Annotated in this window: 110 protein-coding genes, 1 tRNA gene and 2 riboswitches (2 of these 113 running past the window's edge); of the genes, 52 read left to right on the forward strand and 59 right to left on the reverse strand. The window is 67.1% G+C overall.

Features of this window, described 5'->3' with window-relative positions; translation table 11 throughout:
- Window positions 1–222, forward strand: the final stretch of a protein-coding gene (locus V7S63_RS14345; protein ID WP_143079678.1) for a DUF6101 family protein. Its footprint begins 267 nt before the window's first position; 222 of the gene's 489 nt are visible here — the last part of the coding sequence; its start codon lies off the left edge, out of view; its stop codon occupies window positions 220–222.
- A gap of 87 nt (window positions 223–309) precedes the next feature.
- Here V7S63_RS14345 and ubiA read toward each other — a convergent pair whose 3' ends face one another.
- Window positions 310–1,260 (reverse strand): 4-hydroxybenzoate octaprenyltransferase, encoded by a 951-nt coding sequence (gene ubiA, locus V7S63_RS14350; RefSeq protein WP_336530714.1) that lies wholly within the window; start codon window positions 1,258–1,260, stop codon window positions 310–312.
- Window positions 1,261–1,275: 15 nt separating this feature from the next.
- Window positions 1,276–1,746, reverse strand: coding sequence for a hypothetical protein (locus V7S63_RS14355; protein ID WP_336530715.1), 471 nt, complete (start codon window positions 1,744–1,746; stop codon window positions 1,276–1,278).
- A gap of 175 nt (window positions 1,747–1,921) precedes the next feature.
- Here V7S63_RS14355 and V7S63_RS14360 point away from each other — a divergent pair, with 175 nt between their 5' ends.
- From V7S63_RS14360 to V7S63_RS14390, 7 genes are all read left to right on the forward strand, one after another.
- Window positions 1,922–2,662 (forward strand): 16S rRNA (uracil(1498)-N(3))-methyltransferase, encoded by a 741-nt coding sequence (locus V7S63_RS14360; protein ID WP_336530716.1) that lies wholly within the window; start codon window positions 1,922–1,924, stop codon window positions 2,660–2,662.
- Window positions 2,663–2,829: 167 nt separating this feature from the next.
- Window positions 2,830–4,014 carry a carboxylate-amine ligase gene (locus V7S63_RS14365; protein WP_336530717.1) on the forward strand — a complete coding sequence of 395 codons (1,185 nt, stop codon included), beginning with the start codon at window positions 2,830–2,832 and terminating at the stop codon, window positions 4,012–4,014.
- Window positions 4,015–4,229: 215 nt separating this feature from the next.
- The gene (locus V7S63_RS14370) at window positions 4,230–5,615 is read left to right on the forward strand and encodes a glutamate--cysteine ligase (RefSeq protein WP_091831876.1); all 1,386 of its coding nucleotides are present in this window, start codon (window positions 4,230–4,232) and stop codon (window positions 5,613–5,615) included.
- A 101-nt stretch (window positions 5,616–5,716) separates the two neighbouring features.
- Window positions 5,717–5,881 (forward strand): Flp family type IVb pilin, encoded by a 165-nt coding sequence (locus V7S63_RS14375; protein ID WP_244543754.1) that lies wholly within the window; start codon window positions 5,717–5,719, stop codon window positions 5,879–5,881.
- A gap of 233 nt (window positions 5,882–6,114) precedes the next feature.
- Window positions 6,115–7,203 carry a TadE/TadG family type IV pilus assembly protein gene (locus tag V7S63_RS14380; protein ID WP_336530718.1) on the forward strand — a complete coding sequence of 363 codons (1,089 nt, stop codon included), beginning with the start codon at window positions 6,115–6,117 and terminating at the stop codon, window positions 7,201–7,203.
- The gene (locus V7S63_RS14385; RefSeq protein ID WP_336530719.1) at window positions 7,200–7,688 is read left to right on the forward strand and encodes a TadE/TadG family type IV pilus assembly protein; all 489 of its coding nucleotides are present in this window, start codon (window positions 7,200–7,202) and stop codon (window positions 7,686–7,688) included. Before V7S63_RS14380 ends, V7S63_RS14385 begins: the two co-directional genes overlap by 4 nt.
- A complete protein-coding gene (locus V7S63_RS14390; RefSeq protein ID WP_336530720.1) occupies window positions 7,688–8,227 on the forward strand; it encodes a TadE/TadG family type IV pilus assembly protein in 540 nt (179 codons plus the stop codon). Before V7S63_RS14385 ends, V7S63_RS14390 begins: the two co-directional genes overlap by 1 nt.
- A gap of 7 nt (window positions 8,228–8,234) precedes the next feature.
- On the opposite strand, the gene V7S63_RS14395 is transcribed toward V7S63_RS14390, so the two are convergent.
- Window positions 8,235–9,116, reverse strand: coding sequence for a LysR substrate-binding domain-containing protein (locus V7S63_RS14395; RefSeq protein WP_091832439.1), 882 nt, complete (start codon window positions 9,114–9,116; stop codon window positions 8,235–8,237).
- A gap of 163 nt (window positions 9,117–9,279) precedes the next feature.
- Here V7S63_RS14395 and V7S63_RS14400 point away from each other — a divergent pair, with 163 nt between their 5' ends.
- Together V7S63_RS14400 and V7S63_RS14405 are read left to right on the forward strand one after the other, a co-directional pair.
- Window positions 9,280–9,645, forward strand: coding sequence for a DUF1127 domain-containing protein (locus V7S63_RS14400; RefSeq protein ID WP_167561573.1), 366 nt, complete (start codon window positions 9,280–9,282; stop codon window positions 9,643–9,645).
- 192 nt (window positions 9,646–9,837) lie between these two features.
- Window positions 9,838–11,733: a methyl-accepting chemotaxis protein gene (locus V7S63_RS14405; RefSeq protein ID WP_336530721.1), complete on the forward strand. Its 1,896-nt coding sequence runs from the start codon at window positions 9,838–9,840 to the stop codon at window positions 11,731–11,733.
- Between the two features lie 61 nt (window positions 11,734–11,794).
- Here V7S63_RS14405 and V7S63_RS14410 read toward each other — a convergent pair whose 3' ends face one another.
- From V7S63_RS14410 to V7S63_RS14420, 3 genes are all read right to left on the reverse strand, one after another.
- Entirely contained in the window at window positions 11,795–12,703 is a 909-nt protein-coding gene (locus tag V7S63_RS14410) for a DUF937 domain-containing protein (protein ID WP_208862237.1), read from the reverse strand.
- A 164-nt stretch (window positions 12,704–12,867) separates the two neighbouring features.
- Window positions 12,868–14,241: an MATE family efflux transporter gene (locus V7S63_RS14415; protein ID WP_336530722.1), complete on the reverse strand. Its 1,374-nt coding sequence runs from the start codon at window positions 14,239–14,241 to the stop codon at window positions 12,868–12,870.
- A complete protein-coding gene (locus tag V7S63_RS14420) occupies window positions 14,238–16,103 on the reverse strand; it encodes a monovalent cation:proton antiporter-2 (CPA2) family protein (RefSeq protein WP_336530723.1) in 1,866 nt (621 codons plus the stop codon). Before V7S63_RS14420 ends, V7S63_RS14415 begins: the two co-directional genes overlap by 4 nt.
- A gap of 191 nt (window positions 16,104–16,294) precedes the next feature.
- Between V7S63_RS14420 and ispH the strand changes: the two genes are divergently transcribed.
- From ispH to rnhA, 3 genes are read left to right on the forward strand one after another with little or no spacing between them, the layout of a single operon-like run.
- Window positions 16,295–17,266: a 4-hydroxy-3-methylbut-2-enyl diphosphate reductase gene (gene ispH / locus V7S63_RS14425; protein ID WP_336530724.1), complete on the forward strand. Its 972-nt coding sequence runs from the start codon at window positions 16,295–16,297 to the stop codon at window positions 17,264–17,266.
- Between the two features lie 14 nt (window positions 17,267–17,280).
- Complete coding sequence (locus V7S63_RS14430; protein WP_336530725.1) at window positions 17,281–18,246, forward strand: homoserine kinase; 966 nt, start codon at window positions 17,281–17,283, stop codon at window positions 18,244–18,246.
- The gene (gene rnhA, locus V7S63_RS14435; protein ID WP_091831855.1) at window positions 18,243–18,689 is read left to right on the forward strand and encodes a ribonuclease HI; all 447 of its coding nucleotides are present in this window, start codon (window positions 18,243–18,245) and stop codon (window positions 18,687–18,689) included. The genes V7S63_RS14430 and rnhA overlap by 4 nt, the downstream gene beginning before the upstream one ends.
- Window positions 18,690–18,698: 9 nt before the next feature.
- On the opposite strand, the gene V7S63_RS14440 is transcribed toward rnhA, so the two are convergent.
- The 4 genes from V7S63_RS14440 to V7S63_RS14455 form a co-directional block, all read right to left on the reverse strand.
- Window positions 18,699–19,721 (reverse strand): LLM class flavin-dependent oxidoreductase, encoded by a 1,023-nt coding sequence (locus V7S63_RS14440; RefSeq protein ID WP_336530726.1) that lies wholly within the window; start codon window positions 19,719–19,721, stop codon window positions 18,699–18,701.
- Window positions 19,722–19,906: 185 nt separating this feature from the next.
- A complete protein-coding gene (locus V7S63_RS14445) occupies window positions 19,907–20,356 on the reverse strand; it encodes a GNAT family N-acetyltransferase (RefSeq protein WP_336530727.1) in 450 nt (149 codons plus the stop codon).
- Window positions 20,357–20,511: 155 nt separating this feature from the next.
- Window positions 20,512–20,997, reverse strand: a complete 486-nt coding sequence (locus tag V7S63_RS14450) for a peroxiredoxin (protein ID WP_091831849.1) — start codon at window positions 20,995–20,997, stop codon at window positions 20,512–20,514.
- 44 nt (window positions 20,998–21,041) lie between these two features.
- Window positions 21,042–21,881 (reverse strand): protein-disulfide reductase DsbD domain-containing protein, encoded by an 840-nt coding sequence (locus V7S63_RS14455; protein WP_100959149.1) that lies wholly within the window; start codon window positions 21,879–21,881, stop codon window positions 21,042–21,044.
- 218 nt (window positions 21,882–22,099) lie between these two features.
- Between V7S63_RS14455 and V7S63_RS14460 the strand changes: the two genes are divergently transcribed.
- Window positions 22,100–22,711, forward strand: coding sequence for a YqgE/AlgH family protein (locus V7S63_RS14460; RefSeq protein ID WP_091831845.1), 612 nt, complete (start codon window positions 22,100–22,102; stop codon window positions 22,709–22,711).
- 119 nt (window positions 22,712–22,830) lie between these two features.
- Here V7S63_RS14460 and V7S63_RS14465 read toward each other — a convergent pair whose 3' ends face one another.
- The 12 genes from V7S63_RS14465 to coxB all read right to left on the reverse strand — a co-directional run bounded on the left by V7S63_RS14465 (window position 22,831) and on the right by coxB (window position 35,805).
- Entirely contained in the window at window positions 22,831–25,683 is a 2,853-nt protein-coding gene (locus V7S63_RS14465) for an EAL domain-containing protein (RefSeq protein ID WP_091831843.1), read from the reverse strand.
- Window positions 25,684–25,820: 137 nt separating this feature from the next.
- Complete coding sequence (locus V7S63_RS14470) at window positions 25,821–26,432, reverse strand: GNAT family N-acetyltransferase (RefSeq protein ID WP_100959148.1); 612 nt, start codon at window positions 26,430–26,432, stop codon at window positions 25,821–25,823.
- A 5-nt stretch (window positions 26,433–26,437) separates the two neighbouring features.
- Complete coding sequence (locus V7S63_RS14475) at window positions 26,438–27,781, reverse strand: M16 family metallopeptidase (RefSeq protein WP_336530728.1); 1,344 nt, start codon at window positions 27,779–27,781, stop codon at window positions 26,438–26,440.
- Window positions 27,778–29,193 (reverse strand): threonine synthase, encoded by a 1,416-nt coding sequence (thrC, locus tag V7S63_RS14480; protein WP_336530729.1) that lies wholly within the window; start codon window positions 29,191–29,193, stop codon window positions 27,778–27,780. The genes V7S63_RS14475 and thrC overlap by 4 nt, the downstream gene beginning before the upstream one ends.
- 70 nt (window positions 29,194–29,263) lie before the next feature.
- Window positions 29,264–30,028, reverse strand: a complete 765-nt coding sequence (locus V7S63_RS14485; protein ID WP_336530730.1) for an SURF1 family protein — start codon at window positions 30,026–30,028, stop codon at window positions 29,264–29,266.
- The gene (locus V7S63_RS14490; RefSeq protein ID WP_100959145.1) at window positions 30,025–30,399 is read right to left on the reverse strand and encodes a DUF983 domain-containing protein; all 375 of its coding nucleotides are present in this window, start codon (window positions 30,397–30,399) and stop codon (window positions 30,025–30,027) included. The genes V7S63_RS14485 and V7S63_RS14490 overlap by 4 nt, the downstream gene beginning before the upstream one ends.
- Before the next feature lie 77 nt (window positions 30,400–30,476).
- The gene (locus tag V7S63_RS14495; protein ID WP_091831830.1) at window positions 30,477–31,334 is read right to left on the reverse strand and encodes a cytochrome c oxidase subunit 3; all 858 of its coding nucleotides are present in this window, start codon (window positions 31,332–31,334) and stop codon (window positions 30,477–30,479) included.
- A 49-nt stretch (window positions 31,335–31,383) separates the two neighbouring features.
- Window positions 31,384–31,962, reverse strand: a complete 579-nt coding sequence (locus V7S63_RS14500) for a cytochrome c oxidase assembly protein (RefSeq protein ID WP_091831828.1) — start codon at window positions 31,960–31,962, stop codon at window positions 31,384–31,386.
- A 4-nt stretch (window positions 31,963–31,966) separates the two neighbouring features.
- Window positions 31,967–32,143, reverse strand: a complete 177-nt coding sequence (locus V7S63_RS14505) for a hypothetical protein (protein ID WP_167561570.1) — start codon at window positions 32,141–32,143, stop codon at window positions 31,967–31,969.
- Window positions 32,140–33,096: a heme o synthase gene (locus tag V7S63_RS14510; protein ID WP_336530731.1), complete on the reverse strand. Its 957-nt coding sequence runs from the start codon at window positions 33,094–33,096 to the stop codon at window positions 32,140–32,142. Before V7S63_RS14510 ends, V7S63_RS14505 begins: the two co-directional genes overlap by 4 nt.
- 135 nt (window positions 33,097–33,231) lie before the next feature.
- Window positions 33,232–34,866, reverse strand: a complete 1,635-nt coding sequence (ctaD, locus tag V7S63_RS14515; protein WP_100959143.1) for a cytochrome c oxidase subunit I — start codon at window positions 34,864–34,866, stop codon at window positions 33,232–33,234.
- A gap of 57 nt (window positions 34,867–34,923) precedes the next feature.
- On the reverse strand, window positions 34,924–35,805 hold the full coding sequence (gene coxB / locus V7S63_RS14520; RefSeq protein WP_442896470.1) for a cytochrome c oxidase subunit II: 882 nt from the start codon (window positions 35,803–35,805) through the stop codon (window positions 34,924–34,926).
- A 368-nt stretch (window positions 35,806–36,173) separates the two neighbouring features.
- On the opposite strand from coxB, the gene V7S63_RS14525 reads away from it, so the two are divergent.
- The 7 genes from V7S63_RS14525 (at window position 36,174) to V7S63_RS14555 (ending at window position 43,663) form a co-directional block, all read left to right on the forward strand.
- On the forward strand, window positions 36,174–36,692 hold the full coding sequence (locus V7S63_RS14525; protein WP_336530732.1) for an invasion associated locus B family protein: 519 nt from the start codon (window positions 36,174–36,176) through the stop codon (window positions 36,690–36,692).
- On the forward strand, window positions 36,689–37,309 hold the full coding sequence (locus V7S63_RS14530) for a hypothetical protein (protein ID WP_091831818.1): 621 nt from the start codon (window positions 36,689–36,691) through the stop codon (window positions 37,307–37,309). The genes V7S63_RS14525 and V7S63_RS14530 overlap by 4 nt, the downstream gene beginning before the upstream one ends.
- 76 nt (window positions 37,310–37,385) lie before the next feature.
- Window positions 37,386–37,485, forward strand: a riboswitch (glycine riboswitch).
- A gap of 4 nt (window positions 37,486–37,489) precedes the next feature.
- Window positions 37,490–37,588: riboswitch (glycine riboswitch) on the forward strand.
- A 57-nt stretch (window positions 37,589–37,645) separates the two neighbouring features.
- Window positions 37,646–38,794 (forward strand): glycine cleavage system aminomethyltransferase GcvT, encoded by a 1,149-nt coding sequence (gene gcvT / locus V7S63_RS14535; RefSeq protein ID WP_336530733.1) that lies wholly within the window; start codon window positions 37,646–37,648, stop codon window positions 38,792–38,794.
- Between the two features lie 26 nt (window positions 38,795–38,820).
- Window positions 38,821–39,195: a glycine cleavage system protein GcvH gene (gcvH, locus tag V7S63_RS14540; protein WP_336530734.1), complete on the forward strand. Its 375-nt coding sequence runs from the start codon at window positions 38,821–38,823 to the stop codon at window positions 39,193–39,195.
- 154 nt (window positions 39,196–39,349) lie between these two features.
- The gene (gene gcvPA, locus V7S63_RS14545; protein WP_336530735.1) at window positions 39,350–40,690 is read left to right on the forward strand and encodes an aminomethyl-transferring glycine dehydrogenase subunit GcvPA; all 1,341 of its coding nucleotides are present in this window, start codon (window positions 39,350–39,352) and stop codon (window positions 40,688–40,690) included.
- Window positions 40,690–42,264, forward strand: coding sequence for an aminomethyl-transferring glycine dehydrogenase subunit GcvPB (gene gcvPB, locus V7S63_RS14550; protein ID WP_100959141.1), 1,575 nt, complete (start codon window positions 40,690–40,692; stop codon window positions 42,262–42,264). The genes gcvPA and gcvPB overlap by 1 nt, the downstream gene beginning before the upstream one ends.
- Before the next feature lie 130 nt (window positions 42,265–42,394).
- Window positions 42,395–43,663 carry a L,D-transpeptidase family protein gene (locus tag V7S63_RS14555; protein ID WP_336530736.1) on the forward strand — a complete coding sequence of 423 codons (1,269 nt, stop codon included), beginning with the start codon at window positions 42,395–42,397 and terminating at the stop codon, window positions 43,661–43,663.
- 96 nt (window positions 43,664–43,759) lie between these two features.
- Here the strand turns inward: V7S63_RS14555 and V7S63_RS14560 are convergent, their stop codons facing one another.
- The 8 genes from V7S63_RS14560 to V7S63_RS14595 all read right to left on the reverse strand — a co-directional run bounded on the left by V7S63_RS14560 (window position 43,760) and on the right by V7S63_RS14595 (window position 51,393).
- Window positions 43,760–44,242 (reverse strand): F0F1 ATP synthase subunit B family protein, encoded by a 483-nt coding sequence (locus V7S63_RS14560; protein ID WP_442896476.1) that lies wholly within the window; start codon window positions 44,240–44,242, stop codon window positions 43,760–43,762.
- Between the two features lie 8 nt (window positions 44,243–44,250).
- Entirely contained in the window at window positions 44,251–44,805 is a 555-nt protein-coding gene (locus V7S63_RS14565) for a F0F1 ATP synthase subunit B (protein ID WP_091831803.1), read from the reverse strand.
- Between the two features lie 127 nt (window positions 44,806–44,932).
- Window positions 44,933–45,160, reverse strand: a complete 228-nt coding sequence (locus tag V7S63_RS14570; RefSeq protein ID WP_091831801.1) for a F0F1 ATP synthase subunit C — start codon at window positions 45,158–45,160, stop codon at window positions 44,933–44,935.
- A 62-nt stretch (window positions 45,161–45,222) separates the two neighbouring features.
- Window positions 45,223–45,969 (reverse strand): F0F1 ATP synthase subunit A, encoded by a 747-nt coding sequence (locus tag V7S63_RS14575; protein ID WP_091831799.1) that lies wholly within the window; start codon window positions 45,967–45,969, stop codon window positions 45,223–45,225.
- Between the two features lie 48 nt (window positions 45,970–46,017).
- Window positions 46,018–46,527: an AtpZ/AtpI family protein gene (locus V7S63_RS14580; protein ID WP_336530738.1), complete on the reverse strand. Its 510-nt coding sequence runs from the start codon at window positions 46,525–46,527 to the stop codon at window positions 46,018–46,020.
- A 182-nt stretch (window positions 46,528–46,709) separates the two neighbouring features.
- A complete protein-coding gene (smc, locus tag V7S63_RS14585; RefSeq protein ID WP_336530739.1) occupies window positions 46,710–50,165 on the reverse strand; it encodes a chromosome segregation protein SMC in 3,456 nt (1,151 codons plus the stop codon).
- A gap of 27 nt (window positions 50,166–50,192) precedes the next feature.
- Complete coding sequence (locus tag V7S63_RS14590; protein WP_091831793.1) at window positions 50,193–50,813, reverse strand: DsbA family protein; 621 nt, start codon at window positions 50,811–50,813, stop codon at window positions 50,193–50,195.
- 82 nt (window positions 50,814–50,895) lie between these two features.
- Window positions 50,896–51,393, reverse strand: a complete 498-nt coding sequence (locus V7S63_RS14595) for a DUF721 domain-containing protein (protein WP_100959138.1) — start codon at window positions 51,391–51,393, stop codon at window positions 50,896–50,898.
- A 96-nt stretch (window positions 51,394–51,489) separates the two neighbouring features.
- Here V7S63_RS14595 and mutY point away from each other — a divergent pair, with 96 nt between their 5' ends.
- On the forward strand, window positions 51,490–52,566 hold the full coding sequence (gene mutY, locus V7S63_RS14600) for an A/G-specific adenine glycosylase (RefSeq protein WP_336530740.1): 1,077 nt from the start codon (window positions 51,490–51,492) through the stop codon (window positions 52,564–52,566).
- A gap of 53 nt (window positions 52,567–52,619) precedes the next feature.
- On the opposite strand, the gene V7S63_RS14605 is transcribed toward mutY, so the two are convergent.
- From V7S63_RS14605 to V7S63_RS14620, 4 genes are all read right to left on the reverse strand, one after another.
- The gene (locus V7S63_RS14605; protein ID WP_091831787.1) at window positions 52,620–53,825 is read right to left on the reverse strand and encodes a site-specific DNA-methyltransferase; all 1,206 of its coding nucleotides are present in this window, start codon (window positions 53,823–53,825) and stop codon (window positions 52,620–52,622) included.
- Between the two features lie 220 nt (window positions 53,826–54,045).
- Window positions 54,046–54,837 (reverse strand): PhzF family phenazine biosynthesis protein, encoded by a 792-nt coding sequence (locus V7S63_RS14610; RefSeq protein ID WP_336530741.1) that lies wholly within the window; start codon window positions 54,835–54,837, stop codon window positions 54,046–54,048.
- A gap of 16 nt (window positions 54,838–54,853) precedes the next feature.
- Window positions 54,854–55,474 carry a ribonuclease HII gene (locus tag V7S63_RS14615; RefSeq protein ID WP_336530742.1) on the reverse strand — a complete coding sequence of 207 codons (621 nt, stop codon included), beginning with the start codon at window positions 55,472–55,474 and terminating at the stop codon, window positions 54,854–54,856.
- 204 nt (window positions 55,475–55,678) lie between these two features.
- A complete protein-coding gene (locus V7S63_RS14620) occupies window positions 55,679–56,866 on the reverse strand; it encodes a PA0069 family radical SAM protein (RefSeq protein ID WP_336530743.1) in 1,188 nt (395 codons plus the stop codon).
- Window positions 56,867–56,983: 117 nt separating this feature from the next.
- On the opposite strand from V7S63_RS14620, the gene V7S63_RS14625 reads away from it, so the two are divergent.
- Window positions 56,984–57,472 (forward strand): glycosyltransferase family A protein, encoded by a 489-nt coding sequence (locus tag V7S63_RS14625; RefSeq protein WP_336530744.1) that lies wholly within the window; start codon window positions 56,984–56,986, stop codon window positions 57,470–57,472.
- A 3-nt stretch (window positions 57,473–57,475) separates the two neighbouring features.
- On the opposite strand, the gene ypfJ is transcribed toward V7S63_RS14625, so the two are convergent.
- From ypfJ to V7S63_RS14640, 3 genes are all read right to left on the reverse strand, one after another.
- Complete coding sequence (gene ypfJ / locus V7S63_RS14630) at window positions 57,476–58,363, reverse strand: KPN_02809 family neutral zinc metallopeptidase (RefSeq protein WP_091831779.1); 888 nt, start codon at window positions 58,361–58,363, stop codon at window positions 57,476–57,478.
- Window positions 58,364–58,448: 85 nt separating this feature from the next.
- Window positions 58,449–59,708, reverse strand: coding sequence for a M20/M25/M40 family metallo-hydrolase (locus V7S63_RS14635; protein ID WP_336530745.1), 1,260 nt, complete (start codon window positions 59,706–59,708; stop codon window positions 58,449–58,451).
- Window positions 59,709–59,741: 33 nt separating this feature from the next.
- Window positions 59,742–60,542, reverse strand: a complete 801-nt coding sequence (locus tag V7S63_RS14640; protein ID WP_336530746.1) for a uracil-DNA glycosylase — start codon at window positions 60,540–60,542, stop codon at window positions 59,742–59,744.
- A gap of 171 nt (window positions 60,543–60,713) precedes the next feature.
- On the opposite strand from V7S63_RS14640, the gene V7S63_RS14645 reads away from it, so the two are divergent.
- A complete protein-coding gene (locus V7S63_RS14645; protein WP_336530747.1) occupies window positions 60,714–62,393 on the forward strand; it encodes an electron transfer flavoprotein-ubiquinone oxidoreductase in 1,680 nt (559 codons plus the stop codon).
- A gap of 103 nt (window positions 62,394–62,496) precedes the next feature.
- Here the strand turns inward: V7S63_RS14645 and V7S63_RS14650 are convergent, their stop codons facing one another.
- Complete coding sequence (locus V7S63_RS14650; protein ID WP_336530748.1) at window positions 62,497–62,742, reverse strand: hypothetical protein; 246 nt, start codon at window positions 62,740–62,742, stop codon at window positions 62,497–62,499.
- A 113-nt stretch (window positions 62,743–62,855) separates the two neighbouring features.
- Between V7S63_RS14650 and V7S63_RS14655 the strand changes: the two genes are divergently transcribed.
- Both V7S63_RS14655 and V7S63_RS14660 read left to right on the forward strand, forming a co-directional pair.
- Window positions 62,856–64,616 carry a tetratricopeptide repeat protein gene (locus V7S63_RS14655; protein ID WP_336530749.1) on the forward strand — a complete coding sequence of 587 codons (1,761 nt, stop codon included), beginning with the start codon at window positions 62,856–62,858 and terminating at the stop codon, window positions 64,614–64,616.
- A gap of 3 nt (window positions 64,617–64,619) precedes the next feature.
- Window positions 64,620–65,498 carry a 4-(cytidine 5'-diphospho)-2-C-methyl-D-erythritol kinase gene (locus V7S63_RS14660; RefSeq protein WP_336530750.1) on the forward strand — a complete coding sequence of 293 codons (879 nt, stop codon included), beginning with the start codon at window positions 64,620–64,622 and terminating at the stop codon, window positions 65,496–65,498.
- A gap of 9 nt (window positions 65,499–65,507) precedes the next feature.
- Here the strand turns inward: V7S63_RS14660 and V7S63_RS14665 are convergent, their stop codons facing one another.
- Complete coding sequence (locus V7S63_RS14665; RefSeq protein ID WP_425285416.1) at window positions 65,508–66,524, reverse strand: polyprenyl synthetase family protein; 1,017 nt, start codon at window positions 66,522–66,524, stop codon at window positions 65,508–65,510.
- A 181-nt stretch (window positions 66,525–66,705) separates the two neighbouring features.
- Here V7S63_RS14665 and V7S63_RS14670 point away from each other — a divergent pair, with 181 nt between their 5' ends.
- Window positions 66,706–66,939, forward strand: a complete 234-nt coding sequence (locus V7S63_RS14670) for a putative signal transducing protein (protein ID WP_091831769.1) — start codon at window positions 66,706–66,708, stop codon at window positions 66,937–66,939.
- Between the two features lie 11 nt (window positions 66,940–66,950).
- Complete coding sequence (locus tag V7S63_RS14675) at window positions 66,951–67,718, forward strand: tRNA1(Val) (adenine(37)-N6)-methyltransferase (RefSeq protein WP_336530751.1); 768 nt, start codon at window positions 66,951–66,953, stop codon at window positions 67,716–67,718.
- A 6-nt stretch (window positions 67,719–67,724) separates the two neighbouring features.
- On the opposite strand, the gene V7S63_RS14680 is transcribed toward V7S63_RS14675, so the two are convergent.
- From V7S63_RS14680 to V7S63_RS14690, 3 genes are all read right to left on the reverse strand, one after another.
- Window positions 67,725–68,078 carry a hypothetical protein gene (locus tag V7S63_RS14680; protein WP_091831765.1) on the reverse strand — a complete coding sequence of 118 codons (354 nt, stop codon included), beginning with the start codon at window positions 68,076–68,078 and terminating at the stop codon, window positions 67,725–67,727.
- 134 nt (window positions 68,079–68,212) lie between these two features.
- Window positions 68,213–68,521, reverse strand: coding sequence for a hypothetical protein (locus V7S63_RS14685; RefSeq protein WP_336530752.1), 309 nt, complete (start codon window positions 68,519–68,521; stop codon window positions 68,213–68,215).
- Between the two features lie 120 nt (window positions 68,522–68,641).
- The gene (locus V7S63_RS14690; RefSeq protein WP_336530753.1) at window positions 68,642–68,917 is read right to left on the reverse strand and encodes a hypothetical protein; all 276 of its coding nucleotides are present in this window, start codon (window positions 68,915–68,917) and stop codon (window positions 68,642–68,644) included.
- Between the two features lie 326 nt (window positions 68,918–69,243).
- Between V7S63_RS14690 and V7S63_RS14695 the strand changes: the two genes are divergently transcribed.
- From V7S63_RS14695 to upp, 6 genes are all read left to right on the forward strand, one after another.
- Complete coding sequence (locus tag V7S63_RS14695) at window positions 69,244–70,161, forward strand: glycine--tRNA ligase subunit alpha (RefSeq protein ID WP_336530953.1); 918 nt, start codon at window positions 69,244–69,246, stop codon at window positions 70,159–70,161.
- Window positions 70,161–72,569: a glycine--tRNA ligase subunit beta gene (glyS, locus tag V7S63_RS14700; protein WP_336530754.1), complete on the forward strand. Its 2,409-nt coding sequence runs from the start codon at window positions 70,161–70,163 to the stop codon at window positions 72,567–72,569. The genes V7S63_RS14695 and glyS overlap by 1 nt, the downstream gene beginning before the upstream one ends.
- Before the next feature lie 316 nt (window positions 72,570–72,885).
- The gene (locus tag V7S63_RS14705; protein ID WP_091831753.1) at window positions 72,886–73,047 is read left to right on the forward strand and encodes a Thivi_2564 family membrane protein; all 162 of its coding nucleotides are present in this window, start codon (window positions 72,886–72,888) and stop codon (window positions 73,045–73,047) included.
- A gap of 229 nt (window positions 73,048–73,276) precedes the next feature.
- Window positions 73,277–74,539: a GTP cyclohydrolase II gene (locus tag V7S63_RS14710; RefSeq protein ID WP_336530755.1), complete on the forward strand. Its 1,263-nt coding sequence runs from the start codon at window positions 73,277–73,279 to the stop codon at window positions 74,537–74,539.
- An 8-nt stretch (window positions 74,540–74,547) separates the two neighbouring features.
- The gene (locus V7S63_RS14715; protein WP_336530756.1) at window positions 74,548–75,765 is read left to right on the forward strand and encodes a URC4/urg3 family protein; all 1,218 of its coding nucleotides are present in this window, start codon (window positions 74,548–74,550) and stop codon (window positions 75,763–75,765) included.
- 34 nt (window positions 75,766–75,799) lie between these two features.
- Window positions 75,800–76,441, forward strand: coding sequence for a uracil phosphoribosyltransferase (gene upp / locus V7S63_RS14720; protein WP_100959125.1), 642 nt, complete (start codon window positions 75,800–75,802; stop codon window positions 76,439–76,441).
- A 97-nt stretch (window positions 76,442–76,538) separates the two neighbouring features.
- Here upp and V7S63_RS14725 read toward each other — a convergent pair whose 3' ends face one another.
- The 10 genes from V7S63_RS14725 to V7S63_RS14770 form a co-directional block, all read right to left on the reverse strand.
- Entirely contained in the window at window positions 76,539–76,985 is a 447-nt protein-coding gene (locus V7S63_RS14725; protein ID WP_091831747.1) for a DUF1236 domain-containing protein, read from the reverse strand.
- A gap of 102 nt (window positions 76,986–77,087) precedes the next feature.
- Window positions 77,088–77,633 (reverse strand): ureidoglycolate lyase, encoded by a 546-nt coding sequence (locus V7S63_RS14730; RefSeq protein ID WP_336530757.1) that lies wholly within the window; start codon window positions 77,631–77,633, stop codon window positions 77,088–77,090.
- Between the two features lie 80 nt (window positions 77,634–77,713).
- Window positions 77,714–78,685, reverse strand: a complete 972-nt coding sequence (locus V7S63_RS14735) for a tripartite tricarboxylate transporter substrate-binding protein (protein ID WP_336530758.1) — start codon at window positions 78,683–78,685, stop codon at window positions 77,714–77,716.
- 61 nt (window positions 78,686–78,746) lie between these two features.
- Entirely contained in the window at window positions 78,747–80,249 is a 1,503-nt protein-coding gene (locus V7S63_RS14740; protein ID WP_100959075.1) for a tripartite tricarboxylate transporter permease, read from the reverse strand.
- 3 nt (window positions 80,250–80,252) lie between these two features.
- Window positions 80,253–80,771, reverse strand: a complete 519-nt coding sequence (locus V7S63_RS14745) for a tripartite tricarboxylate transporter TctB family protein (RefSeq protein WP_336530759.1) — start codon at window positions 80,769–80,771, stop codon at window positions 80,253–80,255.
- Window positions 80,771–81,760 (reverse strand): LysR family transcriptional regulator, encoded by a 990-nt coding sequence (locus tag V7S63_RS14750; RefSeq protein ID WP_336530760.1) that lies wholly within the window; start codon window positions 81,758–81,760, stop codon window positions 80,771–80,773. The genes V7S63_RS14745 and V7S63_RS14750 overlap by 1 nt, the downstream gene beginning before the upstream one ends.
- Window positions 81,761–81,992: 232 nt before the next feature.
- On the reverse strand, window positions 81,993–82,934 hold the full coding sequence (locus V7S63_RS14755) for a DMT family transporter (protein WP_336530761.1): 942 nt from the start codon (window positions 82,932–82,934) through the stop codon (window positions 81,993–81,995).
- Window positions 82,935–83,018: 84 nt separating this feature from the next.
- Window positions 83,019–83,681 carry a glutathione S-transferase family protein gene (locus V7S63_RS14760; RefSeq protein ID WP_336530762.1) on the reverse strand — a complete coding sequence of 221 codons (663 nt, stop codon included), beginning with the start codon at window positions 83,679–83,681 and terminating at the stop codon, window positions 83,019–83,021.
- A 68-nt stretch (window positions 83,682–83,749) separates the two neighbouring features.
- On the reverse strand, window positions 83,750–84,907 hold the full coding sequence (locus V7S63_RS14765) for an acyl-CoA dehydrogenase family protein (RefSeq protein WP_336530763.1): 1,158 nt from the start codon (window positions 84,905–84,907) through the stop codon (window positions 83,750–83,752).
- A gap of 119 nt (window positions 84,908–85,026) precedes the next feature.
- Window positions 85,027–88,047 carry an ATP-binding protein gene (locus V7S63_RS14770; RefSeq protein WP_336530764.1) on the reverse strand — a complete coding sequence of 1,007 codons (3,021 nt, stop codon included), beginning with the start codon at window positions 88,045–88,047 and terminating at the stop codon, window positions 85,027–85,029.
- A 255-nt stretch (window positions 88,048–88,302) separates the two neighbouring features.
- On the opposite strand from V7S63_RS14770, the gene V7S63_RS14775 reads away from it, so the two are divergent.
- The 7 genes from V7S63_RS14775 to V7S63_RS14805 all read left to right on the forward strand — a co-directional run bounded on the left by V7S63_RS14775 (window position 88,303) and on the right by V7S63_RS14805 (window position 93,669).
- Complete coding sequence (locus V7S63_RS14775; protein ID WP_091831724.1) at window positions 88,303–88,698, forward strand: phasin; 396 nt, start codon at window positions 88,303–88,305, stop codon at window positions 88,696–88,698.
- 161 nt (window positions 88,699–88,859) lie between these two features.
- Window positions 88,860–89,771: a hypothetical protein gene (locus V7S63_RS14780; RefSeq protein WP_336530765.1), complete on the forward strand. Its 912-nt coding sequence runs from the start codon at window positions 88,860–88,862 to the stop codon at window positions 89,769–89,771.
- Between the two features lie 125 nt (window positions 89,772–89,896).
- A tRNA-His gene (locus tag V7S63_RS14785) sits at window positions 89,897–89,973 on the forward strand.
- A 334-nt stretch (window positions 89,974–90,307) separates the two neighbouring features.
- The gene (locus tag V7S63_RS14790) at window positions 90,308–92,140 is read left to right on the forward strand and encodes a methyl-accepting chemotaxis protein (RefSeq protein ID WP_336530766.1); all 1,833 of its coding nucleotides are present in this window, start codon (window positions 90,308–90,310) and stop codon (window positions 92,138–92,140) included.
- A 193-nt stretch (window positions 92,141–92,333) separates the two neighbouring features.
- On the forward strand, window positions 92,334–92,738 hold the full coding sequence (locus tag V7S63_RS14795; RefSeq protein ID WP_336530767.1) for a RidA family protein: 405 nt from the start codon (window positions 92,334–92,336) through the stop codon (window positions 92,736–92,738).
- Between the two features lie 137 nt (window positions 92,739–92,875).
- Complete coding sequence (locus tag V7S63_RS14800) at window positions 92,876–93,304, forward strand: Hsp20 family protein (RefSeq protein WP_336530768.1); 429 nt, start codon at window positions 92,876–92,878, stop codon at window positions 93,302–93,304.
- A 110-nt stretch (window positions 93,305–93,414) separates the two neighbouring features.
- Window positions 93,415–93,669, forward strand: a complete 255-nt coding sequence (locus V7S63_RS14805) for a BQ00720 family protein (RefSeq protein WP_091831714.1) — start codon at window positions 93,415–93,417, stop codon at window positions 93,667–93,669.
- 10 nt (window positions 93,670–93,679) lie between these two features.
- Here V7S63_RS14805 and V7S63_RS14810 read toward each other — a convergent pair whose 3' ends face one another.
- Complete coding sequence (locus V7S63_RS14810; protein ID WP_336530769.1) at window positions 93,680–94,465, reverse strand: alpha/beta hydrolase; 786 nt, start codon at window positions 94,463–94,465, stop codon at window positions 93,680–93,682.
- Between the two features lie 131 nt (window positions 94,466–94,596).
- Between V7S63_RS14810 and V7S63_RS14815 the strand changes: the two genes are divergently transcribed.
- Window positions 94,597–95,814 (forward strand): glycosyltransferase family 4 protein, encoded by a 1,218-nt coding sequence (locus V7S63_RS14815; protein ID WP_244543774.1) that lies wholly within the window; start codon window positions 94,597–94,599, stop codon window positions 95,812–95,814.
- An 88-nt stretch (window positions 95,815–95,902) separates the two neighbouring features.
- Complete coding sequence (gene infC, locus V7S63_RS14820) at window positions 95,903–96,445, forward strand: translation initiation factor IF-3 (RefSeq protein ID WP_091832415.1); 543 nt, start codon at window positions 95,903–95,905, stop codon at window positions 96,443–96,445.
- A 57-nt stretch (window positions 96,446–96,502) separates the two neighbouring features.
- Here infC and V7S63_RS14825 read toward each other — a convergent pair whose 3' ends face one another.
- The 5 genes from V7S63_RS14825 to V7S63_RS14845 all read right to left on the reverse strand — a co-directional run bounded on the left by V7S63_RS14825 (window position 96,503) and on the right by V7S63_RS14845 (window position 101,143).
- Window positions 96,503–97,132 carry an aspartate/glutamate racemase family protein gene (locus V7S63_RS14825; protein ID WP_336530770.1) on the reverse strand — a complete coding sequence of 210 codons (630 nt, stop codon included), beginning with the start codon at window positions 97,130–97,132 and terminating at the stop codon, window positions 96,503–96,505.
- Window positions 97,132–98,154, reverse strand: coding sequence for an amino acid ABC transporter substrate-binding protein (locus tag V7S63_RS14830; protein WP_091831710.1), 1,023 nt, complete (start codon window positions 98,152–98,154; stop codon window positions 97,132–97,134). Before V7S63_RS14830 ends, V7S63_RS14825 begins: the two co-directional genes overlap by 1 nt.
- A 59-nt stretch (window positions 98,155–98,213) precedes the next feature.
- The gene (locus V7S63_RS14835) at window positions 98,214–99,551 is read right to left on the reverse strand and encodes an aspartate aminotransferase family protein (protein WP_336530771.1); all 1,338 of its coding nucleotides are present in this window, start codon (window positions 99,549–99,551) and stop codon (window positions 98,214–98,216) included.
- The gene (locus tag V7S63_RS14840; RefSeq protein WP_336530772.1) at window positions 99,548–100,441 is read right to left on the reverse strand and encodes a MurR/RpiR family transcriptional regulator; all 894 of its coding nucleotides are present in this window, start codon (window positions 100,439–100,441) and stop codon (window positions 99,548–99,550) included. Before V7S63_RS14840 ends, V7S63_RS14835 begins: the two co-directional genes overlap by 4 nt.
- A 111-nt stretch (window positions 100,442–100,552) precedes the next feature.
- Window positions 100,553–101,143: a TetR/AcrR family transcriptional regulator gene (locus tag V7S63_RS14845; RefSeq protein WP_336530773.1), complete on the reverse strand. Its 591-nt coding sequence runs from the start codon at window positions 101,141–101,143 to the stop codon at window positions 100,553–100,555.
- A 116-nt stretch (window positions 101,144–101,259) separates the two neighbouring features.
- Here V7S63_RS14845 and V7S63_RS14850 point away from each other — a divergent pair, with 116 nt between their 5' ends.
- The 3 genes from V7S63_RS14850 to rplT all read left to right on the forward strand — a co-directional run bounded on the left by V7S63_RS14850 (window position 101,260) and on the right by rplT (window position 103,230).
- The gene (locus V7S63_RS14850; RefSeq protein WP_336530774.1) at window positions 101,260–102,465 is read left to right on the forward strand and encodes an MFS transporter; all 1,206 of its coding nucleotides are present in this window, start codon (window positions 101,260–101,262) and stop codon (window positions 102,463–102,465) included.
- Between the two features lie 161 nt (window positions 102,466–102,626).
- Window positions 102,627–102,827, forward strand: coding sequence for a 50S ribosomal protein L35 (rpmI, locus tag V7S63_RS14855; protein ID WP_091831700.1), 201 nt, complete (start codon window positions 102,627–102,629; stop codon window positions 102,825–102,827).
- Between the two features lie 28 nt (window positions 102,828–102,855).
- Window positions 102,856–103,230 carry a 50S ribosomal protein L20 gene (gene rplT / locus V7S63_RS14860; protein WP_100959089.1) on the forward strand — a complete coding sequence of 125 codons (375 nt, stop codon included), beginning with the start codon at window positions 102,856–102,858 and terminating at the stop codon, window positions 103,228–103,230.
- Window positions 103,231–103,434: 204 nt separating this feature from the next.
- On the opposite strand, the gene V7S63_RS14865 is transcribed toward rplT, so the two are convergent.
- Window positions 103,435–104,196, reverse strand: a complete 762-nt coding sequence (locus tag V7S63_RS14865; RefSeq protein WP_336530775.1) for an LOG family protein — start codon at window positions 104,194–104,196, stop codon at window positions 103,435–103,437.
- A 222-nt stretch (window positions 104,197–104,418) separates the two neighbouring features.
- On the opposite strand from V7S63_RS14865, the gene pheS reads away from it, so the two are divergent.
- The 6 genes from pheS to V7S63_RS14895 all read left to right on the forward strand — a co-directional run.
- Complete coding sequence (pheS, locus tag V7S63_RS14870) at window positions 104,419–105,501, forward strand: phenylalanine--tRNA ligase subunit alpha (RefSeq protein WP_336530776.1); 1,083 nt, start codon at window positions 104,419–104,421, stop codon at window positions 105,499–105,501.
- Window positions 105,502–105,523: 22 nt separating this feature from the next.
- Complete coding sequence (locus V7S63_RS14875) at window positions 105,524–106,711, forward strand: glycosyltransferase (protein WP_336530777.1); 1,188 nt, start codon at window positions 105,524–105,526, stop codon at window positions 106,709–106,711.
- The gene (gene pheT, locus V7S63_RS14880) at window positions 106,708–109,131 is read left to right on the forward strand and encodes a phenylalanine--tRNA ligase subunit beta (protein WP_336530778.1); all 2,424 of its coding nucleotides are present in this window, start codon (window positions 106,708–106,710) and stop codon (window positions 109,129–109,131) included. The genes V7S63_RS14875 and pheT overlap by 4 nt, the downstream gene beginning before the upstream one ends.
- 230 nt (window positions 109,132–109,361) lie before the next feature.
- The gene (locus V7S63_RS14885; protein ID WP_336530779.1) at window positions 109,362–110,264 is read left to right on the forward strand and encodes an alpha/beta fold hydrolase; all 903 of its coding nucleotides are present in this window, start codon (window positions 109,362–109,364) and stop codon (window positions 110,262–110,264) included.
- Window positions 110,261–111,340 carry a tartrate dehydrogenase gene (locus tag V7S63_RS14890; protein WP_336530780.1) on the forward strand — a complete coding sequence of 360 codons (1,080 nt, stop codon included), beginning with the start codon at window positions 110,261–110,263 and terminating at the stop codon, window positions 111,338–111,340. The genes V7S63_RS14885 and V7S63_RS14890 overlap by 4 nt, the downstream gene beginning before the upstream one ends.
- A gap of 72 nt (window positions 111,341–111,412) precedes the next feature.
- Window positions 111,413–111,687 carry the beginning of a TerC family protein gene (locus V7S63_RS14895; RefSeq protein WP_244543745.1) on the forward strand. 430 nt of this gene lie beyond the right edge of the window, so 275 of the gene's 705 nt are visible here — the first part of the coding sequence; its start codon is at window positions 111,413–111,415; its stop codon lies beyond the right edge, outside the window.

Here is a 111,687-nt window from a genome sequence, read left to right on the forward strand (position 1 = left end):
CGCGATGCCGGCCGCACGAGCGGCCTGCCGCTGCTGCTCGAAACCAGCGACGGAGCGATCACGGAACCTTATCCGCAGCTCGGCCGGGTCGCGCTCGGCGCGGTCCGCATCCGCCGCCGGCATGCTTTGCTTGCCGGCCGCCGCCCGCGCTTCCTGACGCGGCGCAAGACCGGCCGCCTGCCGGAGCGCCCCGTGGTGATCCGCGGCGAGATCTTGTCCTAGAGCAGGATGGCTTAGCGCAGAAGCAAACCGTCATTCCGGGCTCGATCCTTTTGGATTGCCCTGGAATGACCGAGTGATTTTCGGTCGCTAGAACGCGAACTTCACCAGCGCATCGAGTGCGAAGCCGGCCGCCAGCAACAGGCCGGCATGCCAGTTCGACCGGAACAGCTTCAACGCCGTAGGCCCGTCTGCCCCTGCGATGCTGTGGACCTGCCAGCCGAGGTGCAGCGCGAACAGCGCCACTCCGATGAAGGCGACCGGCCCCGCCCCCGCGAACCAGGCGGCGACGCCGGCGAGCGCGATCGTCATGCCGTAGCAGAGCCCGACCGCCTGCTGGGTGAAGGCGCCAAAATAGCGGGCGCTCGACTTGATCCCGGCGATGACGTCGTCCTCGATGTCCTGCATCGCATAGATCGTATCGTAGCCGATGGTCCAGAACACCGCAGCGGCGTAGATCAGATAGGCCGGCGCATCGAGCTGGCCGAACACCGCGCTCCAGCCGACGAGTCCACCCCAGGAAAAGGCGAGGCCGAGCACGAATTGCGGCATGTTCGTGATCCGCTTCATGAACGGATAGATCGCGACGATCGCCAGCGAGGCGATGCCGGCGATCACCGTGAAGCGGTTGAACTGCAGCAGGATGACGAGGCCGACGAGGGACAGCCCGACCATGAAGGCGGCCGCTTGCTTCGGGCTGACCTGGCCGGAGGGCAGGGGACGGCCGCGGGTGCGCGCCACCTGCGCGTCGAGCTTGCGATCGACGATGTCGTTGAAGGTGGAGCCGGCGCCGCGCATCACGATCGCGCCGATCAGGAACAGCAGGCAATGCCAGAGGTTCGGGACAGGCAGTCCTGCCGCGATCGCGGCAAGCCCGGCTGCCCACCAGCACGGCAGCAGCAGGAGCTGCCATCCGACCGGGCGCTCGATCCGGGCGAGCTTGAGATAGGGCCGTAGTCCCGAAGGCGCCTTCGTATCGACCCAATGTCCTTTCAGGGCGTCGGGAAGCGGTGCGTCAGCGAGTGGAGGCGAGGGTGCCATATTGGCACCGCCGGGTCAGAGCGCGCCCTGCGGCACGCGCATCGGGCCGCCAGTGATGGAATCGGCGCCGCCGAACGGGTTGGCGCCCTGCTGTTGCTGCGCCTGCTGCTGGGCGCGGCGCTGCATCTGCGCCTGCTGCTTTACCGCATTGCAGGCCTGGCCGCGGATGGCGCCGGCCTTCTCGTTGTCGGCCTTCATGCCGTCGACGAAGCTCGCCGGAATCTGGCACCAGTCCTGGTTGGCGGACGCGAACTTGATCAAGGTATTGCCGTTGCCGACAAGCCGACCGAGGATGCCGCAGGCCTGCTGGGGCGTCATCTTGCGCTTGGCCTTCGCGTTCGCGTTGAGCTGCCCGACGATCGACTGGCGCTCCTGCATGAGCTTCTGGATGTTCTCGCAGCCCGAGGGCACCTGCGCGAATGCCGGCTCGGCCAGGGCCAGCCCAGCCAGCGCCACTGCCAGCTTCAGGGTCGCGTATCGCCGCATCATCCGCTCCGCTCTTGTCCCGTCACCCACGCCCGTCCCGGCGTCGCGGGCCTTTCCATAACAGTGAGAGCCGTGCACCAACAAGCGCCGGCTCGCATTTCACCGAGATTGCTTGCCGATAGCGTGGGATTGTGGCGACTTTCGCGCCGTTATGACGGGATCGGATTCGAAGAGCATGCGGGATTTCACCAAGCACCGGCTGTACAGCGAGGCGCCGTTGGCACCGGGCGCCGTGCTGGACCTCGCGCGCGACCAAGCCAATTATCTGCTGAACGTGCTGCGGTTGCGCAGCGGCGACACCATCCTCGTCTTCAACGGCCGCGACGGCGAGTGGCTCTGCGCGATCCGGGCGGAAGGACGCAAACAGGCCAGCCTGGAGGCGCTGAACCAAACCCGCCCGCAGCCGCCCGCGCCCGGTCTTCTCTACCTTTTCGCGCCGCTGAAGCATGCGCGGCTCGACTACATGGCCCAGAAGGCGGTCGAGATGGGGGCGGGCGTGCTTCAGCCGGTGTTGACCCGCTTCACTCAGGTCTCGCGGCTCAATCTCGACCGGCTCGCCGCCAATGCGGTAGAAGCGGCCGAGCAATGCGGTATCCTCGCTCTACCGGAGATCAGAGCAGAGCAGCCGCTCGCGGCAGCGCTCGCCGGGCTCGAGCCGGAGCGGCTGCTGGTCTTCTGCGACGAGGCGCAGGAGCCGCAGAGTCCGATCGCCGCCTTGCAGAAGGCCCCCCGCGGGCCGATCGCCCTGTTGATCGGCCCGGAAGGCGGCTTCGACGAATCGGAGCGCGCTCTGATTCTGCAGCGCGAGCGGGTGCTGCGCCTGTCGCTTGGCCCGCGCATTCTCCGAGCGGATACGGCGGCGGTCGCTGCGCTCGCCGTCGTGCAGGCGACATTGGGCGACTGGTCCGCCAGATAACTCCGCAACTTGCGTGCCGTCGGCTTCTCTCCCGCTGCTCGGAACGCGGTGGCCGCTTCCGCGTTTAGGCGTGAAAACTGCGCCGCTGGTCGCAGTTCCGACTCATTGACTGGCAGTCTGGCGCCGCTGCTTCGCTCCGGGGCGGCGCGCCACGGGGGAGAGACATCATGGTGAGCAGCGCCTACCGCTTCGGTATCGAGGAAGAGTACTTCCTGTCCGATGCCGCAAGCCGCGGCGCCGTGCGCAAGATCGCACCGCGTTTCATCGAGGCGGCGCAGGCTGCCTTTCCCGACGAGTTGCAGCGCGAGATGCTGCAATCGCAGATCGAGGTGGCGACGCCGGTCTGCGAGAGCATGACACAGGCCCGCCATTCGCTGCGGCGGCTGCGCTCGGGGTTGGCCGCGATCGCGCGCGAGCACGATATGCTGTTGCTTGCCTGCGGTACTCATCCGAGCGCCGTCTGGGCTCGCCAGCGCGCCACCGAGGCCAAGCGCTACGATGGCATCATGCGCGACCTTCAGATGCTCGGAAGCCGCAACCAGCTCTGCGGCTTGCATGTCCATGTCGAGGTGCCGGACGAGGATCAGCGCATCTCGATCATGGTCCGGATGCTGCCTTTCCTGCCTCTACTGCTCGCACTCTCGACCTCCTCGCCGTTCTGGCAGGGGCGACGGACCGGGCTGATGGGCTATCGGCTCTGTGCCTATGCGGAATTGCCGCGCACCGGCCTGCCGGAGCTCTTTGCCGATGCCGCAGATTATCGCGCCTATGTCGATACCATGGTCGCCGCCGGCGCGATGCGCGATTCCAGCTTCGTCTGGTGGGCGATCCGGCCCTCGGATCGGCACCCGACGCTGGAGTTGCGCGTTGCCGACAGCTGCACGCGGCTCGACGACACGCTTGCCATCACCGCTCTCTATCGCTGCCTGGTACGCCATCTCGCCCGCAAGCCCGGGCTCAACGCCGACCTCACTGCCGCCTCGCGCGCCCTCGCTGGCGAGAACATCTGGCGTGCCCAGCGCTATGGCCTGCATGGCGGCTTTGTCTGTGAGAAGCGCCGCGCCATGCTGCCCGTCGGACAGGTGCTGGACGAGGTGCTGGCCCTGCTCGATGAGGATGCCGCTGCGCTCGGCTGCGGCCTCGACCTCGCCCATTGCCGTAGCATCGTCGCAGGCGGCACCAGCGCCGACATGCAGCTGGCGATCTTCGAGGAGGCCCGCGCCGGTACGGGCGGCCAGAACGCCGGACTGGTCGCCGTCACCGACTGGATCGCCGCGCAGACGCGTGCGGATGATGCGGATGATGATGGGTTCGTGCCGAAGGGTGCAAATCTGCTGCGCGGAGCCGCCTGACCGCTTTGCGATCATGCGTTGATGCAAGGTCGGCGTGCGCTCGCACGCGTTTGCGGTCGTTGTCGGATCAGCGCCGCTCGCCTATTGCTGGCGCTCCTCAGCGCATGGCGCGGCGGGAGCACCAGCTCCCGCTGCCCGTGCCGCACTCGATCCGGCGCGTTGCCCGGCTGCCAGATCGGCAGGCGGCGCGCCGGTGCATGCATGCCGGAGCGCCCATGGCCCGCGACGTATCCGATTCGACTCCGATTAGCTCGAAGGCCGAACTCGTCGGCTGGATCGCGCAGGGTGAGAAACCGGCCTCCGAATTCAGGCTCGGCACCGAGCACGAGAAGTTCCCGTTCTATCGCGACGATCTCAGCCCCGTTCCCTATGAGGGCGCTGCTGCCGGCCGCAGCGGCGGCATCCGGCAATTGCTGGAGGGCATGCAGGCCCGCCTCGGTTGGGAGCCGATCCTGGATGCCGGCCATGTCATCGGCCTGGCCGGCCCGGACGGCGGCGGCGCGATCTCGCTCGAGCCTGGTGGCCAGTTCGAGCTCTCCGGCGCGCCGCTTGCAAATGTGCATGAGACGGCCAGCGAGCTCGACCAGCACCTCGCGGATGTGAAGGCGGTCGCCGAGCCGCACGGCATCGGCTTCCTGCCGCTCGGCCACTCGCCGCTCTGGACCCGCGAGCAGACGCCGATGATGCCGAAGCGGCGCTACCAGATCATGAAGAACTACATGCCGAAGGTCGGCACGCGCGGCCTCGACATGATGTTCCGCACCTGTACCGTCCAGGTGAATCTCGATTTCGCCGACGAGGCCGACATGGTGCGCAAGCTGCGGGTCTCGCTCGCCTTGCAGCCGCTGGCTGCGGCGCTCTTTGCCGCCTCGCCTTTCAGCGACGGCAAGCTCAACGGCTTCCAGTCGATGCGCTCAGAGATCTGGCGCGACACCGACAATGCCCGCTCCGGCATGCTGCCCTTCGCCTTCGACGAGGGCATGTCCTACGAGGCCTATGTCGACTGGGCGCTCGACGTTCCCCTGTATTTCGTCAAGCGCGGCGACATCTATCACGACGTCGCCGGCGCCTCCTTCCGCGACCTGCTCGCCGGCAAGCTTCCGCAACTGCCGGGCGAGCGGGCCACCATGTCGGACTGGGTCAACCACCTCGGCACCCTGTTCCCGGAGGTGCGGCTGAAGCGCTATATCGAGATGCGCGGCGCCGATGCCGGCCCGGTCGAGATGCTGAACGCGCTGCCGGCCTTCTGGGTCGGCCTGCTCTATGACGATGCTGCGCTCGCAGCCGCCTGGGACCTGGTCAAGGGCTGGAGCGCCGAGGACCGTCAGCAACTGCGCGACACTGTGCCGAAGGCCGGACTCAACACCAGGATCGCGAACCGTCCGCTGCGCGAGCTCGCCCGCGAGGTAGTCGAGCTGTCGCGCGCCGGTCTCGTTCGCCGGGCTCGGCTCGACGACAAAGGCCGTGACGAGGCGATCTATCTCGAGCCGGTCATCGCTATCGCCCAGAGCGGCCGCACGCTCGCCGAGCGTCTGGCTGTGCGTGAGCAGGGGGCCTGGGGCGGAAAGGTCGAGCCGGTCTTCCCGGAACTCGCGCTGTAGGCGCTGAAGGCGAGCGAGACATTCGTCGGTGATCGCGTGTTTTGCGCTTCGGATTAACCAATTATCCGGAGTTTTGGGCTAATCTGGCGGGTATGGAACGCTTGTCCGCCCTGGCCCTCGAATTCCTGCGTGACCGCCGCGGCGCGACTGCGCTCGAATACGGCTTCATCGCGTTCTTCGTCTCGATCGCTGCGATCGCGACGATCCGGCAGATCGGCCCGCTGCTGAACGCGAAATACGCCAGCATTCTGCCCGGTCTCCAGTAGGACAGCTCTGCGGTCGCCTGCCAGGGCGTATCGGTCTTGCTCGCTCGCGCTGCAGCTCTCCTTTCAGTTTTAAGCGCATTTTACCATATCGCCGGAAGGTCACGCTGCCAGGCGGGTTTTCGCAGCGATACCAGCGACATTCACGGGTTTCGGAAAGGTTTTCTCAATCGCCCCGTACCTAACGTTCAGGCAATCGTCCTGTCGTTCGCCTGTCCCGTTTGCGAGGCCCCCCAATGCCCGGCCTGTTCCGATCTCTCCTGACGGATGTGCGCGGCGTCAGCGCGCTGATGTTCGGGCTCGCCGCACCTGCGATCGCGCTTGCCGTCGGCGGAGGCATCGATTTCAGCCAGGCTGCGGCGCGGCGCCAGCGCATCGCCAGCGCCGTCGAGATCGGGTGCCGGGCGGCTTCGCTGGAGATCAATTTCCAGTCGCGGCAGACGGGGGCTGATCCGAAGAAGGACTATACTTCGGTCGCGAACACCAAGATCCGGGAGAGTGTCAACGGCTTGTCCCAGCCCGGTGTGACGGGTGTCAACGTGACCGCCACGCTCGCCAACAACATCATCACGGCCGTCGCGACGGCCGCAAGTGCCAACGCTTTCGGCGGCATACTGGGCTACAATACGGTAGCGCTCCGCGTCGAACGGAACTGCAATTATGTGGTCGGTACGCCTGGGACGCCGACGCCAACCGGCACGGTTCTGTTCGTCGAATCCTTCGAGACCGGACACAATGTCGCGTCGAACAGCTGGACCGTGCTGAACAACTGGAACGGCTGGACGACTCAGAGCGGCAAGGGTGGCATCGAGATCAACGGCATCCCGGAGCTCGCGGCCAATACCATCCGCTTCGGCAACTTCTTCGCCGAGCTCGACTCGCACTGCTACACCTCAGGCTGCAAGACCAATTCGAACATGTGGCGCGAGTTCACGCTTGAGGTCGGCGACTACGAATTGAGCTACTGGTACATTTCGCGTGTTCGCAACGCAGCTTATGCCGGCCAGACGTTGTGCGCCTACAGCACCGACGCGAAGGCGGTGTGGGACAAGCTCAAGGCGGCGACCTGGGAAAGCCAGACCAACCGCATCGAGGCCTTTTTCCAGAAGAAGTCGGGTTCCTACTCCACGCCTTCCAAGGACGTGGACAAGGCCACCGACCAGGTCGACGTCTGCGTTCACACCGACAAATGGACCGAGCGGAAGATTCCGCTGAAGGTCACGACGAAGGGCACCTATCGCATCTTCTTCCAGGCAGCAGGCCGCGAGGACACCTATGGCGGCCTGATCGACTACATCCGCTTCTGCAGCGGCAGCTGCCCGTGAGAGTGCCTGACCATATGGGCGGCGATACTCCGCTGATCGGCAAGGCGCGCTTGCGCGCATTCCGTCGCGACATCGCAGGCTCGACGGCGATCGAATTCGCCTTCATCGGGATGGCGTTCGTCGTCCTGCTGCTGGGCATTCTCCAGTTCGCGCTCGCCTTCATGGCGCAGATGTACATCCATGATGCCGTATCCGATGCGGCCACCGGCAGGACTGCCGGTACCTATGCCGGAAACCGGGCGCAGGTGAAGAACCAGATTTGTGGCCGATTGATCGCGATCGACAATTGCGTCGGCAGTCTTCTCCTCGAAACGCAGCCGCTGGCGAATTATGCAGCCGGGTCGCAACCGATCACTGGCGCGACCTTCGTCGCCGGCACTTCCGGGACGATGATGCTGATCCGGGCAAAGGCGCAGGTGATCACCTTCGTGCCGGGGCTGCCGACGCTGCACGTCACCGGAGCCGCACTCTATACGAGGCCGTAATGAGACGTTCCTTCGGATTGTTCAGGCGATCGCGGCGCCGGCACGGATTGATCCGCGATCAGCGTGGCGTCGCCGCGATCGAGTTCGCTCTGATCAGCACCGCCATGTTCGCCTTGCTTTCGGGCGCGGTCGACGTCACCCAGGCGATCACCATTCAGCGTGACCTCAACCGGTTCGCGGCAGAGGTCGCGCAGGCCATTGCCGGCTCCTGCAAGGGGGCGGCGAGCTGCGCGGCAGCGGCGATGGAGACCATCCGGGCGCGGCAAGGCAACATCGCGCCCAAGCTCGCGAGTATCCAGCTCGGCATCGCGAATTTCGATCGGGCCAACAACCGGATCGAGAACATCATCGGTACGATGACCTATCTGCCGGCCGACATGAATACCCAGGCATTGGCGATGATGGCGAACGGTGACAAGGGCGTAGCGGTGCTCGCGACCTATACCCACACGCCGATCATTCTCGGCCTCGCCGATGACTGGGGCTTCACGACCAAGACCTTCACCGCCAAGAGCGTTGTTCTCGCCGCTCGCCCCTGACCGTCGCCTACTCCGCCGCCACCTTGAAGCTCTGCAGGTTGTCCAGGCTCTGGATGATGTGCTCGGCGAGCGCGTTCGACAGGATCGAGGGGTCGTGCCGCGTGCGCAGCAGGCCGATCTTGCAGGAGGGCAGGGTTGAGAAGCCCTCGGCTGGGCCCAGGATGCGCATGCCCGGCCGGACAGCGCTCTCCGGCAGCACCGAGACGGCGAGGCCCGCCACCACCGCGGCGCCGACCGCGGTCGAGTTCCAGCTGGCATAAAGCACGCGGAAGCGCCTGCCCTTGCTCTCCAGCGCCTCGACAGCCGCCTGGCGCCAGTTGCAGGTCGGGCGGCCCAGCGCCAGCGGCAGCGGGTCCTCCTCATGCACGCAATGACGGGCCGAGGTCACCCAGAGCAGCGGCTCGATCCGGATGATCTCGCCCTGGCCGCGGCCTTCGACATGGGTGATGATCGCAAGGTCGATGTCGCCGCCGCCGATCCGTTCCGCCAGCATCGGCGTCGGCTCGCAGACAACGGTGACCTCGGTGCGCGGGTTGGAGCGGGCGAAGCGCGCCAGGATCTCCGGCAGATAGCGGTCGGCATAGTCATCCGGGACGCCTAGCCGGATGCGGCCCTTCAGATCCGCCTCCGTGAAGCTCGCGACGCATTCGAGATTGAGCCGGACGATGCGGCGGGCATAGTCGAGCAGGCGCTCTCCGTCCTCGGTCAGCTTGGCGTGGCGCCCGTCGCGGCCGAAGAGCGGGCGGCCGACCCGCTCCTCCAGCCGCTTCATCTGCATCGAAACGGCCGATTGCGTCTTGAACACGATCTCGGCGGCGCGGGTGAAAGAACCGGTATCGGCGATGGCGACGAAGGTCTTGAGCTGATCGGCGTCGAGCACATGGGCCATGCCGGCCTCCTTCAAGAGGTTCATCAAGATCGGTTGTGTTTAGCATCATAACCATTCGTTTGGCTGATGGCCAGTGCGGAGTTATCGTTTGGGCATTCTCCCGCCGATGTCAGCCGGCTCGGATGGGAGGCGAGTTTCCACGTCCAACCCCGAGGAGGCTGTCATGCTGGTCATGACCTTCGTCACGAAGACCTTGTCTGCCGTTTCCGGCGGCGCGGCGCGTGCTGCCGCTCATTCGGTCACGGGCACGAAAAACCTGGTGCGCGCTTTCCTGCACCGCCGAGAGGTGATGCGCCTCAGCGAGCTCGACGAGCGCGGGCTGAAGGACATTGGCCTCGTCCGCTCCGATATCGACGGCGCACTGGCAGTTTCCTGGCTGAGCGATCCGTCGAGCGTGCTCCAGAATCGCTCCAGCCAGCAGCAGTCGGCGGCCGTGAGCCGGCGAGAGGCCGGGGTTCGACGGCCCGTGGTGATCCAGGCCGCCGTGCGGCCGGGCGCGAAGGAGATCAAGATCGCGTGCAACGCCTGACCCCTTGGCGTGACGCGTCCCTGCGGGCGGTGGCTGCGGCTGCCGCCCTTTTTTTTGTGCCGGAGGGGGCAGCCTCGGCTGCAATCGTTAACTGGCCAGCGCGTCACGTAACGCTTCATTCAGCAAGTTCGATCATCTTTGCGCCGCATTGCGCCGAGTACGGCGCCCCGATCCCTTGCCCCGGGGTTTTTTATGCGACGCTTTCGCTTCCGCCTGCATGACCTGAGAATCCGAACCAAGATCGCCATCCCGATGGTCGTCATGGGCGCGATCGGCATCGGCTCGGCCGTCTATGGCGCCTTCGAGTTCGGCAAGATCGAGAAGACCTATGGCGATCTGGTTTCGCAGCGCGCCGCCGCCATCCTCGATTCGGCCCGCGCCGCCAGTGGCATGACCGAGATCGTCGGCAATCTCTACCAGGCGATCGCCTATCCCGAGTTCATGAAGCAGAACACGACCAGCATCGAGAAGGTGAAGACCGCCTATGCGGCCTCGCTGCAGGCGCTGGTCGAGGCCAAGATCAGTTTTCCGCAGCGGGCCGAGAGCTTCGACGAACTGAGCCGACGCCTGCAGGCGACCAAGTCCGACATCGACCAGATCATCGCCCAGGCCGCTCGCGACGAGGACCTGCCGGCACTCTCGATCATGTCGCAGCTCGACAGGACGGTCAGCGAGATCGCCGGCGCCGCGGCAAAGGTCAACGACGAGATCAGGAAGGATACGGAAGCGACCTCGGACCTACTGGCGGCCGATGCGCGCCGCGTCACCATGGTGGCGATCGGCCTCAGCATCGCCGGCGTCTTGCTCGGCCTGATCGGCGGCGCGCTTCTGACAAGCGCCGCCATCACGCGCCCGCTGGAACGGCTCAAGCTCCGGATGGGCCAGATCGCCAATGGCGACTATGCCGCCGAGGTGGAGGGCCAGGATCGCAAGGACGAGGTCGGCGAGATGGCCCGCGCCGTCCAGGTGTTCAGGGAGAACGGCCTCGCGGTCCAGCGCCTCGAGAGCGAGACCGAGGCCAGCCGCACCGCAGTGGAGCGCCAGCGTCTCGCGGCGGAGGCCGAACGCGGCAACGCCGCGGCCGTGCAGCAACGCCTGGCGGCGGAACAGGCGGTCGTGGTCAACGCCCTGGCCGAGGGGCTGACCAGACTTTCGCAGGGGGATCTCAGCGCGCGCGTAGAAGACGAGGTCGCGGCCGACTATGCGGCGCTGAAGCAGGATTTCAACAGTGCCGTCGGTCATCTTGCGCAGACGATCGCGACCATCCAGGCGACTTCGGTCGATGTCGGCAACGCCGCGCGAGAGATCAATTCGGGCGCCGACGATCTCTCGAAGCGCACCGAGGAGCAGGCCTCCTCGCTCGAGCAGACCGCCGCCACCACCGAACAACTCGCCGCTTCGGTCAAGGCATCGGCGCAGGCTTCGCGCCACGCCGCTCAGCTCGCCAACGAGGCGACGGAGGTCGCTACGAATGGTGGGGCCGTCGCCGGCCAGGCGGTCGATGCGATGGCGCGGATCGAACAGACCTCGCGCAAGATCTCCGACATTACCTCGGTGATCGACGAGATCGCCTTCCAGACCAATCTGCTGGCGCTCAACGCCGCGGTCGAGGCGGCTCGGGCCGGAGACGCCGGCAAGGGCTTCGCCGTCGTCGCCTCGGAGGTGCGCACGCTGGCTCAGCGTTCGGCCGACGCCGCCAAGGACATCAAGGGCCTGATAGGTGAGTCAGGTGTCGAGGTTGAGCAGGGCGTCGGGCTGGTCCGGGCTGCCGGCGAGGCGCTGAGCCGGATCGTGGAAGCTTCCAGGAAAGTCGCGGCCACGGTTTCCGACATCTCGGCAGCGGCGGCCGAGCAGGCCAATGGCATCGACGAGATGAGCCAGACCGTCGCGCATATGGACGAGATGACCCAGGCCAATGCTGCACTCGCCGAGCAGAGCGCAGCGTCCGCCGGCTCGCTCAGCGGTCAGATCAGACGGCTCAACGAGCTGGTCGCCAGTTTCCGCACCGGTGGGCACGGAGATGCCCTGGCGGGTGGTCCCGCCGAGTTCGCGCAGGCATACGATCGCGACGAGCGCCTGCGCGCCTGACGATATCCGACATCACTGAAATTGATCGACGGCGGCTTCACAGCCGCCGTTCGCTTATTCTTCAGCCCTTGCGCTGGCCGCCGCCGAGCATCGTCTCGAAGATCGAGCGCAGCGCGTCCTGCTGGCTCGCCTGGACCTGGCGGCCGTGCTCGAACATCTGGTTGAGCGCATCGAGGCCGATCGAGCCCGGGCTGGCCTCGCCCGCTGATTGGGGAGCCTGTTCCGGCTCGGGTTCGGGCGCCGGACGGCGCGATTTAGGCGCCGGCTGGGGGCTGCTCTGCGGGGCCTGCGCTTGTCCCTGCCCACCGAACATGCCGCCGAGGATCTGGCCGAAGATGTTGCCCATGTCGGCCGGCATGCCGGGCATTCCGCCGCCGAAGGGGCCGCCGCCCTGTGCCTGACCGGCCTGGGGTCGCTGCCCCCCGAACAACCCGCCGAGGATCTGCTCCCAGGGATTGGCCGCGTTCGGCTGCGGCGCCGGCGGCTGCATGCCCGGCATCTGGCCACGCATCATCTCGGCGAACTGGCCGAGAATGCCGCCAAGGCCCTGGTTGTTCACCGATTTGAACAACCCGCCCATCAGGATCGAGGCGATCACAGGCAGCATCTGCTTGAGGATCGCCATGCCGACGCCGCTTGTCGCCGCCGCCTGCGCCGCGACGGCATTGGCAACCTCCTTCGAGCCGAAGATCTGGCTCATCACGTCCTGCCCGAGCGGCAGCGCCCGGTCGGGAATGCCGTCGCCATCGCTGTCGTACATCTGGCCGAAGGGCGTCGCCGTCATCATCTGGGCGAGATTGCCGAAGGCGTAGGGATTCTGGGTCTGGCGCTGAAGCCCCATCGAGAAGGCGGGCAGCAAAGCGTCGAGCGCCGCCTGGGTCTGCTGCATCGAAAGCCCGTATTGCCGCGCCAGGTTCTGCATGGCCTGGCCGTTCTGGGCCGACTGCATCATCTCGAACAGGTTCATCATGCGCGCTCCCGAGATCATCGCGCGTCCGACCGGACGCGGTCACGATGATCTATCACATTGTGATCGCATCGGATTATTCCGAAAAGCGGATTCCACTTGTCGGTCCGATGCTATAGCGGGACCAGCCCGCTCATCCACCGGGAAACGATAGCAGCCGCCTGCCGTCAGGCAAGCGACGGCCTGGCGGCGGCCTGGGCCGTGCCTTCGAGCCGGCTGATGCCGCGATAGGCGGTGACGAGCGCGGCGATGCCGAACAGCACGGCGCCCAGCGCTGCGCCGGCAAGAGCGCCCTTGGGCCCGGCATACTGCGCGCCCAGCCAGGCGAGCGGCACCGTGCCGAGCGTGGCCCGGCCCCAGCTGAACAGCGTCGAGTAGAACGGCATGCCGAGATTGTTGAAGGCGGCATTGGCGACGAAGAGCGCGCCGACGAAGAGCCACATCGGTCCGGCGATCAGGCAGAAGAAGGCGACCAGCTCGGCGGTCTCGCCGCCGGTGCCGAACAGCGCGGCGATCTGGTGGCGCAGCAGCGCCAGCAGCAGGCCGGCGGCGGCGACATAGGCCGCCGCGAAGCCGACCGCATCGGTCAGCGCCCGGCGCATCCGGTCATAGCGCTGCGCGCCCCAGTTCTGCGCAAGGATCGGCCCGACCGCGCCGGACAGGGCGAACAGCACGCCGAAGGCGACGGGTATCAGCCGGTCGATGATCGCGGTCGCAGCGATCGCCTGGTCGCCGAAGCGGGCGATGATGGCGAAGAAGCAGGCATTGGCGATCGGATTGGCGAGATTGGTCAGGATGGCCGGAGTCGCGATCGCGAAGGTCGGCCTGACGTCACGGCGCAAGGCGGGCCAGCTCGGGCGTGCGATCATCTTGTGCACGCTGAGCGCGCCTCGGAAGCCGACGGCGAGGAAGACGATGCGCGAGAATACCGTCGCCCAGGCGGCGCCGTCCGGGCCGAGGCCCATGCCGAAGATCAGCAGCGGATCGAGCCCGGCCGTGACGATGCCGCCGGCGAGCGTGACATACATCGCCCGCTTGGCGTCGCCGACGGCGCGCAGGACGCCGGACAGGCCCATGCCGAGCGCCATCAGCGCATTCGACGGCAGCGTGATCCACAGGAAGGAAGTGGCGACGGTCAGCGATTCGCCATGCGCGCCGAGCTTCGGCAGGAGCCAGGGCAGCAGCGGCAGCATGACCAGGCTGAGGACCAGCCCGCAGATGGTCATCACCGTCAGCGTCGAGCCGGCGATGCGGCGTGCGCCCTCGCGGTCGCCGGCGCCGAGCGCCCGCGCCGTCAGCGCGGCAACTGCGATCATCAGCCCGACATTGATGGAGACCATCAGGTAGAGCACGATCGTGGCGTAGCCGACGCCCGCCGTCGCCTCGGGGCGGCCGAGGCGCGAGACATAGAGCAGCGACAGGAAGTCGACGACGAAGATCGCGATGAGGCCGACCGAGGCGGTCGTGGTCATCACCGCGACATGGCGCAGCGTCGAGCCGCTGACGAAGACGGCCTGTTGCGGCTTTTGCGGTGCGTTCACTCGGCCGGCTCCCCGACCCCACCGACCGCGACCTCGGCCCCGCCATCCTCGATGACGTCCTGCGTCTCCTTGGTGAGCGGCTTCGACTTGCTCTTCGGAGCGATGATCGGCTCGGGCGTGACGCGCGGCACCTTGTCGATCCCGGCGGCGATGCCCTCGCTGAACTGGATCTCCATGCGCTGCGCGTCGCGGTCGCGCACATGCTCGATCACGAAGCCGGCTTCCTCGTAGCTGAGGCCGAGGGCCTCCAGGGTCACGCGGCCGAAGCCGAGCGCCGATTCGAAGGTCTCGCGCATCTGGTAGTCGACGTCTGCGCGCATCAGGTCCATCGCGTGGACGCGGTCATAGGCGCGGGCGTGGATGCGCGCGGCCGGGAACTCGGCCTTGGCCATCTCGACGATGCGCAGCGCCGCCTGCCGATCGTCGATGCAGACGCAGATCACCTTCGCCTTGCCGGCGCCGGCGGCGCGCAGCACGTCGAGCCTGGTGCCGTCGCCATAGTAGATCTTGAAGCCGAACTTGTTGGCCGAGCGGATCCGCTCGATGTCGGAATCGATGATGGTGACGTCGAGATGCTGCAGCAGCAGCGCCTGTGTCACCACCTGGCCGAAGCGGCCGAAGCCGATCACCAGCACCGACGGCGTCACCCCGTCGAAGGTTTCCTCGATCTCCTCGGGCGGCGGTGCATGGGCGGCGAGCCAGAGGTCGATCAGCTTGGCGGCGATCGGGCCGATCAGCATGCTCAGCGCCGCGATCGCTGTCGCCAATGCCCCCTGTTTCTCGTCGAGCAGGCCGAGCGAGGCGGCGAGCGGCAGCAGCACGAAGGCGAACTCGCCGGCAGGCGAGAGCAGGGCGCCGGCGCGGATCGCCTCAGTGGTCGAGGAGCAGGACGCCCGCAGGATCGCCGCCGCCGCCGCGATCTTGAACAGCACCAGCAGCGGCGCCGCCAGCGCCAGCAGCAGCGCGTTCTCGGCGACCAGCTTGAGGTCGATCGACATGCCGACCGCCATGAAGAACAGCCCGAGCAGCACGCCGCGGAAGGGCTCGATATCGGCTTCCAGCTCGTGCCGGAAATGCGAATCCGCCAGCAGCACGCCGGCGAGGAAGGCACCCATCGCCATCGAGAGGCCGACCTGCTCCATCAGCAGCGCCGCCCCGAGCACGACCAGCAGGGCAGCGGCCGTCATCACCTCCTTGGCGCCGGTCTTGGCCAGCAGCCGGAAGAACGGGTTCAGCGCATAGCGGCCGGCGAGCACGACGACGGCGATGGCGAGCAGGGCAAGGCCGAGGCCCGTCAGCGCCTTGGCGGAGCCGCCGCCATGGGCCGCCTCGGTCGTCGCCAGCAGCGGCAGCAGCGCCAGCATCGGCGCGATCGAGATGTCCTGGAACAGCAGGATGGAGAAGCAGCGCCGGCCATAGGGTTCGGCCCCGTCGCCGCGCTCCTCGAGCAGTTGCAGCGCGATCGAGGTGGCCGAAAGGGCGAGCGCCAGCCCGACGGCCAGCGCACCGGCGGGGCTGAGCCCCAGCTTCCAGGCGACGGCGCCGATCACCGCGGCGCTCAGCAGCATCTGCGCGAAGCCGGCGCCGAGGATGTCCTTGCGCATCGAATAGAGCCGCTCCGGCTGCAATTCGAGGCCGACCAGAAAGAGCAGCAAGACGACGCCGATCTCGGCGGTGCTGCGGATCGTATCCGGGTCCTTGATCACGGCGAGCGCCGAGGGGCCGATGACGACGCCGGCGGCGAGATAGCCCAGCACCGCCGACAGGCCGAAGCGCCGGAACAGCGGCACCGCCACCACCGCCCCTGCGCAGAAGGTCAGGATCGACGGCAGATAGCTGGCATGCGAGGCGGCATCGGCCATGAAGAAACTCGTGCTGAAGCGAAGGGGGCCCGTGCGGAGGCAGGTGGCCGGACGCGTGCAATGTAAGGCCAATCCTTGCATCCTGCGAGGGGCTGCCGCGCATGGCCTACGGCACTGCGTCGCCGCGCTTCCTTGACATCGCCGGCGCCAGACAGAAAAGAAGGCGCAATCCCTTCGGAACCAGCGCCCCAGTGACCGCCAAGCCGCCGCTCGACATCCTGCTCTGCGCCCCGCGCGGCTTCTGCGCCGGCGTGGTCAGGGCGATCGACGCCGTCGAGAAGGCGCTCGCTTTGCATGGCGCGCCGGTCTTCGTGCGCCACGAGATCGTGCACAACAAATACGTGGTCGAGTCGCTGAAGCGGAAGGGTGCGGTCTTCGTCGCCGAGCTCTCCGAGGTGCCCGATGCGACCCGGCCGGTGATCTTCTCGGCACATGGCGTGCCGAAATCGGTGCCGGCCGAAGCGCACGAGCGCCAGTTCTTCGCCATCGATGCCACCTGCCCGCTGGTCACCAAGGTGCATCGCGAGGCCGAGGTGCATCACAAGCGCGGCCGGCACATTCTGCTGGTCGGCCATGCCGGCCACCCCGAGGTAATCGGCACGATGGGGCAGTTGCCGGAAGGCGCGATCACGCTGATCGAGACGCTCGATGACGTCGCGCGACTGACCCCGCCGGAAGGGCGTGAGCTCGCCTATGTCACGCAGACCACGCTCTCGGTCGACGACACCCGCGAGATCGTGCAGGGCCTGCAGGCGCGTTTCCCTGCGCTGATCGCCCCGCACAAGGAAGACATCTGCTACGCCACCACCAACCGCCAGGAGGCGGTCAAGCGCGTCGCGCCGCTGGTCGACGGGCTGATCGTGGTCGGCTCGCCCAATTCCTCGAACTCGCAGCGCCTGCGCGAGGTCGCCGAGCGCGCCGGCTGCCCGGTCTCGCGCCTTGTGCTGCGGACCAACGAGATCGACTGGTCGCTCTTCGGCGGCATCCGCCGCCTCGGCATCACCGCTGGCGCGAGTGCGCCCGAGGTTCTGGTCGAGGAGATCATCGACGCCTTCGCCGAGCGCTACGAGGTCACGGTCGAGACCGTCTCGACCGCCGACGAGAGCGTCTTCTTCCCGCTGCCGCGCGAATTGCGCGAGCCTGCCCCGTCCGCAGCCGAGTGAGCTGAGTATCCAGCGTGGCCGTCTATACCGAAGTGCCCGATGACGAGATGGCCGCCTTCGTGGCGCGCTACGGCATTGGCGACCTGCTCTCCGCCAAGGGCATCGCCGAGGGGGTCGAGAACTCGAACTACCTCGTTCACACCACGCGGGGCTTCTACATCCTCACTCTCTACGAGAAGCGGGTGAACCCGGCCGACCTGCCGTTCTTCATCGAGCTGATGCAGCACCTCGCCAAGCGCGGGCTCAACTGCCCGGTGCCGGTGCTCGACGGCTCGGGCCAGGCGCTCGGCACGCTCTCCGGCCGCCCCGCGGCGATCGTCAGCTTCCTCGACGGGCTCTCGGTGCGCCGCCCCGGCGCCGGCCATTGCGGCGAGGTGGGACGGGCGCTCGCTCTGCTGCACCGGGCCGGCGCTGATTTTTCGATGACACGCGTCAACGCGCTGTCGGTGCCGGGCTGGCGCCCGCTTGCCGAGCAGGCCGGAGCCGACGCCGACAAGGTCTCGCCTGGGCTGGCGCAGCGGGTCATGGCCGAGATCGCGGTGCATGAGGCGCGCTGGCCGCAGCACCTGCCCGGCGGCGTCATCCATGCCGATCTCTTCCCGAATAACGTCTTCTTCATCGGCGAGAAGCTGTCGGGCGTCATCGACTTCTATTTCGCCTGCACTGACGCCTATGCCTACGACCTCGCCATCTGCCTGAATTCCTGGTGCTTCGAGGCCGATTCCTCGTTCAACCTGACCAAGGGCCAGGCGATGCTGGCCGGCTATGAAAGCGTGCGCCCGCTCGGCGAAGCCGAGGTCGCGGCCTTGCCGGCGCTCTGCCGCGGCTCGGCTTTGCGCTTCCTGCTGACCCGGCTGGTCGATTGGCTCAACGTGCCGCCCGGCGCGCTGGTCAAGCCGCATGATCCGCTCGAATACGACCGCAAGCTCGCCTTCCACCAACGGGTCAGCGACGCGCGCGAATATGGGCTGCGCCGATGACCGACCCCGTCGAGGTTTGGACTGACGGCGCCTGCTCGGGCAATCCGGGTCCCGGCGGCTGGGGTGCGATCCTGTCCTACAAGGGCAAGGAGCGCGAGCTCTCCGGCGGCGAGGCGCTGACCACCAACAACCGCATGGAGCTGATGGGCGCGATCTCCGCGCTGGAGACGCTGACGCGGCCCTGCACCGTCGCGCTCCACACCGACAGCCAGTATCTGCGCCAGGGCATCACTAGCTGGATCCATGGCTGGAAGAAGAACGGCTGGAAGACCGCCGACAGGAAGCCGGTCAAGAACGAGGAGCTCTGGAAGCGCCTCGACGCCGCGCTGAAGCAGCACAAGATCGAGTGGAAATGGGTCAAGGGCCATGCCGGCGACGAGATGAACGAGCGCGCCGACGCGCTGGCGCGCGCCGGCATGGCGCCGTTCAAGCTGGGGCGGTGAGCGGCGCCCTCAGCGCCACCCCAGCCCCGGCGCGACATGCTTCAGGATCGCCTCGATGACATGGGCGTTGTAGTCGACGCCAAGCTGGTTCGGCACCGTCAGCAAGAGTGTGTCCGCCTCGGCGATCGCCTCGTCCCGCTTCAATTCATCGATCAGTCTGTCGGGCTCGGCCGCATAGCTGCGCCCGAAGATCGCGCGCGTACTGTCGTCGATATAGCCGATCGAATCGTCGCTCTCATTGCCACGGCCGAAATAGGCGCGGTCGCGCTCGTCGACCAGGGCGAAGATGCTGCGGCTGACCGAGACGCGCGGCTCGCGCTGGTGGCCGGCCTCCTTCCAGGCCTGCCTGAACAGGCGGATCTGCCTGGCCTGCTGGATGTGGAAGGGCTCGCCGCTCTCGTCGGTCTTCAGCGTCGAGCTCTGCAGGTTCATGCCGGCTTTCGCCGCCCAGATCGCGGTGGCGTCGGAGGAGGCGCCCCACCAGATGCGCTCGCGTAAGCCCTCGGAATAGGGCTCCAGCCGCAGCAGGCCCGGCGGATTGGGGAACATCGGGCGCGGATTGGGTTGCGCGAAGCCCTCGCCGCGCAGCACGTCGAGGAAGACCTCGGCATGATGGCGCGCCATGTCGGCGTCGCTCTGCCCCTCCGGCGGCTGGTAGCCGAAATGGCGCCAGCCATCGATGACCTGCTCGGGCGACCCGCGGCTGATGCCGAGCTGCAGCCGCCCGCCGGAGATCAGGTCGGCCGACCCGGCATCCTCGGCCATGTAGAGCGGGTTCTCGTAGCGCATGTCGATGACGGCGGTGCCGATCTCGATGCGCTTGGTCCTGGCGCCGACCGCAGCCAGCAGCGGGAAGGGCGAGGCGAGCTGGCGGGCGAAATGATGCACCCGGAAATAAGCGCCGTCCGCGCCCAGCTCCTCGGCCGCGACGGCAAGGTCGATCGACTGCAGCAGCGTGTCGCCCGCCGAGCGGGTCTGGGATTGCGGCGAGGGAGTCCAGTGTCCGAAGGACAGGAAGCCGATCTTTTTCATCGCGAGACGCCTGTGAACCACCGCAAGCGCGGGGCTTTTCTGCCAAAGGACAACGCCCGAGCGGCCATCACCGCCGGGCGTGCGTCATCGGCATATAGGCAGGATTCACTTTCGTGCCGCGGCGCTCATGCACAGACGCCAATGCGGCGATGCAATCTTGGCAGCAGGAATGTGGGCGCGCCAGCTCAGCCCAGCGGCTGGCGGTAGACGATGAAGCCGGATTTCTGTGCTACCTTGTCGTAGAGCTCCTGCGCTTGCAGATTGCTCTCATGCGTCTGCCAGTAGACCCGGAACAGGCCCTTCGTCTCCGCCATCTGCCGGACGGCCTCGATCAGCTTGCGGCCGACGCCGTGCCCGCGCGCCTCCTCGCTGGTGAAGAGATCCTGCAGATAGCAGATCTCCTTCTGGCTCCAGGTCGTGCGGTGGAGCACGTAGTTGACGATGCCCAGCGCCTTGCCGTCGCGTTCGGCGATGAAGCCGCCCATGGGCTCCTGCCCGCCCGTCAGGCGGGCGAAGGTGGTATCGGTCGTCTCCTGCGTCAGCGAGGCCTTGTAGAAGGTGAGATAGCCCTGCCAGAGCGGCTCCCAGGCGGCGCGGTCATCGGCCGTGAGTGGGCGGATGCTGATCTCTGACATGGCGTGGCGTCTCCTCGATCGTGCCGGGAGGCTAGCGGCGGCTTTGGGCGCTGTCTCATGACAAGCGCAGATCGGATCGATCGGATTTGGTGCTGAAAAGCGAAAGCCCGCGCCGATACGGCGCGGGCGCAAAGCAACGGGGCCGACGCTGAGCCTCAGAGCTGGTTCAGCATCGCTTCGGCGCCGGAGACATCGGCCTTGCCCGGTGCGTCCTCGACGTTGAGCGCGGTCACGACGCCGTCCTCGACGACCATCGAATAGCGCTGCGAGCGGGTGCCGAGGCCGAAGCCCGAGCCGTCCATCGACAGGCCGATCTCCTTGGCGAAGTCGGCATTGCCGTCGGAGAGGAAGGTGATCACGCCGGCGCCGCCGGTCGCCTTCGACCAGGCGTCCATCACGAAGACGTCGTTGACGCCGGTGACGAAGATCTCCTCGACGCCCTTGGCCTTGATCTCGGCCGCCTTGTTCACATAGCCGGGCAGATGGTTCTTGTGGCAGGTCGGCGTGAAGGCGCCCGGCACCGCGAAGAGCACGACCTTGCGGCCCTTGAACAGATCGTCCGTGGTCTTGGCCGCCGGCCCGTCGGCCGTCATCACGCGAAACGTCGCCTGCGGAAGCTTGTCACCGACCTTGATCGCCATGTCCGTATCTCCTGCATGCGGCAGCGTGCCGCCCGCGCGCAGGGTTACGGCTTCGCGTTGCCGATGTCGAGTTCGAGCCGCGTCTCGACCGATTGGGGCTTTCCGCGCACGGTGATGATCAGGGGGGTGGGGCCGGTCGCGCCCTTGGGTCGCTCGACGATTCTGAGTTTTGCCGCCACCGTCCCGTCGGGCTGCGGCATCAGCATCGCCCGGCCAAAGGACCACATCCCGGCGCCTTCGACGAAGACATCGTCGACCGAGCCGCCCTCTGGCGCCTTAAGCACCAGCTTCACCGCGGCGTCGCTATGCGTGACTTCCAGGATCGACAGGCGGTCATCGGCCGCGCCCAGCTTGACCGCGTGCGGAATCCGCGCCTCGAACTGCTCCAGCCGCGGCGAGGTCACCGAGGTGACGCCGGGTTCGAGCCAGAGCCGTGCCTCGCCCTTGGCGGGAACGCAGATCTTGTCGCAGACCGCGTAGTCGAGCTTCAGCACCACGGTGACCGGCCGCGTCGGATCGATCGGCTGGACCGAGACCGGCACAACCACATCGCCAACATAGCCGATGCCGGAGCCGGCGCCGTCGTCGAAGCGCTCCGGGGTCGGCCAGCGCACGTCGAGCCCGCCGACATTCTCCGAGCCGCTCCAGTCGAAGACCGGCGGTACGCCGGCATCGCCGGGGCTGCGCCAATAGGTCTTGAAACCTGGCGACATCGTGATCTCGACGCCGACGCGCTGCTTGCCCGAAGGCGCAGTCGCGCCCGCGATCAGGCGCATCGACGAGTATGCGGCCTTCGACCACGGCGAAACCGCGGCGTCCTGGGCGGAAGCCGGAGCGCCGAGCGTCAGCGCGGCGAGGAAGGAGAGGGTCGTGACCGTTTTCACGTGGTCTGATTTAGGCGATCCGGACGCGTTTTGCGAGGCCGATACCGGCGCTGTGATCCGGGATCGATAGTGCAGCCAAGCATGGCCAGCTTTGCGCCAGCATTGCGGCGGGGCGGACCGGCATCCCGCAGAGCCGTCCGGATCAGCCTGAATATCCTCCGCTTGCCTGCGCGCCAAAAATGTTCCCACACCAGCCGAACATGTCTTAGCATGGCGCAATGAATATCGGATCGAACCAGCGCATCAGCGGCCGCAGCTATCTCGACGGGCAGTGCCTGATCGCCATGCCGGGCATGAGCGACCAGCGCTTCGCCCGCAGCGTCGTCTATCTCTGCGCCCATTCCGAGGACGGTGCGATGGGCATCATCGTCAACAAGCCGGCCGCCGACACCCGCTTTCCGGAACTGCTCGTCCAGCTCGACGTGATTCCGCCTGACCAGGCGATCCTCCTGCCGAGCCAGGCTGAGAGGATGAAGGTGCTGCGCGGCGGGCCGGTCGAGACCAAGCGCGGCTTCGTCCTGCATAGCGCCGATTTCTTCCTCGAATCGGCGACGCTGCCGATCGACGACGGCATTTGCCTGACCGCGACGCTCGACATCTTGCGCGCCATCGCCGTCGGGACCGGGCCGGAGAATGCGGTGCTGGCCCTCGGCTATGCCGGCTGGGGGGCGGGGCAGCTCGAATCCGAGATCCAGTCCAACGGCTGGCTGCATTGCGCCGCCGACCAGGCGCTGCTCTTCGATGACGCGCTCGACACCAAATATGCCCGCGCGCTCGGCAAGCTCGGCATCGACCCGGCTTTCCTGTCCAAGGATGCCGGGCACGCGTAACATGCGTCATGCTCGGGCGTGACCCGAGCATCTCAGGCCGGACGAGGCTCAAACCACCGCTTTCTCGTCACGAGATTCTCGGCTCTGCGCTTCGCTTCGCCCGAGAATGACGTCGCAGCTCACGCCGCCTCGAAGGACGAGCTCGACGCCCCCACCAATCGCCGCGCCTCCGCCGCCGTCATCGGCTGGCCGAAGGTATAGCCCTGCGCGTACTGGCAGCCGAGCTGGTAGAGCTCGATCGCGTCCGATTCGGTCTCGGCGCCCTCGGCGACCACGTCCATCTGCAGATCGGCGGCGAGCTGCACGATCGAGCGCAGGATCACCGGCGGCTTGCCGTTCCCCATCTGGCGCACGAAGCTCTGGTCGATCTTGATGGTATCGAAGGGGAAGCGCTGCAGATAGGACAGCGAGGAATACCCCGTTCCGAAATCGTCGAGCGACAGGCCGGCGCCGAGATCGCGGATGCGGCTGAGCATCTGCGCGGCATATTCCGGGTTTTCCATCACCAGGCTCTCGGTGATCTCGAGCTTCAGCGTGCCGGGCAGCACCCGCCTGCGCGCCAGCACGGCCTTGACGTCCTTCAGCAGATCGTGGCGCAGCAATTGCCGGCTTGAGACATTCACGCTGGCGAAGATCGGCGGCTCAACCTCGAGCGCGGCCTGCCAGGCGGCGAGCTCGCGCGCGGTGCGGTCCATCACATAGACGCCGAGATCGACGATCAGCCCGCTCTCCTCGGCGATCGCCAGGAAGTCCTGCGGCAAGAGGCGGCCCTCGCGCGGATGGTCCCAGCGCATCAGCGCCTCGAAGCCGGCGATGGTCCGGTCCTCCAGCCTGACGATCGGCTGGTACATCACCTGGATCTCGCCGCGCTCGATCGCCCGGCGCAAGTCGCTTTCGAGCGCGAGCCGGTCGTTGCGGTCGCTGCGCATCGCCGGAACGAAGACCTCGACGAGGTTGCCGCCCTGGTTCTTGGCATGCGCCATGGCGAGCTCGGCATTCTTCAGCGCGTCGTCCTTGCGTGCGGTCGGTGTGCCGTCGAAGAGGGTAAGGCCGATCGAGGGCGTCAATACGATCTCGCGCTCGGCGAAGGTGATCGGCGTCGAGACGGCGCGGCGGATCAGCTCGGCCAGGGCGAGGATACGCTCGGGATCGCTCTCCGAGACGATGATCATCGCGAAGATGTCGCCGCCGATGCGTGCGAGCGTATCCTGCGTCCGCAGCAGCCGGCCGAGGCGGCGCGCCAGCGTCAGCAGGATCGAATCGCCGGCCGAGAAGCCGACGGATTCGTTGACCTGCTTGAAGCGGTCGATGTCGATGACGATCACCGTCGGGCGGATGGCGTCGTCGGCGCGGCTGAAGCCGAACACGGCGGTGAGCCGGTCCTGGAACAGCTCGCGATTGGGCAGGCCGGTCAGGTTGTCGTGCACGGCATCGTGCAGCATGCGTTCCTGGGCGGTGCGCTGCTCGGTGACGTCGGCGAGCGTGCCGATGACGCGGATGACCTCGCCATCCGAGCCGATCACCGGCCGGGCCTTCAGGCTGAACCAGTGATAGGCGCCATTGGCGGCGCGCAGGCGGAAATCGAGCTGCAGTTTGCCGCGGCGCTGCTCGATCACAGCGTCGAGCGAGACGCGGTAGCGGTCGCGGTCGGCGACATGCATGTGCTCGAGCCAGCGCGCGGCCGAGCCTTCGAGCGCGCCCTTGGACAGACCGAGCAGGATCTCGGCCTGCGGCGAGACGAAGATCTTGTCGGCAGAAACATCCCAGTCGAAGACGAGGTCGCCCGAGCCGGAGAGCGCGAGCGCGCGTCGCTCGGTGTCGGAGACCAGCCCCTGCGCCAGCGCGCCGCCTGCGAAGGCATGCTGCACCACGGTGAAGCCGATCAGCAGCACGATCAGTACGAGGCCGCCGATCAGGGCGGGCGGCACGAGGTCGCGCGTGACCTGTCCGATCACGGTGAAGCTGGCCGCGGTCACCCAGACCAGCAGCAGGAACCAGGTCGGGATCAGCATCACCGCCCGCTCATAGCCATGGGTGGCGAGGTGCAGGATCAGCACGAAGCCGATCGTCGCCACCGCCGCGATCGAGATGCGGGCGATACCGGCCGCCATCGGCGCATCGAACACCGCAAGTCCGACCAGCCCGGCGAGGCCGAGGATCCAGACGATGGTGATATGGCTGTAGCGCACATGCCAGCGCGACAGGTTGAGATAGGCGAAGAGGAAGACGACCAGCGTCGCCGCCAGGACCACCTCGGCACCGGCGCGGTAGATTCGCTCGATCGCCGGTGTCAGCGGGAAGATGCGCTGGAAGAAGCCGAAATCGAGCCCTGCATAGGCCAGCACCGCCCAGGCCAGCGCCGCTGCGGCGGGGAAGATCACCGCACCCTTGACTACGAAGATGATGGTCAGGAAGAGCGCGAGCAGGCCGGCGATGCCGATGATGATGCCCTTGTAGAGCGTCAGCCCGTTGGTTTTCTGGCGATACGCCTCCGGCTCGAACAGATAGAGCTGGGGCAGGTTCGGCGATTTCAGCTCGGCGACGAAGGTCACGGTGGTGCCGGGGTCGAGCGTGATCTGGAAGATGTCGGCGTCGGGCGCTTCCTCGCGCTCGGGCCGCAGGCCCTGGCTCGCGGTGATCGCCTCGATGCGGCGGTCGCCGAGATCGGGCCAGACCACGCCCGAGCCGATCAGGCGATGAAACGGCGCCACCAGCAGCCGGTCGATCTGCTCGTCGGAATCATTGGTCAGCGCGAACACGATCCAGTCCGGCCGCGCTCCGGATTCGCGCGCCCGCACGGCGATGCGCCGGACGATGCCGTCGGCACCCGGCGCGGTCGAGATCTGGATGACGTCGCCATCGGCCTTGTTGCGCTCGACGACGTCGGTGAGGTCGAGCACGGGCACGTCGAGCGGCACACGCTGGGCCTCGACCGCCAGTGCCGGTCGCAGCAGCGAAAGCAGTGCCAGCATCAGGAGGCCGAGGACGGCAATGCCGGACCGGAGGAAACGTGGTGTCGCTGACAAGATGGGCTCTGCGGGACAGTCTTCAGGCGTGACGGTCAGTGGTATCGGCGCGACGTGGCGAGGGCAAGGCAGTGCCGGCCTGTTCACAGCTTGCGATCGGTTTCGGCAGGGCGGCGCAGCTCCGCGGCAAGCATGCCGTAGAGCAGGTGGTCGGCCCAGGCGCCGTTGATGCGCAGGTAGCCGCGCGCCTCGCCCTCACGGGTGAAGCCGACGCGCTCCAGCAACCGGCGCGAGGGCTCGTTATGCGGCAGGCAGGCGGCTTCGACGCGGTGCAAAGCGAGTTCGGAAAAGGCGAAGTCGAGTGCGCCGCGCACTGCTTCGGTCATGTGGCCTTTGCCGGCATGGCGCTGGCCCATCCAGTAGCCGAGCGTGCAGGCCTGGGCGACACCGCGCCTGACGAGACCCAGCGTCAACCCGCCGAGCAGCGCCTCCGAGCGGGCGTCGAGGACGAACAGGGAATAGGCTTCGTCGGTCGCGATCTCGCGGGCCGCGCGCTTCACCCGCAGGCGGAACGAGGCGCGGGACAGGTCGTCTTCGGTCCAGACCGGCTCCCAGGGGGTGAGGAAGTCGCGGCTCTCCATCCGCAGATTCGCCCAGGCAGAATAGTCGCCGGCGAGCGGGGCACGCAGGATCAGGTTCTGCGTCCTGATCAGCGGCCGCGCCGGCGGGTCGGTGGCGAAGCGGAAGAGAGCCATTGGAGTCAGGCGGCTCGCGCCAGCAGCGCGCGCAAGGCCGTCACGGGGGCAAGACCGTCGAGCGGGCCGACGGCCGCGACCGTGACCACGCCGTCGAGCAGGCCCTGACCGGCCGCCCGCACATCGGCGAGGCTGACCGCGTCGAGCCGGCGCGCCAGCTCCTCGCGCGGGATCGCCCGGCCGAAGACCAGCACCTGCCGCGCCATCTGCTCGAGCTTGCCGCCAGGGCTTTCGAGCGAGGCCAGCAGGCCGACCTTCATCTGCGCCCGGGCCCGGGCGACCTCGGCTTCGCTGACGTCGCGCGCAGCCTGGCTCAGGCAGTCGAGCGCGACCTCGACCAGCTCGCCGACATCCTCCGGCGCGGTGCCGGCGCTGATGCCGAAGACGCCGCAATCGGAGAAGGGCCAGTGGAAGGCGTCGACCGCATAGGCGAGGCCGCGGCGCTCGCGCACCTCCTGGAACAGGCGCGATGACAGGCCGCCACCGAGCACGGCCGAGAAGATCTGCAGCGGATAGTGGACGCCGTTGGTGAACGGCTTGCCGGGGAAACCCAGCACGATGTGTACCTGTTCCTCGTCGCCATCGATGCGGGCTTCGCCACCATGATAGGCCGCCGGCGTGCGCGCCGCGGGAGCGTTTGCGGGCCGTGCCGGCAGCGCTGCGAGCGCCTGTTCCGCCAGCGCGACCAACTCGTCATGGTCGACCGCACCGGCTGCGGCCAGCACCATGTTGCCGGCATGGTAGTGTCGGTCGAGATAGGCGCGGATCGCCTCAGGCGTGAAGCTCTTCACGGTCTCCGCCGTGCCGAGGATCGGCCGGCCGAGCGGCTGCTCCGGGAAGGCGGCCTGCAGGAAGCGGTCATACACGAGGTCGTCCGGCGTATCCTGGACGGCGCCGATTTCCTGCAGGATCACGCCCTTCTCGCGCGCCAGCTCCTCCTCGGTGAGCGAGGGTTGGGTCAGAATGTCCGCGAGGATGTCGACCGCCAACGGCAGATCCTGGCCGAGCACGCGGGCGGTGTAGCAGGTATATTCCACCGAGGTCGCGGCGTTGAGGTCGCCGCCGACGCTCTCGATCTCCTCGGCGATCTGCAAGGCGGTGCGCCGGGCCGTGCCCTTGAAGGCCATGTGCTCGAGCAGATGGGCGAGGCCGTGCTCATGCGGCAGCTCGTCCCGTGCGCCGGCCCCGATCCAGATGCCGAGCGACACGGTCGAGGCATGGGCCATGTGCTCGGAGACGATGCGCAGGCCCGACGGCAGCGTCGTCAGGCTGACGGCCGGGTCGTGGCCGGCTTCGCCTGGTTTCACGGGCTTCTCGATCTTGGCCTTGAGCGTCTTGGCTACCGTCATGCTGCGGCACTCCTGACGGCCCGTGCCCGCTCGGCGATGAAGCGCTCGAGCTTGCTTTGGTCGTTCGGCAGCAGGCTGAAGCGCTCCTTGCGCTCCATCAGGTCGGCGAGATGCTCAGGGAGAGCGGGCGTCACGCCGCTCGCCGCCGCGACGGCGGCCGGGAACTTGGCCGGGTGGGCGGTGCCGAGCGCCACCACCGGCGTGGCCGGATCGGCCGCAAGCAGCTTGCGGGCGGCAGCGACGCCGATCGCGCTGTGCGGGTCGAGCAGATAGCCGGCTTCGCGCCAGGTAGTGCCTATCTCGGCCGCGATCGCGGCCTCGTCCTGCGAGACCGCATCGAAATCGGCGCGGATACGGGCGAGTGGCTCAGGAGCGATCTCGAAGCGTCCGGACTGCGCCAGCGACTGCATCAGCCTGCGCACGGCGACACCGTCTCGGCCATGCGCCTCGAACAGCAGCCGCTCGAAATTCGAGGAGATCTGGATGTCCATCGAGGGTGAGGTCGTCGCCGCGACGCCGCGCATCTCGTAAACGCCGGTTTCGAGCGTGCGCGCCAGGATGTCGTTGCTGTTGGTGCCGACCATCAGCCGGCCGATCGGCAGCCCTATCTGCTTGGCGATCCAGCCGGCGAGGATGTCGCCGAAATTGCCGGTCGGCACCGCGAACGAGATGGGCCGGTGCGGCGCGCCGAGCGCAACCGCCGCGGTGAAGTAGTAGACGACCTGCGCCGCGATCCTTGCCCAGTTGATCGAGTTGACGCCGGAGAGCCGGATCTCGTCACGGAAGGCGTGGTGGTTGAACAGCGCCTTCACCAGATTCTGGCAGTCGTCGAAGGTGCCCTCGACCGCGATGGCGTGGACATTGTCCGCCTCGACCGTGGTCATCTGCCGGCGCTGCACGTCGGAGACGCGGCCTTCGGGATAGAGGATGAAGACGTCGACGCGTTCCAGCCCCTTGAAGGCATCGATCGCGGCGCCGCCGGTATCACCCGAGGTCGCTCCGACGATGGTGGCGCGTTCGCCGCGCTGGGCCAGCACATGATCCATCAGCCGCCCGAGCAACTGCATCGCCACATCCTTGAAGGCGAGCGTCGGGCCATGGAAGAGCTCGAGCGAAAACAGGTTGTCCCCGAGCTGGACCAGCGGGCAGACAGCCGGATGGCGGAACGTGCCATAGGCCTCGCTGATCATGGCCTTCAGCGCATCGGCGGCGATGTCGCCATCGGCGAGCGCGCCGAGGACGCGCTCCGCGACTTCGGCGTAGGGTTTGCCGGCGAAGCCGGCGATCTCCTGCGCGCTGAAACGCGGCAGGGCTTGCGGCAGATAGAGGCCGCCGTCACGGGCAAGTCCGGCGAGCAGCGCGTCGGCGAACGAGAGAGACGGCGCTTCGCCGCGGGTCGAAATATGCAGCACGGTTCTTGATCTCGGATGGCGTGCTGATCCTATAGGCCCGTTGGCGGGGGAGGGCAAAAGCAAAGGCTGATTAGCCGCTCTGCGTCGGCCTCCGCGCCTGCCAGGCATAAGCGCCGAACACCCCGATCAGCGTCAGCGCCAGCCCCCACCAGGTCAGCGCATACTGCAGATGGTTGTCCGGGATGCGGGCGATCAGCTCCCTGGCATCGACCCCGGCCGGCGGGGTCAGCCCGTCGCCCTGGCGTTCGGCCTCCAGATAGAACGGCGCCGCTGCGGGCAGGCCGAGAGATGCGGCAATCGCTGCGGGGTCTCGCGTGTAGAACTCGCGCTGCTGTGGGAGATCGGCGGGGGTAAAGCTGTTGCGAGCCTCCGGGATGCGCAGAAAGCCGGTGACGGTCGCCTGGCCGCTCGCCGGCGTGATGGCGCTAAAACGCGCCTCCGGCACGAAGCCGCGATTGATCAGGATGGTCGCGCCGTCTTCCAGCCGAAAACCCTGGAAGACCCAGCGGCCGAAGCCGGAGAGCTGGCGTGAGCCGGGCGGACCGGCGGCGATCGTCGTGCGCACGCCGGCAATGCCGTCGAGATAGCTGCCCTTGGCGACAGCCCTTGTGAGATCGACGGCTGCGAGGTCGAGCCGCGGCCAGTCGCTCGCCGGCGGCAGCGGGGCAGCGGAACCTGCGGCTTGCGTCTCCAGACGGGTGATGAAGGCGCGCTTCTCGTCCATACGCTGCCATTGCCAGGCACCGAGATAGAAGAGCACGCCGACGCCGACGACGGTCAGGAGCGCCGGCAGCAGCAGCTTCGGCCGGGGCGTGGAAGACGCGGACCCGCTCACTTCTTCAACCTGCCTTCCTCGGCCTTGTGGGCATATTGCAGGGCGACTGCGAGCCCCTTCATCGGCCTGAGCAGTCCCAGGCAGGTGATGAGCGCCAGCGGCAGCCAGAGCAGGAGATGCAGCCAGATCGGCGGGGTGTAGGCGATCTCGACATAGAGCGCGAGGCCGAGCACGAAGAAGCCCGCGATCAGCATGATGAACACCGCCGGCCCGTCGGCCGAATCGGCGAAGGCGAAGTCCAGCCCACAGGCGGCGCAGCGCGGCTTCAGCTTGAGGTAGCCGTCGAATAGCTTGCCCTCGCCGCAGCGCGGGCAGCGACCGGTCAGGCCCGTCGCATAGGGCGAGGGCGGAGTGATCTGGGGCTGCGCCATGGCGGTCTCCTCAAATGGAAAGGGCGGCCTCGCGGCCGCCCCTTTTTGAAGGTTCGCGGCCGCTTCCGGCCCGAGTGCTAGTGTGCCGCAGGCGCCCCGGCGCCCCAGACATAGATCGAGGCGAACAGGAACAGCCAGACCACGTCGACGAAGTGCCAGTACCAGGCGGCGAACTCGAAGCCGAGATGCTGGTCCGGCTTGAAGTGGCCGAGATAGACGCGCCACAGGCAGATCGCCAGGAAGATCGTGCCGATGATGACGTGGAAACCGTGGAAGCCGGTCGCCATGAAGAAGGTCGCGCCGTAGATGTTGCCTTTGAAGGCGAAGGCGGCGTGCGAGTACTCGTAGGCTTGGCACAGGGTGAACAGGATGCCGAGGATCACGGTCAGCCACAGGGCCTGCTTCAGGCTCTTGCGATCGCCCTGGATCAGGGCGTAGTGCGCCCAGGTCACGGTCGTGCCGGAGGTCAGCAGGATCAGCGTGTTGAGCAGCGGCAGATGCCAGGGGTCGAAGGTCTCGATGCCCTTCGGCGGCCAGTGCCCGCCGGTGAACTCGGCGCGGGCGAACTGGATGTGCTCGCCGGTGAACAGGCTCGCGTCGAAATAGGCCCAGAACCAGGCGACGAAGAACATCACCTCGGAGGCGATGAACATCATCATGCCGTAGCGATGGTGCAACTGCACCACGCGGGTGTGATGCCCCTCGCGCTCGGCCTCGCGGGTTACGTCCATCCACCAGGCGAGCATGGTGTAGAGCACGCCGAGCAGGCCGACGCCGAACACGAGCGGGCCGATGTTCATGCCGAGCAGCGGCAGCGCCTTCATCCACATCACCGCGCCGATCGCCATGATGGTCGCGCTGGCGGCGCCGACGATCGGCCACGGGCTCGGATCGACGAGGTGGTAGTCGTGGTTCTTGGTATGAGCCCCGGCCATCGTGCTTAAGTCTCCGCGTCCGTAGAAGTGCAGCGCTTGTCGCGCAGCTTTATAGTTTCGATTGGTTGCCGTCACCCTTGGTTTCCGCCACCGGCTGCCCGTTCTTCGACGGGAAGTAGGTGTAAGACAGGGTGATCGATTTCAGGCTGGCGAGTTCGCGGTTCAACTCGATCTCGGGATCGATGTAGAACACCACCGGCGCTTCCAGGGTCTCTCCGGGCTGCAGCGTCGTCTCGGTGAAGCAGAAGCACTGGATCTTGACGAAATAGGCGCCCGACTGGTTCGGCTGGACATTATAGGTCGCGATTCCGGTCATCGGCCGCGAGGACGTGTTGGTGATCTTGTAGAACACCGTCTGCGTCACGCCGACCTGTGCCCTGATCTCGGTCTTCTCCGCCTCGAAGCGCCAGCCCAGCGCGGGCGCGACATTGGCGTCGAAGGCGACCGAGACGATCCGCTCGCTGGTCTTGCCGGTGGCGGCGGTGCCGACCATCGGCGTACCGGCGAAGCCCGTGACCTTGCAGAACAGGTTGTAGAGCGGCACCGCGGCGAAGGAGAGCCCGGTCATGGCGATGACGGCGGCGCTGCAGGCCAGGACGGTGCGGCGGTTGCGGGAGGCGGTGCTCATCGCGTCACAGCGGCCGGTTGAGGATCGCCGGCCCGGTCTTGGCCAGCGTCACGATGAAGAAGAAGACCACGAGGCCGCCGAGCACGAGCGCGAGCGCAATCGAGCGGCGATTGCGCCTGGCCATGTCCTCCGGCGAGAACGCGGCCGGCGGCTGCTTCCTGTCCTGCGGGCCCTGGCTCATCCCAGCACCTTGGGCAGGGCCCACATCAGGCCGAGGCCGTTCTCGGCCAGCAGTACGGCGAAGAGCAGGAAGAGATAGAGGATCGAGAAGCCGAACAGGGCATAGGCCGCCTTGTTGGCCGGCTCGCCCTCGGTGACGTGCAGCACGCGCAGCGACAGGCCGATCATGGCAAGGCCGGTGACGACCGAGACGATCAGGTAGATCAACCCGCCGAAGCCCATCAGCGCCGGCAGCACAGCGACCGGGGCCAGAACCAGCGTATAGGCGACGATCTGGCGGCGCGTCGCGGCCGGGCCGGCGACGTTCGGCAGCATCGGGATGCCGGCGCGGGCGTAGTCGCCAGACTTGACCAGCGCCAGAGCCCAGAAATGCGGCGGCGTCCACAGGAAGATGATGGCGAACAGGACGATCGAGGTCAGGCCGAAATCGCCGGTGACGACGGCCTCGCCGATCATCGGCGGGAAGGCGCCGGCGGCGCCGCCGATGACGATGTTCTGCGGCGTCGCCCGCTTCAGCCACATCGAATAGACGACGGCGTAGAAGAAGATCGTGAAGGCCAGCATCGCTGCCGAAAGCAGGTTGGCGACGAGGCCGAGCACCAGCACGGAGCCGATCGAGAGCGTCAGCCCGAAGGCAAGCGCCTCGGACGGCAGGATGCGGCCGGCGGGGATCGGCCGGTTGGCGGTACGCGCCATCACCGCGTCGATATCGGCGTCCCACCACATGTTGAGGCAGCCCGAGGCGCCGGCGCCGACCGAGATCGCCAGCAGCGCGGCAAGGCCGATGATCGGATTGACTGTGCCCGGCGCCGCGACCATGCCGCCGAGCGCCGTCACGATCACGAGGAACATCACCCGCGGCTTGAGCAGCGCGAAGAAGTCCTGCGCCTCGCCGGGGGAACTCAGCGAGACGCCGTCGTCAGCCTGGGTGATCTGATCGAAGGCAGCAGACATCGAAACTCGTTCACTTCAACGTTCGAAGACACCTCAATCGGGTGTCGCTTGCGGGATCCGCCCGTCTCCGGAACGCCCTGGATCAGGCGCTCGGGGGAGGGGCGGCGGCGGGCTTTTGGCCCGCCGCCGGTGTGTTCAGTGGTCCGAGCCGGTGATGCGCGGCAGCGTCTCGAACTGGTGGAACGGCGGCGGCGAGGACAGGGTCCACTCCAGCGTGGTGGCGCCTTCGCCCCACGGATTGTTGCCGGCCAGCTCCTTCTTGGTGAAGGCGACGACGATGCCGTAGAGCCAGACCAGCAGGCCGGCCGCGAAGATGTAGGAGCCGATCGACGACCAGAAGTGCCAGCCGGCGAAGGCGTCGGGATAGTCGACATAGTGCCGCGGCATGCCCGAGAGCCCGAGGAAGTGCTGCGGGAAGAACAGCAGGTTCGCGCCGATGAAGGCGACCCAGAAGTGCAGGCGGCCGATCCAGTCCGGGATGATGTAGCCGCTCATCTTCGGGAACCAGTAGTAGAAGCCCGCGAAGATGCCGAACACCGCGCCGAGCGACAGCACGTAGTGGAAGTGCGCCACCACGTAGTAGGTCGCGTGCAGCGAGCGGTCGAGGCCGGCATTGGCCAGCACCACGCCGGTGACGCCGCCGACGGTGAACAGGAAGATGAAGCCGATCGCCCAGACCATCGGCGCGGTGAAGCGGAGCGAGCCGCCCCACATCGTCGCGATCCAGGAGAAGATCTTCACGCCCGTCGGCACCGCGATCACCATCGTCGCGAAGACGAAGTAGCGCTGCGTGTTGAGCGACAGGCCGACCGTGTACATGTGGTGGGCCCAGACGATGAACCCGACAACGCCGATCGCGACCATGGCGTAGGCCATGCCGAGATAGCCGAAGATCGGCTTCTTCGAGAAGGTCGAGATGATGTGGCTGACGATGCCGAAGGCCGGCAGGATCATGATGTACACTTCGGGGTGGCCGAAGAACCAGAACAGGTGCTGGTAGAGCACCGGATCGCCGCCGCCGGCCGGATCGTAGAAGGTCGTGCCGAAATTGCGGTCGGTCAGCAGCATGGTGATCGCGCCGGCAAGGACCGGGAGCGCCAGCAGCAGCAGGAAGGCGGTGACCAGGACGCCCCAAGCGAACAGCGGCATCTTGTGCATGGTCATGCCAGGCGCGCGCATGTTCAGGATGGTGGTGATGAAGTTGATCGCGCCCAGGATCGACGCCGCACCGGCGACGTGGAGCGATAGGATGCCGAAATCGACCGACGGGCCGGGGTGGCCTGCCGACGAGAACGGCGGATAGATCGTCCAGCCCGTGCCGACGCCCTTGGCGCCGGGGGCGCCCTCGACGAACATCGAGATCAGCAGCAGGATCAGGCCCGCGACGGTCAGCCAGAACGAGATGTTGTTCATGCGCGGGAAGGCCATGTCCGGCGCGCCGATCATCAGCGGCACGAACCAGTTGCCGAAGCCGCCGATCACGGCGGGCATGACCATGAAGAAGATCATGATCAGACCGTGGCCGGTCACGAAGACGTTGTAGCTCTGGCCGTTGGCGAAGATCTGCAGGCCCGGCTGCTGCAGCTCGATGCGCATCATGATCGACAGGAAGCCGCCGATCAGGCCCGCGATGATCGAGAAGATCAGGTAGAGCGTGCCGATGTCTTTATGGTTGGTCGAGAGCAGCCAGCGGCGCCAGCCCGTCGGGGTGTGGTGCTCGTGGGCGTGGGCGTCGTCGTGCCCGTGGGCGTGGGGAGCCGCGGTAGCCATGAATTTCGTCTCCTCCTGCGAATGCGCTTCGCGTGAGTTCGTTCAAGAATGTCGGGTTCAGCGGGTCGCTTCGGCGACCTTGCTGGTGGCGTCGGCCGCATTGGCGAACTTCTGCTTCGCTTCCGCGAGCCAGGCCGTGTAGCGCTCCTGGCTGACGACGCGGATGGCGATCGGCATGAAGGCGTGGTTCTGGCCGCAGATGAACGAGCACTGGCCGTAGAAGATGCCTTCGCGATCGGCCTTGAACCAGGTTTCGTTCAGGCGGCCGGGGATGGCGTCGATCTTCACGCCGAAGGCAGGCAGCGCGAACTTGTGGATGACGTCGGCGCCGGTGACCTGCACGCGCACGATCTTGCCGACCGGCACCACCGCTTCGTTGTCGACGGCGAGCAGGCGGGGCGCCTCGGCCTCGGCGATCTTCTTCGACGAGATTGCCTCGGCGCGCTGCTTCTCGTCGAGCATCAGCGAATCGAAGCCGAAGCTGCCGCCGTCCTGCGGGTACTCATAGGACCAGTACCACTGCTTGCCGGTGACCTTCACGGTCATGTCGGCCTGCGGAATCTCCAGCTGCAGCTTGAGCAGGCGGAACGAAGGAATGGCGATCACGACCAGGATCAGGACCGGGACGATCGTCCAGGCGACCTCGAGCAGAGCATGGTGCGTCGTCTTCGAGGCGACCGGGTTGCGCTTTTCGTTGAAGCGCCAGGCGACGTAGATCAGCAACCCAAGCACGAAGAGCGTGATGATTAAGATGAGGACGTTCACCCAGTCATGGAACCAGTGGATGAACGTCATCACCTCGGAATTGGCCGGCTGGAGATTGATCTCCCAAGGCTGCGGCATGCCGTTCTGGGCCGATGCGACGGCCGGCGAAAACGCTACCAGGGCAGCAGCAAGGGCCGCCAGCGCGTTCCTGAGAGGAGTGGTCACAAATCGCATCGGTCCGACATAGCTCCTTTGATGCCGCGCGATCCGCCTTCGTCAGCTTAAGACAGGCGCGCGCCGGGGCGGCCACGTCTGACCGGCCCGGTTCTTCGGCATTGCGATAAATCAAAGATCACGCTTGCGCCAGTGGGGCAATGACAGGCTGTGACGCAGCCCGTGCGGCATAAGTACGCGACGAGCGCATGGGTGTCGGGCGGTCGATCTGCGCTGTTTGCAGGGAGTCCGCCACGAGTCTGCCGCGCGGACGCACGTGATCCTTCGCCTTGACAGGAATCGGGACGCATGGTCGGAACGCATTCTCGCGTGGCGGGGGCGCCGTTTCGGTGTGGGTGTGCGCACATTCCCACACCTTTAAGGAGAGGATGACAGGGATGCGCTCATTGATCGGTCCCGTGGCCGCGGCGCTCGCCGTCATCGGCTACGGCTGGCTCTCGGCCACGCCGGCCCAGGCGCAAGGCGCGGTACGTTCCACCCATGGCGATTGGCAGATGCGCTGCGAGACGCCCCCCGGCGCCAAGGCCGAGCAATGCGCGCTCGTTCAGAACGTCGCCGCCGAGGACCGCCCGAATCTGACGCTGCTCGTCATCGTGCTGAAGACGGCCGACCAGAAGAGCCGTCTGCTGCGTGTCGTCGCCCCGCTTGGCGTCCTGCTCCCCTCCGGCCTCGGTCTCAAGATCGACGACAAGGATATTGGCCGCGCCGGCTTCGTGCGCTGCCTGACCACCGGCTGCGTCGCCGAGGTGGTGATGGACGATACGCTGCTCGGCCAGCTCAAGACTGGTAAGAGCGCCACATTCATCGTGTTTCAGACGCCGGAGGAAGGGGTCGGAATCCCGGTATCGCTCAACGGATTCGGCCCTGGTGTGGAGGCTTTGCCGTGATTGATCGCTTTGCTGGCCGTTTCGGCCGGTTCATTCTGCCCGCCGGCCTTGCGTTTGCGCTTGCCGGCTGCGGCTCTTCCGGATCGTCGAGCACCGGCGAGCCCAGCGCCACGCAGAAGCTCGGCAATATCCTGATGTTCCAGTCGACCACGCCGCCGCCGGTCGATCAGCTGCCGCAGGACGACGAGGCGAACTTCATCTGCCCGCAGGTGATCATTTCCGATGGTGGCGCGGCGATCCGCGCCCAGTCTGGGCAGGACAGCAGCAGCCTGCGCAGCCAGGTCTCGATCAACACGGTCGCGCGCGAATGCACGCCGATCGGCAAGGATGGTGCCTTCACTCTCAAGGTCGGCGTCGAAGGGCGTATCCTGATCGGACCGGCCGGCAGTCCCGGCAATTATGGCGCGACGCTGTACACGCAGGTGATGCGCAACAACCAGGTGATCGCGCGCCGCAGTTCCCGCGTCGGCGGCGCCATCCCCAGTGGCCAGACCGGTGCCGATTTCTCGCATGTCGAGAGCAACATCTCGGTTCCCGCAGGGTCCGGCGAGGTGGAGATCATCGTCGGCCTGAATCCGGGCGGCGGAGGCGAGCCGGCCCGGCGCCGGCGCAGATAGGCGGCACGCTGCCCTAAATTCACGCGGGCGGGCCGATTGACTCGGCTCCTCGCTCGTCTATTGCTGGCTCAGCCGCATCATCCCCGCGGGAGAGACCGGGACCGGACTTGTCCGGACCCGGCGCCGAAGGCGCAACCGCCCCGGAAACGCTCAGGCAAACGGACCGCGTGGGAATTGGCGCTCTGGAAAGAGGCTGGCTTTTGAAGCCCGCCCACCGACGGGGGTAACTCGCCCAAGGCTTCGGCCCGGCGGGGAAATCTCTCAGGTCCCGAGACAGAGGGGGCGCGCTCCGGACGAATCCGTCCGGGGCTCGCGCTCGACTCTGGAAGGGATGCCATGGCTGCCGAAGCCGAGACTGCAAGCACCGAGCCGCTGCTCAAGACGCCGTTCCACGCCCGCCATGTCACGCTGGGCGCGCGCATGGTGCCGTTCGCCGGCTACGACATGCCGGTCCAGTATCCTGCCGGGATCATGGCCGAGCATAACTGGACGCGCGAGAGCGCCGGCCTGTTCGATGTCTCTCATATGGGCCAGGCCTTCCTCGTCGGTCCCGACCACGAGACCACGGCCCGCGCGCTGGAAGCGCTGATCCCGGCCGACATCGTCAACCTGCCGCCCGGCAAGCAGCGCTATTCGCAGCTGCTGAACGAGGAGGGCGGCATCCTCGACGATCTGATGGTGACGCGCTCGGCCGATCCGGACGAGGACGGCGCGCTGCTGCTCGTCGTCAACGCCGCCTGCAAGACGCAGGACTATGCCCATATCGAGGCGCGGCTGCCGCCCAATGTGAAGCTGGTCAAGGCGGAGCATCGTGGCCTGATCGCCCTGCAGGGGCCGAAGGCGGAGGAAGCGCTCGCGGCGCTCAATCCCGAGGCCGCCGAGATGGGCTTCATGACCCTGCGCACGCTGAAGCTCGGCGGCGTCAAGGCCAATGTCAGCCGCTCCGGCTATACCGGCGAGGACGGCTACGAGATCTCCGCCGCGGCCGACCGGATCGGAGAGATCTGGGATGCGCTCCTACTCGATGCACGCGTCAAGCCGATCGGCCTCGGCGCGCGCGATTCGCTGCGGCTGGAAGCCGGCCTATGTCTTTATGGCCATGACATCGACGCCACGACCTCGCCCGTCGAGGCGGCGCTCAACTGGTCGATCCAGAAGCGCCGGCGCGAGGAGGGCGGCTTCCCGGGCGCGGCCCGCATCCAGCGCGAATTCGCCGAGGGTGTCTCGCGCGTCCGCGTCGGCCTGCTGCCGGAAGGCCGGGCTCCGGCCCGCGAGGGCGCCGATATCGCGACCGCCGACGGCACCATCGTCGGCAAGGTCACTTCGGGCGGCTTCGGCCCGACCCTGAACGGCCCCTGCGCCATGGGCTATATCGCCAAGGCGCATTCGGCTCCCGGCACGAAGCTCGACCTGATCGTGCGCGGCAAGCCGCTGCCGGCGACCATCGCCGCGATGCCTTTCGTCCCCAACCGCTACAAGCGCTGAACCCACCTTTTCCGTCGGAGGAAACCATGGCCGAGACCCGCTACACCAAGGACCACGAATACATCCGCATCGAGGGCGACACCGGCACGGTCGGCATCACCGACTACGCCCAGGGCCAGCTTGGCGACGTCGTCTTCGTCGAGCTGCCGAGCGTCGGCAAGGCGCTGAGCAAGGGCGGCGAGGCCGCCGTAGTCGAGAGCGTCAAGGCGGCGTCCGAGGTCTATGCGCCGGTCTCCGGCGAAGTCGTCGCCGTCAACAGCGAGCTCGAGGCCGCGCCGGGCACCGTCAACGAGGATCCGGCCGGCAAGGGCTGGTTCGTCAAGATCAAGCTCACCAACACCGGCGAGCTCGACGGCCTGCTGAGCGAGGCCGAGTACCAGGACTACGTCAAGACGCTCTGACCCTCACCGAGTCGTCCCGGACAAGCCGCGTAGCGGCGCTGATCCGGGACCCATGCCTGAACCGCTCGGGCATGGGTCCCGGGTCGCCCTCCGGTCGCCCGGGACGACCTCGCAGTTTTGAACGGTCGCGACCGTATCAGAGAACGGAACCTCCATGCGCTATCTCCCCCTGACCGAGACCGACCGCGAGGACATGCTCGCGCGCATCGGCGTAACCGATGTGGATGCGCTCTTCTCCGACGTGCCGAGCGGCAAGCTGCTGACAGAACCGCTCGACCTGCCGCGCGCCAAGGGCGAGCTCGAGGTCGAGCGCATCCTCGGCAAGATGTCGTCGAAGAACACGGCGGCCGGCTCGGTGCCGTTCTTCGTCGGGGCCGGTGCGTACAAGCACCATGTCCCCGCGACGGTCGATCACCTGATCCAGCGCTCGGAGTTCCTGACCAGCTACACGCCCTACCAGCCCGAGATTGCCCAGGGCACGTTGCAATACCTGTTCGAGTTCCAGACCCAGGTCGCGGCCCTGACCGGCATGGAGGTTGCAAACGCCTCGATGTATGACGGCTCGACCGGCACGGCCGAAGCGGTGCTGATGGCGCATCGCGTCACCAGGCGGCGCAAGGCCGTGCTATCTGGCGGCCTGCACCCGCATTACACCCAGGTCGTCGAGACGCTGTCGGAGATGGCGAACGACGAGGTGGTGGCGCTGAAGCCCGACATCCGCGCCACCGAGGACATTCTCGCTGCGATCGACGACAGCGTCTCCTGCGTCGTGGTGCAGTCGCCCGACGTCTTCGGCAATCTGCGCGATCTCAAGCCGATCGCCGACAAGGCACACGCCCATGGCGCGCTCCTGATCGCGGTCTTCACCGAGGTCGTCTCGCTCGGTGCGGTCGTCCCGCCCGGCGCCCAGGATGCCGACATCGTCGTCGGCGAGGGCCAGTCGATCGGCAACGCCCTGAACTTCGGCGGGCCCTATGTCGGCCTCTTCGCGGCCAAGTCGAAATATATCCGCCAGATGCCGGGCCGGCTCTGCGGCGAGACGGTCGATGCCGATGGCCGCCGCGGCTTCGTGCTGACGCTCTCGACCCGCGAGCAGCACATCCGCCGCGACAAGGCGACCTCGAACATCTGCACCAATTCCGGCCTCTGCGTGCTGGCCTTCACCATCCACATGACGCTGCTCGGCCAGGCCGGCCTGACCCGGCTCGCCGAGGTCAACCACGCCAATGCGGTGAAGCTCGCCGACGCGCTGTCCGGCGTGAAAGGTGCCGAGATCCTCAACGAGAGCTTCTTCAACGAGTTTACCGTGAAGCTCGCCAAGCCGGCGGCAGAGGTGGCCGAAGCGCTCGCCGCCAGGGGCATCCTGGCTGGCGTGCCTGTCTCTCGGCTTCTGCCGGGCGCCGGGCTCGACGATCTCCTGATCGTCGCCAATACCGAAGTGAACACGGATGAGGATCGGGCGGCCTTCGTGGCGGCGCTCGCGGAGGTGCTGTGATGCTGAACCGTCAGGGACGTCCCAGCCAGGCTGGTGAAGCTTCCGCCGAGGTCCATGAGACCTTCACCGGCAACCGCGCGCTCCAGCAGATCGAGCCGCTGATCTTCGAGATCGGCCATCACGAGACGACCGGCGTCGACATCGACAAGCCGGCGCCCTTCAAGAGCCGCCTCGGCAAGCATGCCCGCCAGGGTGAGATCGGCCTGCCTGGCCTCTCCGAGCCGGAGACGATGCGCCATTATGTGCGCCTCAGCCAGAAGAACTACGGCATCGACACCGGGCTCTTCCCGCTCGGCTCCTGCACGATGAAGCACAATGCCCGCCTCAACGAGAAGGTGGCGCGGCTGCCGGGCTTCTCCGACGTGCATCCGCTGCAGCCCACATCGACCGTGCCGGGCGCGCTCGACGTCATGCTCGAGCTCGCCCGCTACCTGATGACGCTGACCGGCATGCCGGCCGTGGCGCTGTCGCCCAAGGCCGGTGCTCATGGCGAAGCCTGCGGCATGATGGCGATCAAGGCCGCGATCGCCGCCAAGGGCGAGGGTGCGACCCGCACTGTCGTGCTGGTCCCTGAATCGGCTCACGGCACCAACCCGGCGACCGCCGCGCTGATCGGCTTCTCGGTGAAGGCCGTCCCGGCCCGTCCGGACGGCACCGTCGCGGTCGAGGACGTCAAGGCGCTGCTCGGCCCCGACGTCGCCGCGATCATGCTGACCAACCCCAACACCTGCGGCATCTTCGAGCCGCAGATCGTCGAGATCGCCGCGGCGATGCATGAGGCGGGTGCCTATTTCTACTGCGACGGCGCCAACTTCAACGCGATCGTCGGCAAGGCGCGACCGGGCGATCTCGGCGTCGATGCCATGCATATCAACCTGCACAAGACCTTCTCGACCCCGCATGGCGGCGGCGGCCCGGGCGCAGGCCCGGTCGTGCTGTCGGAGCGGCTGGCGCCGTACGCGCCGGTGCCGTTCATCCATGTCGAGGGCGGCAAGTCGCGTCTCGTCGAGCACAAGGCCGATGCGCCCGAGGGCAGCGACCCGTTCGGTCGCATGACCGCGTTCCACGGCCAGATGGGCATGTATGTCCGGGCACTGGCCTACATGCTCAGCCATGGCGCCGACGGCATGAAGCAGGCGTCGGAAGATGCCGTGCTCAATGCCAACTACATCCGCGCCGGCCTCGCCGACCTGATGTCGCTGCCCTTCCCGGATCACCCATCGATGCATGAGGCGTTGTTCGACGACGACTGGCTGAAGGGCACCGGCGTTACCACGCTCGACTTCGCCAAGGCGATGATCGACGAGGGCTACCACCCGATGACGGTGTATTTCCCGCTCGTCGTCCACGGCGCCATGCTGATCGAGCCGACCGAGTCCGAATCGAAGGCCTCGCTCGACCTGTTCATCGCGACGCTGCGCGACCTCGCCATCGCCGCCAAGGGCAACGACAAGAGCCGCTTCACCGCGGCTCCCCATCACGCCCCGATGCGCCGTCTCGACGAGACCAGGGCCGCGCGCCAGCCGGTGCTGAAATGGGAAAAGCCCGCGCCCGTGAAGGAAGCGGCGGAGTAACACCTGTCGAGAGGGCAGGGGCGATTGCTCCTGCCCTTTCGTCACCTGAGCCGGCTGCCTTAAGTCTTCCTTGACCATATGCGAGGGAAGCTTCCGACGGCGTGTATCCTCGCGCCTTGGAAGCTCGCCCATGTATCGCGTTCGCCTTCGCCATATGCTCGCCGCCGCGGTCTCTTTCGCGGCGATGCTCTCGGCCTCCCGCGCCGAGGAGCCGGGCTATGGCCCCAAGACCTACGACCGCACGCTCGAGGCGCTGATCACGCATGAGGATATCGCCGGCCGCGGCGGCTGGCCGAAGGTTCCCAGTTCGGCGAGCGCGCTGAAACCCGATTCGCAGGGGCCGGATGTCGCGCTGCTCAAGCAGCGCCTGATGCTGAGCGGCGATCTCCCGCCCGACGCCTTGCCAGGCGATGTCTATGACGCGGCCGTCGTCGCTGCGGTGAAGCGCTTCCAGCGCCGCCATGGCTTGTCCGATCTCGGTACCGTCGGCCGCCTCACCCTGAAGGCGCTGAACGTGCCGGTGGAAGTGCGTCTCAACCAGCTCACGGCCACGCTGGAGCGGCTCAAGGGCAACGGCTTCAGCTTCACCGGTCGCTATGTCGTGGTGAACATCCCCGGCGCCAGCGCCGAGGCGGTGGATGGCGGTGTCGTCCAGCGCCGCCACCTCGCCATCGTCGGCCGGCCCGACCGGCCCTCGCCAGTGCTCCAGGCCAGCATCACCTCGGTCAACCTCAATCCCTACTGGACGGTGCCGATGTCGATCGTGAAGGCCGACATCATCCCGCATATGCGCAAGGATCCCGGCTTCATCGCCAAGTCCAACATGAAGCTGCTCGGCGCGGAGAACCGCGAGATCGACCCGGCGAGCGTCAACTGGGCTAGCCTGAGCAACCCCTATTTCTATGTCCGGCAGGAGCCGGGCCCGACCAATTCGCTCGGCCAGCTCAAGATCGACATGCCGAACAGCGAGGCGGTCTACATGCATGACACGCCGAAGAAGTCGCTGTTCCGCAACGATGTCCGCTTCAACTCATCCGGCTGTGCCCGCATCGAAGGTGTGCGTGATCTGGCGGCCTGGTTGCTCGAAGGCACCGAGTGGAACCAGCCGGCGATCGAGGCCGAGATCGCCAAGGGCGAGCGCAAGAACATCGCCTTGAAGAAGGCGGTGCCGGTCGCCTGGGTCTACATGACCGGCTGGCAGGATGCCGAGGGGCTGGTGCAGTTCCGCGACGACATCTATGGGCTCGACACGCCGCAGGGCATCGTCACCTCGACGATCCAGCCGCGCCGGCCCAAGCCAAAGCCGGTCGTCGCTCCGACAGAGGCAGCGCCCGCCACGGCCAAGCTGCCCCAGCCGGTCGTCCGGCCAGTTGCCCCGGCGGCCGTCGCCATCCAGTAGGACAGGGCGCTGCTCTTTCCGTTTCCTGGAGCTCACATGAAAAACGCCGCGGTCCGAAGACCGCGGCGTTTTCGTTTCTCGTGATGTCGTAGCGGCTCAGTTGAGCTTGGCGCGGACATCCTTGAGACCGGCGGCGATCAGGTCGGCACCGGCCTTGCCGGCGACCTGGCCACGCAGGATGACCTCGGCGGCGCGCGTCGCAGCCTCGGCTGCAGCAGCACGGACCTCGGCGGTGGCCTGCGTCTCGGCCTGGGCGATCTTGTCCTGCGCCGACTTGGTCCGGCGCGTGACGAACTCCGCCAGCTTCTCCTCGGCGTCCTTGGCGAGGCGCTGGGCCTCGTCCTTGGCGTTGGCGACGATCGCCTCGGCCTCGGCCTCGGCCGCCTTGCGCTTGCCTTCGAACTCGGCGAGCAGCAGCTCGGCCTCGTGGCGCAGGCGGCGGGCCTCGGCGAGCTCACGGGCGACGAGCTCGCCGCGAGCGTCGAGCGCGCCGGTGAGGCTCTTGAGAGCACCCATCTTCACCGCCATGGCGAGGAAGATGACGGTCGAGACGAGAACCCAGAAGGTCGGATTGCTCAACATGGTGCTCAGCCTCCCAGCGCGGTCTTGACCGCCTTGGCGGCGTCGGCCGGGGCCGGAGCCGTTCCGGTCAGATGGCTGACGATGGCGCCGGCCGCGTCGGCGGCGATCGCATCGACATGGCTCATCGCCTCGGTCTTGGTGGCGACGATCTTGGCCTCCGCATCGGCGAGCTTGGCGGAAAGATCGGCCTCGACCGTCTTGCGCCGCGCAGCGCTGTCGGCGTTGACCTTCTCGCGCGTCTCCTGCGCGATCGCCTGCGACTTGGCGCGGGCTTCGGCAAGGGACTTCTCATAGGCCTGGCCGGCCTCTTCGGCCTTGGCTTTCATCGCGGCCGCCTCGTCGAGATCGTTGCCGATCTTGTTGGCGCGGTCCTCGAGGATGCCGCCGAGGCGCGGCACGATGACCTTGGCGGCGAGCCAGTAGAGGAAGCCGAAGGTAATCGCCAGCCAGAGCAGCTGCGAGGCGAAGGTTTCACCCTGGAACGGCGGGAAGCCGCCGCCATGGGCGGGAGCCGCGCCGCCATGGGCGGTCGTTCCGGTGGTCGTGGCTGGCGCTGCCATCACTGAACCTCATCCGGCCGCACGAGCCCGGACGGTTCGCACGGCGATATGGGAAGGGAGGCGGGAGCCTGCCGCGTGACGCCCTATGAGGGCCGTCGCCTGCGGCAGGCTCTGGTCGTTTTCGCGATCAGACCGCGAAGAGCAGCAGCAGCGCGATCAGCAGCGAGAAGATGCCGAGCGCTTCGGTCAGCGCGAAGCCGAGCAGCAGGGTGCCGCGCTGGCCATCGGCCGCCGACGGGTTGCGCAGGGCGCCCGAGAGGAACTGGCCGAACAGGTTGCCGAGGCCGATGCCCGCCCCGGCCATGCCGAGGCAAGCGAGACCAGCGCCGATGTACTTGGCTGCGACGGGATCCATGGAAATGCTCCTTAGGGGGATGGTTGTGACAGTCGAGGGGTGAACTTGAGGATCAGGGCCGCTCAGTGGCCCGGATGCAGGGCGTCGTGCAGGTAGATGCAGGTCAGCACGGCGAAGACATAGGCCTGCAGTCCGGCGACCAGGAATTCCAGCGCGATAAGCGCGACGGTCAGCACGAGCGGCAACGGCGAGAGGATGGCCCAGCCGCCGGCGAAGAGCAGCGTCGCCACGAAGCCGGCGAAGATCTTCAGCGCGATGTGGCCGGCCAGCATGTTGGCGAAGAGGCGGACCGACAGGCTGATCGGGCGCGAAACGAAGGAGATGACCTCGATCGGCACCAGGATGATCAGCATCAGCGGATGCACGCCCTTGGGAACGAACAGGCCGAAGAAATGCGCGCCGTGCTTGGCGATGCCGTAGATGATGACCGTGAAGATCACGAGCGCGGCGAGCGCGGCGGTGACGATCAGGTGGCTGGTGACGGTGAACGCGCCCGGGATCATGCCGAGCATGTTGCAGACCAGCACGAACATGAAGAGCGAGAACACCAGCGGCATGAACTTCATGCCGTCATGGCCGGCCGAGTCTTTCACGGTGTTGGCTACGAACTCGTAGCCCATCTCCGCCAGCGATTGCAGCCGGCCCGGAACCAGCGAGCGGTTGCGCGTGCCGTAGACGAACAGCAGCACGATGATGGCGACGGCGGCGACCATGAACAGGGCGGAATTGGTGAAAGCGATTTCGCTTCCGCCGATCTTGCCAAGAGACACGATCGGTTTGATCTCGAATTGTTCGATCGGACCAGCCATCTGTCGCCCTTGTTCCTGCCATAAGACGGCCCCTTTCGGGACCGAGCCTCAGTTCTGCGCGCTCGACTTATCGTCAGTGCGCGATTTCATCAAGCCCGCTGCGCGCACGACGTTCATCACGCCAGCGCCGAAACCCAGCATCAGCAGGACGATCATCCCGAAGGGCGCCGTCCCCAGCCATTTATCGACGGCCCAGCCGAGCCCGCCGCCGACAATGATGCCGGCAACGAATTCCGTGGAAAGCCGCATCGCCTGCCCGATTCCGCTGGAATCGGCGGATGTGCTCTCGCGCCGGATTTCGGCTTCCGTCTGGTTGGTCGCGCGCTTCAAGCCTGCATCGAGGGATTTGAGCCGGACTTCCAGGCTCGCATCCTCATCAGCAGGCCGCCCCGGGCCCGAACTCTTTCCGTCCTGGCCCGTCATTGCCGCTCGACCGCCGTCATGACACGACCCCTCCGTGCTCGGTCCCCTGAAGAACCGGACAATACCGGAATTGTCGCTGATTTGCGCTGCCTGATCAGTCGATCCGGGAACCGGATCGTCGTGGCGCACGCTCATCGGATTGCCGATCGTTCCGTGCGATGAAACAAGCCCCGCCACCCGGAAAAATCGGGCGCACCATATTGACGGGGTCATATGGTGTCAAGCTGAGTGAGAAGCTATTAATGCCTTGAAAAATAAAATGATTTTAGACTGGCGCAGGTCTCCGGAGACGATTCTTGTGCGCCGCGGCAATAATGTCAGACCGCCTCGCGGATGCGCTCGGCCGTGGCGAGGTCGACCGAGACCATCTGGCTGACCCCGCGCTCGGCCATGGTGACGCCGAACAGCCGGTCCATGCGGGCCATGGTGATCGGGTTGTGGGTGATCAGGATGAAGCGCGTCGCGGTGTTGCGGGCCATCTCCTCGAGCAGGTCGCAATAGCGCTCGACATTGGCGTCATCGAGCGGAGCGTCGACCTCGTCGAGCACGCAGATCGGCGAGGGGTTGGTCAGGAACACCGCGAAGATCAGCGCGGTCGCGGTCAGCGCCTGTTCGCCGCCGGAGAGCAGCGTCATCACCTGCGGCTTTTTGCCCGGGGGGCGCGCGATGATCTCGAGCCCGGCTTCGAGCGGGTCTTCCGAATCGACCAGCGTGAGATCGGCGGTGCCGCCGCCGAACAGCACCCCGAACAGATGCTGGAAATGGCCGTTGACGATCTCGAATGCGGCAAGAAGCCGCTCCCTTCCTTCGCGGTTGAGCGCTCCGATCGCCTGGCGCAGGCGCCGGATCGCCTCGGTCAGGTCGTCACGCTCGGTCGCGAGGCCGCTGCGCTTGCCCTGGACTTCGCTCAGTTCGTCGTCGGCGCGCAGGTTGACCGCCCCCAGCCGTTCGCGCTCGGCCTTGAGCCCGCCCAGCCGCCGCTCGACATCCTCTGCATCCGGTGGCGTGTCGCCGACCTTCAGCCCGGCGAGTTGATGCAGGGTGGCGACTTCGGTCTCCAGCCCATCGACGATCTGGCGCACCACGTCTGCGAGGCGCTGGCGCGCAGCCTCCAGCCTGGCCTCGGCGCTCGCCCGAGCCTCGCGCGCGGCTGAAAGTGCTTCCAGCGCCGAGCGCGCCTGCCGGTCGGCTTCTGCCTGCGCGACCTCGCCGGCGGCGAGCTTGTCGGCAGCGGTGCGCCGGTTGGCCTCGGCCGTCTCGATCTCCGCGAGGAGCCGGCGGCGTTCGACCAGGAAAGTGTCGGGTGCCTCGAGCAGCGCTTTGTGCTCGGCCGCCGTCGTCTCGATGCGCCGGCGGGTATCGGCGGCGCTCTGCTCGCTGGTGGCAGCGCGCTCCCGCCAGGCGCGCAGATCCCCTGCGATCGCCTCGCGCCGGCGGCTGCGCAGTTCGGCCTCGCGCCCTTGCGTCTGCACCCGCGCCCGCGCCTCGGAGGCTGAAGCGCGCCGCTCGCCTAGCTCCGCTCGCGCAGCGAGCAGGGCGCTTTCCAGTTCGGGCGCCGGGGCGAGGCCGGCGAGATCTTGATTCGCGGCCTCTGCCTGCGCCTGCGCATCGGCGATGTTCTGGCCGAGCCGGCCGATCGCCTCGGTCAGGGCCGAGCGGCGCGCCGCCGTTTCCCCGGCCTTGCGTTCGGCCTGGGCTAGCCGCTCGCGAGCCTGATCGAGGTTGCGCCTGGCCTCGCGGATCGCCTCCAGCGCCTTCGTCTCGGCCTGAGCCGCAGCCTTGGTGCGCTCGCTCGCCTGGTCGAGCCCGTCGCGCGCCGCTTCGGAGGCTTCGCGCGCTGCCTGGGCCTCGCGTTCGAGATCACCGAGGCGGTTCTTCTCGGCGAGCCGGCGGGCGGCAGGCGAGGGCGCATCGGCGGCGCTGGTGAAGCCGTCCCAACGCCAGATGTCGCCCTCGCGCGAGACCAGTCGCTGCCCGGGCAACAGTTTCGGCCGCAGCGCGGCGCCGTCTGCCCGGGCGACGACGCCGATCTGGCGCAGCCGCCGGCCGAGCGCCGCCGGGCCGCGAACTTGTTTGGCGAGCGACTCGACGCCATCGGGAAGCGACGGGTCGCTTTCGCCACTGCCGCTGTCGGACCAATGCGCTGGCGCTGCCGGATCGGCCGACGCGTCGAGATCGTCGCCCAGCGCCGCGCCGAGCGCCGTTTCATAGCCTTTGGCCGCCACAATCGAATCGAGGATCGCCGGCCAGCGCCCACCCGCCGCCGGAGCGAGCAGCTTCTGCAAGGTCCGGACTTCGGTTTCGAGGCGCTGCGCCTTGCGGTCGGCTTCCGCGACCGGCCCGCGTAGCCGCGATTCCTCCTCGCGAGCTGCCGCAAGGGCGCTGCGCGCGACGCCCGCGGCGGCATCCGCGCTTTGCATTGCGGAGTCCGCGGTCGCGACCGTAGCGCGCAAGCCGTCGAGCGAGGCGGCGGTGCCATCGGCATCGAGCGCTGCCTGGTCGCGCTGCAGCCGTTCGCGCTCTGCGGTGTGTCGGGCCTCGCGTTCCGTCGCCTCGCGCAGGGCCCGTTCGAGCGCACCGCGCCGGGCGGCGAGCTCGGAGAGGCGCACCTGCACCGCGGCGTGCTCCGCTTCCGCCGCCGCAAGTGCTTTTTCCGCCTCGGCGAGTTCGGCTGCTGCGGCCACGCTGCCACCTGCCGCAGCCTCGCCCTCCAGTCGCAGGCTCTCATCCTCGGCCGTCAGGCGCGACAGGCTGTCGCTCGCATCTTTGCCGAGGCTGTCCTGCCGCGCGAGATCGCTCTGCAGTTCGGCGAGCCGCTTGGCCAGTTCCTCGGTGCGCTGTTTGGCGCGGCGGTTCTCGGCCTCGATCTCGTCGAGACCACGCTTCAGGCGCACGAGCGCCGCCGCGGCGGCGGCCTCGCCTTCGCGCAGCGCCGGCAGCTCATGCGCCGCGATTGCCTGCAAGCGGGCTGCTTGCGCCTGCACGCCTGTCCTGTCGGCGACCTCGCGCACGGCCGCTTCGAGGGCGCGCTCGGCGACAGCTTCCTGCGTCCGCGCCTCGTGATGGGCGATGAGCGCCAGCACCGCCTCGGCCTTGCGGATGTCGCTGGCGAGGTTGCGATAGCGCGTCGCCTGGCGCGCTTGCCGTTGCAAGGCCTCGACCTGTCCGTCGATCTCGGCGAGCACGTCTTCCAGCCGGTTGAGATTGTCCTCGGCGCCCTTGAGGCGCAGCTCCGCCTCGTGCCGGCGGCTGTGCAGCCCGGCGATACCGGCGGCGTCCTCGAGGATGCGCCGGCGTGATTGCGGCTTGGCGGAGATGATCTCGCTGATCTGGCCCTGTCGCACCAGCGCCGGCGAGCGCGCGCCGGTCGCGGCGTCGGCGAAGAGGAGTTGCACGTCGCGGGCACGCACCTCCTTGCCGTTGATCCGGTAGGTCGATCCCTCCTCGCGCTCGATCCGGCGCGTCACCTCCAGCACCTCCGCCTCGTTGAAGGCGGCGGGCGCCTTGCGGTCGCTGTTGTCAAGAGTGAGGGCGACCTCGGCCATGTTGCGGGCCGGGCGCTCGGACGAGCCGCCGAAGATGACGTCGTCCATCCCCGAGCCGCGCATGTTCTTGAACGAGCTTTCGCCCATCACCCAGCGCAGGGCTTCGACGAGATTGGACTTGCCGCAGCCGTTCGGGCCGACAATGCCGGTCAGCCCCGGCTCGATCTGGAATTCGGCCGGTTCGACGAAGGTCTTGAAGCCGGCTAGCTTGAGGCGCGTCAGCTGCATCGACGCGCCTTCAGGCTGCCGGACCGCTCAGCTGCCGAGCAGCGGCTCGAGGATCTTGTCGAATTCGGCGAGGCTGAGTGCACCGGAGCGCTTCTGCCCGTTGATGAAGAAGGTCGGGGTGGAGTCCACGCCAGCCTTGGCTCCACCTTCCTTAACCTGCGTGACAGCGTCGTAAATGTCCTGACGTTTCAGGCAGGCCTCGAAAGATTCCTGTGTGAAACCGGCCTGCTTGACCAGGCTCGAAAGCGCATCGACCGGCTTTTCGGTGAAGGCCCAGTTGCGCTGCTGCGCGAACAGCAGGTCGGTCAGCGGATAGTATTTGTCGGTGCCGTTGCAGCGGGCCAGCATGAAGCCGGCGGTGGCGAGCGGATCGAGCGGGAACTCGCGCAGCACGAAGCGCACCTTGCCGGTGTCGATGTACTTCGCCTTCAGCGCCGGCCAGGTGTCCTTGTGGAAATTGGCGCAGTGGCTGCAGGTCAGCGAGGCGTACTCGATGATCGAGACCTTGGCGTCGGCATTGCCGAGCCAGACATCGCCGAGCGGGTTGGCGACCCCGGGAAGCGTCTGGGCCGAAGCGCCCTGGCTGGCGAGAAGCGGCGAGAAGGCCAAGGCGGCTGAGCCGATCAACACCTGGCGGCGGCTGGTCATGAGACAATCCCTGATGACGAAGTAGTTGCGCGGACCATAGTCACCAGCAGGATTGTGGCAAGATCGGTTCGCTGCTTCCCGCTCACGAAGCCGTGTCGTCGCCCGCGACCTGGCGCCGTTGCGCGATGCCGCGCCCGAGCCGCGCCAGTGCCTCGCGCAATTCGGCGCTTTCGACGCCGGCGACCTGTGCTTCGATCCGCGCCAGCGCTGCCGGATCCGGCGGCGGGGCGGGCCTCGGCGCGGGAAGCGGCGCGACCGGCCCCTGCTTCAGCACCAGTTTGCCGACGGCGCGCCAGCCGAGATGGCTGTTGACCCGCTCCAGCACCAGAGGCCCGAGCTGCTGCATCTCCAGGGCGAAGGCGCCCTCGACACGCACGACTAGCGTCGCCGGGTCCGAGAGCTCACCAGGTGCACCGCGACGCCGCGGCCAGTCGATCTTGAGAGGCCGCGTGCGCTGCGCCAGCCGCTCGCCGACGATCTCCGGCCAGAAGGCCACGACTGAGCGCCCGGCGAAGCCTTGGGCGGCGAGCGCGGGCGCGAGGCAGTCGTCGATCAGTTCGGCGAGGGGTTTTGCGACCATGTAGGCACCCTATAGCTGTGGGTGCCTACGACAAACAGCTGTTTGCAGGACAGCGGGATGCTTGCCTGTCCGGGCGGTCGCGCTACACAAAGTCCGATGGACGCTTCCGCTCCCCAGCCCCGCGCCGCTGATCTCCTCGCCTGGTATGACCGCCATCGCCGCGTCCTGCCCTGGCGGGCGCTGCCGGGCGAGCAGGCCGACCCTTATCGCGTCTGGGTCTCCGAGATCATGCTGCAGCAGACCACGATCGCGGCGGTGAAGCCCTATTTCGAGCGCTTCATGGCGCGCTTTCCGACGGTCGAGGCGCTAGCCGCCGCGCCATCGGAGATCGTCATGCAAGCCTGGGCCGGGCTCGGTTACTACTCGCGCGCCCGCAATCTCCACGCCTGCGCCAAGGCGGTTGCGCATGAGCATGGCGGCCGCTTTCCCGATACCGAGGAGGGCCTGCGCGCCTTGCCGGGTATCGGCGCCTATACGTCGGGAGCCGTCGCTGCGATCGCCTTCGACCGGCCGGCGGCTGCGGTCGATGGCAATGTCGAGCGGGTGATCACGCGCCTCTTCGCGATCGAGGACGAGATGCCCGCCGCCAAGCCGCTGATCCGCGAGCGGGTTTTGGCGCTGCTGCCGCATGCCCGGCCTGGAGACTTTGCGCAGGCACTGATGGATCTGGGCGCGACGATCTGCACGCCGCGCTCGCCGGCCTGCGGGCTCTGCCCCTGGCGTGAGCCCTGCCAGGCGCGCATCGCCGGGACGCAGGAGAGCTTTCCGCGCAAGGCGGCGAAGAAGACCGGCAAGACCCGCTATGGCGCGGCCTTCGTCGCGATGCGCGACGATGGTGCCGTGCTGGTCCGCACCCGCCCGGCCAAGGGCTTGCTCGGGGGCATGGTCGAGGTGCCCGGTGGCGACTGGCGGACGGATTACGAGGTGGACGACGCCCTGCGTGACGCACCAGTGGGGGCGACATGGCGCCGCCTGATGCTGCCGGTCCGCCACGCCTTCACGCATTTCCCGCTGGAGCTGACGGTGTTCGCCGGGCGCGTTCCGCTGGAGACGCAGGCACCGCAGGGCATGCGCTTCACGCCGTTCAACCGGTTGAAGCACGAGGCGTTTCCGAACGTCTTCCTGAAGGCGCTCGAAGCGGGACTGGAAGAGTTGCAGCGGCCTCTAGACTAGAAGTGAGAGACGGATTCACCGATCAGGTTGTCTCGACCTGATCGAATCCGGCTCTAGGCCGCCGCCATCTGCGTCCTGATCTCACCGCGCAGGACATCGAGCAGCATGGCTTTGCCCTCGCGCTCGACATGCCAGAAGGTCCAGCCATTGCAGGCCGGCAGCCCCTGCGCCAGCGCACCGACCTTGTGGATCGAGCCGACGGCCGGGCCGAGTACAAGAGTGCCATCGGCGCGGATGGTGGCGCTGTGACGCCGCTTCTCGTCGAAGACGGTCTCGCCCGCCTTGACCAGCCCGGCCTCGACCAGGCTGAGGAAGGGTACGCGCGGCTCGCTGCGCTTCGACGGCGCCGTGGCGAAGGCTTCCGGCGGCAGCGGCTGAACCGCTGCGATGCGCTCGCGGGCCGCCTTGGCATAGACCTCTTCGCGTTCGACGCCGATGAAATGGCGGCCGAGCGCCTTGGCGACGGCGCCGGTCGTGCCGGTACCGAAGAAGGGATCGAGCACGACGTCGCCGGGATTGCTGGCCGAGAGCAGGACGCGGGCGAGCAGCGATTCGGGCTTCTGGGTCGGGTGGACCTTGGCACCCTTCTCGTCCTTCAGGCGCTCGTCGCCGGTGCAGAGCGGCAGATACCAGTCCGAGCGCATTTGCAGGTCGTCATTGCCGCCCTTCAGTGCCTCGTAATGGAAGGTATATTTGGACGCTTCGCCGCGCGCCGCCCAGATCAGCGTCTCATGCGCATTGGTGAAGCGGCGGCCACGGAAGTTCGGCATCGGGTTGGCTTTGCGCCAGACGATGTCATTCAGCATCCAGAAGCCGAGATCCTGCAGGATCGAGCCGACGCGGAAGATGTTGTGATAGGAGCCGATCACCCAGAGCGCGCCGTCCGGCTTCAGCGCCCGGCGGCAGGCCGTGAGCCAGGCGCGGGTGAAGGCGTCGTAATCGGCGAAGGAGGCGAACTTGTCCCAGTCGTCGTCGACGGCGTCGACGAGGCTGTCGTCAGGTCGGCGCAGATCGCCGCCGAGCTGGAGATTGTAGGGCGGGTCTGCAAAGACGAGGTCGACGCTCCCGGGGGGAAGGGCCTCGATCGCGGCGACGCAATCGCCCACGATCACCTGGTCGAGCGGAAGCTCGCGAGGCGGGAGGATCTGAGAGGGAAGAAGGCTCTTGGCCTTCATCCGGGCCCCCAGCGCGGGCCGTCCGGTACGCGAAACCTGAATCCGGACGGGAGCGCTGGCGGTCCCGGTACGCGAGGTACTCATGACGCCAAGACCGTTACGCAACTTCAACGCTCGCGATCCTGGCTGGTCACGGTAAAGGACGGGTTTCCGGGTTGAAAAAAATGCGTCCCATTCTGGGGCTGCAGATTTTGCCTAGCCCATTGAATATGTTTGGAAAATCGTAACGGAGATTAAGGAAGGGTAACCGGCTCCCGCCTGCCGTTGCGGCAGTTCGGCGGCTGCTCCGCAGGTCTCCCAGCGGTCAGTCAGGCAGGTAGATTTCGGCCTTCATGAACGTCACCGCGTGGCCGGCAATGAGCACGCGCTCCCCCGCCAGCTCGCAACTCAAGTGTCCGCCACGCGCGGAAGCCTGGAAGGCCTCAAAGCGGTTCTTGCCAAGCTCTTCGGCCCAGTACGGGACCAGGGTGGCGTGGATCGAGCCGGTGACGGGGTCTTCCGGGATGCCAGCGCTGGGCGCGAAATAGCGCGAGACGAAATCATGGGTTTCGCCGGGCGCGGTGATGCCGAAGCAGAGCGGGGCGAGAGTCGCGATCGCAGCGGCGTCGGGCACGAAGGCGCGCACGGCCTGCTCGTCGGCCAGAACGGCGAAGACATTCTCGAAATTGCGGAACAGCGCACGAGGTGGGACCGGGAAAAGCGTGGCGATGACCGAAGGCAGCGCCTCGATCGGCTCCGGCGCGAAGGCCGGCAGGTCGAGCCGGTAGCCTTCATCCTGTCGCGAGACCCGGATCGGGCCGACGCGGGTCAGGAATTCCATATTGCCGGAGACGCCGTGCGTACTGGCGAGGACATGGGCTGTCGCGAGCGTGGCATGGCCGCAGAAGTTGACCTCGTGCACGGGCGTGAACCAGCGCAGGTCCCAAGCGCTGCCGTGCGGCCGGGCGAAGGCGGTCTCGGCCAGATTGTTCTCATTGGCGATCGCCTGCATCGTCGGCTCGGCGAGCCAGTCGTCCAGGATGAGGACGGCTGCGGGGTTGCCGGCGAACACCTTGTCGGTGAACGCGTCGACCTGATGCATCGTCAAGGTGGGCATGACGTCTCCGGCTGGCTCAAGCGATCGAGCGCGACCAGACACCTTTGATCGGGGCGAAGGAATAGCGATGCGCGGGGCAGGGGCCATGCGTCTTCAGCGCGGCGCGATGTGCCGCGGTCCCGTAGCCGGCATGGTGCGCGAAGCCATAGGCCGGGTAGGTCAGCGAAAGCCGCGCCATCATCCTGTCGCGCATCACCTTGGCGACGATCGAGGCTGCGGCGATCGAGGCGATCAGCCCGTCGCCGCCGATGATCGACTCGCAACCGCAGGCCAGCGCCGGCGGATCGTTGCCATCGACCAGCACGAGATCGGGCGAGAGCGGCAGCGCTCCGACCGCGCGCCGCATGGAAAGCAGCGTCGCCTGCCGGATGTTGATCCTGTCGATCTCGGTCGCCGAGGCGCTGCCGACACCGACTGCCAAAGCGCTGGCGAGGATCAGCACGCAGAGCTCCTCGCGGCGCTGGGCGCTGAGCTCCTTCGAATCGGCGAGGCCGTCGGGAATCGCCGTGGGATCGAGGATGACGGCGGCGGCGACGACCGGGCCGGCGAGGGGGCCGCGTCCGACCTCGTCCACGCCGGCGACACGGGCGCGCCCGGCAATCATCGCGGCCTGCTCGCGGCTGAAATCGGCGGTCATAGCGACGCTATGCCAGATCGCGATGCGAACGTCTGCCGGAATTGCATCCTGTCCACTTGGTAACAGCCACACTCAGCGCGGTCGTCCCGGGCGACCGGAGGCAGACCCGGGACCCAGGCCGGAACCTTCATCGGAAAGGCTCAGGAATGGATCCCGGCTCTCCGCTGTGCTGCGTCCAGGATGACAGCCATGAGGCATGTCGGATCAAAACAAGCTGAGCTGTGCCTTCTCCTTCTCCGGCTTGACGAAGAGGTCGGTGCGGAGCCTGAGCCGGGTGCTGTTGAAGCCGAGCCGCTCGGCCGCCATTTCGAAGCGCCGGCCGATCATCCAGGCATAGGGGCCGGAGCCGACCTGACGTTGACCCCAGGCGGCGTCGTAATCCTTGCCGCCCCGGGTCGAGCGGATCAGCGAGACGACATGGCGCATCTTGTCGGGATGATGCGTCACCAGCCAGTCCTGCACGATGTCCTTCACCTCGAGCGGCAGGCGCAGCAATACATAGCCGGCCTCGCGCGCGCCGGCTGCTTTCGCTGCATCGAGGATGCGCTCGATCTCGTGCTCGTTGATCGCCGGCACGATTGGCGCGACCAGCACCGTCACCGGAATGCCGGCCTCCGAGAGCTTTCGGATCGTCTCGATGCGCTTGGCGGGGGCGGCGGCACGCGGCTCCATGTTGCGGGCGAGCTTGGGATCGAGCGTCGTCACCGAGAGCGCGACCTTGACCAGCCCCTTCGCCGCCATCGGCGCGAGGATATCGATGTCGCGCTGCACCAGCGCCGATTTGGTGACGATGCCGACCGGATGGTTGAACTTCGCGAGCACCTCCAGGATCGCGCGCATGATCCTGAGTTTCTTCTCGATCGGCTGGTAGGCGTCGGTATTGGTGCCGATTGCGATGGTGCGCGGCTGGTAGCTTGGCGAGGACAGCTCTTTCTCAAGCAGCAGCGCCGCATCGGGCTTTGCGGTCAGCTTGCTCTCGAAGTCGAGCCCGGGCGAGAGGCCGAGATAGGCATGGCTCGGCCGCGCGAAGCAATAGACGCAGCCATGCTCGCAGCCGCGATAAGGGTTGATCGAGCGATCGAAGGAGATATCGGGGGAGTCGTTCCTGGTAATGATGGTCCGAGGCTTCTCGACCGAGACCTCGGTCTTGAAAGCCGGCAGCTCGCCGAGCGTCCCCCAGCCGTCATCCTCGCTGATGCGCTGCTCGGCCTCGTAGCGCCCGCCGGGGTTGATCGTCGCGCCGCGCCCGCGCCGCCTGTCAGGGTCGATCTGGCTGCCGATATGGGTCAGCGGGTCGACCGGCGTGAGCCGAAGTGGTGCCGAGACCGTGTCCGGTTCGACATCGCGGCGCTTGAGTGGTTGCGTCCTGGCTGAGGGCCTGGCCTGCAGCATGGCTTCGTCTCCTCGGCGGAATCGGGGGTTCCGAGACCAAGGAATGTGAACATATCAGGAACAAAAGGCAAGTGACAGGATTGCGACATGTTGCAGTGCGTCATAAGCTGACAGCCTATGATCACTGCCGTCATCCGGGCCAATCGTGACGCAAGGGCGCTTGCCGCAACCTTGTCGGTGCTGATCCCCGCGGTTGCGAAAGGTGTGATCGGCCATGCCGTGGTGGTCGACGATGGCGACGACGCCGCGATCGCGCGGCTCGCAGAAGAGACCGGGGCGAGCTATGTCAGGGCCACGGCCGGCGAGGCCTGGTCCTCGGGTGTCGCGCAGGCGCGCGGCGACTGGGTGATCCTGCTCGAGGCGGGCGACCTGCCCGAGCCGCAATGGACGCCAAGCATCGAGCGGCATCTGTTGACCGCAGCGGCCCGGCCGGCGCTGATGCCGCTGCGCGGCATGGCGGCGGCGCTGCGCGAATGGGGCGCGGTCTCGCTGCGCTCGCGCGGCGTCAGGGCGGGGCTGCTCGCGCCGAAGACGCAGATCCTCTCCGGCAAGCTGGCGCGGGCGCCGCGCCGGCTTACTGTCCGCCGCGAGCGCGCCGAACTCTGAGGCTCAGAGCTGGTTGGTGCGGAAGGTGTCGCAGCTCTGCATGGAACCCGACTTGAAGCCGGTGTTGAACCAGCGGGTGCGCTGCGCCGACGAGCCGTGCGTGAAGGAATCCGGCACGACCACGCCGCGGCCCTGCTGCTGCAGCTTGTCGTCGCCGATCGCCGAAGCTGTTCGCATCGCCTCGTCGATGTCGCCGGCCTCGATCCGGTCCATTGCCTGGAGGTTGTAGGCCCAGACGCCGGCGAAGCAGTCGGCCTGCAACTCGACGCGCACCGAGAGCAGGTTCGATTCGCGCTCCGAAAGCCGCTGGCGCAACTCGTTCACCTTGGGCAGGATGCCGAGCAGGTTCTGGATATGATGGCCGATCTCGTGGCCGATGACATAGGCATAGGCGAAGTCGCCGCCGCCGCCGAGCTTGCGCTGCATCTCCTGGAAGAAGGAGAGGTCGAGATAGACGCGCTGGTCGTTGGGGCAATAGAACGGCCCCATCGCCGACTGGGCCGTGCCGCAGCCGGAGCGATCGACGCCGCTGAACAGCACCAGCTTGGGCGGTACGTATTTCCGGTTGGCCTGCTGCGGCAGCACCTTCGTCCAGATATCCTCGTTCTGCGCCAGCACGGCCGATATGAACTTGCCCATCTCGTCCTGCGGCGGGCCGGCCGATTTGCGCTGCTCCTGTGTCGGCGCGCTGCGCCCGCCGATGCCGCCGATCATCTCGGCGCCGCCGATCAGGATGCGCGGATCGATGCCGAGCGCCCAGCCGAGCAGGCCGAGCACGACCATGGTGCCGATGCCGATGCCGCCGCGCCCGCCGGGAAGCCCGGCATACTCGCCACCGCCGCCGCGCCGGTCCTCGACGTTATCGGACTGGCGGTAATCTTCCCAACGCATGCGCGGACCCTTGTTGCAGCGCCGCCAATGTCGGCGAGGATGCGGCGGAACTCAAGCGTAGCCGTCAGCTTGGTCATGCAGTCGGTTACTTGGCATCGCCGCGTGAGACGTCTGTGATCATGCGCGCCAGCAGATAGAGCCGGGGCACGACCGAATCCAACGCGACATATTCGTTCTGGTTCGAATGGGCGCCGAAGCCCCTGAGACCGAAGCCCTCGATCACCGGGCCCCTGGCCTGGAGCGCGGCATAGGCTGCATCGGTTCCGCCGCCGCTCGCTCGTTCGGAGATGGTCAGCGAGCGGCCGATCTCGCCGAAGACGCGCTTGGCATGCGCGCCGAGCGCCCTGCTGGCCTCGGTCGGCGCCAGAGGCGGGCGCCCGTGCGTGAATGTCACTTCCACCAAGGTGTCGGGGATGAGCTTGTTCTGGATGCGCTCCCTCACCGCGGCCTCGATCAGGTCGAAATCGGCCATGCGCAGCGCCCGCATGTCGCCCTGCGCCTTCGCCTCGGCAGGAATCGCATTGCTGACCGAGCCGGCTGAGGCGAGCGTCCAGTTCAGCTTGAGGCCCATCTCCGGCTTGGAGAGATCGCGCATCTGCAGGATCTGATGGGCGAGTTCGTACAGGGCGTTGCGGCCTTGCTCCGGCGAGCCACCGGCATGCGAGGCCCGGCCGGTGACCTTGAGCTGCACGGAGCCGACGCCGCTGGTGGCGAGGCGCAGCGTGTCCTGGCCGATGCCGGACCCTTCGCATGAAAACACTGCGTCCTGCTCGGCCGCGAGCCTGGTGATCAGCGCCCTTGAGCCGGCCGAGCCGATCTCCTCGTCGCCGTTGATGAGGACGGTGAGCGTGCCGTAGTCCCGGGCCGCGATCCTGTTGAGCAGCGCGATGGTATGGAGGATCAGGGCGACGCCGTGCTTGTCGTCGGCGATGCCGAGGCCATAGGCCCTGTCGCCCTCGATCCGGAAGGGCTGCTGGGCCAGCATGCCCTTGGCGTAGACCGTGTCCATATGGGCCAGCAGCATGATCTTCCTGGTGCCGCTGCCTTTGAAGCGTGCCAGCGCGATCTTGCCCGGCGATCGCGCCGGTTCGGCCGAGTCGATCAGCTCGGTCTCGCCGCCCAGGGCCTTGAGGCGCTCGGCGATGAGTGCGGCGATCGTCGCCAGACCCTGCACGTCCCGCGAGCCCGATTCGATCGAGACCAGCTTTTCCAGCGTTGCGAGATAGGCCGGCTTCTCGGCCTCGGCCGCGTCGAGGACGGGCTTTTGCGGCGCTGCCAGAGCAGGCGTTGCAAGCATCAGGGTTGCGATCAAAGCGCTGCGGGCCATCCCGGTCGCGAACATCATCGACTCCCTTCGAAGCGGAATCGCAGAATCTGCTCAGGGCGCCGCGAGCGCGGCCTTGAGCGTACGCAGGTCGCGCCAGGCCAGGCGCTTCTGCAAGGGCTGGCGAAGGAGATAGGCCGGGTGCAGCGTTGAGATCGCCCGGATCATGCGCGTGCCGGTGTCATACTCCATCCAGCGCCCGCGCGAGGCCAGGATGCCGGAGACGCCGAGCAGCCCCTGCGCCGACGGGCCGCCGACGCAGACCAGGATGTCGGGGTCGACTAGTTCGATCTGGCGCTGGATGAAGGGCAGGCAGATCGCGACCTCCTGCGGGGTCGGCGTGCGGTTGCCGGGCGGGCGCCAGGGCAGGAGATTGGCGATATAGACATGCTCCTGTCGGGTGAGCCCGATCGCCGCCAGCATCCGGTCGAGCAACTGGCCGGAGCGGCCGACGAAGGGCACGCCCGCGCGATCCTCGTCCGCGCCGGGTGCCTCGCCGACGATCATGACCTTGCCGGCCGGATTGCCGTCGGCGAAGACGAGGTTCTTGGCTGTCGCCTTGAGCGGGCAGCCTTCGAAGCTGGCGAGCGCCGTCTTGAGCTCATCCAGCGTGGTCGCCTCGCGCGCCAGCGCCCGGGCTGACAGCGCGGCTTCGTCCGGCGGAGTGGCTGCGGCCACGGCGGCAGGGCGTCGCGCCGCCAGCTGCGCAGCGGCGACGGGGCGTGCGACAGGCTGTCGCGCCGGCTCGGGTGCGGCTGCGAAATGGTCGTGCGGCGTCTCGTCGAGCGCTTCGGTCACGCCCATTTCGGCGTACCAGGCGATCAATTCGGCTGCGGAGACGGCGTCGAGCGACATGGCGGCAGAATAGAGCGGCGTTCGGAACGAAGCGAGCCCCTTCGCTGTTGCAAAATGAACGGGAGCCCCGGATAGAGGAATTCCAATCAGCCTTGCGGCAGTGCTTGGCGGGTTGATCAAGATAGTTCATATATAAACTATCTAACGATGAAGGCGCGGGTGGAGGGCAGGATGGATCTGAAGGAAGCGCAGAGCACGCCGCGCGAGAGCATGGACTATGACGTCGTCATCGTCGGTGCTGGTCCTGCCGGGCTCGCCGCCGCGATCCGGCTGAAGCAGCTCGACGAAGCTATCTCGGTCGTCGTGGTCGAGAAGGGCTCCGAGGTCGGCGCGCATATCCTCTCCGGCGCGGTCATCGATCCGATCGGGCTCGACAAGCTCCTGCCCGACTGGCGGCAGGACGATGCCCGCCCGCTGCATACGCAGGTGACCGAGGACGTCTTCTATTTCCTCGGCCCGGCCGGTGGCGCGCGCCTGCCGAACTTCGCCATGCCGAAGCTGATGAACAATCACGGCAACTTCGTCGGCTCGCTCGGCCTTGTCGCCCGCTATCTCGCCGCGCGTGCCGAGGCGCTCGGCGTCGAGATCTATCCGGGCTTCGCCGCCGCCGAGCTGCTTTATAACGACGACGGCTCGGTCGCCGGCATCGCCACCGGCGACATGGGCATCGCGAAGGATGGCACGGTCTCCGACCGTTTCACCCGCGGCATGGAACTGCGTGGCCGCTACACGCTTCTGGGAGAGGGCGCCCGTGGCTCGCTCTCGAAGATCGCGATCAGGCGCTTTGCTCTGGATGAAGGCCGCGAGCCGCAGAAATACGGCATCGGCCTCAAGGAGATCTGGCAGGTCAAGCCGGAGAATTTCAGGAAGGGGCTGGTCCAGCACTCCTTCGGCTGGCCACTCGACATGTCGACCGGCGGTGGCTCCTTCCTCTATCATTTCGACGACAACCTGGTTTCGGTCGGCTTCGTCGTCCACCTCAACTACTCGAACCCGACGCTCTCGCCCTTCGACGAGTTCCAGCGCTTCAAGACCCATCCGATGATCCGCGACGTCTTCGAGGGCGCCAAGCGCCTCTCCTACGGCTCGCGCGCCATCACCGAAGGCGGCTGGCAGTCGGTGCCCAAGCTGACCTTCCCGGGCGGGGCGCTGATCGGCTGCTCGGCCGGCTTCGTCAACGTGCCGCGCATCAAGGGCAGCCACAACGCCATCCTGTCGGGCATGCTGGCGGCAGAACATCTCGTGCCGGCGCTGGCGGCGGGTCGCTCGCATGACATGGTCGACGGCATCGAGGACAGCTGGCGCGCCTCCGAGATCGGCCGCGACCTCAAGCCGGTGCGCAACGTCAAGCCGCTCTGGTCGAAGCTCGGCACGCTCGGCGGCGTCATGCTCGGGGGCATCGACATGTGGCTGAACCAGCTCTTCGGCTGGTCGCCCTTCGGCACGCTGAAACACGGCAAGCCCGATCATGCCACGCTGAAGCCGATCGGCATGGTCACTCCGATCGTCTACCCTAAGCCTGACGGCAAGATCTCCTTCGACAAGCTCTCCTCGGTCTTCCTCTCGGCAACCAATCATGAGGAGGACCAGCCGGCGCATCTGAAGCTGACCGACCCGAACGTGCCGGTGCTGCAGAACCTGCCGATCTATGGCGAGCCGGCGCGGCTCTATTGCCCGGCCGGCGTCTACGAGGTGGTCTATGCCGATCCGGAGAAGCAGTCGCTGCCGCGCTTCGTGATCAACGCGCAGAACTGCGTGCACTGCAAGACCTGCGACATCAAGGACCCCGCCCAGAACATCACCTGGACGGTGCCGGAAGGCGCGGGCGGGCCGAACTACTCGAACATGTGATCGCGTGGGCCGCCGGTCGCGGCGGGCGCTTGAAACATGAAAGGCCGCGCGGCCTCGGATCGCGCGGCCTTTTGCCATTGTTCACCCTGAAAAGGGCGGCGAATCAGCCCTTGCGGACGATCGGACCCGGCTTCTCGGGTTCCTTGGTGGCGCAGCCGCCGGCAATGCCGGCGAGCGTGAGGACGGTCGCGAGCGAGACCTTCTTCCTCTGGAAGCACCTTTGACGAATCGCCACGAAGCCAACATCACGCCCGAAAAATTGACGAAATCCATCGATGCAACCGGCCGAGCATGGGCGCTGTGTCTTTTTCACGTCAGCGCTACAACGATGACGCAGCGCGGCGCGCAACTCTTGTCGGCAGGCCCGGAAACGGCCATGTTGACTGCCTAATCGTTCAGGTCACGGTCCCGTCCACGGACCAGTCCCCGGCGGCCGGGGCGGACCGAGGGAGAATGTCGAACGTGACGTTTCAGATCAACGGCCGTAGCGCCGCTCTTGTGCTGGCGTTTGTCGCAGGCTTGCATGTCGGCATGCCGGCGCTCGCGCAGGCACGTCCGGTCGAGAAATTCGAGCCAGCCGAGAGCCTTGAAGGCAATTACCTGGCGGCCGTGGTGGCCGGCTCGGCGCGGGATCTTGGCGCGGCCTCGATCTATCTGCGCGAGGCGATCCGGAACGATCCGCAGAACAGCGAACTGCTCGAGCGCGGCTTCGTCGCCTTCCTCGCCGACGGCGCGATGAACGAGACCTTCCGGGCCGCCGAGAAGCTGATCCAGCGCGACGCCACCAACGGCCTCGCCCAGCTCGCGCTCGGTGTGCGTGCGCTGAAGCAGAAGAACTATGGCGCCGCCCGCACCCAGCTGCAGCGTGGCGGCCGCGGCCGTTCGGCCGACATCACCGCGACCCTGCTCGCCGCCTGGGCCTACTCGGGCTCGGGCGAGACGAATCGCGCCATCGACACGCTGGAGCGTCTCAAGGGCGAATCGACCTTCGACCGCTTTCGCGATTTCCATGCCGGACTGATCCTCGACATCGCGGGGCGCCGCAACGAGGCGAATCGCCGGCTCAAGGCAGCCTACGATGCCGAGAAGACCAATCTGCGCCTCGTCGATCTCTGGGCGCGCCAGCAGGCGCGCGCCGGCGACAGCGAGGCGGCCCTGGCGACCCTGAACGATTTCGAGCGGAGCGTCCGCCCGAACCATCCGGTGGTCCGCGACGCCATCGCCAAGATCAGCAGCAAGGAGCCGCTGCAGCGCATCGTCGGCAACACCCAGCAGGGCGCCGCCGAAGTGCTCTACGGGCTCGCCAGCGCGGGCATTCTTCAGGGCGACGAGGCGACCGCGCTGCTCTATCTGCGCTTCGCCGTCTATCTGGATCCCGGCCACGACCTCGCCGTGCTGACGCTGGCCGACATCCTCGAGCGCGCCAAGCAGACCGAGGACGCCGTCCAGGTCTACAGGCGCATGCCGGAGAACTCGCCGCTGCGCCCGGTCGCCGACATCCAGATCGGGCTCGGCCTCGAACAGCTCGGCAAGACCGAGGAGGCTACCAAGCATCTCGAGGGCATCATCGCCGCGCGTCCCGACGACATCGAGGCGATCTCCGCCCTCGGCAACATCTATCGCTCGCGCAAGCGCTTCGAGGAGGCGGCTGCGACCTATGACAAGGCGGTCGCCAAGCTCGGCACGCCGAGCCGCGCCAACTGGGACATCTTCTACTCGCGCGGCATCGCCTATGAGCGCATCAAGAAATGGCCGCAGGCCGAGGCCGATCTGCGCAAGTCGCTGGAGCTGATGCCGGAGGCGCTCGGCCGCGAGCGCGCCCTGGTGCTCAATTATCTCGGCTATTCGCTGGTCGACCAGAACCTCAAGCTCGAAGAGGCGCTCGGCATGTTGCGCCGGGCCGTGGAGCTCCGGCCGCGGGACGGCTACATCATCGACTCGCTCGGCTGGGCCCACTACCGGCTCGGCCGCTATGACGAGGCGGTGACGGAGCTGGAGAAGGCGATGGAGCTGCGCCCGTCCGACCCGGTGATCAACGACCATCTCGGCGACGTCTACTGGAAGACTGGGCGCTATCTCGAAGCGCGCTACCAGTGGAATTACGCCCGCGATCTCGGGCCGGAGCCCGAAGACCTGACCCGGATCCTGCGCAAGATCGACAAGGGCCTGGAAGACCCGGCGCCCTCGGCCAGTGCGGCCGAGCCTAAGAAGGATGGCGGCTGATCCTTGCGCCTGGCGACCCGCGCCCCGGCCAAGGTCAACCTCTCCCTGCGCGTGATCGGCCGCCGGGCCGACGGCTATCATGAGCTCGACAGCCTCGTCGCCTTCGCTGGCGTCGGCGACGAACTGAGTCTGTCGCCGGGTGAACCTGGCGACATGAGCATCTCCGGCCCCTTTGCCGCGGGCCTCTCGACCGGCCTCGACAATCTCGTGCATAAGGCCGAGCGTGAGCTTCGCGAGGAGATCGCCGGGCTGCGCTCCGGCCGCTTCCATCTCGTCAAGCGCCTGCCCGTCGCTTCCGGCATCGGCGGCGGTTCGGCCGATGCCGCCGCGGCCCTGCGCCTGCTGGCGCGGCTCAATGATCTGCCACTGTCGCACCCGGCGCTGCTCGCCACTGCCGGCCGCGTCGGCGCCGATGTCCCGGTCTGTCTGGAGGCGCGTGCCCGCGTCATGCGCGGCATCGGCGAAAAGCTCGGCCCGGTGCTGAGGTTGCCGCGGCTGTTCGCGTTGCTGGTCAATCCAGGGCTGGCCGTCGAGACCGCGGCCGTGTTCCGGACGTTGGGGCTTCAGCCGGGGCAGGGGCATGCGGAGGGCGTCGAGGCGTTCAAGGCGGATGTCTCTGCGCCAGCAACATCGGCTGCCCTCATCGACGCCCTGGCCGCTGCCGGCAACGATCTCGAACCGCCGGCACGGGCCGTCGTGCCGGCAATCGGTGAGGTGCTGTCGGCGCTGTCGCGCTTGCCGGAATCCCGGCTGGCGCGCATGTCCGGCTCGGGCGCGACCTGCTTCGCCTTGTTCGATGACTGCCGTGCTAGCGCGGCAGCGGCGAAGCAGCTTTTGTTTCAGCACCCCGGCTGGTGGGTAAAGCCGACCATGCTGAGGTGAGGCCCGGCCTCAGTGCGCCCGCGCTACGCAGAAGTCGACGGCGTCGTTGAGCGCCTGCTTCATCGGCGATGACGGGTAAAGGCCGAGCGCATCCTTCGCCATCTTGGCGTAGTGGCGGGCCCGCTCGATCGTGTCGGCCAGGGCGCCATGCTTGCGCATCAGCGCCTGCGCCTCCGCGAGGTCGCCGTCACGCACCTCGCCCTCCTGCAGGGTCCGGCGCCAGAAGGCGCGCTCCTCCGCATTGCCGCGGCGGAAGGAGAGCACCACCGGTAGCGTGATCTTGCCCTCACGGAAGTCGTCGCCGACATTCTTGCCGAGCTGGCCCGCAGAGCCGCCATAGTCGAGCGCGTCGTCGACGAGCTGGAAGGCGATGCCGAGATTGAGCCCATAGCTGCGGCAGGCGGCGGCCTCGCCCTTGGACGAGCCGGCGATCACCGGCCCGACCTCGCAGGCGGCGGCAAAAAGCTCGGCGGTCTTGCCGCGGATCACGGCGAGGTACTCGTCCTCGGTCGTCTCGGTGTTCTTGGCGGCGGCGAGCTGCATCACCTCGCCCTCGGCGATGACTGCCGCCGCGGTCGAGAGGATGTCGAGCGCGCGCAGCGAGCCGACCTCGACCATCATCTTGAAGGCCTGGCCGAGCAGGAAGTCGCCGACCAGCACGCTCGCCTCATTGCCCCAGAGCATGCGGGCCGCGGCCTTGCCACGGCGCATGTCGCTCTCGTCGACGACATCGTCATGCAGCAGCGTCGCCGTATGCATGAACTCGACGCTGGCCGCGAGCTTGACATGGCCCTCGCCGCGATAGCCGCAGAGCGCCGCCGTCGCCAGTGTGAGCATCGGCCGCAGGCGCTTGCCGCCGGAGGAGATCAGATGGTTCGCGACCTCCGGGATCATCGTGACCTCGGAGCCGGTGCGCGACAGGATCATCGCGTTGACGCGTTCCATGTCGGCGCGCGTCAGCCCGACCAGTGGCTCGATGCCGCCCTGGCTGGTGTCCTTGTCTTCGAAAGCTACGACGACGCCCACGCGCAAACTCCGGCCTCAATCTCGCGCATTCGCGCGCTATGCCCTTGCCACAAACGTCGCATGCGTGGCCAGCCCCGGCAATGCTTTCGCGGCGCAGCAGTTTGACGCTGCGCTGCCGTTTTGACCCGGCGAAGCGATCTTTCCTGTTGCGCAGGGCTGGCCCGGTGGGCTCCATGAGCGCATGCACGAACTCGTCCGTTCCAATGATCTCGTCCTGCTCGGTGCCATCGAGGCGCTGCTGGCCTCGGCCGATCTGGGTTGCCTGATCGCCGACCAGCACATCAGCTCGCTCGAAGGCATGATCGGCGCGTTCCCGCGCCGCCTGCTGGTGCGCGAGCAGGACAGCCGGCGCGCCCGCGCGTTGTTGATCGAGGCGGGCTACGGGGATGAATTGCGTCCCGCCCCTTCGTCATGACGGAAACGTCCATGGCCGAGCGGTTTCCCGGTCTCGGTGAGATCGCCGAAGACCGCCTGCTCGGCGGGCGTTTGCGTCTGCTGCAGCCGGTCAAGGGCCACCGGGCTGGTTCCGACGCGATTATCCTCGCAGCGGCGCTTCCCGAACTGGGCGAGGGACGGCTCGCCGATTTCGGCGCCGGCGTCGGCACGGTCGGGCTCGCAGTGGCGCTACGCCAGCCGGGGCTGGAGGTCGTCCTAATCGAGCGCGATCCGGAGCTTGCGGCACTCGCGGCCCGCAATGCCGGGCTCAACGACCTGGAGGCGCGGGTGCGCGTCGCGGTCGGAACGATCGGCGAGCGCAATGGCGATCTTGCCCGCGAGGGGCTGGCGGCAGCATCCATGGCCTGGGTCGCGATGAACCCGCCCTTCTTCGAAGCAGGTGAGGTGCGCGCCTCGCCGGTCGCCAATCGCCGTGCGGCACATGTCGCTGGGCAATCCCTGTGCGACTGGCTGAAAACGGCGCGCCATGCGCTGAAGCCGGGCGGCGGCGTCAGCATCATCCACCGCGCCGAAGCGGTGGGAGCAATTCTCGCAGCGCTGGAGACGGGTTTCGGCGCGATCGAAATCCGTCCCGTCCATGGCCAGGCCGAGCGGCCGGCGATCCGGGTCATCGTCTCGGCCCGCCTCGGCAGCAAGAAGCCGGCAGCGTTGCTGCCGGCTCTGGTTCTCAATGGCGCGGATGGGCGCTTCACCGCCTTCAGCGAAGCGATCCATCGCGGCGAGGCTGTGCTCGCCTAGTTTGGTTCAGCGGCAGATGCGGCGCTCGCGCACCACCCAGCCCCAGCCGTCCCAATAACGCACCGGGCGGATATAGCAGCGCGGGCCGTAATAGCCGCCGCCCCAGCCGTAACGCGGCCCGCCATAGCCATAGCGTGGCCCGCCATAGCCGTAGCGCGGGCGGCCATAGTATCCGCCGCCGCCCCACCCGGGATTGCTGTAGCGCGGCGCCGACGGATGGCGGCTGCCGCCGCCAGGATAGCCGTAGCCGCCGCTCAGCGCCTGCGCCTCGGCCGGGGTGGCGGTGACCGCACCCATACCGAGGCCGGCCACGCCGAGCGCGGCAGCGGCGGACAGTCCAAGAACGAGTTTGCGAAGCATGATTACCTCCTTCGCTGACAGCCCCGGCCTGTGCCGGGGCGATCGGGCGTCATCGTGGCGGCCAGCTTGCGGTCGCCGGGCTGAACGGGGCGTGGCCGCGCCGTTCAGCCTCTCTTCATGAGCTCAGGTGGCCGTCAGCGGCAGACGCGTGTCGACCGGATCACGTAGCGCCGGCCGTTCCAGACGCGCTGGTCGACGATGCGGCAGCGCTGCCCGTAATGCGGACGGCCATAGCCCGGACGCGGGCGAACATGCGGGCCGCCGCCCCAACCGGGATTGCTGTAGCGCGGTGCCGACGGATGCCGGCTGCCGCTGCCGGGGTAGCCGTAGCCGCCGCTCAGCGCCTGGGCGTCGGCCGGAGCCGCCGTGATTGCGCTAACGCCGAGCGAGGCGGCGCCGAGGGCGGCGGCGGCCGAGAGGCCGAGGAAAAACTTGCGAAGCATGTCATATCCTTCTTGATGAACCGCGCCGGCCTGTGCCGTGGCGATCGGGCGTCATTATGGCTGCCGGCTGGCCTCGGGGCCTGGCGGATCGCGCCGCCAAGCCCTTCCAGGTGCAGTGCGTCAGCGGCAGACGCGGACCGGGCGGATCACCCAGCGCCAGCCGTTCCAGACACGGCGGTCGACGAAATAGCAGCGCGGACGATAGACCGGGCGGCCGTAATAGCGGCGCGGGCCGTAATAGGGCCGGCCGTAATACTGGATCTGCTCGATCTGACCGGTGGCGGCCGGGACGCTGCCGGCCGCGATCGGCGCGGCATTGGCCGGGGCGACGGCGAGGCCGGTGAAGAGAAGGGCGCCGGCACCGAACAGGGCGGCGGCGATACGGTTCGACAGCATTGTGTACTCCTGCTTGTCGCGTCGGCCCGTCTCAAGCGCTCGCCCCGAGCGCCGCGGACCGTTCGATGGGGCGACAATAGCCGCCTCTCTATGAACGCGATCCTTGCCGAAGGGTTCATGGGTCATTCATGGCATGAAGCAATTCCTGCAGAGCTGTGCAGCGGTTCTGCGGCTGGAATTGCGCCGACCGACGAGACGACGCACCTCCGGCAGCTGTCCCGGGACATGCCGTTGCGCTTGACCATGAGCGTCGCCAGCCCCTAATCACGCCGCATGTTTCTCGACAGTTTAAAAGGCTGATGCCCTTGGCCGCGTCCTCCGACCCGCTGAACCCGACCCGCTCTTTCCAGGGGCTGCTGCTGACCTTGCAGCGCTTCTGGGCCGAGCGCGGCTGCGTCATCCTCCAGCCCTACGACATGGAGGTCGGCGCCGGTACCTTCCATCCGGCGACGACGCTGCGCGCGCTCGGGCCGAAGCCCTGGAAGGCGGCCTATGTCCAGCCTTCGCGCCGGCCCAAGGACGGCCGCTATGGCGAAAACCCCAATCGGCTGCAGCACTATTACCAGTTCCAGGTCATCCTGAAGCCGTCGCCGCCGGACCTGCAGCAGCTCTATCTCGACTCGCTCAAGGCGATCGGCGTCGACCTCGCTTTGCACGATGTCCGTTTCGTCGAGGACGATTGGGAGAGCCCGACGCTGGGCGCCTGGGGCCTTGGCTGGGAATGCTGGTGCGACGGCATGGAAGTCAGCCAGTTCACCTATTTCCAGCAGGTCGCCGGCGTCGAATGCGCCCCGGTCGCGGGCGAATTGACCTATGGGCTCGAACGACTCGCCATGTATGTCCAGGGCGTCGAGAACGTCTACGACCTCAACTTCAACGGCCTCGAGGGCGAGGACCGCGTCTCCTATGGCGACGTCTTCCTGCAGGCCGAGCAGGAGTTCTCGCGGCATAATTTCGAATACGCCAACACCGAGACGCTGTTCCGCCACTTCAGCGATGCCGAGGCCGAGTGCAAGGCGCTGCTCGCCGCCGGCGAAGCGGAGGAGGGCGCCAATTCCGCGCAGCACAAGCTGGCTCTGCCGGCCTATGACCAGTGCATCAAGGCGAGCCATGTCTTCAACCTGCTCGATGCGCGCGGCGTGATCTCGGTCACCGAGCGCCAGAGCTACATCCTGCGCGTGCGCGAGCTCGCCAAGGCCTGCGGCGCCGCCTGGCTGAAGACCGCCGGCGGGGGAGCACACTGATGCCTGATCTCCTGCTTGAACTGTTCTCCGAGGAAATCCCCGCCCGCATGCAGCGCAAGGCGGCGGACGACTTGAAGAAGCTCGTCACCGATGCGCTGGTCGAGCGCGGCCTGACCTATGAGGGCGCCAAGGCCTTCGCGACGCCGCGCCGCCTCGCGCTCACCATTGCTGGCCTGCCGGTGCGCGGCCGCGATGTCCGCGAGGAGCGCAAGGGGCCGCGCGTCGGCGCGCCCGAGGCCGCCGTGCAGGGCTTCCTCAAGGCCGCGGGGCTGACCTCGCTCGCTGAGGCGACGATCGTCAGCGATCCCAAGAAGGGCGACTCTTATGTCGCCGTGATCGAGAAGCCAGGCCAGGAGACGGTCGCGGCCATCGCCGAGATCGTGCCGGCGGTGATCCGGTCGTTCCCCTGGCCGAAATCGATGCGCTGGGGCAAGGCTTCGGCAGAAAGCGGCTCGCTGCGCTGGGTCCGCCCGCTGCATTCGATCCTCTGCACCTTCGGCGCCGAGACCGAGGATCCGGAGGTGGTGCCCTTCGAGGTCGACGGCATCCAGTCCGGCAACGTCACCTATGGCCACCGCTTCCACGCGCCCGGCCCGATCACCGTGAAGCGCTTCGACGACTACGTCCCGAGCCTGGAGCGGGCCAAGGTCGTGCTCGACGCCGATCGCCGCAAGGAGATCATCGCGGCCGACGCCAGGAACCTCGCCTTCGCCGCGGGTCTTGAACTGGTCGAGGACGAGGGTTTGCTGGAGGAGGTCGCCGGCCTCGTCGAATGGCCGGTCGTGCTGATGGGCGATTTCGAGGAGCGCTTCCTCGAGATTCCCGGCGAGGCGATCCGCGCCACCATCCGCGCCAACCAGAAATGCTTCGTGCTGCGCGATCCCAATAGCGGAGAACTCGCCAACCGCTTCATCCCGGTCTCGAACCTGATCGCCAGCGATGGCGGCCTGGCGATCACCGCCGGCAATGGCCGTGTCGTCCGGGCACGCCTCTCCGATGCCGCCTATTTCTGGCAGACCGATCGCGGCCCGCTGCCCGATCTCGATACGCTGAAGGACAGCGCGGAGAAGCTCGGGCTCGATCTCGCCAAGCCGCTCGACCAGCGCATGGCCAAGCTCGACAAGCTCGGCGTCGTCTTCCACGCCAAGCTCGGCACGCAGGGCGAGCGGGTCCAGCGCATCGCCGCGCTGGCGAAGGCTATTGGGGAGCTTATAGAGCCTCAAAAGCAGATAGGCGAGACCGTCTACAGCGGAAGTTCGGCATCGTATCACAACGATATCGCTCGTGCCGCTTGTCTGATGAAAGCCGATCTGCCGACCGAGATGGTCGGCGAGTTCCCTGAATTGCAGGGGTTGATGGGCCGCAAATACGCGGAATTGCAGGGCGAGAACCCCTCCGTCGCCGCCGCGATCGAGGAGCACTACAAGCCGCTCGGTCCCGCTGATCGTATCCCGGCTGATCCCGTTTCGGTGGCTCTCGGGTTGGCCGACAAACTCGACACGCTAGCCAGTTTTTGGGCTATTGAAGAGAAACCTACGGGGAGCAAGGACCCTTATGCTTTGCGCCGGGCTGCGCTGGGAGTAATCCGGCTAGTAGTGGAAAACGGAGTACGAATTAGACTGCTTCCGATTATCAGCGATGCCGGCAAACGCACGCTCGATGCTGTAGTTGCGACAGGGCTCCGTCGTATGCGCGCTGAGGAAGCACTGTTGAGCCAGGAATTCGAGCACGCCCGTTCGTTGCCTTTTGCAGTTGGCATCCAACAGGGCGCAAAAGCTGAAGCAATATTAATCGCCCATAGAGCCGAGATAGAAAATCTCAAGGCGAGACAGCATTACACATACTCGGAGGCGCAGGCCTTTTCGACAGACCTCCTCTCATTCTTCCACGATCGCCTGAAGGTGATGCTGCGTGACCAGGGCGCGCGGCATGATCTCGTCGACGCGGTGCTGGGCGAGGGCGCCTCGGGCAATGACGACCTCCTGCTGATCACCCGCCGCGTCGCCGCGCTCGGCCGCTTCCTCGAGACGGAAGACGGCAGGAGCCTGCTGGCCGGCCACAAGCGCGCCGCCAATATCCTCAAGGCCGAGGAAAAGAAGGACGGCGAGGGTGCCTTCGCCGGCCCGGCCGATCTCCAGCTCATCGCCGATGCAGGGCTGATCGAGGAGAAGGCGCTCGCGGTCGCGCTCGCCCAGGCGACGCCGAAGGCGGAAGCCGCCATTGCTGCCGAGGACTATGAGGGCGCCATGGCGGCGCTCGCCGAGCTCCGGCCTGCGGTCGATGCCTTCTTCGACAAGGTCACGGTCAACGATCCCGATCCGGCCCTACGCGCCAATCGCCTCAAGCTGCTCAATCAGCTGCGCGAGGCGACCCGCGCCGTGGCGGACTTTTCGCGGATCGCGGGGTAGGCACGGGAAGCGCGACATAGAACCCCTCTCCCGGATGGGAGAGGGGCAGGGGTGAGGGACCGCCGCTGATTGTTGAGGCGATGCGGCGCCGTTGCGCCTTCTACGGATAAGGCAGGCCCTCATCCCTGCCCTTCTCCCACACGGGAGAAGGGTTCCCCGCACCCTCGTTCGCAAGGTTGGCTCGTCCCCAGCCAGCCCCCTCCGGAACTTTTTCCCCGGGCTCGACGTTCTCTTTTCCGAGGCCGCTGCCTGCGAACGTGTCGCAGCCAGCAACCTCGGGGGGCCGGCTTTCGGCCGCGATAAGAGGATTTAAGCCATGAGCATTCTGATTTCGCTTTTGATCACCATCCTGGTGATAGCTCTCGTGCTTTACCTGGTGCGGATGCTGCCGGTCGACGGCAACATCAAGAACATCATCCAGATCATCGTCATCATCATCGGCATCATCTCGTTGCTGCGCTATCTCGCGGTCTTCTAGCCAAAGGGGCCGCCGTCATGCCCGCCCCGTGGCGGGTGTCCATGCGAACATCGCCCGTGACCGGCGAGGACATGGATGGTCGGGACGAGGCCCGGCCATGGCGGTGGTGACGTCTTCAACCGGCAATTGACGAAAATGCCGCGCTGATCCAGAATCCCAGCGGTCCAGAGGGCCCCGGACGCAAGCCGTCCCGGGGCCCTTTCCTGTTCGAGACCGAGCGATCGCCGCGATGACTTCGCAGAACCGTACTTCGCATATCCGCCTGACCTCGCATCCCGAGCCCGGCAGCGCCGCCGCCCGCTTCCCGATCCAGTGGGGCGCTGCGACGCCGCAGGAGCGAGGACCGGTCATCGCCTCGACGACCAATCCGGCCGACCGCAACGTCATCGGCGCCCATGGCGGCTCCTATTCGGTCTATCGGGCGCTCGCCATCTCGGCCCGAGCGATGAACCCGGCGCAGCGTCCGGACCTGACCAACACCCACCCGACCTCCGACATCCTGCCGCGGCCGCAATGGTTCGATCCCGGCCGGATCGTCTCGCTCGATCCGTTCGGCCACCGCGTCGCCCAGGATTTCGGCAAGTGGATCGGCGAGGGCATCGACATCCGCCCGACCATCGCGGTCACCAAGGCGCGGCTCAATCTGCCCGAGATTCTCGCCGCCATGGCCGGCCACCGCCTTCAGGCCGATGGGGGAATTCTGCACGGCTCCGGCGACATCAGCGTCACCAAGATCGCGGTCGACCCGGTCTGGCATCTCCCGGGCATCGCCGACCGCTTCGGTACGACCGAGAACGAACTCCGCCGCACGCTGTTCGAGCAGACCGGCGGCATGTATCCGGAATTGGTGACGCGGCCCGACCTCAAGGTCTTCCTGCCGCCGATCGGCTCGATCACGGCCTATGTCATCGGCGAGGTCTCGGCGATTTCCGATCCGAAGAAGACGCTGGCCTGCCGCGTCCATGACGAGTGCAACGGCTCCGACGTCTTCGGCTCCGATATCTGCACCTGCCGGCCCTATCTGGTCCATGGCATCGAGGAAGCCGTGAAGGAGGCTCAAGCCGGCGGCGTCGGCCTGATCGTCTACAACCGCAAGGAGGGCAGGGCGCTCGGCGAGGTCACCAAGTTCCTCGTCTACAACGCCCGCAAGCGCCAGGAGGGCGGCGATTCCGCCGCGACCTATTTCGAGCGCACCGAATGCGTCGCCGGCGTGCAGGACGCCCGCTTCCAGCAATTGATGCCGGACGTGCTGCACTGGCTCGGCGTGAAGCGGATCGACCGGCTGATGTCGATGTCGAACATGAAATACGACGCCATGGTCGAAAGCGGCATCGAGATCGGCGAACGCGTCGCCATCCCGCCCGATTTGATTCCGCCGGACGCCTCGGTCGAGATCGAGGCCAAGAAGGCGGCGGGCTACTATTCGCCGGATGGGGCGCCCGGCGACAACGCACTCAAGGCCACCGTCGGCCGCGATCTTGAAAAGTTCTGATCCCGCCTATGCCTGACACCAATCCCGAAGCCGTCCGCCAGCTGCTCAAGCCGGCAGCCGTCCGAGAGCGCGCGCAGGAGATGCTGCGGCTCGGCCTCGAAGGCCGGCTGGCGCATTTCAGCGTCCATCCCGAGCGGCTGCCGGCCTGCGCCGCCTATGTGCTGGAGACGATCCGCCAGAACTATCCGGCGCTCGACATTCCCTTCCATGCCCGCTGGCGCCATTTCATCATCGCCAGCATGGATCGCTGGCAGCTGCTCGATGCGAAGGCGCATTTCCCCGACGCCCGGGCGAGGGGCCGCGCCGCCTATGATCTGGCTGTCGTCAGCGTCCTGCTCGATGCCGGCGCCGGCGCCGACTGGCGTTATCGCGATGCGGTGACCGGCCAGAGCATCGGCCGCTCGGAAGGGCTGGCCTTGGCCTCGCTCGACATGTTCGCCGCCGGAGCCTTTTCCGGCGATCCGGCGCAGCCGCTGCGGGTGGATGTCGCTGCACTCGAACATCTCGACGCCGAAGCGCTGGCGGCCGGCTTCCAGGTCTCGGACGGCAATCCGCTGATAGGGTTGGGAGGTCGCGCCGCGCTGCTCAACCGCCTCGGAGAGGAGCTGGAGAAGCAGGGGCTAGCCCGTCCAGGCGATCTGTTCGACCGGCTGGTCGAGGCAGCCGAAGGTCGGTCGATCCGCGCCGCCTATATCCTCTCGCAGGTGCTGGAGGTGCTCGGCGGTATCTGGCCCTCGCGCCTGAGCTATGCCGGCATCGCTCTCGGCGACAGCTGGAAGCACCCGTTGATCGCGCCGGGCGAGATCACCGCCGGCATCGTGCCGTTCCACAAGCTTTCGCAATGGCTGAGCTATTCGCTGATCGAGCCATTGCAATGGGCCGGCATCCAGGTCGTCGGCATCGACGATCTCACCGGCCTGCCCGAATACCGCAATGGCGGGCTCCTGCTTGATCTCGGCGTGCTCGAACTGAAGGACCCTGCCGACGCGGTGCGGGGCCATGAGGTCGGCTCGCAGCTCGTGGTGGAGTGGCGGGCGCTGACGGTTGCGCTGCTCGACCGGATCGGCGAACTGGTGCGCGCCGAACTCGGCCTGAGCGCCGAGCAGTTGCCGCTCGCCAAGGTGCTGGAGGGCGGGACCTGGGCCGCCGGCCGCCGCATTGCTCGCGAAAAGCGCGAAGGCGGCGGACCGCCCTTGACCATCGTCAGCGACGGCACGGTATTCTAGAGAACAACGACAAGACGAAGGGGATCAGGACTGCATGGCCACGAGCGCTAACGGCGTCACCGTCGTCGACCACCCGCTGGTGCAGCACAAGCTGACGCTGATGCGCGAGAAGGACCGCTCGACCAAGAGCTTCCGCCAGCTCCTCAACGAGATCGGCATGCTGCTCTGCTACGAGGTCACGCGCGACCTGCCGACCGAGATGATCGAGATCGAGACACCGCTGCAGAAGTCGATGCAGCCTGTCATCTCCGGCAAGAAGCTGGTCTTCGCGCCGATCCTGCGCGCCGGCGTCGGCTTCCTCGACGGCATGCTGGAGCTCGTTCCTGCCGCCCGCGTCGCCCATATCGGCCTCTATCGCGACCCGCAGACGCTCCAGGCTGTCGAGTATTATTTCAAGGCGCCCTCCGATATCGCCGACCGCATGATCGTGGTGATGGACCCGATGCTGGCGACGGCGAACTCGGCGGTGGCGGCGGTCGACCGGCTGAAGGAGCGCGGCGCCAAGGATCTGCGCTTCGTCTGCCTGCTCGCGGCGCCCGAGGGCATCGCACGCATGCGCGATTCCCATCCGGATGTGCGCATCTGGACGGCGGCGATCGACGAGCGCCTCAACGATCACGGCTATATCGTGCCGGGCCTTGGCGACGCCGGCGATCGGATGTTCGGCACGCGTTGACATCAAAAAAAGCCCGCCCCGTTGCCAGGGCGGGCCTCGCGATCCGGGATGGCTGCTCAGGCCGCGATGGCGCGAGCAACCTGCGGATCTGCCTAGATCACTCGATGATCTGCACAACGCGGCGGGTCTGCGGCTCGACCAGCACCGCGCGATTGTTCACCACCGTGTAGCGATAGCCGCTGGCGCGCTCGCCGAACTCGGCCGGCACCTCGCGGTAGACCACGCCCTGCTGCGGCAGAACGGTGCCGACCGTTACCGGCTCGGCATAGGTGTAGGACGGGACGCGCTGCTCCACCACATAGGTGCGGAAGCGCGGGGCGTTGTCGCCGATCACCGCACCGGTGAAGCCACCGACCACGGCGCCGCCGACACCGCCGACCACCGCGCCGACCGGGCCGCCGACCACCGCGCCACCGACAGCACCCGCGGTCGCGCCGCCGACGATGCCGCTGGCCGCGCCGCCCTGGGCGCCGTCCGGGTTCTGGGCGAAGGCCGCAGCCGGGACGATGGCAAGGGCGGTGACGAGAGCAAGCTTCTTGAACATATCCGTTCTCCTTCCAGACTGGGAACCTCGGGGAGGGAAACGGGAAGCTCTGCCTCAGGTTCCGCGCAGGCGGTCACGAGGTGTGAACAATCGTGACAAGAGTTAGGGGTTTGCCCGCTCGAACAAGGCGTTGGCGTCGATCACGAGCTCGATGCCGGCCGCTTGAAAATCGTGAACCTGGGTGCGTCGGGGGGCGCGGCCGGGACTGTCGAACAGCTCGTTCACCGTCGCTTCCTCCGACAGGAACAGGAAGTCGGCGTGGCTGCCGTGCTCGGGATAGGCGTCGATCGCGTGCCAGGTGCCTCGGTGGAACAGCACGCCTTCGCCGTCGAGCCGGAAGGCGCGCAGCGTCTCGGGCGCCGGCGGTGTGTCGGAGGGCTCGGCGACGACGATGATGGCGGGCGGTCCGCCGAGCGGCTGGCGCGCCTCGGTGACATGCAGATGCCGCTCGATCAGAGCGACCACGAAGGGACGTGCATGGTAGCGCACGATCTGCAGCCGCGGCCGGCTTTCGGCGGCGAAGGGCTGGATCCAGATGTCGTAGCCCTCGCGGCCGGTATCGCGCTCTCCCGATGGAGACAGGACACGGCCGTAGGGAGCGAAGGCTTCGGCGGAGAGCGGGGAGATGGGCAGGGCAACGCGGCGCATGCCGCATCCTAGTGCGCCAGGGCCAAAAGAAAACGGCGGGCCGTGAAGCCCGCCGTCGATAAGCCTTGTCGTCTACCGATTCACTGCTTCGGCGCGGCGGACAGCACCGGCGAGAGCTTGTCGGCATCGCGCTTGATCAGCGCGGCGAAGCCGGCCGGGGTGCGCTCTTCCTTGGTCGGCAGCACGGTACCGAGATCGAGCAGGCGCTTCTTGACAGTCTCGTCGTTCAGCGCCTTGTCGAGTGCGTCGACCAGCTTGTCGACGGCCTCCTTCGGCAGGCCCTTCGGAGCGGCGATGCCGTTCCAGGCCTCGATCTGGTACTCCGGCAGCCCGGCTTCCTTGGTGGTCGGCACGTCCGGCAGGGCAGGCGAGCGCTCGGCCGAAGCGACCGCATAGGCCTTGATCGTGCCGGCCTTGATCTGCTCGGCGACGCTGACGATCTGGTCGCACATGAAATCGACCTGGCCGGAAACGAGGTCGTTCAGCGCCGGACCGGTGCCGCGATAGGCGACCGAGTTCAGCTTCGGCACGCCGAGCTGGCCCTTGAGCAGGGTGCAGGTCGTCCAGGATACCGAGCCGACCCCGGCATGGGCTTCGTTCACCTTGTCGGAGTTCGCCTTCACATAGGCGACGAACTCCTTGAGGTCCTTCGGCGCGAAGGCCTTCTTGGCGACGATCAGGATCGGCGTGCCGCCGGCGAGGCCGATCGTCTGCATACCGTTGATCGGGTCGTACTTCAGGCCGGGATAGGTCGCCGGAGCCGCCGAAAAGGTGCCGAGGTGCCCCATCGCGATGGTGTAGCCATCCGGCGCCGCGGTCACCGCGCGGGTGATGCCGGTGGTGCCACCGGCGCCGGCGACGTTCTCCACCACGATCTGTTGGCCGAGCGTCTTCGACATATTCTCGCTGACGATGCGGGCGATGATGTCGGTCGGGCCGCCGGCGGCGAAGGGCACGATCATGGTGATCGGGCGCTCCGGATATTTGGACTGGGCCTGCGCCGGCAGCGCCAAGGCGAGCGCTGCGGCGAGACCGAGGGCGATTGTTTTCATGGGTAGTCCTCCCTGACGAGATACAATGAAGATGGTGGAACGGAGTTGAGCGACAACCCCGTCATTCGGTGAAGACCTCGTCACGCTTCTTCGACATCGACGGCAGCAGCGCGATGACGAGGATGGCGACGGCGACCAGCAGCAGGCCGGCCGAGATCGGCCGCTCGATGAAGGTCATGAACGAGCCGCGCGAGATGATCAGCGCCTGGCGCAGCTTCTCTTCCATCAGCTTGCCGAGCACGAAGCCGAGCAGCATCGGGGCCGGCTCGAAGCCGAGCTTGATCAGGAGATAGCCGAACAGGCCGAACAGCGCGGTGAAGGCGACGTCGACCGGCTGGTTGTTCACCGAGTAGATGCCGATCGAGCAGAAGATCAGGATCGCCGGGAACATCAGGCGGTAGGGCACCTGCAGCAGCTTCACCCAGACGCCGACCAGCGGCAGGTTGATGATCAGCAGCATCAGGTTGCCGATCCACATCGAGGCGATCATGCCCCAGAACAGGTCGGGGTTCTTGGTCATGACCTGCGGGCCGGGGATGATGCCGTGGATCGTCATCGCGCCGACCATCAGCGCCATCACCGCATTCGGCGGGATGCCGAGGGTGAGCAGCGGGATGAAGGCGGTCTGCGCGCCGGCGTTGTTGGCCGATTCTGGCCCGGCGACGCCCTCGATCGCGCCCTTGCCGAAGCGCGAGGGATCCTTGGCGAGCTTCTTCTCGATCGTATAACTCGCGAACGGCCCGAGCACCGCGCCGTTGCCCGGCAGAATGCCGAGGATGCCGCCGATGAAGGTGCCGCGCAGGCATGGCGCCGCCGACTGCTTGATGTCGTTCCAATCGGGCAGCAGCTTGCCGATCTTCGACTTGACCACGTCGCGCGCTTCCGGATTCTCGAGGTTACGCAACACCTCGGCGAAGCCGAAGACGCCCATGGCGAGCACGGCGAAGTCGACGCCGTCGGAGAGCGGCGGGAAGCCGAAGGTCATGCGCTCCTGGCCGGTCTCGAGGTCGGTGCCGACGGTCGAGAGCAGCAGGCCGAGCATGATCATGCAGAAGGCCTTGAGGATCGAGCCGCGCGCCAGCACGACCGCGAAGCACAGGCCCATCACCATCAGCGAGAAGTATTCGGCGGGGCCGAACAGCAAGGCGAGCCGGGTCAGCGGCGCGCCCAGCGCGGCGATGATCACGGTCGCGACGCAGCCGGCGAAGAAGGAGCCGATCGCGGCGGTGCCGAGCGCGACGCCGGCGCGGCCCTGCTTGGCCATCTGATGGCCGTCGAGCGTGGTGACGACGGCGGTGGCCTCGCCGGGGATGTTGACCAGGATCGCGGTGGTCGAGCCGCCATACTGGGCGCCGTAATAGATGCCGGCGAGCATGATCAGCGCGCCGACCGGGTCGAGGCCGAAGGTGATCGGCAGCAGCATCGCGATGGTGGCGACCGGGCCGACACCCGGCAGAACGCCGATCAGCGTGCCGACCAGGCAACCGACAAAGCAGAGCGCGATGTTCTTCAGCGTCAGCGCGACGCCGAAACCCAGCGAGAGGTGGGCGAGCATTTCACTCATGGATCAGATCCCCAGCAGCCAGGGCGCCAGCGGGATCGGCAGACCCAGCGCGTATTTGAACATCAGGGCGCAGCCCGCCGTCATCGCGATCGCGAAGATCACGAGCTCCTTGAGCTTCACATCCTCCGCCGCTAGGCCGGAGATGATCACGACGAGCGGACCGGAGATCAGCATGCCGAGCTGCGGCACCTTGAGCGGGCCGATCTCGAAACCGCGGATGGTCAGGCCGAAGACGACCGCCGCGCCGAGCACGAAGATGACGCCGCGCCAGGACCAGCCGGCGAGCTTCTCGCCATTGTAGCGCAGCGAGTTGAAGGCGAGCACCGCGCCGAGGCCGGCGCAGATCCAGGCGAAGGCCTTGGGCAGCATGCCCGGGCCGATCTGGCGGAGCGTCCCGGTCGGAAGGTCGCTCGACAGGATGAGCGCCAGCGCGGCGAGCGCGATCATGAACAGGCCGGCGGCCAGGTCCTGTGTCGAACGGACGCGCCAACCTCGCGCGGCCTCGATCTTGTTCAGACTCATCAATGTCCTCCGGCTCGGGTGGTTGCTGTGCGGATGGCAGGCTTTCTGCCACGTCCGTTGACGCTGAACGGCAGGATGTGGCCCTCGTCGATCAGGGTCACGCTCTCGCGCAGGATGGCGAGGAAGTCGTCGCGGGCGGAGAGCTTCTGGTGCGGCCGCCAGGCGACGCCGACGAGGGCCCCCGGCGGCGGCGGGTCGAGCAGCGCGCCGCGCAGGCGCCGCATGGTGACGCCCGGGAAGCTCAGCCGCGAGACCCAGTCCGGGGCCAGCGCCATGCCGAGGCCGGCTGCGACAGCGGACATCATCGCCGGCTTCTCGGTCGCCTCGATGGTGACGTTTGGCACCGCCCCGACGCTCTCGAAATAAGCCATGACGAGGTCGTAGGCGAAGGGGCGGATCCGCTTCGAGGGTACGACGAAGGGCTCACCGACCAGGTCCTGCATGGTCAGGAATTCACGCGCCGCGAGCGGGTGGCTCTCGCTCAGCACCACGATCGGCCGCTCGACGCGCAGAATCTCGAAGGCGCAGTCGGTCGGCTTGCGCGGCGGGCGCAGCAGAGCGAGGTCGAGCTTGCCGGCCTCCAGCATCTGCACCAGCGGCGCCGTCATCGCCTCGACGAACTTGATCTCGATGCCGGGATGCCGCGAACGGAACGTCACCAGCGCTTCCGGCACGAAGCTCGACGAGGCCGCGTCGATCGCGCCGACACGCAGGACCTTGCTAGAGGCCAGCGACGCTTCGCGCACCGAGCGCGATGCGCGTTCCATCCGGACGAGGATGGCCTTGGCTTCCTCGAGCATGATCAGGCCGGCGCGCGTGAGCGCGACCTGCCGGGTGGTGCGCGTCAGCAGGCTGACGCCGAGCTCGTCCTCGAGCGCGCTGATCTGGCGTGAAAGGGCTGGTGGTGCGAGGCCGAGCCGCTCGGCTGCCCGGCCGAAGTGCAGCTCTTCCGCCACCGCGATGAAACATCGCAGTTGCCGCAGGTCCATGGTTGTCGCGCTCCCCTCTGGCGTATCGCTTTTTGTGATATCTGCCAGTTGTTTCGGTTATGCCCTTTAGCGCTATCCGCCGGTTTTGCGACCCTAGAGCAATTCATAATTTATTGGCAACAAAGCTTGCTGCAACGGGAAGGGTGTCCACAGGGGGGAACGCCGCTCGCATGCTTGAGCCGAGCGCAATGAATTGATTTTACAGGAGTTTATGGACGCCGGCCGAAGCTGGTCAAGCTGTCGGCAGGTTCGCCCGCCGCCTGCTCCATAACCCGGCCACGCGGCCGTCGATCAGGGCAAGCCCGACAAAGATCGCCGCCATACCGGCGAAATGGCGGGGCAGAAGCTCTTCGCCAAGAAGCCCGGAGCCGAGCAGTATGGCGCTGACCGGGATCAGGAAGGTCACCAGCATGACGTTGCTGGGCCCGGCTGTGCGCATGATCCTGAAGAAGAGGATGTAGGCCAGCGCCGTCGAGATCAGGGCGAGGCCGACCGCCGCCAGGATCGCCTGTTGCGAGGGCACCGGCAGCGTCCACGGCGGATGCAGGAAAAAGACGATCGGGACGATCATCACCGTCGAGGCCGTGAGCTGCCCCGTGGCCGCGACGAGCGGCGGCATGCCGCGGAAGCGCCGTCCGAACAGGCCGGAAAAGGCATAGGACACCGCGGCGAGGACGCAGGCGAGCTGCGCCGCCAGGTTGGAGCCGAGGCCTCCGAGTGCATCGGGACCCATCAGGATACCGACGCCGACGAGACCAGCCAGGACGCCGCCGAGCTTCAGCCCGGTCGCCTTCTCATTGGCGAAGCAGTGCATCACCAGCACCGAGAAGATCGGCGTCGTCGCGTTCAGGATCGAGGCGAGGCCACTGGCGATCTGCTGCTGGCCCCAGAGAAACAGGCTGAACGGGATGAGGTTGTTGAGGATGCCCATGCCGAAGAAGGCAAGCCAGACGCTGCGGCCGACCGCCATCGAGTGCCCGGTGATCCGCACCACCAGCAGCAGCGCCAGCGCCGCCAGACCGACGCGCACCTGCACGACGGCGAAGGGCGGCCATTCCGCCACGGTGATCTTGTTGAAGAAGAACGAACCGCCCCACAGGATCGAGAGGGCGACGAGCAGGAGCCATTCCGTCGGGCCCATGCGGAGCGAGAGAGCAGAGGTTGGCTGTGTCATGGCGCAATCTGTCCTCGCAGGGCCGGTCATCCTGCGTCAGTAGGTGGCCGGGCCGGACCCGGCCACCCGATTTCCGCCAGAGCGTTATGCCGGCTCCGCATCGCGCGCCGCCCACATCGCCTTGAAGGCGGGGCGCTGATGCAGCTTGTCGAGCCAGGCCTTGACGTTCGGCGCGGCATCGAAGAGCTGCGTCGCCGGCTTGGCGTAGCGGATGACCTCGCCGACATTGATGTCGGCGACGGTGAAGCGCCCGCCCATGACATAGCCGCCGCCGTCCGCCAGGGCCTTGTCGAGCACGGCGAATGGCGCGGCCAGCGCCTCGAGCGCCTTGCTAACGATGGCCGGATCACGCTTCTCCGGCGGATAGGCGGCGAGATGGTAGGTCAGGTTGAGCGCGTTCGTCTCGCATTCGGTCGCGGCCCAGAGCGCCCACATCGCGGCGAGCCCCTCCTCCTGGACGTCCTTCGGCGCGACCGGCCCGCCATGCTTGCGGGCGAGGTAGAGGTTGATCGCCAGCGATTCGTGCATGACGAAGCCGTCATCGTCGATCGACGGGACATGGCCGTTCGGGTTGACCGCCATGAACTCGGCGCTGCGCGTATGGATCGGCGCGCCCGGGGCGTCGGGATCGGGCAGGCGATAGGCCTGGATCACCGGCACATGCTTGAAGGTGATGCCGAGCTCGTTGGCGAGCCAGACATTGCGCGTCGCGCGCGAGCGATAGCAGCCATAGATGGTCAGGGACATGGGCAGGATTCCGGCAGACGGGAGGAGCTCCGAATCCAGCGGATGCGGAGAAGAAAATTCTACGAAGCTCAGCCGAGCTGACGCAAGGTCTCGCGCGCGATGATCAGGCGCTGGATCTCGGAGGTTCCTTCGTAGATCCGGGTGATGCGGGCGTCGCGCGCATAGCGCTCGACCGGGAAGTCGCGGCAATAGCCGGCCCCGCCATGGATCTGGATCGCCGTATCGGTGCAGCGATGTGCCGCCTCCGAGGCGAAGAGCTTGGCCATCGAGGCCTCCTTGGCGAAGGGCTCGCCGCGATCCTTCTTCGCGGCGGCATCGAGGATCAGGAGGCGCGCCGCGTGCAGGTCGAGCTCGCGGTCGGCGATCATCCACTGCAGGCCCTGGAAGTCGGAGATCGCCTGCCCGAACTGCTTGCGCTCCCGGGCATAGGACTTGGCGGCGTCCATCGCGGCGCGGGCGATGCCGAGCGAGACCGAGGCGACGCCGATGCGCCCGCCGGCGAGCTCGCCGACGGCGACGCGGAAGCCGTCGTTCTCCTTGCCCATCAGGTTGGCGGCGGGGATGCGCGCGGCGTCGAAATGGATGGTGTTGGTCGCCGAGCCGGTCTGGCCCATCTTCTTTTCGGCCTTGCCGACGCTGACCCCGGGCGTATCGGCCGGCACCAGGAAGACCGAGATGCCCTTGCCCTTCGGCGCCTCGGGATTGGTCACGCCCCAGACGACGAAGAGCCCGGCATATTCGCCGGAGGTGATGTAGATCTTCTGGCCATCGAGGACGTAGCTATCGCCGTCGCGCCGGGCGCGCAGCTTCATGCCGGCGGGGTCCGAGCCCGCCCCTGACTCGGTAAGGCAGAAGGCCCCGGCCGGATAGGTGCCGTCAGCCAGCTTCGGCAGATAGGTCGATTTCTGCGCCTCGTTGCCGACGGCCTGGATGACTTCGCCGACCATGTTGGTCACCGACGTCGTGACCGCAGTCGAGGCGCAGGCGGCGGCGAGTTCCTCCAGCGCCAGGGCGAAGGAAACGGTGCCGGCCTCGGTTCCGCCGAACAGGCCCTTGACGTTGAGCGCCATGAAGCCGTTTTCGGCGAGCAGCTTGAGGTTGGCAAGGAACTCGGCTCGGCCCTCGCCGCGGTCGAGCTGCTCGGCCAATGGCGCCAGCCGATCCGCCGCGAGCTTGCGCGCGCTCTCGCGGATGAGTTCTTCTTCTTCGCTGAGCGCGAACTGCATGCGGATGCTCACCGATCGGGGGCAGGGGCGCGAAGTCTAGAGCGAGCTGCGCCGTGCGCCAATGCGCGGCTCCGCTTTCCCCGGCGTGCGCATTGAGGCGCTGTCCGCGCAGTTGAGGCTCAGCTTGCCAGCACCCGTTGCGGCGGGAAGGTGACCTCGACCAGTGTGCCTTCCTTCTTGACGCTGGTGATGGAGAGCGCCGCGCGGTTGGCTTCGACCAGCGCCTTGGTCAGGGGCAGGCCGAGGCCGGTCCCACCCGATCTGCGCGTCGTCGGCACCTGCCGGAACGGCTCCAGCGCCAATTTGATCTCGTCATCGTCCATGCCGATGCCGGTGTCGCGGACCCGCAGGATCGCCTCGCCCTGGTCGCCGAGCGCCGTCGAGACGATCACCTGTCCGCCGGCATCGGTGAACTTCACCGCATTGGAGAGCAGGTTGATCACGATCTGGCGCAGCGAACGCTCGTCGGCGACCACCGGCGGCAGCTTCGGCGCGAGACCGGAGCGCAGCACGACGCGGCCGCGCTGGGCTTCCGGCTGCAGCAGATTGACGGCCGAGAGCGCGATCTCGTTCAGGTTGACGCTGACGAAGTCGAGGTCGAGCTTGCCGGCCTCGATCTTGGCGAGGTCGAGCAGATCGTTGACCAGGCTGATGACGTAGCCGCCCGACAGGTGGATGTCGCGCAGATACTCCTTGTAGCGCTCGTTCTCGATCGGGCCGAAGCGCTCCTCCGCCATCACCTCGGCGAAGCCGATGATGGCGTTGAGCGGCGTGCGGATCTCGTGGCTGATCTTGGCCAGCACGTCTGATTTCTGCGCGCTCGCCTTCTCGGCGCTCTTGCGCGCTTCGACCAGCTCGCCCTCGGTCTTCTTCCAGGCGGTGATGTCGCGCAGGACCGCGCAGAACTTGCTGTCCGGCCCTTCGGCGATGCGGCCCATGGTCATGAACAGCGGGATGCGCCCGCCCTGGCGCACGCGGCCGATGACCTCGCGGCCATCATTCATCAGCGAGGCGACGCCGCCGCCGATCAGCCCATCGAGATAGTCGAGGGCGGGCGAATGACTCTCCGGCGCGAAGAGCAGCGTGAAGAGCTCGCCGGCAACCTCGCGCTGGTCATAGCCGAACAGCGCCTCGGCGCTCTTGTTGAGCGACAGGATGCGCCCGCGCCCGTCGACGGTGACGACGCCATCCGTCGCGGTGTCGAGCATTGCAGACAGCTCGGATACGCGAGCGTCGTTGGCCTGTCCCTCCAGCCGCAGCTGCTCGACGCGGGACGTGGCCTCTTCTTCCTCCGCCGCGAACTCGGCCGCGAGCTCCTGCTCTTCCGCCTCCTCGGGCGTCAGCATCCTGAGGTCGCCGCCCGGCACGCTGTTGCGGAAGGCCATCAGCGTCGCGGGCTCGCCCTGCCAGCTCACGCTGGAGAGCCGGCCGTCGACGCTGATCAGCCCGCCCTTGCGGTCGACCAGGATCATCGCGCCGTCGCTGCTGCGGCTCACGCCCCTGATCAGCGTGCTGATGCCGCCCGCCGCCGAGAGATCGTCGAGATCGGCATAATCCAGCAGGTCGAGCAGGGTGCGGTTGGCGTAGAGTGCCGTCTCGTCGCGATTGACCAGCACGGCGATCGGGAGTCGGTCCAGGATCTCCGCATGGGCGTTGGCGACGCGGGGGCGCCCTTCCGAAGCCGAGGGCTGCACCGGCGCAGCAGTCGAGGGAATCGTGGCAGACGATTCGTCCTTGGCGTCGTTCGCCTCCTTCTCTCGCACGCGCAGTTGCGCCGCGACCGGCAGACGCGGGCCGCCTGGCTCGTCTTCTTCGCCGGCGATGCGGGCGCCGAGCGCCTTGGCGATCTCGCGGAAGGCATTGCGTTCGGCCGAGGAGAGCAGGGTCTTGGACGGCTCGAGCACCGGGCGAACGGCGGCCAGATGGCCATTGCGCAGCGGCACGACATTGGCCGGCGGCGCTTCGCCAGCCGGCGGCGGTTCGCTGGCCTTGGCGGCCTCGCCTCCGTCTTCGGCTTGCTCTGTCGTGGCATCGTCATCCGACGCTTCGGGCTCGGCCGGCGCGTCTTGCGCTTCCACGGTTTCGTCCGGCTCGGAGGACGCCTCGGCGGGCGCGTCCGGATCAGTCGGCACGCCGTCGGTCTCGTCGTCGCCGGCCTCTGGCCGAGCCGGCTCGATCGGCGCCGCCTCGGCGGTTTCGATCGAAGGAATTGCGGGCGTGGGGGCTTCCGCGATAGCTGCGATCGGCGGTTCTGCCGCCGGGATATCGGCCTCCGGAACTAAGGAAGCGATGTTCGCTTCAGGCGTTTCCCGCCGCGGGAAAGTCTCGTTGGCGGGCGAGCGGGCGAGGCCGAAGCCGCGGAAGCCGGCGGGATTGCGCTCACTATCGAACAGCGGGAAGCCGGACAGCTCGACGCGTGCGCCTTCGGCCGGAGAAACGCGCCAGAGCACGGCCCGGCCGCTCCAGGTCGAGGAGGTCGCGAGGCGTGTCGCCAGGTCGCCCTCGAGATCGACGACGTCGCTGGCGAGCAGCGCGGACCAGTTGCGTCCCTGCGTCGCGCTCGCGACCTTCTGGCCGACCAGCGCCGCGAAGTCCTGCGACAGGCTGACCAGCGTCCCGTCGAGGTCGCTTTCCCACAGGAAGCGTAGATTGGCGCGGCGCGGCTGCTCGGGTGATTCGCCGGTGGTGCCTGCCATGACAGGCGCCGCCGAGGGCGCGGCAGGAGAGGGGGCAGCAACCGCCGCCGGCTCGTCCCTCGGCACGGTGATGCCGAGGCGGCGCAATTCGGAGGCGGTGACGCCGATCGCCAGCGCCAGGCCGGAGTCGGTCTCGATGCGCTTGCAGCCGCAGGTCACGAGCCCTGCGAGGGAGGCGCCGAGCCGCAATCGTTCCAGCCTCAGCGCCGTCGGTGAGGCGAGCCCGCCGGCAAGCAGCCGTAAACGCTCACGAGTCGCCGCGGGAAGCTTGGCGGCTCCGCCGAACGCGTCGAGCAGGGCCCGGCCGCCGGCGTTGGCGAAGGCCGGGGCGTCGCCGTCGGCGGGCCAGAGCAGCAGCGCGCCGTCACGGGCAAAGCCCGCGAGCGCGGGATCCAGCGCCAGGGCGCCGGTGAGGCCGTTCCAATCCTGTCCGGATTCGCTCATCCTGCTCCGCTCTGCTGCTGGCGACTCCAGCCCGCGCGAATATGCCTAACAAATCTTTAATAACTGCGCGAGCGGGGTGAATCCATGCGGGAACCCGGCCTCTCCCCTGACGTTTCAAAACAGCGTTAATATGCCGCCGCCGCCGTCTCGGTGGCGGCATTGTCATTGCACTGCAATAATGATATTGCAGTGCACAATAGGAGCGCGGCGCCGGAGACGGCGCGGACGCTTGGCTCGGTCGCAGGAGGACCTACCATGGACGGCAAGCTTCCCTACGAAGTTCCCACCGAGATGCGCGATTTCGCCGAAAAGAGCGTCGATCAGGCGCGCAAGGCCTTCGACGGCTTCATCGGTGCCGCCCAAAAGGCGGTCGACAGCGCCCATGGCTCGGCCGAGTCGGCCCGCGTCAACGTGCAGGACATGACCAAGAAGGCGATGTCCTATGCCGAGAACAATATCGCGGCCGCCTTCGATCTCGCCGACAAGCTGGTCAAGTCCAAGGACATGAACGAGGTGCTCCAGCACCAGTCCGAATTCCTGAAGGCGCAGGTCGCCGCGCTGCAGGCGCAGCTCAAGGAAGTCGGCGCGAGCGTGCAGGATGCGGCCAAGAAGACGGCCGAGACCGCCGCCAAGGCGACCAAGCTGAAGTGAGGCCTTGAGCGCCGCGAGCGCGGAGCAGGCTTTCACGACCAAGCGGCCGGGCCGGTGCGTGACTCTTTGTTGGGGCGAGAATCGCCCTGCCGGAGTTCGCTCGTGCCCGGCTCCGTCTATCGCGCAGGCATGTCCTGCCGAAACCGTGAAGGAGAGATCCGATGGCTAAGCAGACGATCCCCGGCAAGGCGCCGGTCAGCCTCGCGCCGGTCAAGGCGCTGAGCGAGCCGAAGCCGGTTGCGCCGGCCGTGCAGGCTGCGCCCGTCAAGGCTCCGGAGGTCAGGCCGCTGGAATCCAAGCCGGTGGAAATCAAGCCTGTGGCCGAGGTGAAGCCCGTTGCCGATCCGGTCGCGGTTGCGCCCGCTCCCAAGGTCGAATCGAAGTCCGCTGCCGCAGCTCCCAAGCCCGCAGCTCCCAAGCCCGCTGCTCCCAAGCCTGCTGCTACCGAGCCCGCCGTCCCGCAGCCGGTGGTGAAGCCCGCCCCGGTCGTTGCCGCCGCGCCCGCAGCGAAGCCTGTCGCAAAGCCTGCGGCCGAGCCCACCAAGCGTGTCGCCCCGCAGAAGACCAAGATTGCGAGGCCCTCCGCCAAGGTCGCTGCTCCGGCCCTCAAGCCCGCGCGTGCCAAGGTCGCTGCCGAGCCGGTCAAGGCGCAGCCCGCTCCCGCCAAGGTCGAACCCGCTGCTGTAAAGCCGGTGGCTCCCGTTGCGGCCAAGGTCACTGAAGCCGTTCAGCCAGCCAAGCCCGTTGCGGCGCCTGTGGCGATCGCCCCCGTTGTCGCCAAGCCGGTCGAGGCGCGGAAGCCGGCTCCCATCGCCGCTTTCTCGGCAGCCGTCTGGATCGAGCCGGCCCTGGCAGTCACCCGCGCCTTCGGCGTCGTCCAGGCCAAGGTTCTCGACCATGCCTGCGCCGAGCTCAAGGCGACGCTGGGCGAGGTCGAGACCCTGGCGCGCACGCAGAGCACTGCAGATGCGGTCGCGCTCCAGACCAAGGCCTTCCGCCGCAGCTACGAATCCTTCGCCGCCCATCTCGGCGATCTCGCCGCGACGGCGCGCCAGGAACTGCCCCGCCGCTGATTTTGAAGGCCGGCGCGGTTTTCCACGCCCGGCCCTGTATTTGCCGTTGCATTCGGCGAGGCGTGGCACTAGGTTCCGCGCCGTCGCCGGATCGGTTCCAAGGTCGCGACTTCGGCGCGAGCCGTGCAGCCATAGCTCAGTTGGTTAGAGCGCTAGATTGTGGATCTAGAGGTCCCCCGTTCAAGCCGGGGTGGCTGTACCATCGCGATATCCCCGGATTATCGTTCTGAATAGGACCGGCGTAGTTCCGACCCGGTTGCGTCCTGGTGTGGCCAGCCGGACGCTCGATTGCCATGCCCTCGCTCATGGCTTCCGCAGTCCTCCACGAAACATTCGGCATGGGCCCGGGCGGTTGGGCTTTGCTCCATCAATCCGACTGCAGCCTATAGTAGATTATTGTACTGGATAATATCCAGACAGAGCGCAAAAACTCTGGGCGCGAGCGTTGGCCCCGTTCCGCGTAATGCTTTGCTAACGATCTTCATTAAACGTCATTGACGTTGCGGCATTAACTTTGCGGTCAAGGGGCGGCCTGAATGAATCTTTTCAAAAAGAGCGGGACACAAGCGACTGCCGAGGCGATGTCGATTCGACGTTGGCAGGCCGTCATCGAATTTGATCTCGACGGCAAGATCATCGAGGCAAACGATCTGTTCCTGCAGGCTGTCGGTTACCAGCGTTCCGAGATCATTGGGCAGCATCACTCCATGTTCGTGCCGCGCGAGGAGAGGGCTACGGAAGCCTATCGCAGCTTCTGGCAGGATCTGAGCGGGGGCAAGGCGTTCCAGGCGCAGTTCGCGCGCGTTGCCAAGAGCGGCAAGCGGGTCTGGCTTCAGGCGACCTACACGCCGATCTGCGGAACCGACGGCAAGCGGCCGTTCAAGGTGATCAAGTACGCCAACGACATCACCGGCATCAAGGAAGCGGTGTCGAATGCTGAAGGTCAGCTCGCGGCGATCAGGAAGGCGCAGGCGGTCATCGAGTTCGATCTGACGGGCAAGGTTCTCGACGCCAACGAGAACTTCCTGAGGGCGCTGGGCTATACGATCGGTGAAGTCAAGGGACAGCACCATTCGATGTTCGTGCAGCCGCTCGAGCGCGACACCGAGGCTTACGCCCGGTTCTGGCAAAAGCTCGCATGCGGCGAATACGACGAGAACCAGTATCTGCGGATCGGCAAGGGCGGCCGCAAGGTCTGGATCCAGGCGAGCTACAACCCGATCCTCGATTCACTGGGTAAGCCCTACAAGGTCGTCAAATACGCCACCGACATCACGGCCAGCAAGCTCGCCACCGCGGCGCTCGAGGCAGCGGTGGAGCAAACGCGCTCCGTCATCGTGGCCACGCAGGCGAAGGATTTGACGCAGCGCGTGCCACTGGATGGCAAGTCCGGAGAGATCGGCGAACTCTGCAATGGCATCAATGAGCTTCTGGATACGTTCTCGAACGTGATTCAGACCGTCACCGGAATTTCCGAGCGCATCTCCGTCGGATCGCGTCGCATTGGTTCGGACAGCAAGGATCTTGCTCAGCGCACGGAAGAACAGGCCGCATCCCTCGAAGAGACCGCCGCGACCACGGAGGAGCTCGCGGCTTCCGTGAAGCAGAGCTTCGAGCGCGCTCGCGAGGCGGCTGAACTCGGGGCCGTGGCCAATGGCGTCGCCAACCGAGGCGGAGCCATCGTGGGCGATGCGGTGATCGCGATGGAGCGGATCGAGAAGGCGTCCGGCGATATCGGCGAGATCATCCGCGTCATCGACGACATCGCGTTCCAGACCAATCTGCTCGCCTTGAATGCGGCCGTCGAGGCGGCGAGGGCGGGGGATGCCGGCAAGGGCTTCGCAGTCGTCGCATCGGAGGTGCGCACGCTGGCGCAGCGCTCCAGCGATGCGGCCAACGACATCAAGAAGCTGATCACCAATTCCACTGCCGAGGTTGCAGGAGGCGTCAGACTCGTCCAGCAGGCTGGGTCGGCGCTGGGCGAGATCGTCACCTCCTCGACCAGCGTCTCTGCCGCGTTGGACGAGATCAAGAGCGCCTCGCGCGAGCAGGCGAACGGGATCGAGGAAGTGGCGAAGGTTGTCGCCCATATGGACGAGCTGACCCAGCGCAATTCGTCGATGGCCGATCAGAGTGCGAGCGTCGCAGCGGAGCTGCAATTGGCAACCGACTCGCTGCAGGGGCTCGTGGGCGGCTTCCGCGTCGCGGGCGTGGCGACGAAAGGCGATCGCACGGTCGAAGGCGTGGCTCAGTTGCGGCAAGCGGCCGCCCAGATGGCGCGCCCGGCTTCCGCCCCGGTTTCCCGTCAGGCAGGTTCAAGTCAACGCCGGGTCGCCAATGGCTCTGCGGCGGGCTGGGAAGAGTTCTAAGCCGGCGACTGCACGCGCCGGCAGATCGGCGAGCGCAACCGACTTCTGACTGTGTCGGGGCCCAGGGCGCGCTGGCGACAGTGCGCCCTGGTCCGGTCATGCCGCTCCCGGGCATTTGCACATGCTGCCCCGCAGCCTCTAGCTTGCGGCCGGTTCGCGCGGCGTTGCGCGCTCCAGCCTCGGGAGCCCCTCCATGCCCAGCAAGATCGATCTTCTCAATCCCGCGTCGCTCTCTCCGCCGACCGGCTATTCGCACCTCGCGATCGTCGAGGCCGGCAAGCAGGTGCATGTCTCCGGCCAGGTCGCTTACGACCCGATGGGCAAGGTGGTCGGGGAGGGGGATATCGCCGCCCAGGCCGAGCAGGTCTACGCCAACCTCGCCGCCGCCCTGGCCGCCGCCGGCACCGACTTCACGAAAGTGTTCAAGCTGGTGACCTACGTCGTCGGGCTCAGCACCGAGAAGGCGGTCGCCGTACGCAAGGTGCGGATGAAGTATCTCGGCGATGGTCCCTATCCGGCGAGCACCATGGTCGGCGTCACCGCGCTCGTCGATCCGCGCCTGCTGATCGAGATCGAGGCGATCGCGGCGCTGGATTGAGGCGTCGTCCGCAGGGCTTGCGGCGGCACGCGCCGCTCGCCATATCTCAGTCACGCGGTTGGGTTCGCCTTTCGCGTGCGGGGTGCTGCGCAAGCGGGCTCCGATAGTTCCAGAGGCGCCTTTTCAAGGGCTTCGTGATGACGCGTCCGCCTAGCCTGTCGCATCCCTTTCTGCTCGGCTTCGACGATATCGAGCGGGCACTCGACCGTGTCGCCAAAGGCGCCGGCGATGGCTATCCGCCCTATAATATCGAGCGCATGCCGCGCACGGAGGATGAGCCCGACAAGCTCAGGATCACGCTCGCCGTGGCCGGGTTCTCGCGCGACCAGCTCGAGATCACGCTGGAGGAAAACCAGCTGACCATCCGCGGCCGGCAGGTCGACGAGAAGACGCGGCATTTCCTGCATCGCGGCATCGCCGCGCGGCAGTTCCAGCGCTCCTTCCTGCTCGCCGACGGCATGCAGGTCCTGGGGGCTGATCTCTCGAACGGGCTGCTCGCCATCGATCTGGCCCGTCCGGAACCGGAACGGCTCGTCAGGCGTATCGATATCATGAGCCGCGACTAGGCCCCTGAGGGCTACAGAAGGTCTTTACGAGAAAGGCATGCGGTTTGCCTTCCGTTCATGATCAAGGATGCACAATCAAACCGCCTCGCACTGCTCTGAAGGAGGGCGCGATGACTGAGACCAGAAACAACCCTCTGACCACGGCCGAATTCGCCGCTCTCGGCAACGGCCAGGTCGCCTATCTCAAGCCGATCATGTCGGATGAGCTGGCCCGCATCTTTCCGCAGGCACCGGATATCGAACCCGGCCTGCAGCTCTTCGCGCTGCTTGCAGCCGATGGCGCGCCGATCCTGGTGACCGATTCCCGCGAGGCCGCGACGGCCAACGCCTGGGAGCACGATCTCCGGATGGTCAGCCTGCACTGACCCGAAACGTCTATGCCGTCGTGGGCGCGATGCCCTCGACGGCGGCGACGAGGCGTGCGATGTCCTCCGGCGTCGACAGGCGATGGTCGCCGTCCTTGACAAGGGTCAGCACGACCGGATCGTGCGGCAGATGCTCGACCAGCTTGAGCGCCTGACCATAGGGCACGTCGGGATCCTTCATTCCCTGCAGGATATGGATGGGGCAGCCGGTTTCGAGCGGGTGCCCGAACAGGAGATGGTTCCGTCCGTCCTCGATCAGCGCCCGCGTGATCGGCATCGGTTCGGGAGAATACTCCGAAGGCCGCTGCCAGACGCCGTCCCTGAGGATCGTCACGCGGATCGCCTCCGGCATCTGCGCCCACATCAGCTCCTCGGTGAAGTCGACAGCCGGCGCGATCAGGACGAGGCCGGCGGGCTGCAGGTCCGGGGTGGTCTTGCGCAGTTTCAGCGTCGTCAGCAGCGCGACCCAGCCGCCCATGGACGAGCCGACCAGGACGGCAGGGCCTTGCGTATGCGCGGCGAGGACAGCCTGCGCATCCTCGATCCAGTGCGACATCGTCCATTGTGCGAATTCGCCGCCCGATTCGCCATGGCCGGCATAGTCGAAGCGGATGAAGGCGCGCCCGGTGCGCTCGGCCCAAGCGGCCAGCGCCTCGGCCTTGGTCGCGCGCATGTCCGAACGCAAGCCGCCGAGCCAGACCACCGGCGGGCCCTTGCCGGCTTGCGTCAGCACTGCGATCTCCCGGCGTTCCGCGCCGGAGCCGACGCTCAGAAATTGCGGCTGGGGCCTCGTCACTTTAATCTCTCCTGTGATGAACCGGGCGAAAGCAGGTATAACCCTGCTGCAATCCCGCCCGATTTTGTGATCATCACGACCCCGATAGCATCGGCGAGTCGCCAAGCAGAAGGCCCTTTCGAATAGTGAGCATCTCCCTGCGTTCCGGCGCGCACCTCTCCCTGCCGTCGACCGAGACGCATCCGCTGGCCGGGCGCACCGTGCTGCAGATCATCCCGGAGCTGGAAGCCGGCGGCGCCGAGCGCACTGCGGTCGACATCGCCGCTGGGCTGACCGAGGTCGGCGCGCGGGCGCTGGTCGCGACGGAGGGTGGGCGGCTCGTCGCCGAGCTGCAGGCCAAGGGCGGCATCTGGCTGCCGTTTCCGGCGGCGGCCAAGAACCCCGTCTCGATGCTGCTCAACGTGCGGACCTTCGCCCTGCTCTGCAAGCGCGAGCGGGTCGAGCTCGTTCACGCCCGTTCGCGGGCGCCGGCCTGGGTCGCGCTGGCGGCGACGCGGGCGCTGAAGCTCCCCTTTGTCACCACCTATCACGGCTCCTACAATGCCCGCTCGGTGGTGAAGAACCTGTACAATTCGGTGATGGCGCGCAGCGACGTCGTCATCGCCAACTCCGGCTACACCGCCGACCTGATCCGCGCCCGCCACCCCTTCGCCCGCGATCGCATCCGCGTCGTCCATCGCGGTACCGATTTCTCCGCCTTCGCGCCGTCGGCGGTGAGCCCGGAGCGGATCAGCGCCCTGCGCAGCGCCTGGGGCGTCGAGCCGCATCAGCGCATCGTGCTGCTGCCTGGCCGGCTCACCGGCTGGAAAGGCCAGAAGGTGCTGATCGAGGCGGCGCGCCAATTGCGTGATGCCGGCGATGAGGACACCGCCTTCATTCTCGCCGGCGACGCTCAAGGCCGCGATGGCTATGTCCGCGAGCTCGACGACGCCATTGCCAGGGCCGGGCTGGAGGGCCGGGTCCGCCGCGTCGGCCATTGCGCGGACATGCCGGCCGCCTTCCTGGCGGCGGCCGTGGTGGCGGTACCCTCGACGGAGCCGGAAGCCTTCGGCCGTGTCGCAGTAGAGGCGCAGGCCATGGGCACGCCGGTCGTCGTCTCCAATCTCGGCGCCGTGCCGGAGACGGTGCTGGCTCCGCCCCAGGTCGCGCCGCAGGAACGATCCGGCTGGCACGTCCCACCCGATGATGCGGCGGCGCTCGCGCAAGCCCTGCGCGAGGCGCTGGCACTGCGCCCCTCCGCCCGCGATGCGCTGGCGCGCCGCGCCCGGCTGCATGTCGAGCGCCACTTCTCATTGGCCTCGATGGTCAATGACACACTCGATGTCTATTGCGCCCTGCTCGGGCGCTGAAACCGGCCTGATCCATTGACAACGCTTCGCGTTGTGCAATGTGTCTCACCAACGGCGCGATGCGCGCCATTCACAGGAGAATACAGCCATTCGTCGTCCATTCCGTGCCGCACCAGCCCCCGTCAAGGACGGTCCTCGCGCCAACCGCGACATCCGTGGCGTCCGCGACGTCCAGCTCATCGACGATACCGGCGCCAATCGTGGCGTGGTCTCGTTCTTCGAGGCGCTCAAGATTGCCGAGGACGCCGGTCTCGATCTGGTCGAGATCGCCCCCAATTCTGTGCCTCCGGTCTGCAAGATCCTCGACTACGGCCGCTTCCGCTTTCTCGAGCAGAAGAAGGCGTCCGAGGCGCGCAAGAAGCAGCGCACCATCGAGATCAAGGAAATCAAGCTTCGCCCCGGCATCGACAAGCACGACTACGACGTGAAGATGAAGGCGATGCACGGCTTCTTCGAGGAGGGCGACAAGGTGAAGGTCACCTTGCGCTTCCGCGGCCGCGAGATGGCGCACCAGGACCTCGGCGTGAAGGTGCTGGAGCGCGTCAAGGTCGATACCGTCGACGTCGCCAAGGTCGAGAGCGACTGGCAGCTCGAAGGCCGCCAGATGGTCATGGTGCTCGCGCCCCGATAAGGCGCGGGCGTCACGAAGACGTGAAAAAGGGCGCACTGCCGGTGCGCCCTTTCTCGTTCAGCCCAGCAGGCGTTTCAACTTGCGGACCGCGCTGTCCGGCGTTGTCAGCACCGGCTTGCCCGTCATCTCCGCCACCGCCGATGCGGCCCGTGCCAGGCTGAACTGCGCCAGAGCGATTGCGTCGCACCCCGCCAGATCGCTAGCCGCCAACGCCGCCAGCCGGTCGTGCTCGGCCCCGTCGCCGCGATCGAGCGCGGCGAGCGCGCCCACCGCCAGCTTCGGCGTGACAGTCAGCGATCCCGGAAATTCCGGCGGCATCGACTGCAGCGTCGGCCCGAAGCTGGCGAGCAGGCCGATCCGGCCACCGATCGCCATGGCTTCCTCGATCATCGCCTCGTTCGGCTTCAGCACGGGCAGGGGAGCCAGCGCGCGCTGCACCGCCTCGATGCAGGGGCCGAAGGCCGAGCAGGTGAAGAGGATGCCGTCGGCGCCGGTCGCCCGCGCATAGCTGGCGAGGCTGAGAAAGCGCCCGGTCATCCCCTCGGTGATCCGCCCGTCGCGGGAGAGATCGGCCGAGAGGCTGTCGTCGAGCAGGTTAATCAGCGTGACTTCTGGCCAAAGCCGCGCGAACGCCGCCTCGATCGGAGGCGGCGAATGGCGCAGCGCATGGATCAGCGCGATCCGCATCAGCGAATGGGATGCGGGTATTGCAGCCCGCCCTTGGAGGCGAGGTCGTTCAGCCCCCGCTTCAACTGCAGCTTCGATCCCCCACCGACATTGCGCTCGAAGCTCTCGCCGTAATTGCCGATGTGCTTGATGACGCGATAGGCCCAGTCATTGCTCAGGCCGAGGCCCTCGCCGAATTTGCCTTCGACGCCGAGCAGCCGCTTGATCTCGGGATTGCCCGATTTCAGCTGCTCGTCGACGTTGGCCTTGGTCACGCCGAGCTCCTCGGCGTTGAGCATGGCGTAGTGCACCCATTTCACCAGCGCGACCCAGCTCTCGTCGCCGCGCTTCACCGCCGGGCCGAGCGGCTCGCGCGAGATCAGTGTCGGCAGGATGACGAAATCGTCGGGCTTGGAGAATTTCAGGCGCTCGGCGGCGAGGCCCGAGGTGTCGGTGGTGAAGGCGTCGCAGCGCCCGGCCTCCAGCGCCTTCACGCCCTCCTCGTTGGTGGCGAAGCCGATGATCTCGTATTTGAGTTTGTTGGCGCGGAAGAAGTCGGCGAGGTTGAGCTCGGTCGTCGTTCCCTGCGTCACGCAGATCGAGGCGCCTTCCAGCCCCTTCGCCTCGGTGACTCCGAGCGACTTGCGCACCATGAAGCCCTGGCCGTCGAAATAGTTGATGATCGGCCAGGACATGCCGGCCGAGGTGTCGCGGGACATCGTGTAGGTCGCGTTGCGGGCGAGCATGTCGACCTCGCCGGACTGGACCACGACGAAGCGCATCTGCGGCGTCGTCGGCACGAACTTGACCTTGTTGGGGTCGTTGAAGATCGCGGCAGCGACGGCGCGGCAGAGATCGATGTCTAGCCCGTCCCAGCGCCCGTCCGGCCCCTGGATGCCGAAGCCGGGCAGGGCGATGTGGTTGCCGCAGATCAGTTCGCCGCGCGCCTTGACGCGGTCGAGCGTGCTGGTCTGGGCGCTGGCAGCGCCGGTGAAGCCGAGCGCGGCGAGCCCGGCAAAAGCCAAATGTTTCAGTCGTTTCATGATCGTTCCCCTGTTGTGGAAGCACCGGGCTCTTGTCGGCCCGGATCCTGGTTGAGCCTTTAGGCCGGTCGGGCCGAGGCCAAACTCGCATCGAGCGCGTCGCCCAGCCGCTCGACGATGGTGTCGACGGTCGCCGCGTCGATGATGAAGGGCGGCGCCAGCAGGACATGGTCGCCGGCGGTGCCGTCGGCCGTGCCGCCCATCGGGTAGACCAGCAGGCCGCGCTCCTGCGCCGCCTGCTTGATCCTGGCGTTGAGTTTGAGCGCCGGGTCGAAGGGCGTCTTGGTCGAGCGGTCGGCGACGATCTCGACGCCCCAGAAATGGCCGCGCCCCCGGATGTCACCAACATGGTGGTGATTACCGAAGCGCTCGCGCAGGCGCTGCTCCAGCCGCGCTCCTTGCCTGCGGACATTGGCGAGCAGGTCGTCGCGCTCGATCACCTGCTGCACCGCCAGCGCGGTGGCGCAGGCGAGGGGATGGCCCACATAGGTCTGGCTGTGCGGGAAGACGCCCGAGCCCTGTCGGAGCGTCTCGACGATCCGCTTCGAGGCCAGCATCGCGCCGATCGGCGCATAGCCCCCGCCGAGGCCTTTGGCGATCGCCATCAGATCGGGCGCGATGCCTTCCTGCTCGCAGGCATGCAGCGTGCCGGTGCGGCCCATGCCGCTCATCACCTCGTCGAGGATGAGGAGCACACCATGGCGGTCGCAGATTTCGCGGATGCGCTTGAAATAGCCGGGCGCTGCCGGTACCGCGCCGAGCGTCGCGCCGACCACGGTCTCCGCAACGAAGGCGCAGACCGTCTCCGGGCCGAGCTCCAGGATCTTGGCCTCGAGCTCGTCGGCGACGCGAAGCGCATACTCCTCGCTGCTCTCGTCGGCACGCCGGCCGCGATACTCGTAGCAGGGAGAGATGTGATGGCCCTGCATCAGCATCTGCTCGAAGGGCGCGCGGTCCTTCATCCGCCCGCCGACCGAAAGCGCGCCGAGCGTGATGCCGTGATAGCTCTGCCGGCGCGAGATGAAGTTGACGCGACGCGTCTCACCCTTCTCGACGAAAAAATGCCGGGCCAGCTTCAGGCAGGCCTCGATCGCTTCCGAGCCCGAGCTGCAGAAATAGACTGAACCCATTCCGGCAGGCGCCCGCGCGATCAGATGGTCGGCGAGCTCTTCGGCCGCGTCGGTGGTGAAGAAGCTGGTATGGGCGTAGGCGAGCTTGTCGATCTGCGCATGCATCGCCGCCAGCACGTCGGGATGGCCATGGCCGAGACAGGACACGGCGGCGCCGCCCGAAGCGTCGATATGCTCGCGCCCGTCGCGGTCGCGCAGCACCATGCCCTCGCCGCCGGCCGCGGTCGGATAGGTCTTGCTCAGCATGCGATGCAGGATGTGGCTCATCGATGGCCTCGCCTGGTGGATCGGGGGGTGAGGAAGGTGCCGGCCGCGTCGAGCGCGGCTTCGTGGCGGGCAATCGCGTCGAGCGCGGCCTTGCCCTTGCGCGCCGTCATCAGCGCCGCCAGGCATTCGACTGCGGCGAAGGCCGGCGTCATCGTGTGGAAGAAGGAGGGCGTCTCGGTCCGCACCAGCAGTGCCACATCGGCGATGGCGGCGAGCGGAGAGAGAGCGCTGTCCGTCAGCGCTATAACCTTTGCGCCGCGCTCCCGCGCTATCTCCGCAGCCTGCACGGTCTGGCGCGTATAGGGCGCGACCGAGACGGCGAAGAGCGCATCGCCCGGCCCGATCCGGCGCAGCGCGTCGATGCCGCGCCCGCCGGCGCCGTCGGCCAGCACCGAGCTCGCCCCGATCAGATCGCGGATGTAGTCGAGCATGAAGGCGGCCGGAAAGGCCGAGCGCAGGCCGAAGCAGAACACCGTCTGCGCCTCGCTCAAGAGGTCGGCCGCCTGTTCGAAACGGGCGAGCGCCTGTGGTTCGCGCAATGCCTTGAGATGTTCGGCCAGCGCCGCGAACATGTCCTGCGCGATCGCGCTCGGACCCTCATCGCCATGGCGCTGCATCAATTCGCCGGCGCGGCCGGCAAAACCTTCCGGCCGCCGCCGCAGTGCCGCTGCATGGACGGCGCGCAACTCGTCATAGCCCTTGAGGCCGAAGCGCTGCGCCAGCCGGGTGAGGGTGGCGGGCGACAGACCGGCGCGCTTGGCCTGCTCGCGCGTCGTCAGCAGCGCGACATCGGCCGGATGGTCCAGCACCCAGCGTGCCGCCGCCTGCAATTGCTGCGGCAGCTGTTCGAAGCTCTCGGTGAGGCTTGCCGTCAGGCCGGATTTGTCCATGCGCCCGAGCTTAGCAGGGGTGCGCACACTATGAAACATATTATTTGATATGACATATATGAAACAATCGTTTCACATCATGCGACACCACTCGCGACCGCCGAGTTCGGCTCAGCTCCGAGCCAGGAGCCCGTCGAGCATCAGGTTGAAGGCATCGATCGCCTTGCGCGAGATCGCTTCCGGCTCGGGGGCGTTCGCGATCCACTGCGCCGCATATTGCGTCGCCCCCGCGATCAGTCTCGCGGCTGCCTCGGGATCGATAGGGGCAATGACGCCGGTCTCGGCCAGCTTCGTCAGGCTTTCCGTCATCGAGCGGATACACTCGCTCAGCGTCGGCCAGTCCCAGGGATCGCCGAGGACGGCTGGGCCGTCGCGCAGCATGATGCGCTGGATTTCGGGATAGAGCGCCAGCTCGATATAGGCGGTGCATTCGTCGCGGAAGCCCGTCCAGGGGTCGCCGGCCTTCGCCGAGACCGCCTGCATATGGGCGTTCATCTCGCCATCGATCTCGGTGATCACCGCGACCAGCAGGCCCTTCTTGTCGCCGAAATGATGATAGAGCGCGCCGCGCGTCAGCCCGGCCGAGGCGGTGAGGTCGTCCATCGAGGTCTGCGCATAGCCGACCGTGCCGAAGGCGGCGCGCGCCGCGGCGATCAGCTTGGTCCGCGTCTCCGCGATCATCTGGCTGCGCGGCTTGCGCATCATCCATATTCCTTTCGCATACGGTGCGTATGTGAATTGACATACGTTGCGTATGTAATTACTCATGTCACATACGCAACGTATGTCAATTACGCTTCGATGTGACGGAGACGTCCATGCCTAACCCCTATCGCGAAATTTTCCGGGCTCCCGGCTCGATCGGCTTTTCAGCCGCCGGCTTCATCGCCCGCATGCCATTTTCGATGGTGACGATCGGCATCGTCACCATGCTCTCCCAGGCGCGTGGGCAATACTGGCTCGCCGGTGGCGTCGCCGCGACCTTCGCTCTCGCCAATGCACTGATCGCGCCGCAGATCTCGCGCCTGGTCGACCGCCACGGCCAGAGCAAGGTGCTGATCCCTGCCACACTCGCGACCGTCGTCGCGCTGACCGGACTGATGCTGGCGACGCGCCTGGAGGCGCCGAACTGGGTGCTCTTCCTGTTTGCCGGCCTCGCCGGATTGACGCCCAGCATGATGGCGATGGTGCGCGCCCGCTGGACCGAGATCTATCGCGACACGCCGCATTTGCGCACTGCCTTCGCTTTCGAATCGGTGGTGGACGAGGTCATCTTCATGCTCGGCCCGGTGATCGCGATCGGCCTCAGCGTGGTCTGGTTCCCGGAGGCCGGGCCGCTCGCGGCGACGATCCTGCTCGCCGTCGGCATGGCTCTGTTCGTGGCGCAGCGCGCCACCGAACCGCCGGTGCATGCCCATGACGCCGGTGCCCGCGGCTCCGCCATCCGGCTGGTGCCGGTGCAGATCATCGCGCTGCTGATGGTCGCGCTCGGCGTCGTCTTCGGCACGGCCGAGGTTACCGCGGTCGCCTTCGCCGAGGCGCAGGGCAACAAGGCAGCGGCGAGCCTCGCGCTCGCGGCCTATGCCGCCGGCTCCTTCATCACCGGCCTCGTCTTCGGCGCGCTCCGTCTGCGTATGCCGCTCGCCATGCAATTGCTGCTCGCGATCGGGCTTGCCGCGGCGACGACGCTGCCGCTGCTGATCGTCTCGTCGCTCTGGATGCTGGGCATCGTGCTGTTCATCGCCGGCGCCTCGATCTCGCCGACCGTCATCGTCGCGATGGCGCTGGTCGAGCGGCATGTGCCGGCCGCGAAGCTCACCGAGGGGATCACCTGGGTGATGACCGGCATGGGCATCGGCATGGCGGCGGGCTCGGCCGCCTCCGGCTGGCTGATCGACGTCTATGGCGCGAGCACTGGCTTCTACGTCTCGGTCGCCGGCGGGTTCTCGGCGCTGGCGATCGTCGCGGCCGGGTTCTGCCTGATCGCCGAGCCGCGGCGCGAGCCTGAGCCGGCCCTTGCCTGATTGGATAAGGAAGGCCGCGCTTGCAAGGGCGCGGCTTTTCTGTCATAGGCGCCACCTTCGATCGCCCGGCTGATAAGGGCTGCCGTGGCGGTCGTTCTTTGCTTCCCAAAGCAAAATTGAAGCGGCGCATTGTTCGCGCTCGCGACCTATGAGGAGCTGAAATGCCCAAGATGAAGACTAAATCGGCCGCCAAGAAGCGGTTCAAGGTCACCGGAACCGGCAAGGTGCTCTACGCCCAGGCCGGCAAGCGTCACGGGATGATCAAGCGGACCAACAAGCAGCTCCGCAATCACCGTGGGACGAACGTTCTTTTCGAAGGCGATGCCGCCAACGTGAAGAAGTACTTCCTCCCCAACGGCTGACGTCCCCTAACTTTTCCGGAGATCAAACATGGCTCGCGTGAAACGGGGCGTTACGTCCCACGCCAAGCACAAGAAGACATTCAAGGCCGCCAAGGGCTTTTACGGCCGCCGCAAGAACACGATCCGCGCCGCCAAGGCGGCCGTCGATCGGTCGATGCAGTACGCCTATCGCGACCGCAAGAACAAGAAGCGGACCTTCCGCGCGCTTTGGATCCAGCGCCTGAACGCGGCGGTGCGCGAGCACGGCCTGACCTATTCGGTCTTCATCGGCGGGCTCGCGAAGGCGGGCCTCGAGCTCGACCGCAAGACCCTGTCGGCTCTCGCCATCGATGACGCCGCCGCCTTCGCCGCGGTGGTCGAGACGGTCAAGGGCGCACTGGGTACCGAGGCCCAGGCCGCCTGAGCGGACTTAGCCGATCGGAATGCAAGAGGCCGGCGGAAACGCCGGCCTTTTTCGTTTCCGTTACCTTTCTGGTCATCCCGGACAAGCCGCGAAGCGGCGCCGATCCGGGATCCATTCCGGAGCCTTTCCAAGAAAGGTTCAGGAATGGGTCCCGGGTCTTCGCTGCGCTCCGCCGGGGACGACCGCGGTGAGATGTGGCGGGCTTTACGTCTGCACGTTGTCCACCGCCTTCGGCGTCCAGCCCTCGCCGGCAGCCTCGACGATGCGCCGATAGGCGTCATCGGGGCTGTCGGCGTAGCAGAACAGCTTCAGATCCTCCTGCCGGATGAAGCCGGCCTCGGCCATCCGCGCGAGATTGATCAGCCCCTGCCAGTAGGCGCTGTCGCAGAGCACGATCGGCACCGGCGGCATCTTGCCGGTCTGCACCAGTGTCATGATCTCGAAGAGCTCGTCGAGCGTGCCGAAGCCGCCGGGAAAGACCACCAGCGCCGCCGCCCGCATCGCAAGGTGCATCTTGCGCATCGCGAAATAGTGGAAACGGAAGGTCAGGTCCGGCGTCGACCAGGCATTCGGCTCCTGCTCGTGCGGCAGGGTGATGTTGAAGCCGATCGTGACCGCGCCGGCCTCGGTCGCGCCGCGGTTGGCGGCCTCCATGATGCCGGGCCCCCCGCCGGTGGCGATGACATGGCGCTTGCCGCTCTCCTTGCCGTCAAGCGCGCCGCCGCGCTCCGAGGCGATTTTGCCGAACTCCCGCGCCGCCTCGTACCAGGGATTGCCCTCGCGCACACGTGCCGAGCCGAAGACGACGATGGTCGAGACGATGCCGCGGGCGCGCAAGGCATCCTCGGCCTTCTGGTATTCGAGCATGAAGCGTGCTCCCCGCGTCGAATCGCCGAGGATGAAGTCCTGGTCGAGTGCGGCGATCCGGTAGGAGGGCGAGTTCTTCTGGGCGGTATTGTCAGGCATGCTCGTCGTCTCCGTCATCGGCACTGCATAGCTGCGCCGGACCATTCCTGTCGCCCCTTGCCGTCCAAGGTAAGGATGATTGCGACGGGATTGTCATGAAGCCGTGGCTAGAGTGCCGACAGCGTCGAGAACTGCGTGAACGGGATGCTTTGCCAGCGTGATTGGACTGGCATCCGCTTGCCGGACCCCCTAGAAGGTGGCTCGCTAACGGACCTTATTGGCATGAACGACATCGATACCCTTCGCGAGTCCCTGGTCGGGGAGATCGAGGCGGCCGGCGACGAGGCGGCGCTGGAGCAGCTGCGCATCGCGGCGCTCGGCAAGTCCGGCTCGGTCTCGGGCCTGCTGAAGACGCTCGGCACGATGACGCCGGAGGAGCGCAAGGAGCAGGGCCCGCGCATCAACGGTCTGCGCGACATCGTCCAGCAGGCGATCGCCGCCCGCAAGGACGCGCTCGGCGAGGCGGCGCTGGAAGCGCGGCTCGCGAGCGAGCGGCTCGACATCTCGCTGCCGGTACGCGAGGGGCCGGAGGCGCGCGGGCGCATCCACCCGATCAGCCAGGTCATCGACGAGATCACCGCGATCTTCGGCGACATGGGTTTCTCGGTCGCCGAAGGTCCGGATGTCGAGACCGACGACCTCAACTTCACCAAGCTCAACTTCCCGGTCGGCCATCCCGCCCGCGAGATGCACGACACCTTCTTCTTCGCGCCCGATGCCAATGGCGAGCGCAAGCTGCTGCGCACCCATACGTCGCCGGTCCAGGTGCGCACGATGATGTCGCATGAGCCGCCGATCCGGGTGATCTGCCCGGGCCGGACCTACCGCATGGATTCCGACCAGACCCACACGCCGATGTTCCATCAGGTCGAGGGCCTCGTCATCGACAAGAAGACCCATTTCGGCCACATGAAATGGGTGCTGGAGGAGTTCTGCAAGGCGTTCTTCGAGGTCGAGGGCGTCAAGATGCGCTTCCGCCCGTCCTTCTTCCCGTTCACCGAGCCGTCGGCCGAGGTCGACATCCAGTGCTCGCGCAAGGATGGCGAGATCCGCTTCGGCGAGGGGGAGGATTGGCTCGAGATCCTCGGCTGCGGCATGGTCCATCCGAACGTTCTGAGGAATTGCGGGCTCGACCCGGACGTCTATCAGGGCTTCGCCTGGGGCATGGGCATCGATCGCATCGCCATGCTGAAATACGGCATGCCGGACCTGCGGCCGTTCTTCGAGGCGGATGTCCGCTGGCTGTCGCATTACGGCTTCCGTCCGCTCGACCTGCCGACTCTGACCGGCGGTCTGACCTCTTAAACCTCACCCTGAGGGGAGACGCATGAACGGCGCGCAATGGGCTGGGCTGATCGCGGCGCTGATGGTCGCCGCCAATCTGCTGTGCTTGGCCGTCGCCTTCGTGCGCCTGCGTCGCAAGCAGGCACCGTCACGCCTGCAGAAGCTCGCGCCGCCGGTGACGATCGTGCGCCCGGTCTGCGGCATCGAGACCTTCAGCCGGGAGACGCTGACCTCGGGCCTGGAACTCGACTATCCCCACTACGAGACGATCTTCTGCGTCGCCGACGGCCATGACCCGATCGTGCCATTGATCGAGGAGCTGATCGGGATCTACGGGGCCGATCGCGTCCGCCTGATCGTCGGCGATGTCGCGGTCAGCGCCAATCCCAAGCTCAACAACTGCGTCAAGGGCTGGGAGGCGGCGCGTCATGACTGGGTGATCCTCGCCGATTCCAACGTGTTGATGCCGAAGGACTATGTCCAGCGGCTGATGGCCTCCTGGCGCGAAGACACCGGCCTCGTCTGCTCGACGCCGGCCGGCTCGCGGCCGGGCTGCTTCGGCGCCGAGGTCGAGTGCGCCTTCCTCAATACCTTCCAGGCGCGCTGGCAATATGCCGGCGAGGCGCTCGGTTTCGGCTTCGCCCAGGGCAAGTCGATGCTCTGGAACAAGCCCTTTCTCGACGCCAATGGCGGCATCGCCGCGCTCGCAGCGGAAATCGCCGAGGATGCGGCGGCGACCAAGCTGGTGCGCAAGGCCGGCAAGCATGTCCATCTCGTCGGCCAGCCCTTCGAGCAGCCGCTCGGACCGCGCAATCTGCGCGATGTGGTCCAGCGCCAGTTCCGCTGGGCGCGCCTGCGCCGCGTCACCTTCCTGCCCTTCTTCGCGCCGGAGATCCTGGTCGGGCCGCTGGTGCCGGCCGTGCTCGCCGGCTTCGGCGCGCCGGGCTTCGGCTTTCCCGCCTGGCTGGGTGTGCTGGCCGTGCTCGTGCTCTGGTATGCCGGCGAGATCGTGCTCGCCAGGAGCGTCGGCTGGTTCCTGAACTGGCGGACGCCGCTCGCCTACCTGGCGCGCGATCTCGCTTTCCCCGGCATCTGGGCCTATGCCTTCGTCGCGCGCGAAGTCAGCTGGCGCGGCAATGCCATGAAGATCAAGGCCGATGGCGAGGACGAGCTCAATCAAGCCGTCCCGGCACTCTCGGCAGTCACGATGCGTAGCGACGGAAGACCATGAAGTTCACCCTCTCCTGGCTCAAAGAGCATCTCGACACCACCGAATCGCTCGACACCATCACCGAGACGCTCACGCGTGTCGGTCTTGAGGTCGAAGGCGTCGAGGACAAGGCCAAGGCGCTCTCGGCCTTCACCATCGCCTATGTCATCGAGGCCAAGCAGCATCCGAACGCCGACCGGCTGCGCGTCTGCATGGTCGACACCGGCTCGGGCGAGCCGGTCCAGGTCGTCTGCGGCGCGCCCAATGCCCGCACCGGCATGAAGAGCGTGTTCTCTCCGCCCGGCACCTATATCCCCGGCAAGGACATCACCCTCGGCAAGGGCGTGATCCGCGGCGTCGAGTCGAACGGCATGCTCTGTTCGGCCGCCGAACTGCAGATCTCCGAGGATCACGACGGCATCATCGACTTGGCCGAGGATGCGCCGGTCGGCCAGCCCTACGCGACCTATGCCGGCCTCGACGACGCCGTGATCGAGATCGCGGTGACGCCGAACCGCGCCGATGCGCTAGGGGTCGCCGGCATCGCCCGCGACCTCGCCGCCGCCGGCCTCGGCACGATCAAGACCCCGCCGGTCCAGCCGGTACGCGGCACCTTCCCGTGCCCGGTCGTGCTCAAGCTCGATTTCGCCGAGGAGGACCGCAATCTCTGCCCGGTTTTCGCGCTCCGGCTGGTGCGCGGCGTCAAGAACGGCCCGTCGCCAGAATGGCTGCAGGCGCGCCTGCGCGCCATAGGCCTGCGGCCCATCAATGCGCTCGTCGACATCACCAACTTCATGACCTTCGATCGCAACCGGCCGCTGCACGTCTTCGACGCCGCGAAGGTCAAGGGCGATCTCGTCGTCCGCCGCGCCAGGGATGGCGAGGAGGTGCTGGCGCTCGACGGGCGGACCTATGCGTTGACCTCCGACATGGTCGCGATCGCCGACGACAACGGCGTCGAATCGATTGCCGGCGTGATGGGCGGCGAGCATTCCGGCTGCGACGAGAGCACCACCGACGTGCTGATCGAGAGCGCGGTCTGGAACACGCTCAACATCGCCCGCACCGGCCGCACCCTTGGCATCAACTCCGACGCGCGGTACCGCAACGAACGCGGCATCGATCCGGACTTCACCCTTCCCGGCCTCGACATGGCCACGCAGTTGATCATGACGCTCTGCGGCGGCGAACCCTCCGAGGTCGTCTTCGCGGGAGAGCTGCCCGAGAGTCCTGGCGCCATCGATTTCCCCTGGTCCGAGGTCAAGCGCCTGACCGGGCTCGACCTGCCTGTGGTCGAGATGAAGCTGGCGCTGACCTCGCTCGGCTTCCACGTCTCCGGCGCCGGTGATCGCGTCAAGGTCGCGCCGCCGTCCTGGCGCGCCGATGTCGAGGGCAAGGCCGATCTCGTCGAGGAGATCCTGCGCATCGCCGGGCTCGATCGCGTCGCCCCGGCGCCGCTGCCGCGGATCAAGGGCGAGGTGATCAAGCCGGTGCTGACCGTGCTGCAGAAGCGTACCCGCGCGGCAAAGCGCCTGCTCGCCAGCCGCGGGCTGGTCGAGGCGGTGACCTGGTCCTTCATCTCGCATGATGCCGCCAAGCTCTTCGGCGGCGGCTCGCGCGAACTGGTGCTCGCCAATCCGATCGCAGCCGATCTCTCCGACATGCGCCCCTCGCTGCTGCCGGGGCTGATCCGCGCAGGCCAGGCCAATGCCGATCGCGGCTTCGGCGACATCGCTTTGTTCGAGGTCGGCCAGGTCTTCCAGAGTGACGAGCCGGAAGGCCAGCTCATTGCCGCCGCCGGCCTGCGCCGCGGCACCGCGAAACTGGAGGGGGCTGGCCGTCATTGGGACGGCGCTGCGAAGACCGTCGACGCCTTCGACGCCAAGGCCGATGTGCTCGGCCTGCTCTCCGGGCTCGGCATTGCCGTCGGTGGCCTGCAGGTCGTCGCCGGTGGTCCGGCCTGGGCCCATCCCGGCCGTTCGGCGACGCTGCAATTCGGGCCCAAGGGCGTAATCGGCGCTTTCGGCGAGGTGCATCCGCGCGTGCTCAAGGCGCTCGACGTCAAGGGCCCGCTGGTCGCCTTCGAGATCCATCTCGATGCGCTGCCCCTGCCCAAATACAAGCCGACCAAGGTCAAGCCGAAGCTGGCGCTTTCCGACTTCCAGCCGGTGACGCGCGATTTCGCCTTCATCGTCGACAAGGCGGTGGCGGCTGGCGAGATGGCAAGGAGCGCCCAGAATGCCGACCGGGCGTTGGTTGCCGAGGTGAACGTCTTCGACATCTACGAGGGCACGGGCGTCGAGCCGGGCAAGAAGTCGGTGGCGCTGGCGGTGACGCTGCAGCCGACGCAGAAGACGCTGACCGACGCCGAGATCGAGGCCGTGGCGGCCAAGATCGTCGCCGAGATGGCCAAGCGTTACGGCGCGGTGTTGCGCGGGTAAGAATTTGCGTCATGGTCGGCCTTGAGCCGACCATCTCTTGCCGGAAAGGCCGCCAGCCGGCGCCCTCTCGTCACGAGTTTCTCGGGTCTGCGCTGCGCTACGCCCGAGAATGACGTCCGGGAGTCGCCCGCCTCGCTCTGCGTTATTGACCAGAATTATGAAATAATCGGCGCACGAAATCGTCTGAAAATCCGGGTATCGGCTCTGATTGTTGCAATCTGTGAGGCCTGATGTCGCTGGTCGAGCTCCCTGTCGCGGACGATCTGTTTCCCGGCTTCCGGTTGTTCGACGTCACGACGTCAGGTGCGCGCATCCGCGTTCGCACCGGCGGGGAGGGGCCGCCGCTGCTCCTGCTCCACGGCTATCCGCAGACGCACATCATGTGGCGGCGTATCGCTCCGCAACTGGCGCAGCGCTTCACTTTGGTCTGCCCGGATCTGCGCGGCTACGGCGATTCGGAGAAGCCGCCGAGCGCGGCCGATCATGCGCCTTATTCCAAGCGCGCCATGGCGCAGGACATGGCCGAAGTCATGACCGCGCTCGGCCATGACCGATTTTTCCTCGGCTCGCATGATCGCGGGGCCCGCGTTGCCCACCGCCTGGCGCTCGACCATGGCGAGCGGGTGCTGAAGCTCGCGACCCTGGACATCGCCCCGACGCGCGAAATGTATCGCGACACCACCGACGCCTTCGCCCGCGCGTATTGGCACTGGTTCTTCCTGATCCAGCCGGCGCCGATGCCCGAACGCATGATCGGCGCCGATCCGAAGTTCTACTGGACCAGCCGGCGCGCCTCCGACATGAAGCTGTTCGAGCCGGCGGCGCTCGCCGAATATCTGCGCTGCTTCCGCGATCCTGCGATGATCCATGCCAGCTGCGAGGACTATCGCGCCGCGGCGACGGTCGATATCGCCCATGACGATGCCGATGGCGGCAGGAAGGTCGCTTGCCCGCTGCTGGCGCTGTGGGGCGATCGCGGCGCGGTCGGAAAGTGCTTCGACGTGCTCGCCCTCTGGCGCGAGCGCGCGGAAAACGTCCAAGGCCGGGCCCTGCCGGGCGGGCATTATCTGGCGGAGGAGATCCCCGATCTCGTCGTCGCCGAATTCTCGGCCTTCTTCGGAGAGAACACATGAGCCGCACCAATCGCGTCTACCGCATCGCCGCCATCGCCGGCGACGGCATCGGCAAGGAGGTCATGCCCGAGGGCCTGCGCGTGCTCGAGGCGGCCGCAAAGCAGTACGGCTTCGAGTTGCGTTTCGACCAGTTCGACTTCTCCTCCTGCGACTACTACGCCAAGCACGGCAAGATGCTGCCGGACGACTGGAAGGAGCAGATCGGCGGCCACGACGCCATCTTCTTCGGCGCAGTCGGCATGCCCGCCCAGGTGCCGGACCACATCTCGCTCTGGGGCTCGCTGCTGCTGTTCCGCCGTGAGTTCGACCAGTACGTAAACCTGCGCCCGGTTCGTCTGATGCCGGGCGTGCCCGGGCCGCTGGTCGGCCGCAAGCCGGGCGACATCGACTTCTTCGTCGTGCGTGAGAACACCGAGGGCGAGTACTCCTCGGTCGGCGGGCGCATGTACGCCGGCACGGAGCGCGAGATCGTCATCCAGGAGACGGTGATGAGCCGCGTCGGCGTCGACCGCGTGCTCAAATACGCCTTCGAGCTGGCCCAGCGCCGGCCGCGCAAGAAGCTGACCTCGGCGACCAAGTCGAACGGCATCTCGATCACCATGCCGTATTGGGACGAGCGGGTGAAGGAGATGGCGAAGAACTATCCCGATGTCGCGGTCGACCAGTACCATATCGACATCCTGACCGCGCATTTCGTGCTCAATCCCGACCGCTTCGACGTGGTCGTCGCCTCGAACCTGTTCGGCGACATCCTCTCCGATCTCGGTCCGGCCTGCACAGGCACGATCGGCATCGCACCGTCCGGGAACATCAACCCGACCGGCGAATTCCCGTCCCTGTTCGAGCCCGTGCACGGCTCGGCGCCGGATATTGCGGGGCAGGGCATCGCCAATCCCGTCGGCCAGATCTGGTCGGGGGCAATGATGCTCGACCATCTCGGCGAGCACGAGGCGGCCAAGGGTATCGAGGCGGCGATCGAGCGCGCGCTTGGCGATGCCCGCACCCGCACCCGCGATCTCGGCGGCAGCCTCGATACAGAGGCTGCCGGCAAGGCGATCGAGCAGGCGCTGGCTTGACGACGACGCCGGCGCTGACCACAAGCAGTGGTCGGCGCCGAAAAAGACGTAAGACTTAAGGGGGGGACCAAGGTGCCTGATCTGACGTTTTCGCTGCTCGACGCCGCTCTCTGGGGCAAGCTCTTCGAGATCATCGCGCTCAACATCGTGCTGTCGGGTGACAATGCGGTGGTGATCGCGCTCGCCTGCCGGGCTTTGGCACCCGAGCAGCGCGCCAAGGGCATCGCGCTCGGCGCCGGCGTCGCCGTGCTGCTGCGCGTCGTCTTCACGGTGCTGATCGCCTCCCTCCTCAACATGCCGTTCCTGCACATCATCGGTGCGCTGCTGCTCGTCTGGATCGCGGTCAA

Origin of the sequence: Allobosea sp. CCNWLY174 (assembly GCF_037120455.1) — a bacterium.
Classification (GTDB): domain Bacteria; phylum Pseudomonadota; class Alphaproteobacteria; order Rhizobiales; family Beijerinckiaceae; genus Allobosea; species Allobosea lupini.

Coding starts and splice junctions, on each gene's coding strand:
- ubiA (WP_336530714.1), bottom strand. CDS start 1,260: ATGGCACCCTCGCCTCCACTCGCTGACGCACCGCTTCCCGACGCCCTG.
- V7S63_RS14355 (WP_336530715.1), bottom strand. CDS start 1,746: ATGCGGCGATACGCGACCCTGAAGCTGGCAGTGGCGCTGGCTGGGCTG.
- V7S63_RS14360 (WP_336530716.1), top strand. CDS start 1,922: ATGCGGGATTTCACCAAGCACCGGCTGTACAGCGAGGCGCCGTTGGCA.
- V7S63_RS14365 (WP_336530717.1), top strand. CDS start 2,830: ATGGTGAGCAGCGCCTACCGCTTCGGTATCGAGGAAGAGTACTTCCTG.
- V7S63_RS14370 (WP_091831876.1), top strand. CDS start 4,230: ATGGCCCGCGACGTATCCGATTCGACTCCGATTAGCTCGAAGGCCGAA.
- V7S63_RS14380 (WP_336530718.1), top strand. CDS start 6,115: ATGCCCGGCCTGTTCCGATCTCTCCTGACGGATGTGCGCGGCGTCAGC.
- V7S63_RS14390 (WP_336530720.1), top strand. CDS start 7,688: ATGAGACGTTCCTTCGGATTGTTCAGGCGATCGCGGCGCCGGCACGGA.
- V7S63_RS14395 (WP_091832439.1), bottom strand. CDS start 9,116: ATGGCCCATGTGCTCGACGCCGATCAGCTCAAGACCTTCGTCGCCATC.
- V7S63_RS14400 (WP_167561573.1), top strand. CDS start 9,280: ATGCTGGTCATGACCTTCGTCACGAAGACCTTGTCTGCCGTTTCCGGC.
- V7S63_RS14405 (WP_336530721.1), top strand. CDS start 9,838: ATGCGACGCTTTCGCTTCCGCCTGCATGACCTGAGAATCCGAACCAAG.
- V7S63_RS14410 (WP_208862237.1), bottom strand. CDS start 12,703: ATGATGAACCTGTTCGAGATGATGCAGTCGGCCCAGAACGGCCAGGCC.
- V7S63_RS14420 (WP_336530723.1), bottom strand. CDS start 16,103: ATGGCCGATGCCGCCTCGCATGCCAGCTATCTGCCGTCGATCCTGACC.
- rnhA (WP_091831855.1), top strand. CDS start 18,243: ATGACCGACCCCGTCGAGGTTTGGACTGACGGCGCCTGCTCGGGCAAT.
- V7S63_RS14440 (WP_336530726.1), bottom strand. CDS start 19,721: ATGAAAAAGATCGGCTTCCTGTCCTTCGGACACTGGACTCCCTCGCCG.
- V7S63_RS14445 (WP_336530727.1), bottom strand. CDS start 20,356: ATGTCAGAGATCAGCATCCGCCCACTCACGGCCGATGACCGCGCCGCC.
- V7S63_RS14450 (WP_091831849.1), bottom strand. CDS start 20,997: ATGGCGATCAAGGTCGGTGACAAGCTTCCGCAGGCGACGTTTCGCGTG.
- V7S63_RS14460 (WP_091831845.1), top strand. CDS start 22,100: ATGAATATCGGATCGAACCAGCGCATCAGCGGCCGCAGCTATCTCGAC.
- V7S63_RS14465 (WP_091831843.1), bottom strand. CDS start 25,683: ATGCTGGCACTGCTTTCGCTGCTGCGACCGGCACTGGCGGTCGAGGCC.
- V7S63_RS14470 (WP_100959148.1), bottom strand. CDS start 26,432: ATGGCTCTCTTCCGCTTCGCCACCGACCCGCCGGCGCGGCCGCTGATC.
- V7S63_RS14475 (WP_336530728.1), bottom strand. CDS start 27,781: ATGACGGTAGCCAAGACGCTCAAGGCCAAGATCGAGAAGCCCGTGAAA.
- V7S63_RS14490 (WP_100959145.1), bottom strand. CDS start 30,399: ATGGCGCAGCCCCAGATCACTCCGCCCTCGCCCTATGCGACGGGCCTG.
- V7S63_RS14495 (WP_091831830.1), bottom strand. CDS start 31,334: ATGGCCGGGGCTCATACCAAGAACCACGACTACCACCTCGTCGATCCG.
- V7S63_RS14500 (WP_091831828.1), bottom strand. CDS start 31,962: ATGAGCACCGCCTCCCGCAACCGCCGCACCGTCCTGGCCTGCAGCGCC.
- V7S63_RS14505 (WP_167561570.1), bottom strand. CDS start 32,143: ATGAGCCAGGGCCCGCAGGACAGGAAGCAGCCGCCGGCCGCGTTCTCG.
- V7S63_RS14510 (WP_336530731.1), bottom strand. CDS start 33,096: ATGTCTGCTGCCTTCGATCAGATCACCCAGGCTGACGACGGCGTCTCG.
- ctaD (WP_100959143.1), bottom strand. CDS start 34,866: ATGGCTACCGCGGCTCCCCACGCCCACGGGCACGACGACGCCCACGCC.
- coxB (WP_442896470.1), bottom strand. CDS start 35,805: ATGCGATTTGTGACCACTCCTCTCAGGAACGCGCTGGCGGCCCTTGCT.
- V7S63_RS14525 (WP_336530732.1), top strand. CDS start 36,174: ATGACAGGGATGCGCTCATTGATCGGTCCCGTGGCCGCGGCGCTCGCC.
- gcvT (WP_336530733.1), top strand. CDS start 37,646: ATGGCTGCCGAAGCCGAGACTGCAAGCACCGAGCCGCTGCTCAAGACG.
- gcvH (WP_336530734.1), top strand. CDS start 38,821: ATGGCCGAGACCCGCTACACCAAGGACCACGAATACATCCGCATCGAG.
- gcvPA (WP_336530735.1), top strand. CDS start 39,350: ATGCGCTATCTCCCCCTGACCGAGACCGACCGCGAGGACATGCTCGCG.
- gcvPB (WP_100959141.1), top strand. CDS start 40,690: ATGCTGAACCGTCAGGGACGTCCCAGCCAGGCTGGTGAAGCTTCCGCC.
- V7S63_RS14555 (WP_336530736.1), top strand. CDS start 42,395: ATGTATCGCGTTCGCCTTCGCCATATGCTCGCCGCCGCGGTCTCTTTC.
- V7S63_RS14565 (WP_091831803.1), bottom strand. CDS start 44,805: ATGGCAGCGCCAGCCACGACCACCGGAACGACCGCCCATGGCGGCGCG.
- V7S63_RS14570 (WP_091831801.1), bottom strand. CDS start 45,160: ATGGATCCCGTCGCAGCCAAGTACATCGGCGCTGGTCTCGCTTGCCTC.
- V7S63_RS14575 (WP_091831799.1), bottom strand. CDS start 45,969: ATGGCTGGTCCGATCGAACAATTCGAGATCAAACCGATCGTGTCTCTT.
- V7S63_RS14580 (WP_336530738.1), bottom strand. CDS start 46,527: ATGAGCGTGCGCCACGACGATCCGGTTCCCGGATCGACTGATCAGGCA.
- smc (WP_336530739.1), bottom strand. CDS start 50,165: ATGCAGCTGACGCGCCTCAAGCTAGCCGGCTTCAAGACCTTCGTCGAA.
- V7S63_RS14590 (WP_091831793.1), bottom strand. CDS start 50,813: ATGACCAGCCGCCGCCAGGTGTTGATCGGCTCAGCCGCCTTGGCCTTC.
- V7S63_RS14595 (WP_100959138.1), bottom strand. CDS start 51,393: ATGGTCGCAAAACCCCTCGCCGAACTGATCGACGACTGCCTCGCGCCC.
- mutY (WP_336530740.1), top strand. CDS start 51,490: ATGGACGCTTCCGCTCCCCAGCCCCGCGCCGCTGATCTCCTCGCCTGG.
- V7S63_RS14605 (WP_091831787.1), bottom strand. CDS start 53,825: ATGAGTACCTCGCGTACCGGGACCGCCAGCGCTCCCGTCCGGATTCAG.
- V7S63_RS14610 (WP_336530741.1), bottom strand. CDS start 54,837: ATGCCCACCTTGACGATGCATCAGGTCGACGCGTTCACCGACAAGGTG.
- V7S63_RS14615 (WP_336530742.1), bottom strand. CDS start 55,474: ATGACCGCCGATTTCAGCCGCGAGCAGGCCGCGATGATTGCCGGGCGC.
- V7S63_RS14620 (WP_336530743.1), bottom strand. CDS start 56,866: ATGCTGCAGGCCAGGCCCTCAGCCAGGACGCAACCACTCAAGCGCCGC.
- V7S63_RS14625 (WP_336530744.1), top strand. CDS start 56,984: ATGATCACTGCCGTCATCCGGGCCAATCGTGACGCAAGGGCGCTTGCC.
- ypfJ (WP_091831779.1), bottom strand. CDS start 58,363: ATGCGTTGGGAAGATTACCGCCAGTCCGATAACGTCGAGGACCGGCGC.
- V7S63_RS14635 (WP_336530745.1), bottom strand. CDS start 59,708: ATGATGTTCGCGACCGGGATGGCCCGCAGCGCTTTGATCGCAACCCTG.
- V7S63_RS14640 (WP_336530746.1), bottom strand. CDS start 60,542: ATGTCGCTCGACGCCGTCTCCGCAGCCGAATTGATCGCCTGGTACGCC.
- V7S63_RS14645 (WP_336530747.1), top strand. CDS start 60,714: ATGGATCTGAAGGAAGCGCAGAGCACGCCGCGCGAGAGCATGGACTAT.
- V7S63_RS14670 (WP_091831769.1), top strand. CDS start 66,706: ATGCACGAACTCGTCCGTTCCAATGATCTCGTCCTGCTCGGTGCCATC.
- V7S63_RS14675 (WP_336530751.1), top strand. CDS start 66,951: ATGGCCGAGCGGTTTCCCGGTCTCGGTGAGATCGCCGAAGACCGCCTG.
- V7S63_RS14680 (WP_091831765.1), bottom strand. CDS start 68,078: ATGCTTCGCAAACTCGTTCTTGGACTGTCCGCCGCTGCCGCGCTCGGC.
- V7S63_RS14685 (WP_336530752.1), bottom strand. CDS start 68,521: ATGCTTCGCAAGTTTTTCCTCGGCCTCTCGGCCGCCGCCGCCCTCGGC.
- V7S63_RS14690 (WP_336530753.1), bottom strand. CDS start 68,917: ATGCTGTCGAACCGTATCGCCGCCGCCCTGTTCGGTGCCGGCGCCCTT.
- glyS (WP_336530754.1), top strand. CDS start 70,161: ATGCCTGATCTCCTGCTTGAACTGTTCTCCGAGGAAATCCCCGCCCGC.
- V7S63_RS14705 (WP_091831753.1), top strand. CDS start 72,886: ATGAGCATTCTGATTTCGCTTTTGATCACCATCCTGGTGATAGCTCTC.
- V7S63_RS14710 (WP_336530755.1), top strand. CDS start 73,277: ATGACTTCGCAGAACCGTACTTCGCATATCCGCCTGACCTCGCATCCC.
- V7S63_RS14715 (WP_336530756.1), top strand. CDS start 74,548: ATGCCTGACACCAATCCCGAAGCCGTCCGCCAGCTGCTCAAGCCGGCA.
- upp (WP_100959125.1), top strand. CDS start 75,800: ATGGCCACGAGCGCTAACGGCGTCACCGTCGTCGACCACCCGCTGGTG.
- V7S63_RS14725 (WP_091831747.1), bottom strand. CDS start 76,985: ATGTTCAAGAAGCTTGCTCTCGTCACCGCCCTTGCCATCGTCCCGGCT.
- V7S63_RS14730 (WP_336530757.1), bottom strand. CDS start 77,633: ATGCGCCGCGTTGCCCTGCCCATCTCCCCGCTCTCCGCCGAAGCCTTC.
- V7S63_RS14735 (WP_336530758.1), bottom strand. CDS start 78,685: ATGAAAACAATCGCCCTCGGTCTCGCCGCAGCGCTCGCCTTGGCGCTG.
- V7S63_RS14740 (WP_100959075.1), bottom strand. CDS start 80,249: ATGAGTGAAATGCTCGCCCACCTCTCGCTGGGTTTCGGCGTCGCGCTG.
- V7S63_RS14745 (WP_336530759.1), bottom strand. CDS start 80,771: ATGAGTCTGAACAAGATCGAGGCCGCGCGAGGTTGGCGCGTCCGTTCG.
- V7S63_RS14750 (WP_336530760.1), bottom strand. CDS start 81,760: ATGGACCTGCGGCAACTGCGATGTTTCATCGCGGTGGCGGAAGAGCTG.
- V7S63_RS14755 (WP_336530761.1), bottom strand. CDS start 82,934: ATGACACAGCCAACCTCTGCTCTCTCGCTCCGCATGGGCCCGACGGAA.
- V7S63_RS14760 (WP_336530762.1), bottom strand. CDS start 83,681: ATGTCCCTGACCATCTATGGCTGCTATCGCTCGCGCGCGACGCGCAAT.
- V7S63_RS14765 (WP_336530763.1), bottom strand. CDS start 84,907: ATGCAGTTCGCGCTCAGCGAAGAAGAAGAACTCATCCGCGAGAGCGCG.
- V7S63_RS14770 (WP_336530764.1), bottom strand. CDS start 88,047: ATGAGCGAATCCGGACAGGATTGGAACGGCCTCACCGGCGCCCTGGCG.
- V7S63_RS14775 (WP_091831724.1), top strand. CDS start 88,303: ATGGACGGCAAGCTTCCCTACGAAGTTCCCACCGAGATGCGCGATTTC.
- V7S63_RS14780 (WP_336530765.1), top strand. CDS start 88,860: ATGGCTAAGCAGACGATCCCCGGCAAGGCGCCGGTCAGCCTCGCGCCG.
- V7S63_RS14790 (WP_336530766.1), top strand. CDS start 90,308: ATGAATCTTTTCAAAAAGAGCGGGACACAAGCGACTGCCGAGGCGATG.
- V7S63_RS14795 (WP_336530767.1), top strand. CDS start 92,334: ATGCCCAGCAAGATCGATCTTCTCAATCCCGCGTCGCTCTCTCCGCCG.
- V7S63_RS14800 (WP_336530768.1), top strand. CDS start 92,876: ATGACGCGTCCGCCTAGCCTGTCGCATCCCTTTCTGCTCGGCTTCGAC.
- V7S63_RS14805 (WP_091831714.1), top strand. CDS start 93,415: ATGACTGAGACCAGAAACAACCCTCTGACCACGGCCGAATTCGCCGCT.
- V7S63_RS14825 (WP_336530770.1), bottom strand. CDS start 97,132: ATGCGGATCGCGCTGATCCATGCGCTGCGCCATTCGCCGCCTCCGATC.
- V7S63_RS14830 (WP_091831710.1), bottom strand. CDS start 98,154: ATGAAACGACTGAAACATTTGGCTTTTGCCGGGCTCGCCGCGCTCGGC.
- V7S63_RS14835 (WP_336530771.1), bottom strand. CDS start 99,551: ATGAGCCACATCCTGCATCGCATGCTGAGCAAGACCTATCCGACCGCG.
- V7S63_RS14840 (WP_336530772.1), bottom strand. CDS start 100,441: ATGGACAAATCCGGCCTGACGGCAAGCCTCACCGAGAGCTTCGAACAG.
- V7S63_RS14845 (WP_336530773.1), bottom strand. CDS start 101,143: ATGCGCAAGCCGCGCAGCCAGATGATCGCGGAGACGCGGACCAAGCTG.
- V7S63_RS14850 (WP_336530774.1), top strand. CDS start 101,260: ATGCCTAACCCCTATCGCGAAATTTTCCGGGCTCCCGGCTCGATCGGC.
- rpmI (WP_091831700.1), top strand. CDS start 102,627: ATGCCCAAGATGAAGACTAAATCGGCCGCCAAGAAGCGGTTCAAGGTC.
- rplT (WP_100959089.1), top strand. CDS start 102,856: ATGGCTCGCGTGAAACGGGGCGTTACGTCCCACGCCAAGCACAAGAAG.
- V7S63_RS14865 (WP_336530775.1), bottom strand. CDS start 104,196: ATGCCTGACAATACCGCCCAGAAGAACTCGCCCTCCTACCGGATCGCC.
- pheS (WP_336530776.1), top strand. CDS start 104,419: ATGAACGACATCGATACCCTTCGCGAGTCCCTGGTCGGGGAGATCGAG.
- V7S63_RS14875 (WP_336530777.1), top strand. CDS start 105,524: ATGAACGGCGCGCAATGGGCTGGGCTGATCGCGGCGCTGATGGTCGCC.
- pheT (WP_336530778.1), top strand. CDS start 106,708: ATGAAGTTCACCCTCTCCTGGCTCAAAGAGCATCTCGACACCACCGAA.
- V7S63_RS14885 (WP_336530779.1), top strand. CDS start 109,362: ATGTCGCTGGTCGAGCTCCCTGTCGCGGACGATCTGTTTCCCGGCTTC.
- V7S63_RS14890 (WP_336530780.1), top strand. CDS start 110,261: ATGAGCCGCACCAATCGCGTCTACCGCATCGCCGCCATCGCCGGCGAC.